Annotated in this window: 93 protein-coding genes and 1 other RNA gene (2 of these 94 cut by a window edge); 39 read left to right on the forward strand and 55 right to left on the reverse strand. The window is 50.1% G+C overall.

Annotation, left to right across the window (positions count from 1 at the left end; all coding sequences use genetic code 11):
* The 7 genes from MJ611_RS16860 to MJ611_RS16890 form a co-directional block, all read left to right on the forward strand.
* Positions 1–876 carry the 3' portion of an amidohydrolase family protein gene (locus tag MJ611_RS16860; protein ID WP_250431495.1) on the forward strand. Its footprint begins 423 nt before the window's first position, so the window shows 876 of its 1,299 coding nt (coding positions 424–1,299); its start codon lies off the left edge, out of view; it ends in the stop codon at positions 874–876.
* A gap of 117 nt (positions 877–993) precedes the next feature.
* Positions 994–2,214: an amidohydrolase family protein gene (locus MJ611_RS16865; protein ID WP_250431496.1), complete on the forward strand. Its 1,221-nt coding sequence runs from the start codon at positions 994–996 to the stop codon at positions 2,212–2,214.
* Positions 2,215–2,509: 295 nt separating this feature from the next.
* Entirely contained in the window at positions 2,510–3,568 is a 1,059-nt protein-coding gene (locus MJ611_RS16870; RefSeq protein ID WP_250431498.1) for a class I fructose-bisphosphate aldolase, read from the forward strand.
* A 173-nt stretch (positions 3,569–3,741) separates the two neighbouring features.
* Complete coding sequence (gene accD / locus MJ611_RS16875) at positions 3,742–4,638, forward strand: acetyl-CoA carboxylase, carboxyltransferase subunit beta (RefSeq protein ID WP_250432022.1); 897 nt, start codon at positions 3,742–3,744, stop codon at positions 4,636–4,638.
* A gap of 246 nt (positions 4,639–4,884) precedes the next feature.
* Positions 4,885–5,664, forward strand: a complete 780-nt coding sequence (locus MJ611_RS16880; protein WP_250431499.1) for an OmpA family protein — start codon at positions 4,885–4,887, stop codon at positions 5,662–5,664.
* A 313-nt stretch (positions 5,665–5,977) separates the two neighbouring features.
* On the forward strand, positions 5,978–6,694 hold the full coding sequence (locus MJ611_RS16885; protein ID WP_250431501.1) for an OmpA family protein: 717 nt from the start codon (positions 5,978–5,980) through the stop codon (positions 6,692–6,694).
* A gap of 156 nt (positions 6,695–6,850) precedes the next feature.
* A complete protein-coding gene (locus MJ611_RS16890) occupies positions 6,851–7,234 on the forward strand; it encodes a hypothetical protein (protein ID WP_250431503.1) in 384 nt (127 codons plus the stop codon).
* Positions 7,235–7,253: 19 nt separating this feature from the next.
* Here the strand turns inward: MJ611_RS16890 and MJ611_RS16895 are convergent, their stop codons facing one another.
* Together MJ611_RS16895 and MJ611_RS16900 are read right to left on the reverse strand one after the other, a co-directional pair.
* On the reverse strand, positions 7,254–7,913 hold the full coding sequence (locus MJ611_RS16895) for a DUF2238 domain-containing protein (RefSeq protein ID WP_250431504.1): 660 nt from the start codon (positions 7,911–7,913) through the stop codon (positions 7,254–7,256).
* Positions 7,914–8,099: 186 nt separating this feature from the next.
* Complete coding sequence (locus tag MJ611_RS16900) at positions 8,100–8,801, reverse strand: MBL fold metallo-hydrolase (RefSeq protein ID WP_250431506.1); 702 nt, start codon at positions 8,799–8,801, stop codon at positions 8,100–8,102.
* A 186-nt stretch (positions 8,802–8,987) separates the two neighbouring features.
* Between MJ611_RS16900 and MJ611_RS16905 the strand changes: the two genes are divergently transcribed.
* Positions 8,988–9,695: an endonuclease III domain-containing protein gene (locus MJ611_RS16905; protein ID WP_250431509.1), complete on the forward strand. Its 708-nt coding sequence runs from the start codon at positions 8,988–8,990 to the stop codon at positions 9,693–9,695.
* Positions 9,696–10,004: 309 nt separating this feature from the next.
* Here MJ611_RS16905 and MJ611_RS16910 read toward each other — a convergent pair whose 3' ends face one another.
* The 5 genes from MJ611_RS16910 to MJ611_RS16930 form a co-directional block, all read right to left on the reverse strand.
* A complete protein-coding gene (locus MJ611_RS16910) occupies positions 10,005–10,631 on the reverse strand; it encodes a class I SAM-dependent methyltransferase (protein ID WP_250431511.1) in 627 nt (208 codons plus the stop codon).
* Between the two features lie 65 nt (positions 10,632–10,696).
* A complete protein-coding gene (locus tag MJ611_RS16915; protein WP_250431513.1) occupies positions 10,697–11,641 on the reverse strand; it encodes an alpha/beta hydrolase in 945 nt (314 codons plus the stop codon).
* Between the two features lie 47 nt (positions 11,642–11,688).
* The gene (locus MJ611_RS16920) at positions 11,689–12,249 is read right to left on the reverse strand and encodes a sugar O-acetyltransferase (protein WP_250431515.1); all 561 of its coding nucleotides are present in this window, start codon (positions 12,247–12,249) and stop codon (positions 11,689–11,691) included.
* Between the two features lie 88 nt (positions 12,250–12,337).
* On the reverse strand, positions 12,338–13,117 hold the full coding sequence (locus MJ611_RS16925; protein WP_250431517.1) for an arylamine N-acetyltransferase family protein: 780 nt from the start codon (positions 13,115–13,117) through the stop codon (positions 12,338–12,340).
* 104 nt (positions 13,118–13,221) lie between these two features.
* Positions 13,222–14,115: a S66 peptidase family protein gene (locus MJ611_RS16930; protein ID WP_250431518.1), complete on the reverse strand. Its 894-nt coding sequence runs from the start codon at positions 14,113–14,115 to the stop codon at positions 13,222–13,224.
* 173 nt (positions 14,116–14,288) lie between these two features.
* On the opposite strand from MJ611_RS16930, the gene MJ611_RS16935 reads away from it, so the two are divergent.
* Positions 14,289–15,821 carry an AbgT family transporter gene (locus MJ611_RS16935; RefSeq protein ID WP_250431520.1) on the forward strand — a complete coding sequence of 511 codons (1,533 nt, stop codon included), beginning with the start codon at positions 14,289–14,291 and terminating at the stop codon, positions 15,819–15,821.
* A gap of 74 nt (positions 15,822–15,895) precedes the next feature.
* Here MJ611_RS16935 and MJ611_RS16940 read toward each other — a convergent pair whose 3' ends face one another.
* From MJ611_RS16940 to MJ611_RS16950, 3 genes are all read right to left on the reverse strand, one after another.
* Positions 15,896–16,498 carry a porin family protein gene (locus tag MJ611_RS16940; protein ID WP_250431522.1) on the reverse strand — a complete coding sequence of 201 codons (603 nt, stop codon included), beginning with the start codon at positions 16,496–16,498 and terminating at the stop codon, positions 15,896–15,898.
* Between the two features lie 472 nt (positions 16,499–16,970).
* On the reverse strand, positions 16,971–17,276 hold the full coding sequence (locus MJ611_RS16945) for a DUF1871 family protein (RefSeq protein ID WP_250431524.1): 306 nt from the start codon (positions 17,274–17,276) through the stop codon (positions 16,971–16,973).
* Between the two features lie 44 nt (positions 17,277–17,320).
* Positions 17,321–17,710 (reverse strand): RidA family protein, encoded by a 390-nt coding sequence (locus MJ611_RS16950; protein WP_250431526.1) that lies wholly within the window; start codon positions 17,708–17,710, stop codon positions 17,321–17,323.
* A gap of 352 nt (positions 17,711–18,062) precedes the next feature.
* On the opposite strand from MJ611_RS16950, the gene MJ611_RS16955 reads away from it, so the two are divergent.
* Together MJ611_RS16955 and MJ611_RS16960 are read left to right on the forward strand one after the other, a co-directional pair.
* The gene (locus MJ611_RS16955) at positions 18,063–19,046 is read left to right on the forward strand and encodes a radical SAM protein (RefSeq protein WP_250431527.1); all 984 of its coding nucleotides are present in this window, start codon (positions 18,063–18,065) and stop codon (positions 19,044–19,046) included.
* A gap of 237 nt (positions 19,047–19,283) precedes the next feature.
* The gene (locus MJ611_RS16960; protein ID WP_250431529.1) at positions 19,284–19,802 is read left to right on the forward strand and encodes a gamma carbonic anhydrase family protein; all 519 of its coding nucleotides are present in this window, start codon (positions 19,284–19,286) and stop codon (positions 19,800–19,802) included.
* A 2-nt stretch (positions 19,803–19,804) separates the two neighbouring features.
* Here MJ611_RS16960 and MJ611_RS16965 read toward each other — a convergent pair whose 3' ends face one another.
* The 3 genes from MJ611_RS16965 to MJ611_RS16975 form a co-directional block, all read right to left on the reverse strand.
* Positions 19,805–20,260, reverse strand: a complete 456-nt coding sequence (locus tag MJ611_RS16965; protein WP_250431531.1) for a hemerythrin domain-containing protein — start codon at positions 20,258–20,260, stop codon at positions 19,805–19,807.
* Positions 20,247–21,578 carry a hemolysin family protein gene (locus MJ611_RS16970; protein ID WP_250431533.1) on the reverse strand — a complete coding sequence of 444 codons (1,332 nt, stop codon included), beginning with the start codon at positions 21,576–21,578 and terminating at the stop codon, positions 20,247–20,249. Before MJ611_RS16970 ends, MJ611_RS16965 begins: the two co-directional genes overlap by 14 nt.
* A gap of 188 nt (positions 21,579–21,766) precedes the next feature.
* Positions 21,767–22,078 carry a hypothetical protein gene (locus MJ611_RS16975; protein WP_250431535.1) on the reverse strand — a complete coding sequence of 104 codons (312 nt, stop codon included), beginning with the start codon at positions 22,076–22,078 and terminating at the stop codon, positions 21,767–21,769.
* Between the two features lie 563 nt (positions 22,079–22,641).
* Here MJ611_RS16975 and MJ611_RS16980 point away from each other — a divergent pair.
* Positions 22,642–24,849, forward strand: coding sequence for a protein-disulfide reductase DsbD family protein (locus MJ611_RS16980; RefSeq protein ID WP_250431537.1), 2,208 nt, complete (start codon positions 22,642–22,644; stop codon positions 24,847–24,849).
* Between the two features lie 167 nt (positions 24,850–25,016).
* On the opposite strand, the gene MJ611_RS16985 is transcribed toward MJ611_RS16980, so the two are convergent.
* The 3 genes from MJ611_RS16985 to MJ611_RS16995 all read right to left on the reverse strand — a co-directional run bounded on the left by MJ611_RS16985 (position 25,017) and on the right by MJ611_RS16995 (position 26,850).
* On the reverse strand, positions 25,017–25,625 hold the full coding sequence (locus tag MJ611_RS16985) for a superoxide dismutase (RefSeq protein ID WP_250431539.1): 609 nt from the start codon (positions 25,623–25,625) through the stop codon (positions 25,017–25,019).
* Between the two features lie 86 nt (positions 25,626–25,711).
* Positions 25,712–26,161, reverse strand: coding sequence for a nucleoside deaminase (locus MJ611_RS16990; protein ID WP_250431541.1), 450 nt, complete (start codon positions 26,159–26,161; stop codon positions 25,712–25,714).
* A gap of 140 nt (positions 26,162–26,301) precedes the next feature.
* The gene (locus tag MJ611_RS16995) at positions 26,302–26,850 is read right to left on the reverse strand and encodes a hypothetical protein (RefSeq protein WP_250431543.1); all 549 of its coding nucleotides are present in this window, start codon (positions 26,848–26,850) and stop codon (positions 26,302–26,304) included.
* Positions 26,851–27,088: 238 nt separating this feature from the next.
* Here MJ611_RS16995 and MJ611_RS17000 point away from each other — a divergent pair, with 238 nt between their 5' ends.
* On the forward strand, positions 27,089–27,532 hold the full coding sequence (locus MJ611_RS17000; RefSeq protein WP_250431544.1) for a hypothetical protein: 444 nt from the start codon (positions 27,089–27,091) through the stop codon (positions 27,530–27,532).
* Positions 27,533–27,670: 138 nt separating this feature from the next.
* On the opposite strand, the gene MJ611_RS17005 is transcribed toward MJ611_RS17000, so the two are convergent.
* Positions 27,671–31,303, reverse strand: a complete 3,633-nt coding sequence (locus tag MJ611_RS17005; RefSeq protein ID WP_250431546.1) for an ABC transporter permease/M1 family aminopeptidase — start codon at positions 31,301–31,303, stop codon at positions 27,671–27,673.
* A 56-nt stretch (positions 31,304–31,359) separates the two neighbouring features.
* The gene (locus tag MJ611_RS17010; RefSeq protein ID WP_250431548.1) at positions 31,360–32,271 is read right to left on the reverse strand and encodes an ABC transporter ATP-binding protein; all 912 of its coding nucleotides are present in this window, start codon (positions 32,269–32,271) and stop codon (positions 31,360–31,362) included.
* A 173-nt stretch (positions 32,272–32,444) separates the two neighbouring features.
* Here MJ611_RS17010 and MJ611_RS17015 point away from each other — a divergent pair, with 173 nt between their 5' ends.
* Positions 32,445–32,924, forward strand: coding sequence for a GtrA family protein (locus tag MJ611_RS17015; protein ID WP_250431549.1), 480 nt, complete (start codon positions 32,445–32,447; stop codon positions 32,922–32,924).
* A gap of 5 nt (positions 32,925–32,929) precedes the next feature.
* On the opposite strand, the gene MJ611_RS17020 is transcribed toward MJ611_RS17015, so the two are convergent.
* Positions 32,930–34,558 carry a glycosyltransferase family 39 protein gene (locus MJ611_RS17020; protein WP_250431551.1) on the reverse strand — a complete coding sequence of 543 codons (1,629 nt, stop codon included), beginning with the start codon at positions 34,556–34,558 and terminating at the stop codon, positions 32,930–32,932.
* 111 nt (positions 34,559–34,669) lie between these two features.
* Positions 34,670–35,581 (reverse strand): aspartyl protease family protein, encoded by a 912-nt coding sequence (locus MJ611_RS17025; RefSeq protein ID WP_250431553.1) that lies wholly within the window; start codon positions 35,579–35,581, stop codon positions 34,670–34,672.
* A 177-nt stretch (positions 35,582–35,758) separates the two neighbouring features.
* On the opposite strand from MJ611_RS17025, the gene aspS reads away from it, so the two are divergent.
* Entirely contained in the window at positions 35,759–37,507 is a 1,749-nt protein-coding gene (aspS, locus tag MJ611_RS17030; protein ID WP_250431556.1) for an aspartate--tRNA ligase, read from the forward strand.
* Between the two features lie 147 nt (positions 37,508–37,654).
* On the opposite strand, the gene MJ611_RS17035 is transcribed toward aspS, so the two are convergent.
* From MJ611_RS17035 to nuoK, 4 genes are read right to left on the reverse strand one after another with little or no spacing between them, the layout of a single operon-like run.
* Positions 37,655–39,037, reverse strand: a complete 1,383-nt coding sequence (locus MJ611_RS17035; protein WP_250431558.1) for an NADH-quinone oxidoreductase subunit N — start codon at positions 39,035–39,037, stop codon at positions 37,655–37,657.
* A 39-nt stretch (positions 39,038–39,076) separates the two neighbouring features.
* Positions 39,077–40,543 carry a complex I subunit 4 family protein gene (locus MJ611_RS17040; RefSeq protein WP_250431559.1) on the reverse strand — a complete coding sequence of 489 codons (1,467 nt, stop codon included), beginning with the start codon at positions 40,541–40,543 and terminating at the stop codon, positions 39,077–39,079.
* Positions 40,544–40,555: 12 nt separating this feature from the next.
* Entirely contained in the window at positions 40,556–42,517 is a 1,962-nt protein-coding gene (gene nuoL / locus MJ611_RS17045) for an NADH-quinone oxidoreductase subunit L (RefSeq protein WP_250431561.1), read from the reverse strand.
* Positions 42,518–42,562: 45 nt separating this feature from the next.
* Complete coding sequence (gene nuoK, locus MJ611_RS17050; RefSeq protein WP_250431563.1) at positions 42,563–42,892, reverse strand: NADH-quinone oxidoreductase subunit NuoK; 330 nt, start codon at positions 42,890–42,892, stop codon at positions 42,563–42,565.
* Between the two features lie 434 nt (positions 42,893–43,326).
* On the opposite strand from nuoK, the gene MJ611_RS17055 reads away from it, so the two are divergent.
* The gene (locus MJ611_RS17055) at positions 43,327–44,271 is read left to right on the forward strand and encodes a DUF6929 family protein (RefSeq protein ID WP_250431565.1); all 945 of its coding nucleotides are present in this window, start codon (positions 43,327–43,329) and stop codon (positions 44,269–44,271) included.
* 56 nt (positions 44,272–44,327) lie between these two features.
* Here the strand turns inward: MJ611_RS17055 and MJ611_RS17060 are convergent, their stop codons facing one another.
* The 11 genes from MJ611_RS17060 to pruA all read right to left on the reverse strand — a co-directional run bounded on the left by MJ611_RS17060 (position 44,328) and on the right by pruA (position 54,307).
* Positions 44,328–44,843 (reverse strand): NADH-quinone oxidoreductase subunit J family protein, encoded by a 516-nt coding sequence (locus tag MJ611_RS17060; RefSeq protein WP_250431567.1) that lies wholly within the window; start codon positions 44,841–44,843, stop codon positions 44,328–44,330.
* A gap of 4 nt (positions 44,844–44,847) precedes the next feature.
* Complete coding sequence (locus MJ611_RS17065; RefSeq protein WP_250431568.1) at positions 44,848–45,357, reverse strand: NuoI/complex I 23 kDa subunit family protein; 510 nt, start codon at positions 45,355–45,357, stop codon at positions 44,848–44,850.
* Positions 45,358–45,427: 70 nt separating this feature from the next.
* Positions 45,428–46,483 carry an NADH-quinone oxidoreductase subunit NuoH gene (gene nuoH, locus MJ611_RS17070; RefSeq protein WP_250431570.1) on the reverse strand — a complete coding sequence of 352 codons (1,056 nt, stop codon included), beginning with the start codon at positions 46,481–46,483 and terminating at the stop codon, positions 45,428–45,430.
* 3 nt (positions 46,484–46,486) lie between these two features.
* Complete coding sequence (locus MJ611_RS17075; protein WP_250431572.1) at positions 46,487–47,467, reverse strand: 2Fe-2S iron-sulfur cluster-binding protein; 981 nt, start codon at positions 47,465–47,467, stop codon at positions 46,487–46,489.
* A gap of 76 nt (positions 47,468–47,543) precedes the next feature.
* Positions 47,544–48,890, reverse strand: a complete 1,347-nt coding sequence (gene nuoF, locus MJ611_RS17080; protein WP_250431573.1) for an NADH-quinone oxidoreductase subunit NuoF — start codon at positions 48,888–48,890, stop codon at positions 47,544–47,546.
* Positions 48,891–49,005: 115 nt separating this feature from the next.
* Positions 49,006–49,539 (reverse strand): NADH-quinone oxidoreductase subunit NuoE family protein, encoded by a 534-nt coding sequence (locus MJ611_RS17085; protein WP_250431575.1) that lies wholly within the window; start codon positions 49,537–49,539, stop codon positions 49,006–49,008.
* Positions 49,540–49,643: 104 nt separating this feature from the next.
* Complete coding sequence (gene nuoD / locus MJ611_RS17090) at positions 49,644–50,894, reverse strand: NADH dehydrogenase (quinone) subunit D (RefSeq protein ID WP_250431577.1); 1,251 nt, start codon at positions 50,892–50,894, stop codon at positions 49,644–49,646.
* A 54-nt stretch (positions 50,895–50,948) separates the two neighbouring features.
* Entirely contained in the window at positions 50,949–51,455 is a 507-nt protein-coding gene (locus MJ611_RS17095; RefSeq protein ID WP_250431579.1) for an NADH-quinone oxidoreductase subunit C, read from the reverse strand.
* Positions 51,456–51,460: 5 nt separating this feature from the next.
* Positions 51,461–52,015, reverse strand: a complete 555-nt coding sequence (locus MJ611_RS17100; RefSeq protein ID WP_250431581.1) for an NADH-quinone oxidoreductase subunit B — start codon at positions 52,013–52,015, stop codon at positions 51,461–51,463.
* Positions 52,016–52,091: 76 nt separating this feature from the next.
* Positions 52,092–52,472 carry an NADH-quinone oxidoreductase subunit A gene (locus MJ611_RS17105; RefSeq protein WP_250431583.1) on the reverse strand — a complete coding sequence of 127 codons (381 nt, stop codon included), beginning with the start codon at positions 52,470–52,472 and terminating at the stop codon, positions 52,092–52,094.
* 200 nt (positions 52,473–52,672) lie between these two features.
* The gene (gene pruA / locus MJ611_RS17110; RefSeq protein ID WP_250431585.1) at positions 52,673–54,307 is read right to left on the reverse strand and encodes an L-glutamate gamma-semialdehyde dehydrogenase; all 1,635 of its coding nucleotides are present in this window, start codon (positions 54,305–54,307) and stop codon (positions 52,673–52,675) included.
* Between the two features lie 384 nt (positions 54,308–54,691).
* On the opposite strand from pruA, the gene MJ611_RS17115 reads away from it, so the two are divergent.
* The gene (locus MJ611_RS17115; RefSeq protein ID WP_250431587.1) at positions 54,692–55,105 is read left to right on the forward strand and encodes a hypothetical protein; all 414 of its coding nucleotides are present in this window, start codon (positions 54,692–54,694) and stop codon (positions 55,103–55,105) included.
* Positions 55,106–55,256: 151 nt separating this feature from the next.
* On the opposite strand, the gene MJ611_RS17120 is transcribed toward MJ611_RS17115, so the two are convergent.
* The 3 genes from MJ611_RS17120 to MJ611_RS17130 form a co-directional block, all read right to left on the reverse strand.
* A complete protein-coding gene (locus MJ611_RS17120) occupies positions 55,257–55,697 on the reverse strand; it encodes a hypothetical protein (RefSeq protein ID WP_250431588.1) in 441 nt (146 codons plus the stop codon).
* A gap of 21 nt (positions 55,698–55,718) precedes the next feature.
* The gene (locus MJ611_RS17125; RefSeq protein ID WP_250431590.1) at positions 55,719–56,420 is read right to left on the reverse strand and encodes a YjjG family noncanonical pyrimidine nucleotidase; all 702 of its coding nucleotides are present in this window, start codon (positions 56,418–56,420) and stop codon (positions 55,719–55,721) included.
* A gap of 193 nt (positions 56,421–56,613) precedes the next feature.
* A complete protein-coding gene (locus MJ611_RS17130; RefSeq protein ID WP_250431591.1) occupies positions 56,614–57,000 on the reverse strand; it encodes an ArsR/SmtB family transcription factor in 387 nt (128 codons plus the stop codon).
* Positions 57,001–57,073: 73 nt separating this feature from the next.
* On the opposite strand from MJ611_RS17130, the gene MJ611_RS17135 reads away from it, so the two are divergent.
* From MJ611_RS17135 to MJ611_RS17145, 3 genes are all read left to right on the forward strand, one after another.
* On the forward strand, positions 57,074–57,745 hold the full coding sequence (locus MJ611_RS17135; RefSeq protein WP_250431593.1) for a carboxypeptidase-like regulatory domain-containing protein: 672 nt from the start codon (positions 57,074–57,076) through the stop codon (positions 57,743–57,745).
* 358 nt (positions 57,746–58,103) lie between these two features.
* Positions 58,104–59,450 (forward strand): NAD(P)/FAD-dependent oxidoreductase, encoded by a 1,347-nt coding sequence (locus MJ611_RS17140; protein ID WP_250431595.1) that lies wholly within the window; start codon positions 58,104–58,106, stop codon positions 59,448–59,450.
* 218 nt (positions 59,451–59,668) lie between these two features.
* On the forward strand, positions 59,669–60,154 hold the full coding sequence (locus MJ611_RS17145) for a GNAT family N-acetyltransferase (protein WP_250431597.1): 486 nt from the start codon (positions 59,669–59,671) through the stop codon (positions 60,152–60,154).
* Between the two features lie 214 nt (positions 60,155–60,368).
* On the opposite strand, the gene MJ611_RS17150 is transcribed toward MJ611_RS17145, so the two are convergent.
* Both MJ611_RS17150 and MJ611_RS17155 read right to left on the reverse strand, forming a co-directional pair.
* Positions 60,369–62,699 carry a M1 family metallopeptidase gene (locus MJ611_RS17150; protein WP_250431599.1) on the reverse strand — a complete coding sequence of 777 codons (2,331 nt, stop codon included), beginning with the start codon at positions 62,697–62,699 and terminating at the stop codon, positions 60,369–60,371.
* Positions 62,700–62,751: 52 nt separating this feature from the next.
* Positions 62,752–63,345 (reverse strand): HupE/UreJ family protein, encoded by a 594-nt coding sequence (locus MJ611_RS17155; RefSeq protein ID WP_250431601.1) that lies wholly within the window; start codon positions 63,343–63,345, stop codon positions 62,752–62,754.
* Positions 63,346–63,617: 272 nt separating this feature from the next.
* Here MJ611_RS17155 and MJ611_RS17160 point away from each other — a divergent pair, with 272 nt between their 5' ends.
* Positions 63,618–65,150, forward strand: a complete 1,533-nt coding sequence (locus MJ611_RS17160) for a S10 family peptidase (protein WP_250431603.1) — start codon at positions 63,618–63,620, stop codon at positions 65,148–65,150.
* A 12-nt stretch (positions 65,151–65,162) separates the two neighbouring features.
* Positions 65,163–66,743 carry a S10 family peptidase gene (locus MJ611_RS17165; protein ID WP_250431605.1) on the forward strand — a complete coding sequence of 527 codons (1,581 nt, stop codon included), beginning with the start codon at positions 65,163–65,165 and terminating at the stop codon, positions 66,741–66,743.
* Between the two features lie 69 nt (positions 66,744–66,812).
* Here MJ611_RS17165 and MJ611_RS17170 read toward each other — a convergent pair whose 3' ends face one another.
* Entirely contained in the window at positions 66,813–67,715 is a 903-nt protein-coding gene (locus MJ611_RS17170; RefSeq protein ID WP_250431607.1) for an AraC family transcriptional regulator, read from the reverse strand.
* 352 nt (positions 67,716–68,067) lie between these two features.
* Here MJ611_RS17170 and MJ611_RS17175 point away from each other — a divergent pair, with 352 nt between their 5' ends.
* From MJ611_RS17175 to MJ611_RS17190, 4 genes are all read left to right on the forward strand, one after another.
* Positions 68,068–71,175, forward strand: a complete 3,108-nt coding sequence (locus tag MJ611_RS17175; protein WP_250431609.1) for a SusC/RagA family TonB-linked outer membrane protein — start codon at positions 68,068–68,070, stop codon at positions 71,173–71,175.
* Positions 71,176–71,209: 34 nt separating this feature from the next.
* The gene (locus MJ611_RS17180) at positions 71,210–72,733 is read left to right on the forward strand and encodes a SusD/RagB family nutrient-binding outer membrane lipoprotein (protein ID WP_250431610.1); all 1,524 of its coding nucleotides are present in this window, start codon (positions 71,210–71,212) and stop codon (positions 72,731–72,733) included.
* A 370-nt stretch (positions 72,734–73,103) separates the two neighbouring features.
* The gene (locus tag MJ611_RS17185; protein WP_250431612.1) at positions 73,104–74,174 is read left to right on the forward strand and encodes a lactonase family protein; all 1,071 of its coding nucleotides are present in this window, start codon (positions 73,104–73,106) and stop codon (positions 74,172–74,174) included.
* Between the two features lie 77 nt (positions 74,175–74,251).
* Complete coding sequence (locus MJ611_RS17190; RefSeq protein ID WP_250431613.1) at positions 74,252–74,986, forward strand: YoaK family protein; 735 nt, start codon at positions 74,252–74,254, stop codon at positions 74,984–74,986.
* 7 nt (positions 74,987–74,993) lie between these two features.
* Here MJ611_RS17190 and MJ611_RS17195 read toward each other — a convergent pair whose 3' ends face one another.
* Positions 74,994–75,854 carry an alpha/beta hydrolase gene (locus tag MJ611_RS17195; protein WP_250431615.1) on the reverse strand — a complete coding sequence of 287 codons (861 nt, stop codon included), beginning with the start codon at positions 75,852–75,854 and terminating at the stop codon, positions 74,994–74,996.
* Positions 75,855–76,034: 180 nt separating this feature from the next.
* On the opposite strand from MJ611_RS17195, the gene MJ611_RS17200 reads away from it, so the two are divergent.
* Both MJ611_RS17200 and MJ611_RS17205 read left to right on the forward strand, forming a co-directional pair.
* A complete protein-coding gene (locus MJ611_RS17200; RefSeq protein ID WP_250431617.1) occupies positions 76,035–77,096 on the forward strand; it encodes a Gfo/Idh/MocA family protein in 1,062 nt (353 codons plus the stop codon).
* 279 nt (positions 77,097–77,375) lie between these two features.
* Complete coding sequence (locus tag MJ611_RS17205; protein ID WP_250431618.1) at positions 77,376–77,738, forward strand: SpoIIAA family protein; 363 nt, start codon at positions 77,376–77,378, stop codon at positions 77,736–77,738.
* 135 nt (positions 77,739–77,873) lie between these two features.
* Here the strand turns inward: MJ611_RS17205 and MJ611_RS17210 are convergent, their stop codons facing one another.
* The 5 genes from MJ611_RS17210 to MJ611_RS17230 form a co-directional block, all read right to left on the reverse strand.
* Positions 77,874–78,677, reverse strand: a complete 804-nt coding sequence (locus MJ611_RS17210; protein ID WP_250431620.1) for a DUF4142 domain-containing protein — start codon at positions 78,675–78,677, stop codon at positions 77,874–77,876.
* A gap of 331 nt (positions 78,678–79,008) precedes the next feature.
* Positions 79,009–81,627 carry an ATP-dependent chaperone ClpB gene (gene clpB, locus MJ611_RS17215; RefSeq protein WP_250431621.1) on the reverse strand — a complete coding sequence of 873 codons (2,619 nt, stop codon included), beginning with the start codon at positions 81,625–81,627 and terminating at the stop codon, positions 79,009–79,011.
* Between the two features lie 264 nt (positions 81,628–81,891).
* On the reverse strand, positions 81,892–82,506 hold the full coding sequence (locus MJ611_RS17220) for a transposase (RefSeq protein ID WP_250431623.1): 615 nt from the start codon (positions 82,504–82,506) through the stop codon (positions 81,892–81,894).
* Between the two features lie 132 nt (positions 82,507–82,638).
* Positions 82,639–83,325 carry a deoxyribonuclease V gene (gene nfi, locus MJ611_RS17225; protein WP_250431625.1) on the reverse strand — a complete coding sequence of 229 codons (687 nt, stop codon included), beginning with the start codon at positions 83,323–83,325 and terminating at the stop codon, positions 82,639–82,641.
* Between the two features lie 126 nt (positions 83,326–83,451).
* Positions 83,452–84,102 carry a hypothetical protein gene (locus MJ611_RS17230; RefSeq protein ID WP_250431627.1) on the reverse strand — a complete coding sequence of 217 codons (651 nt, stop codon included), beginning with the start codon at positions 84,100–84,102 and terminating at the stop codon, positions 83,452–83,454.
* A 173-nt stretch (positions 84,103–84,275) separates the two neighbouring features.
* Between MJ611_RS17230 and MJ611_RS17235 the strand changes: the two genes are divergently transcribed.
* Together MJ611_RS17235 and MJ611_RS17240 are read left to right on the forward strand one after the other, a co-directional pair.
* On the forward strand, positions 84,276–84,956 hold the full coding sequence (locus MJ611_RS17235; protein ID WP_250431628.1) for a dienelactone hydrolase family protein: 681 nt from the start codon (positions 84,276–84,278) through the stop codon (positions 84,954–84,956).
* Positions 84,957–85,014: 58 nt separating this feature from the next.
* The gene (locus MJ611_RS17240) at positions 85,015–85,647 is read left to right on the forward strand and encodes a phosphoribosyltransferase (protein WP_250431630.1); all 633 of its coding nucleotides are present in this window, start codon (positions 85,015–85,017) and stop codon (positions 85,645–85,647) included.
* 329 nt (positions 85,648–85,976) lie between these two features.
* On the opposite strand, the gene MJ611_RS17245 is transcribed toward MJ611_RS17240, so the two are convergent.
* Positions 85,977–87,305, reverse strand: coding sequence for an SGNH/GDSL hydrolase family protein (locus MJ611_RS17245; RefSeq protein ID WP_250431632.1), 1,329 nt, complete (start codon positions 87,303–87,305; stop codon positions 85,977–85,979).
* Between the two features lie 461 nt (positions 87,306–87,766).
* On the opposite strand from MJ611_RS17245, the gene MJ611_RS17250 reads away from it, so the two are divergent.
* Together MJ611_RS17250 and MJ611_RS17255 are read left to right on the forward strand one after the other, a co-directional pair.
* Positions 87,767–89,992 (forward strand): NADP-dependent isocitrate dehydrogenase, encoded by a 2,226-nt coding sequence (locus MJ611_RS17250; RefSeq protein WP_250431634.1) that lies wholly within the window; start codon positions 87,767–87,769, stop codon positions 89,990–89,992.
* Between the two features lie 293 nt (positions 89,993–90,285).
* Positions 90,286–90,834 (forward strand): REP-associated tyrosine transposase, encoded by a 549-nt coding sequence (locus MJ611_RS17255; RefSeq protein ID WP_250431636.1) that lies wholly within the window; start codon positions 90,286–90,288, stop codon positions 90,832–90,834.
* Positions 90,835–91,088: 254 nt separating this feature from the next.
* Here the strand turns inward: MJ611_RS17255 and MJ611_RS17260 are convergent, their stop codons facing one another.
* The 3 genes from MJ611_RS17260 to MJ611_RS17270 form a co-directional block, all read right to left on the reverse strand.
* Entirely contained in the window at positions 91,089–91,934 is an 846-nt protein-coding gene (locus MJ611_RS17260; protein ID WP_250431638.1) for a CHRD domain-containing protein, read from the reverse strand.
* Between the two features lie 241 nt (positions 91,935–92,175).
* Positions 92,176–95,121 carry a M16 family metallopeptidase gene (locus MJ611_RS17265; protein WP_250431640.1) on the reverse strand — a complete coding sequence of 982 codons (2,946 nt, stop codon included), beginning with the start codon at positions 95,119–95,121 and terminating at the stop codon, positions 92,176–92,178.
* A 113-nt stretch (positions 95,122–95,234) separates the two neighbouring features.
* Positions 95,235–97,121 (reverse strand): DNA polymerase III subunit gamma/tau, encoded by a 1,887-nt coding sequence (locus tag MJ611_RS17270; protein WP_250431642.1) that lies wholly within the window; start codon positions 97,119–97,121, stop codon positions 95,235–95,237.
* A 415-nt stretch (positions 97,122–97,536) separates the two neighbouring features.
* On the opposite strand from MJ611_RS17270, the gene MJ611_RS17275 reads away from it, so the two are divergent.
* Positions 97,537–100,677, forward strand: coding sequence for a T9SS-dependent M36 family metallopeptidase (locus MJ611_RS17275; protein ID WP_250431644.1), 3,141 nt, complete (start codon positions 97,537–97,539; stop codon positions 100,675–100,677).
* Between the two features lie 99 nt (positions 100,678–100,776).
* Here the strand turns inward: MJ611_RS17275 and cfa are convergent, their stop codons facing one another.
* From cfa to MJ611_RS17290, 3 genes are all read right to left on the reverse strand, one after another.
* Positions 100,777–101,898, reverse strand: coding sequence for a cyclopropane fatty acyl phospholipid synthase (cfa, locus tag MJ611_RS17280; protein ID WP_250431646.1), 1,122 nt, complete (start codon positions 101,896–101,898; stop codon positions 100,777–100,779).
* A 141-nt stretch (positions 101,899–102,039) separates the two neighbouring features.
* The gene (locus tag MJ611_RS17285; RefSeq protein WP_250431648.1) at positions 102,040–103,386 is read right to left on the reverse strand and encodes a sensor histidine kinase; all 1,347 of its coding nucleotides are present in this window, start codon (positions 103,384–103,386) and stop codon (positions 102,040–102,042) included.
* The gene (locus MJ611_RS17290) at positions 103,376–104,755 is read right to left on the reverse strand and encodes a sigma-54-dependent transcriptional regulator (protein ID WP_250431650.1); all 1,380 of its coding nucleotides are present in this window, start codon (positions 104,753–104,755) and stop codon (positions 103,376–103,378) included. Before MJ611_RS17290 ends, MJ611_RS17285 begins: the two co-directional genes overlap by 11 nt.
* A gap of 290 nt (positions 104,756–105,045) precedes the next feature.
* Between MJ611_RS17290 and MJ611_RS17295 the strand changes: the two genes are divergently transcribed.
* From MJ611_RS17295 to ssrA, 4 genes are all read left to right on the forward strand, one after another.
* Positions 105,046–107,409, forward strand: a complete 2,364-nt coding sequence (locus MJ611_RS17295) for an ABC transporter permease (protein ID WP_250431651.1) — start codon at positions 105,046–105,048, stop codon at positions 107,407–107,409.
* A gap of 30 nt (positions 107,410–107,439) precedes the next feature.
* Positions 107,440–108,825 (forward strand): S41 family peptidase, encoded by a 1,386-nt coding sequence (locus MJ611_RS17300; RefSeq protein WP_250431653.1) that lies wholly within the window; start codon positions 107,440–107,442, stop codon positions 108,823–108,825.
* A 25-nt stretch (positions 108,826–108,850) separates the two neighbouring features.
* Complete coding sequence (locus MJ611_RS17305) at positions 108,851–110,260, forward strand: DUF4932 domain-containing protein (RefSeq protein WP_250431654.1); 1,410 nt, start codon at positions 108,851–108,853, stop codon at positions 110,258–110,260.
* 130 nt (positions 110,261–110,390) lie between these two features.
* Positions 110,391–110,761, forward strand: a transfer-messenger RNA (tmRNA) gene (ssrA, locus tag MJ611_RS17310).
* Between the two features lie 160 nt (positions 110,762–110,921).
* Here ssrA and MJ611_RS17315 read toward each other — a convergent pair.
* Positions 110,922–112,514: a hypothetical protein gene (locus MJ611_RS17315; RefSeq protein ID WP_250431656.1), complete on the reverse strand. Its 1,593-nt coding sequence runs from the start codon at positions 112,512–112,514 to the stop codon at positions 110,922–110,924.
* Positions 112,515–113,224: 710 nt separating this feature from the next.
* On the opposite strand from MJ611_RS17315, the gene MJ611_RS17320 reads away from it, so the two are divergent.
* Together MJ611_RS17320 and MJ611_RS17325 are read left to right on the forward strand one after the other, a co-directional pair.
* Positions 113,225–114,478: an exo-beta-N-acetylmuramidase NamZ family protein gene (locus MJ611_RS17320; protein WP_250431658.1), complete on the forward strand. Its 1,254-nt coding sequence runs from the start codon at positions 113,225–113,227 to the stop codon at positions 114,476–114,478.
* Between the two features lie 771 nt (positions 114,479–115,249).
* Positions 115,250–115,343, forward strand: partial view of a SusC/RagA family TonB-linked outer membrane protein gene (locus tag MJ611_RS17325; RefSeq protein WP_250431660.1) — the 5' end (the start) only. 3,011 nt of this gene lie beyond the right edge of the window; only the first 94 of its 3,105 coding nucleotides appear in the window; it begins with the start codon at positions 115,250–115,252; its stop codon lies beyond the right edge, outside the window.

A 115,343-nucleotide genomic window follows, 5' to 3' on the forward strand; every position in this document is an offset into this window, starting at 1 on the left:
AGCGGGCAGACCGTGTATCTGAAAATGCGCGAAGGCAACACCATCAACGATCTGGCTTTTTGCCAGGATGTGCAAAGCGGCATTTGCGGCGGCATGAAAATGGCCAACGGTACCAACCCGATGAAGGCTGCGCCTTTTCCGGGAACACGCGCCAAGTCGGCGGCCATGCAGCGGCAACTCTTTTTGGACGCACAGGCCTACCGCAGCAAGATAAAAGCGGCCAAAGGCAAAGCCGATAAGATGCCCGAGCGCAAGCCAAACCTGGATCCAATAGTAGAGATACTGGACGGCAAACGCATTGTACACTTCCATACCCACCGTTACGATGATATCCTGACAGCCTTAAGACTACAAAAAGAGTTTGGTTTTAAGCTGGTGCTGCACCACGTAAGCGAAGCCTGGAAAGCTGCCGACGAAATTGCCAAAGCCGGTATACCTGCATCCATCATCACGCTCGACTCACCGGGCGGTAAAGCCGAAGCTGTGGAGGTGCGAAACGAGAACGGCGCCGTGCTGGAGAAAGCCGGTGTGCTGACCGCCTTCCATACAGACGATGGCATCACCGATTCCCGCTTGTTTATGCGCAGCGCTGCCCTGGGGGTGCGTGCCGGCATGAGCCGTGAAAAGGCATTGGAAGCCCTGACCATAGCCGGTGCCAAAATGCTGGAACTGCAGGACCGTGTAGGATCGCTGGAAAAAGGCAAAGATGCCGACTTTATCGTGTTATCCGGCGAGCCGTTCAGTGTATACACTAAAGTGGAGCAGACCTGGGTAGAAGGTAAAAAGCGCTTTGATGTCGCCAATCCGGACGATAAAAAGTTTGCTACAGGCGGCTACAACACCTACAGTTCCGATATTCATTACCACGCACATTAATTTTTGACAAAGGAGTTTTAGACGAAGGACAAATGAGAAGTCTTCTGAGGCTAGCTAACCACTCCATTGTCTTTTGTCAAATAGTCTCTTGTCTTAAACATTAGCAGAGAAATCAACATGAAGAGAAATATAAAACTGGCTGCGGCTATACTTGCCGGATCCATACTTGGTGTGCAGCAGGCCGAAGCCCAGATCGCCGTTCGTGGCGAAACGGTTTATACCATGGCCGGCACACCGATCAAAAACGGGGTGGTGCTGATAAAAGACGGTAAAATTGAAGCCGTAGGAGCCGCCAACACAGTGCAGGTGCCGCAAGGTTATACTTCCTACACGGCCAAAGTAGTTACTCCCGGCCTGGTAGATGCCCGCACAACGGTTGGCCTGGCAGGTATTTACAACATCCCGGCCGATCAGCAACACCTGGAGAAAACAACTCCCGTGCAGCCAGAGCTGCGTGCTATTGACTCGTACAACCCGAAGGAAGAACTGGTAAAATGGGTGCGGGAACTGGGCGTAACCACAATCAACACAGGCCATGCGCCGGGTGCACTGGTGAGCGGGCAAACCATGACCGTAAAAACCACTCCGGACGCCCTGCGCTACCCGGTGCTGGATACCACCACCATGATTGCTTTTACCATTGGCAATTCGGTAGCCGAAAACTTTAACTCCCCTAAAACATCAGCCAAAGCAGTTGCCATGCTCCGTTCGGAGTTGCAGGCGGCACAGGCGTATGGCAAGAAGGCGGCTAACAAAGATGCCAGCAAACGCCCGGACCGCAACCTTAAAATGGAATACCTGGCAGGCGTGCTGAGCGGCAAGTATAAAGCTGTAGTTACGGCTAACAAAGCCAACGATATCATGACGGCGCTGCGCCTGGCCAAGGAGTTTAACCTGAACATCATCCTGGATGGTGCCGCAGAGGCCTACCTGGTAGCAGACGAGATAAAGGCTGCCGGCGTGCCGGTTATACTTCACCCGACCATGGCGCGGGCAGGCGGCGAAGCGAAAAACATGTCGTTTGAGACGGCGGCCATACTTACGAAGGCTGGCGTTCCGGTAGCCATACAAAGTGGCTACGAAGCCTATGTGCCGAAGGCGCGGGTGGTGCTGTTTGAGGCCGGCGTAGCCGTAGCAAACGGATTGACCACCGAGCAGGGCCTGGCTACCATCACCTCCAATGCGGCGAAGATCATCGGGGCCGATAAGCGTGTGGGTTCTCTGGAGAAAGGAAAGGATGCCGACGTGGTGCTGTTCGACGGCGACCCTTTTGAGTATACTTCGCATGTATGTGCCGTGATCATCGACGGCAAGCTGGTGAGCGAACAGTGTAAGTAACTCACCTTCTTCTTTAAACAAAAACGCCTGCTACTTCAGCAGGCGTTTTTGTTTAAGGTGGCAAAAACAGGGTAACATTTTCCGGGAGTTAAAGTATGTACCTGTGCTTGGTTTATACCTGTAACAGCGCTCATTTTAGTTAGCCAAAGAAACCTGAAGCAAGTGATTGGTTTCCATTGATCTACCCTGCTTCAGGCAAAGTATAATGTACTCTAAGATTTGGTTTAGGATAAAAATTTCCCTCTATATTTGTATCACCTTAATTAATCTGTCTCTATAACAAAATAAAAGACAAATGACCCACGATAACATCGTTTCCCTACTCGGTTCTGAAGCAGAAAACCTGCTGCAGTATGAAAGCAAAACCATCTCCAAAGACCTGATCCACGCGCCGGGCCCGGACTTCGTAGACAGAATCTTTGTTCAGTCTAACCGTAGCCCGCAGGTACTGCGCAGCCTGCAGCAACTCTTCAACACAGGCCGTCTGGCTGGTACCGGTTACCTGTCTATCCTGCCGGTTGACCAGGGCATCGAGCACACTGCCGGTGCTTCGTTTGCACCAAACCCAATTTATTTCGATCCTGAGAACATCATTAAACTGGCTATCGAAGGTGGTTGCAACGCCGTTGCCACTACATTTGGTAACCTGGCTATGATGTCCAGAAAATATGCACACAAAATTCCGTTTGTAGTTAAGATCAACCACAACGAGCTGCTTACTTACCCGAACAAATTCGACCAGATCATGTTCGGTTCTGTGGATGAGGCATGGAACCTGGGTGCTACTGCCGTGGGTGCTACGATCTACTTCGGTTCAGAAGAGTCTTCGCGCCAGATCATGGAGGTGGCTGAAGCTTTCGAAAGAGCGCACCAGCTAGGTATGGCAACTATACTTTGGTGCTATGCCCGTAACAATGCCTTCAAAAAAGATGGCGTAGATTACCACGTAGCTGCCGATATCACCGGCCAGGCGAACCACCTGGGCGTAACGATCCAGGCAGACATCATCAAGCAGAAACTTCCGGAGAACAACGGTGGTTTCACTGCTATCAACTTTGCTAAGTCGCACAAGGCGATGTACGAGAAGCTAAGCAGCGACAACCCGATCGACCTTGCCCGTTACCAGGTAGCAAACTGCTACATGGGCCGTGCCGGTCTGATCAACTCCGGTGGCGAGTCGAAAGGCGAATCGGATCTGGCAGATGCCGTACGCACAGCGGTTATTAACAAGCGCGCCGGCGGTATGGGCCTGATCTCTGGACGTAAGGCATTCCAGAAAGATATGAAAGTAGGCGTAGAATTATTGAACGCAATTCAGGATGTATACCTTTCTGAGGAGATTACATTAGCCTAGTGTAGTATAAAAAATTTATTTGAAGTAATTTAGTGGCCTGCCTTACACGTTGTCTTTAAAGATGGCACGTTTCGGGGCAGGCCATCTTGTACTTTATACTTTGGGCTCAGGTAAAAGCCAAAGTATAATTTAATAACACTAAAAGTGCGGTAAGCACACTTTGTAAAAGTATGATGCCTTGGTTTAAAAGAGTAGAGAAAGGAATTATCACCCCGACGGAGGAGAAAAAAGAAACCCCGGATGGGCTGTGGTACAAGTGTCCAAGCTGTAAGACGGTTACCAGCACAGCCGAGCACCGCAAAAACCTGAGCACGTGCGTAAAGTGTAACTATCACGATCGTATCGGCTCCAAAGAATATTTCGCCATCCTTTTCGATGACAACAAGTTTGTAGAAATGGATGAGAAGATGACTTCCGGTGACCCCTTGAACTTTGTGGATTCGAAGCCATACCCGCAGCGTACTGCTGCTACGCAAAAAGCAACGGGCCTGCACGATGCGGTTCGTACCGCGTATGGCAAAATGAACGGTCAGGACATCACCATTGCCTGTATGGATTTTGCTTACATCGGGGGCTCGATGGGCTCTGTGGTAGGAGAGAAAATTGCCCGCGCCATTGACCATGCCCGCAAAACCCGCACGCCTTTCCTGATGATCTCTAAATCAGGTGGTGCGCGTATGATGGAAGCCGGTTTCTCGCTGATGCAGATGGCCAAGACCTCTGCCAAGCTGGCTTTGCTGGCTGAGGAGAAGCTGCCCTATATCTCGCTGCTTACCGACCCGACTACCGGTGGTGTAACCGCTTCTTATGCCATGTTGGGCGATTTTAACATTGCCGAGCCGGGCGCGCTGATCGGTTTTGCCGGCCCACGGGTCATCAAAGAAACAATAGGCAAGGACCTGCCGAAAGGTTTCCAGAGCGCAGAGTTCGTGCTGGAGCACGGCTTCCTTGATTTTATCGTAGACCGTAAGGAACTCAAGGGCAAATTGGCCGACCTGCTGCAAATGCTGCTTCCGAAGGAAACACCGGCAGAAGCCAAACCAAAGCCTCGCAAAACACAGAAGGCATAATACGCTAGCAACAGTATAGCTGGAGAAGCCTGCCCGGAGCGCACTGGGCAGGCTTTTTTATGCCTGTACTTTTCCTGTGAGGTAAAATCAGGAAAATAAAATATAGAGGCTGGTATATTTTTTAACAACAGCTACTCGTTTGAGAGTTTGGCATCAGTATTGTAATGGGTACAGTAGCTAAGTATAAAAGCTGTTTACAATACGAAATCAACCAAACCATAATTTACAATTTACTAAACCAACCCTATGAAGCTAGTTAAACTATCGCTGACATCTCTTTTAGCAGTTACCATGCTGTTCTCATCGTGCCAGAGCACCCGTCAGACCACATCTGGTACAGGCAATACCTCTACTGCAACCGGCAGCACCACCGACACCAACACCACTACAGAAGGTACTGCTACTGAAGGCGCTAAGAAAGGTATGACCAAGACCACGAAAGGCGGCATTATCGGGGCCGGTTCTGGTGCTGTGATCGGGGGCGTGATCGGTAACAGGATGGGTAACACAGCGGCTGGTGCCATTATTGGGGCTGCCGTGGGTGGCGCTACCGGCGCTGTGATCGGCAGAAGAATGGACAAGCAGGCCGAAGAACTCGAAAAGAGCATGGAGAATGCTAAAGTGGAGCGCGTTGGCGAAGCCATCCGAGTTAATTTTGATTCAGGTATTCTGTTTGCCGTGAACTCTGCGGAGCTAAGTGCAAATGCCAAGAAGGATATCGAGAAATTGGCCGCTACGCTGCAGAAGTATGAAGGTACCAACATCATCATCGAGGGCCACACCGACAACACTGGTTCGCGTGAGCTAAACCAGGGCTTGTCAGAGCGCCGCGCCGACGCAGTAGCTGCTTATGCCCGCATGCGCGGAGTAGAAGCGGGTCGTATGCAGTCCAAAGGCTATGCCTTTGACCAGCCGATTGCAGACAACAACACTGTGGATGGTCGCCAGCAGAACCGACGCGTAGAGATCATCATCGTTGCGAACGAGGAGCTGAAAAATGCAGTGGAAAGCGGTGAGATCAAATAAGCACTAACTCCTTTATACATTCTACATACACTCCTGAAAAGCGCCCGAAGCACCTGCCAAGGGCGCTTTTTACGTTACTTTTCACGACAATTACGGAGCTTCCTGAAGAACTTCAGCTTTCGCAGCTCGTTTAATTATAAAGTATAGGTAATATAAGGTGTTGTGTACCATAGCAGATACATACTTTATGCCCGGAGCCGCAAAATAACACAAGATGACTGTAAGCAGGTGAATAAAACATTTTAGTAGCTTTGCAGTATAAGCACTGAATTTATCTAATCGTTAAAAACTTAAGAATTAAATATTGATCACTATGAAAAACGTAAGAAGTTATCTATTCATCTTTGCCATACTTGGTATCCTTTCTACCTCTTGTAACAAAAATCAGACACCTACCACAAGTACAGAAACCACAACGCAGAAAAAAGGCATGAGCAAAACTGCTAAAGGCGGTATCATTGGTGCCGGTGGTGGCGCTGTAGTGGGTGGCCTTATCGGTAGAGCTGCAGGTAACACAGCTGCCGGTGCTATTATCGGTGCTGCTGTAGGTGGTACAACCGGTGCCCTGATCGGTCGCCACATGGACAAGCAGGCTGCAGAACTGCAGCGAGACTTGGAGAACGCTAAAGTAGAGCGTGTAGGAGAAGGTATCAAAATCACGTTCGATTCTGGTATCCTGTTCGCTACAAACTCTGCCCAACTAACATCTAATGCACAGTCTGAGATCAGCCAGCTGGCAGCTACGCTTCAGAAATACCCTGATACAAACATCCTGATCGAAGGCCACACGGACAACACTGGAGGCCGTGAGCTGAACCAGCGCCTGTCAGAGCAGCGTGCTGAGTCTGTGGCCAGCTATACTACAGCACAAGGTGTAGACCGCAGCCGCATCACAACGAAAGGCTATGCGTTTGACCAGCCAATTGCTGATAACACCACAGCTGAAGGTCGTCAGCAGAACCGCCGCGTAGAGATCGCGATCTTTGCAAACGAGAAAATGAAAAAAGCCGCTGAAAAAGGCCAACTGTAAGATTTACAGTTGCTTCAAATTTAAACCAGCCGTGCCGCAAAGCACGGCTGGTTTTTTTATTTACAGATGGTTGCAAAACCTACAACAATCCACAATCCGGCACGTACTTCATCCATGCTGTTTAACAGAATATAGGCTTAGCTTAATTTTAGATTGATGAAGAAGATAGTACAGATGGCGCTGCTGAGCATGTTAATCTCTTTTGTATTTACTGCCTGCGAGCGTACCCGCACATATGCGCCCGATGAAACGGAGGAAGAGGCTGCTATTGTGCCCGTGGAAGAAGTAGTGGAAGAAAAGGAGCCGGCCACCGTGCAGGAAGCGCTGCGTGATGACGCAAAGCTGGCCCGCAAAATGAACCTTGCTCAGTTTTCAGAGCACATGCGAGGCCGGCAGGAGTACTATGCCCGGTTTAATGACGTGCACTACAACGATGGATTTGTAAAGATCGACTGGATAGACGGAGCTCTGGAAATTGAAACGGCAGAAGGCATCATAAACCTGAAGCATGCGGCACCCGAACCGAGCGCTACCCTCTAAAGTATAACCCGGGTGGATTTCAGGCATGGCGCTTTTGCTGCCCTTTCCGGCGTAGCAGCAGCGCCATACTCATTGCCACCACAGCTCCCGCAAATGCGAGCCCGATATCTTTCTGGGCATCCCATACATCACCCTGTGCTCCTAAATAGGCCATTCCCTGCTGGTCGCCTTTAAAAACAAGGTCGGCTACGATCCACTCCAACAGCTCGTACAGCGCACTCAGCGACAAAACGATCTCGATCGGCATGAGGTAACTTATAAAGCGTTTCACTTTAAAGCCATACGCCAGCACTTCGTGCATGGGATAGGCCAACAGCAGTCCGAAGCCAAGGTGTACAAAGCGGTCGTAGTGGTTGCGGGAAAGTTTGTAGGTGTCTTTCAGCCATTCCCCAAGCGGGTTATCGGGGTACTGGTACTGGCTGCCGTACACGTGCAACATCAGGAACAGGAAGATAAGAGTATAGCTGGCATCGGAAAACCGGAAGATGTTGTAAAAAGCTACCAGGAAGATGATGAGCGAAAGCGTAAGCGTATTCTCCAGCAGCCAGTTCATCAGGTCAGGGGTGGTAAGGCCGGTGTAAGCCCAGAAAACTGCAAATACTCCTGCAAATGCCATGTGCAGCGGCTTGCGGAAAAATGGCTTTTTGGCTTGTGGCTTTGTAAGTATAGTTACATTCATTGCGTCAGGCTTTCGATGGTATGCTGATAAACCTAAAAGTAATACACTTGTTTTCCTGATTAGGATACAAAAGCAAGTGGCTCCTTTCCTGAAAGCACTTCAGTTATACCTGTCAAAGTAAAATGGAGAGAAGTATACCCGACTTCCCCGGTATAAAAGAATGACTGAAAAGCGCAGGCGGATCAATCAGGCCATCAGGTCCTTTTCGTAAAATACCAGCCGGATGGGGTTATCGGGCGGATTGCGGGAAGGGTCGCAGTGATAACCAAACATCTCGTAGCCGATCAGGTATGGGAAAAGCTTCTTATAGTAAGTATGGCCGGTGTTGGCGGCATCAAACGTAATGTCGTGGAAAACGCTGGTAGGCAGGTAGGGGAGTTTTTCCAGCTTGTCGAACAGGGCTTCCGGTTTGCCCAGATCTCCGGAGTAAACAAAGCGGTACTTGTCATCGAACACATAGGCGTAGGTCTGGTAGTTTTCGGAGTGCTGTCCAAAAGTATCGATGGCTCTGATGCCCTCCCACTGGTCGAGCGGCATAAACTCCACATACTTTGCCGGGTCCTTCAGCTGAATTGCCAGGAACTCCTCGATCTGTTTTCTGAAGTGCTCGGAAGGGTATAACAGCACCGGCTTTTTAGCCTTTTGCACAATGCTTTTATGCAGCAGCAGGTTGGCCAGGCTGCCGCTGTGGTCGTTGTGCAGGTGCGTCAGCAGAATATAATCGACCTTATTGATCAGGCTTTTCTTGATAAGCGTGGTGTATACCGTAAAACCACAATCAATCAGAATGTGGTTGCCTCTGAAGTCCAGCAGGGCTGCCGAGTTAAGGTAATCGGTATCGAAAGCCCCACCGGTACCCAGGAATTTAATTTGCATCGTCTGTTCCATTTCCCTTTTCGCCTTCACCGGTTGTCGGAACGGCTAAAGCATATAGCGTTTATACTTATAAATTGTTATGAATAAAGTACAGTTTGTGTTGCGCAAAGTATAAAATCAGTAGCTGTACCAGGGCCTGGTAGCTGAACTTAACAGAAATGCTGGCTGCCCGTAAAGTGTAAGCACATAACACTGCCTATGGATGCACACCTGTTGCCAGCCGAAGAGAAGGCTATACTTACACACGAACTCCTGAACAAGGAGTACAAAGTACTGAAGCTGGAGCCCCGCCGCGACCCCATGCACGAGCTGATATCTACCATGCTTTCGCACCGCACCAATCATGCGGATGAGGAGAAGGCCTATTATACCATGATGGAACGCTTCGGAGACTGGGAAGGCATTATGCAGGCCCCGTTTGAAGAGCTGGCCGACGCCATCAGCACCACACGCTGGCCCGGACAAAAAGCCCCCCAGATACAGCAGGCGCTGCGCATGATAAAAGAGGAGCGCGGCGAGATCAACATCGATTTCCTGCAGAACATGCCGGTAGATGAAGCAATTGCCTGGCTTACCCGCATACCGGGCGTGGGGCTTAAAACCGCTACCTTGTTGCTGCTCTTCAACTTCAAAAAGCCGGTGCTGCCTGTGGATACGCATGTGTTCCGGGTGAGCCAGCGGGTCGGGCTGATCGGGGCAAAGGTAACGGCAAACAAAGCGCACCAGATTTTGCTGGACATGCTGCCTAAAGACCCGGTAGAGCTTTATAACTTTCATAAGCACCTGCTCAAGCACGGTCAGAAGGTCTGCACCTGGTTTACCCCAAAATGCGAAAAGTGCGTGCTGCGCCACATCTGCAACTACTACCAGGACGTGCGGGAGAAGGGAATTGACAAAGCAGTCTGAGGATAATTACGAATTACTAATGACGAATTACGAATGGGGGGACCTTTACTATAGCAGGATTTATACTTTGTGTTATGACGCGAGCGTCCTCTATTCTAACTGGCTATCGTGTGGGCCTCTGGCCCAGTTGAGTCAGAGACTCAACATTATAACTAAGCACGGGAATAATTCCCGCGCCAAAAATTGAGGGGGGAAAACTGTATCTATGAAAGTATAAACGAACCAGAGCAAAGGAGGAGATTCCCCTCTTGCAGACTAGTGAGAACGCGAGTTCGAAACTAGCGAGCATAGCTCTAGGGGTGTGTAAAGTTACTCCTTCTTCAGAAGTAGGGTCAGAATTCTTGGTATGGAAGTTCTGTCGTTGTCGTCGAAATGCTCGTTGATATCCACGAGCGTTAGCCCATGCTGTTTCGCGGCCTGCGTGAAGTCGGATACGTTGTGGGTGTAGCACTCTACGATGTGGAGGCCTTCGGCGGTGTCGAAGCGTGCCTTGGAGCCTGTGTATTGTTTGAAAGGGTGAAGTTCGCCGATGTATGCGTACCCGCCTGACACCAGCGCTCTGGAGGTTTCGTCGAAAATATGATCCAGGTTTTCGATATGCTCCAGCACAAGACTAAAGCTGACCAGGTCATATTGCTGGTTGCGGAACGACCAATTCCTGGTGATATCGGCCTGCAGGAACTGTACGTGGTCAGAAATAACTTTTGCCCTGGCCTTTGCCAGCATTTCTTCTGACAGATCAATTGCTGTTACGTGTTTTGCCCTTTCTACCAGCCATTGGGTGTTCTTGCCTGTTCCGCAGCCAATTTCAAGACAACTGGTAAAAGGTATGTCTGCTAACACGGTCCGCAGAGCCACTCCTTCCAGATCTCTTGTTTTGTTATCGCTGGTATCGTATTGCGAGGCCCAGATGTTATAGGCTTGTCTTGGTTTCATAGGCAGTTAAGAATCTTTGATTGTATGAATGTAGCCAGTACGGCTTTAACCTGTGTTATCATACGTTATTGTTTGCTGCTTTTGCCCTTTCCTAAAAGAAAAGTGACGGGTATGTGCAGCCGCTTCCCCCAGGCGTTTTCCGAATGGTCCTCTCCTGTAAATTTCAGGGTTTTCCAGTTTTTGTCGTTATACCCTTTGCACTTCATCAAAGCATCTGCCTGCAGCTGGTAGGGCTCGTACATGGCGTCCAGCGTCTCGGTGCCATAATCAAAGTATAACTTGTGCGTAGCCGGATCCGGCAACCGCTGCTTCAGGTAATCGATAAAGGCTGCCGGAATCGGGTTATCCTCGTCCGTGAATATACCCGGCCAATGCGTGGATATGCAGGCTGCCCCGCCGAACACTTCCGGGTATTCGCAGATGGCGTATAGCGAAATGAGACCTCCCATACTGGAGCCCGCAATAAAGGTATGCGCCTTGTCGGGATAAGTGGCGTAAGTGCTGTCGATGTAGGGCTTGAGCTCTTTTACCAGAAATTTCAGGTAATTATCGGACTGGATCTTTGTCGGGAATAAGGTGGTGCCATACTCCTGGAGCAGGGAGTCGCGGAACGTTTGGGAGAGGCGCTCGAAAGGTTTCTGCGGAAAGTAATCCGAATGCCTGCTCTTTCCTGAGTTCCATACGCCAACCACAATGCACTTGTCGATCTTCTGTTCTTTTATCAGTTTGCCGATTGTCTCATCTACTCCCCATTCCTGGTTGTTCCAGGTGAGGGCAGCGTCGAAGAGCATCTGCCCGTCGTGCATGTAAAGTACTGCATACTTCTCGTTGCTGCTATACCCATCCGGTAGCCACACATCTACATTCCGGGGCGAGATGAACCTGGACTTAAAGTTTTCAATCTGCTCGATCTTCCCGCTGGACACTGTTGGTGCTTGGGCGTTTGCACTTTGCATGGTACAGCCAATATTGAAACAGGTGATCAGAAACAGGAGCAAGTATGTTTTCATCGGTTTATATTTTTAACGCGCTGCACCTTGCCAGCAGAACAAGCATTTTACTGCTCCAGAGGCCGGATAACTCGACAAGGGTTGCCAGCAGCAAACACATCAGCAGGTATGTCTTTGGTAACAACGCTGCCAGCACCAATTACAGTACGGTCTCCGATGGTCACACCCGGACAGATCACGACGCTGCCTCCGATCCATACATCTTCCCCGATCACGATAGGCTTCGCAAACTCCAGCCCAGTAGCTCTTTCTTTGTAGTTCATCGGGTGTGTAGCCGTGTAGGCCTGCACATTGGGGCCAAACAAGGTACGGCTGCCAATGGTAACCTGCGCCACATCCAGCACCACACAGTTGAAGTTAAAGAACACATTCTCGCCGGTTACAATGTTATAGCCATAGTCGCAGTAGAAAGGAGGCTGCAGCCACAAACCGGCTTTTGTATTTGGGATCAACTCTCTTAGTATGCGCGTACGCTCTTCTGTTTGGTCTTCACGTGCGTCATTCAGGGCTTTGAGGAGCAGCCGGGCTTGCAGTCGTTCTTCGGAGAGTTGCGGATCGAGTGCATTGTACAGCTCACCGGCAAGCATTTTTTCCTTTTCTGATTTCATGGCGTAAGGTTATGAGTAGCTTCCCGGAAGTATAAAGTAATTATCACCTGCCTTTTAGTTCATACCAAAGTATAGGTACACGACACTACTACTTTTGATTGCTATTGGTGGCAGGTATCTTTATGCTGAAGTACTTCCAGAGGTATTCCCCGTATTCTGCTGTGCCTTTCAGAACTACTTCAGTTGTCTTACCGCTTTCTTTGACCTTTAGTTTATCTGCCGCTAGCGTAATTCTACCTTGCTCTGTCGGGCGTGTTATAAGTTTCTTTTGCCTGAAATGCGAGGCTGGGTCGGTCTGATGAAAGTGGCACATCCCGGCAAATTCGTTGAGCTGCCTTTCTGTTTTCCGGAATATGTATTCTGGTATGATCACATCATTTTCAATCCTGCTTACCCGGTAACAGCTTTCATCATACTTGTCGAATGTGTAGTTACCTCTTTCATCGGTTTGTATTTGGTCTAAAATAATTCTTAAAGGCGCAAAGCTAAATTCTCCAAAGCCTACATCGCTCAGGTAATCTTCTCCATCAACAAATACGATTAGAGCCATATGATCATATTCAGGGGTATAGTCTCCTTCGTTGGCAGCGTATACTCTCGCGGAAATCCTCCTGGCATTGAAGCCTAGTGAAGTGAGTAATTCAAAAAATAAACCGTTTAGCTCATAGCAAAACCCACCCCTTTTTTGCAGCACAATCTTGTTAAAGATTTTGTCAGTATCCAATTCAATCGGGACACCCTGATGAATATCCAGATTTTCAAAAGGAACTTGTAACAGGTGTGTCTTTTGTAACTGCTGAAGCACACCGAGCGTGGGTGCCAATTCACCGGAATAACCGATCCGATCCAAGTATGCCTGATGGTTCATGTGCGTCTTCTTTAGTGTGCTTTGTACTTCAACCAATGTATAACGGCCGGAGTTTATACTTTACATCATTCCCGATTTGCCTCCTTTCAAAGTATAAATCAGCCTTACACATACTCCAGCCGCGCGCCCTGCTCCGTTACGGTCAGCCTTGCTTTGCGGCCGCAGATCATGGCGTGGTTGTCGGGCTCGTGGCCTACCGGGAAGCCGTAGCAAACAGGGTAGTTATACTTGCCGGTGTGCTCCAGGATGATCTCGTAAGCGTCTTTGCCAAAGGGGATGGCGTTGTCGTGCATGTCGCTCATGTGGCCCACGATGAGGCCGGCAAGGCCGCTGAGCTTGCCCGAGCGGTCGAGATGCACCATCATGCGGTCGATGTGGTAAAGGTACTCGTCCAGGTCCTCGAGGAACAGGATCTTGCCGTTGGTATCAATATCGGAGCGGGTGCCGGTGAGCGTGTGCAGCATGGAGAGGTTGCCGCCTACCAACCTGCCTTCGGCCTGGCCGCTGCGGTTAAACTTGTGCGGCGCCACCTGGTACTGCAGTTCTTCTCCAAACAAGGCTCTGCGCAGGGTTTCTTTCGCTGCCTCCGTGCCCGGCTTTGCAAACAATACCGGCATGAGTGCATGTATGGTTTCTATGCCAAAGTTATGGACATGGCTGTGCAGGGTGGTAACATCGCTAAAGCCTACCAGCCATTTGGGCACTGTCTCAAATTGGTTGAAGTTTACCTGGTCTATGATGCGGGTGGTGCCGTAGCCGCCGCGTGCACACACAATGGCTTTTGTTTCCGGATCATCCAGCGCCTGTTGCAGGTCCTGCAGGCGCAGGGCATCGTCACCGGCAAACTGGTTATAGCTGGCACCAATCGTTTGCCCCAGCACTACCTCCAGCCCCCACTGCTGCAAGGTTTGGATGGCGGCCTCTATCTCTTCTCTACTTATTTTTCGGGCCGTGGAAAGTATGGCAATCCTGTCTCCCGGGCGAAGTGGTGCGATCATAAATGTGGTGTTTTGACAGCTGGCTAAGTTAGAGGTTTTTGCTTAAAATTTGCGTAGCCGCCATTTTTTGGCCAAATTAAAGACTTCAATAAAAATCGGAAAGGGTTTATACATAGTGGTGCAACACCGATCTTCCTGCGCCAAATGCCCTCTGCCTTAACACTAACCTCTTTATGATCGAAGTAGAAAAGAAGAAATCCGGTGTCGATAAGTTCCTCTCGGTAGTTGAACGCATTGGCAATGCCCTGCCACATCCTGCAACCCTTTTTGCCGGCTTTGCGCTCCTCGTTATCATCCTCTCCTGGATAGCCAGCCAGTTTGATATGGCCGTAGTGCACCCGGGTACCGGCGAAACGGTAACACCGGTTAACCTGCTCTCCCGTGACGGATTGCATCGCATACTGACACAGATGGTAACCAATTTCACAGGCTTCGCGCCGCTGGGTACCGTACTGGTTTCGTTGCTGGGCATTGGTATAGCAGAAGGCACCGGATTGATCGGGGCGGTGCTGCGGCTGGTGGTGCTCTCGTCGCCTAAGCGCCTGCTCACGTTTGTGATTGTTTTTGCGGGCGTAATTTCTAACACGGCTTCTGAAGTGGGATATGTGTTGCTGGTACCTTTGGCGGCAGTGATCTTCCTGGCGGCTGGCCGTCATCCGCTGGCTGGTCTGGCGGCTGCTTTTGCCGGTGTGTCGGGTGGCTACAGCGCCAACCTGCTGCTGGGCACCGTAGATCCGCTGCTGGCAGGTTTGTCTACGGAGGCTGCCAAGATCATCGACCCGAACTATGCCGTGAACCCGGCTGCCAACTATTATTTCATGTTCGTGTCTACCTTCATTATCTCCGCTTTGGGTACCTGGATAACAGAAAAGGTTGTGATTCCGCGTTTGGGCGAATACGAAGGCGACGAGAAACCGCAAAGTATTGACAGGCTAAGCCCGCAGGAAAAACGCGGCATCCTTTACGCGACCATAGCGGTGCTGCTGATGGTGGCTTTTATACTTGGCGGGCTGATACCGGAAGGCGGCTACCTGCGCGATCCGAAAACGGGCGAGATCCTGCACTCTCCGTTCATGTCGGGCATTGTGGCGTTTATTTTTCTGTTGGCCGGTATAGCGGGTGTAGCTTACGGTATAGGTGCTAAAACCATCCGAAACGACAGCGACGTGATGCGCGGCATGGCCAAATCCATGGAAACGCTGGGTTCTTACATTGTACTGGTGTTCTTTGCGGCGCAGTTTGTGGCTTATTTCAACTGGACCAACCTCGGGCTTATACTTGCCATTAACGGCGCCGGTGTGTTAAAAACACTGGGCCTGAGTGGCATTCCGCTGATGATCACCTTTATTATGGTGGCGGCTACGATCAACATGATCATGGGATCGGCCTCTGCCAAATGGGCCATCATGGCGCCGGTATTCATCCCGATGTTCATGCTGCTGGGCTACACGCCAGAGTTTACACAAACAGCTTACCGCATCGGCGATAGCGTGACCAACATTATCTCGCCTATGATGTCGTACTTCGCCCTGATCGTAGCCTTTATTCAACGCTACGACAAGAAAGCCGGCATTGGTACCGTGATCTCCACAATGCTGCCGTATACGGTTGCCTTTTTCATCGGCTGGACCATCCTGTTCATCATCTGGATCTTGCTGGACCTGCCACTTGGCCCCGGTGCGGAAATGTACATGCCGAAGCCATAGTGATTGGCTAATTATTAAAACAGAAGGGGCGGCTCATAAAGTATGAGCCGCCCCTTCTGTTTTGGTATTATACCTTACTGGAAGAGTTTATACCCCACACTGAGCAATACCTGCTTGTTGGCAAGCTCGTAGCTGCTTTGCTGTGCATCGTTGGTATAGTTGCGGTTTACGCGCTCATAGCGCAGGTCCAGGGTCAGGCGCGAAATGTCCACACCCACGCCAGCCTGCCAGCCCCAGTCGGCTTCCTGCAGGTAATTGTCCATGGTTTTGCCTTCCTGCCGCGCGCTCAGCAGCACCGACGCCACTGGCCCCGCCTGCACCCGGGCTACATTAAACAGGTTTATACCTGCCAGCAGGGGCACATCCAGTCGGGTAAACTTGAATTTTTCTGTAGTTGTCTCGGCGGTCTGGTCGTTAAAGAAGTCCACTTTACCACCGGTAGAAGACAGCACCGCCTCCGGCTGCACAAAAATACCCAGTATCTGCAGGCGTGCGAAAGCACCGGCATGGTAGCCGGTTATGTTCTCGGAATCTTTGTACTGCCAGGGGTTGTTCTTTACCTCGTTTACATCTACGTTAGAGGCGCCTATCCCTGCTTTTATACCCACTGAAAGTTGCGCCTGTGCCGCCATACTAATGGCAAAACAGGCAAGTATGGTTAAAAGTATGTGCTTCATAGCTATTCGAGTTAAGTTGAAAACTGTATCTCTTTTAAACTTTCAGAGATAACGACAAACAAATAGCTTTTTAGTACGCAGCAGTGGAAATATAGGGTATAATATGTGGTTTTATAGGATTATGCGCAGGTGGAGTATGGAAGGATAGGGATTGTGGAAGTATAGCTAGGGCACAGCCAAGGCTTCAGTTTATACTCCTGCTTATTACATGTAGTCTCATGTAGTTCTCAAATTATTCAGGACGGCAACATAGCGATTGTCATTTAGCCTATTCACCTTCTCAAGTAGCGATAATGCAAATCCTTATCAGCAGTCATTCCTATGCCATAGTAGGCAAAATAAGATAAGTCAGCGATAGCCATTAGCCATTCCTGCTCTGCAGCTAATTTCAACTGCTTAATTCCTTTATCCGTGTCAATGGGTTTACCTATTGTGCAGGGTTAGCAGTAGGAGTTTTACTTCTTTTTAAGTTCTAGCTAACATTCAACCAACTGTGGGAGCGTTTAACTCTCATTAAGTCTTGGCCCACATTATTATATAGATCTAAGTTCCCTGGGTCATCAAACTTTTTTGTGAAAACATCGATTACTATTGTTCTAATTTCTCCTTCCGTTTTACATGCACGCAGCTTGGATAAAATCTCCGAAACCTCTGCGTCATATTCTTCAGGTCCACACCAGTCTACAAGCCCCATTGGGTCAATACTGTTTACAACTTGCCTTATCTGAAGAAAAGCTTCTTTGTATTCTTCTTTAAGAGTTTTGTCCATTCCAACCATACACACTTTTCTTTACTGTTTACTAACAGCTAAAGTAATTGCCTCTATAACCCACCCATCACAGCTGTCGCTTCGATCTCTACGAGCAGGTCGGGGTGGATGAGGGCTTTGACTTCTACCATGGTAGAGGCAGGTTTTATACTTCTGAAAAACTCGCCGTGCGCACGTCCTACTGCTTCCCACTGGCTGATGTCGGTCACGAAAATTCGGGTGCGGATCACGTCCTGCAAGGTGGCGCCGGCTTGTATCAAGGCCTCCTCAATTTTCTGCAGCGTATATTTTGTCTGCTCGTACGCGTCGCCTTTGCCTACGATTTCTTCGCCTTCGGTAGCGGTAGTGCCGGCTACTTCTACAAGGTTGCCAATGCGCACGGCACGGCTGTATCCCACAATATCTTCCCACACAGCGCCGGATGAAATGTTTTGTCTTTTCATAGAGTTGTTTTGAGTTAGAAAGTTAAAAGTTGTTACCCTTGCTGCGTGTCTTCACCAGCAAGCAAAACGGTTGCTGAAGTATAACTTGTTGGTGAGAACATCGACAGCGTCGAGAAAAGGCAGCTGAAGTATAAAATAGGGTTTTGATCCTAATCCTGTTGATCCTTCATTCATCCTGTAAATCCTGATTCAGACAATTTAATAATCTAGCCATTCAACAAACAACAATCAGCAATCAACAATTCAACCATCCAACAATTTAGCCATTTACCAATCAACAGTAAACATACTTCACCCATAATGCCTAATTTTGAATTCGTAATTCGTAATTATTAATTCGTAATTCTACCAGATGCGCCTTCGGTCCAAGCCTGTACTTTGCAACTACTACGTTACCTACCGCTGTAACGCAAAGTGCTCGTTCTGCGACATTTGGGAGAAGCCTTCACCTTACATCACCCGGGAAGACGTAGCCCAGAACCTGCGCGACCTGAAACGGTTGGGCGTGCAGGTGATCGACTTTACAGGCGGCGAACCGTTGTTGCACCGCGAGATCGATGTATTCCTGCGGATGGCGCACGAGATGGGCTTTATCACGACCCTCACTACTAACGGGCTGCTCTACCCCAAACTGGCCGATCGCCTGAAAGGGCAGGTGGACATGCTGCACTTCTCCCTGGATTCGGCCTCGAAAGAGGAGCACGACACAGGCCGAGGCATTGCCTGCTACGATTTTGTAATGGAATCAATAGATGTGGCCAAGCGGCTGGGAGAGCGTCCGGATATCCTGTTCACGGTGTTCCGGGATAACCTGGACCAGCTGGAAGAGGTGTATCAGAAGATCACGCAGCCCAACAAGCTCATGCTCATCATCAACCCAGCTTTTGAATACAACGAGGTGGCGGTAGGAGAGCGGCTAACAGAAACAGAGCTGGACTACCTGCTAGCTTTCGGCAAGCGCAAAGGTGTATACCTCAACGATGGCTTTATTCAGTTGCGCCGCGATGGAGGCAACCACACAGCCGATCCGGTTTGTAAAGCAGCCAGCACGACCTTGGTCATTTCGCCGGAGAACGAGCTGGTGTTGCCTTGCTACCACCTTGGCACGAAAAGCTTCCCGATACAGGGCAAGCTGCACGAACTATACCTGAGCCAGGAGGTGGAGGAACTGAAGCGGCAGGAGGGAAGGTTGCCTGAGTGTGAGGGTTGCACCATCAACTGCTACATGCAGCCCAGCTTTGCCGTAGAAGTAAACAAGTACTTTTGGAAAGCCCTGCCCAGCACGCTGAAGTATAATCTGGAAAAAGGCACATGGAAACGCCTGCTACCGTTTTAAGATGCTAGGCGTTAGATACTAGATTTTAGACACAAGACTTAAGGCAAGTGTTGTTTATTATGCCTTGGGTAGTGCCTTTGCCTTGCTGCGTGTTTTCACCAGCAAGCACAATGGCCGCTGAAGTAAGACTTGTTAGTGAGAGCACCAACAAGGGCGGAAAAGAGGTCGAAGCGAAAATATACTTCAAAGCAACTTCCAATTCATAATTCGTAATTCATAATTCATAATAAAAATAAAATGCCAGTTATACTTCCGGTAAAAGGGGTAAGGCCCCAGATGGGCGACGATTGCTTTATAGCCGAAAATGCCACGATTGTAGGTGATGTAATTATGGGCGATGAGTGCTCGGTGTGGTTCAATGCCGTGATCCGCGGCGATGTGAATGCTATCCGGATCGGCAACAAGACCAATATCCAGGACGGCGCCGTGATCCACTGTACTTACGAGAAAGCTGCCACTACCATTGGCAACAACGTCTCGGTCGGGCACAACGCCATTGTGCACGGCTGCACCGTCGAAGACAACGTGCTGATCGGGATGGGAGCCATTGTGATGGACAATGCCCTGGTGCAGGAGAACTGCATTGTGGCGGCAGGCGCTATTGTGCTGGAGAATACCGTGTGCGAATCGGGCTACATTTATGCGGGTATACCGGCCAAGAAGGTAAAGCAGGTGAGCGAGGCGCAGATAGAAGGTATGAAAAAGACAGCCGGCAATTACGTGATGTACAGCGGGTGGTTTACCGGCAAAGAGTAAAATTAGTGCAGGTGTTGCCGCACCTGTTGCTGCAGCACCTGTAATTTCTCTTCCGGAACTTCCTGCTGCAGCAGCTCAAAAAAGATGCGCTCTTCGGTGCGGATGTGCTGTTCCAGCAGTTTACCGGTCTCGTGCAACTTTTCCGGAAGTATAATTTCTGAAGCCTCTGGCAAGGTAAGTATAAGCTGCTCCAGTTGGCGGTGCTCCGCCTCCAGTTGGTCAGCCTGCTTTCTTAATTCTTCCGATACCTGCCGCGCAAGTATAAACACGGTTTCCTCTTCCAGCCGGAAATGCGGTCTCAGGTGTTCTTCCAGGAAATTTACTGCATAATCGCGTTTGCCGGCTGGTGTGGTGGGCATGCCTTTGTAGGCCGGGGCATCGGCTTGTAGCAGCCGGGCCGTCAGCAGGCCGCTGTGGTGCTGCCGCGATACCGGTGCCAGGCTATCATGCCGTTTCATGTACCTGCTGGTCTGACTCCTGGAACTCATCACGCACCCGGAACAGCACCGACTCAACCTTACGCTGCGATTTCTCAAGCACCTTTACTTCATACTCGTTAAACTGGGCAGAATCGCTGATGTCTTCCGGTATCTGGCCGTAGATCAGGTTGATCAATCCGCCAACCGTTTCGTAGTCTTCGCCTTCCGGCAACGGGTATGGCAGGAAATCGTTGGCGTCGGAGATCGTAGCCGAAGCGTTTACTTTATACTCGTAGTCGCGCACCAACTCCACGAGCGGTACTTCCTCATCATACTCGTCCTGTATCTCGCCAACCAGTTCCTCGATAATGTCTTCTATGGTCACAATACCCGACACGCCGCCAAACTCATCGGTGGCAATGGCCATGTGCATGTGGCGCCGCTGGAACTGACGCAGCAAACGGTTGATCTTTTTGGTTTCCGGCACAAAGTAGGCAGGGCGCATCAGCTTCTCAATGATAATGGACTCACCGAGGCGCATCAGGCTTAGAATATCCTTCACGTACAGCACGCCTACAATATTGTCGATCGAGCCGTTGTAAACCGGTAGCCTGGAGTAACCCTCGTTAAAGATGATCTCCATCAGCTCCTGTTCCGGAATATTTACATCAATGGCGACCATTTTTGTGCGGGGCACCAGGATCTGTTTTACCATACGCTCGCTGAAGTGGAAAACATTCTCGATCAGCTCGTGCTGCGAGTCCTGTATCACGCCTCCTTCGGCGCTTTGCTCGAACAGCAGGCGCAGCTCCTCGGCGCTGTGTACTTCGGTGCCGTGCATCGGGCGGATGCCAATGCGGCGAAGTATAAAGTTAGAGAACCCGTTAAGGAGCCAGATAAACGGTCGGAAAATAAAATAGAAGAAGCGAAGCGGCACGGCAACTGCCAGCGTGGTAGATTCCGGGCGCTGTATGGCCAGCGACTTAGGGGCAAGTTCACCAAAAACGATGTGCAGCACCGTGATCAGGGCGAAGGCAATTGGCAGCGCAATCTGGTGAGCTAGTTCCGGGCTTGCCTCAAACCCAAAGGCGTGCATGGTGTTGATGATGATCTGGGATACAACGCTCTCGCCGATCCAACCCAGACCAAGTGACGCCAGCGTAATACCCAGCTGAGTAGCCGAAAGATAGGCATCCAGGTGGCTTACCATGTGCTGCGCGATCTTAGCCATTGCATTGCCTGTTTGTGCCCGCAATTCTATCTGCGATGCCCGCACCTTAACAATTGCGAACTCAGCCGCAACGAAAAAGCCGTTCAGGGCTACAAGAAATATGGTCAGGAATATGTCTAAGATCATAGTTTATATCAGCAGAAAGCGCGTTGTTAACTGTAAAATTAAATAAAATACGTGCTTTTACTACAAGTGTATGCTAATATAACCAAAATAGGCCGGAGAGCAGCGCTGCAAACCATTCCGCATTTGTATACCCGCATAAAAGAAAAGGTGCCCGAAGGCACCTTTTCATATCGGACACTTTCCAGTATTCAGGAGTGCATACGGACAACGGACGCCTCGGCGGTGTTAAACAACTCGCGGGCATTCTCCTGAGAAAGACGGTTCAGGAAAATCTCCTTGGCCTCGTTCTCAGAGATCAGTTTGTATGTGTTAACTGAAAAAGTGTCCAGGAAAGGATCACAAAAAGAATAAATGTACTCGTCTGTAAAGGTCTTGTAAACAACATGGAATCGGTGCTGCTCGTCTCTGACCAGCTTCATAGCCCTAAACGTGTTGCCAAACTCCTTGCCACACTCCGTCTTCAGTGCCACGCTTCCCTGTGTATCTAACCCGTTAAGCATATATGTATTATATAAAGTTTTTTTAAGACTAAATCTGTAGTAAATATACACAAAGCAGCGCTTTAAGATTCCAGATTTGCCTAAAAAATACATCCTATGTTGGCGAATAGCCACATTTGGTGGGTGAAAGTATGAGTTTTGATTATCAATGGCTTAAAAGCTGCTGTGGTAAGCGTAAGTATAGTTGTGAGGGGCTCTGGGGCTTAAAGTAGCAGGAAAGAAAAGACTTTAGCCCTGTACGCCAGCCGGCAGGCAAGCTGCAAAGGAACGATTCCTGCAGCAGGACTCTTTTTAATAGTGAAAGCCTGGCTCCTGTTATGCCGAAAGTATGGGTTAAGTCGTTTTATAGAGGAGGCGAATGTACTTTGGAGGAGTTGAAGTGGTTGTTTGTCTATAGGCCTGACAAGCAGGTGCGGTTGAGGCAGATGGTTCAGGTAAAAATCCATACTTTTGTAGTGTTCTTTGCGGAGCCTCCGGAACAATGCCATGCGGGTACCTTTTGCAAAAATCACCTTTGCCGGATGCTCAGCCAGAACAGCGATAAGTATAAACAAGTATTCTTTATGATAAGAAACACAAGTATAAAGCACATGCTGCTTACGCTGCTGCTCTTTGTTGTGGCAGTAACGGCGCATGCACAGGTACTGAAGCCGGCCACCTGGAGCTACGATGTCTCTAAAAAAGAGGTAGCAGTTGGCGAGGAGGTAGAGCTTATCTTTAACGTACGCATCGACAAAGACTGGTACCTGTACTCCTCTGACTTTGACCCGGAGCTGGGCCCGATGGTAACGGAGTTCAAGTTTGCCAAACATCCGTCGTACGAACTGGTGGGAAAAATAAAGCCCATCAAACCTAAAAAGAAGTACGATGACCTCTGGGGCGGCGAGTATACTTACTTTGTTGGTACGGCGCAGTTCAGGCAGAAAATAAAAGTACTGCAGCCTACCCTGCAGGTAAAAGGCTCCTACGAGTACCAGGTATGCACCGACATCGACGGCAAATGTATCCCGTTTGATGACGAGTTTACCTTCAGCAACGCCCAGATACAGGTAACAGCCGGCTCGGGTGCTGCAACTCCTCCTGCAGAGGCCGCTACGCAAGCACCGCAGCAACAAGCTACAGGCAACACACCGTCTACCCTAGGAGCAACTCCAACGCAGCCACTGCTGCCTCAGGATACAACAGCTTCCGCCTCGGCCACAGATACGAATACAGATACAGCTGCTACGGTAGCTACTACTGACGAGGGAGTTGTAACACCTGCCATACCTGCCGATGAGAATACAGCTCAGGGCGATGGCGGACTTTGGGCCTTTATGCTGGTGGCTTTTGGTTCCGGTCTGGTGGCCCTGCTGACGCCCTGTGTGTTCCCGATGGTGCCCATGACGGTAAGCTTTTTTACCAACAGCGGCGGCAGCCGGGCGCAGGGTATCCTGAAAGCACTTGTTTACGGCTTGTCCATCATCGCCATTTATACTTTGATCGGAACCATTGTGGCGCGTCTTTTTGGTGCCGACGGAGCTAACTTTATCAGCACGCACTGGCTGCCGAACGTGCTGTTCTTCGTGATTTTCCTGGTGTTTGCCATGTCCTTTTTCGGGATGTTTGAGATAACGCTGCCGAGCTCATGGCTTACCAAAGTAGATTCGCAGGCAGACCGCGGCGGCTGGATCGGGGTGTTCTTCATGGCCTTTACGCTGGCGCTGGTATCTTTCTCCTGCACCGGCCCGATTGTAGGAAGTATACTCGTAGCCTCTGCCGGTGGCGAAACCGTGCGCCCGATCGTGGGTATGTTTGGCTTCTCGTTGGCTTTTGCCCTACCGTTCACGCTGTTTGCTGTGTTCCCTTCGTGGCTGAGCACACTGCCTAGATCAGGTGGCTGGCTGAACTCGGTGAAGGTGGTGCTGGGCTTTATAGAGCTGGCACTGGCGCTTAAATTCCTGAGCGTAGCCGACCAGGTATACCACTGGGGCATTCTCGACCGCGACGTGTACCTGGCGCTCTGGATCGTGATCTTCACGCTGATGGGCTTCTACCTGCTGGGCAAACTCAGGTTCGCGCACGACTCGGATCTGCCGTACATCAGTGTGCCGCGTATTTTCCTGGCCATTGCTACGTTTGCCTTCGTGGTTTACCTGATCCCGGGTTTGTTCGGCGCGCCGCTCAAAGCCTTGTCGGGTTACCTGCCGCCGCAATCTACCCACGACTTTGATCTGAACAACATCATCCGCCAGAATGCCGGAGGAGGCGCAACGGCCACTGCTGCTACCAACCAACTGTGCGAGCAGCCCAAGTATGCCGATTTCCTGCACCTGCCGCATGGACTGCAAGGCTACTTCGACCTGGAGCAGGCCAAGCGCTGTGCCAAGGAGCAGGGCAAGCCGATCTTTATCGACTTTACCGGCCACGGCTGCGTGAACTGCCGCGAAATGGAAGCCAATGTGTGGTCGGACCCGGAAGTGCTGAAGCGCCTGCGCGAGAACTACGTGATCGCTGCCTTGTATGTGGATGACAAATCTGAACTGCCGGAGAGCGAGTGGTATACTTCCGAATACGATGGTAAAGAGAAGAAAACGCTGGGCAAGAAATACGCTGACTACCAGATCAGCAAGTTTAACGTAAATGCCCAGCCTTATTACGTGCTGATGGACGAGAACGAGAACGTGCTGGTAAAACCCATCGCCTACGACCTGAATGTTAATAACTTCGTGAAGTTCCTGGATGCCGGCGTGGCCGCTTATAAAGCTAAGCAGCCGGTGGCGCAGAAGTAAGTTAAATCAAGTATAAAGTATAAATCCCTGCTGTAGCTGAGCGCTGCGGCAGGGATTTATACTTTAGAAGATAAGACACCTCAGGTATAGCAGATCGACTGGTCTGCCGGAAAAACAAAAAGCCCCACCGTTTCCGATGGGGCTTTTTCTAAAGTATAAAGTATACCTTATCGCGCTGCGTTGTAGCGGCGTGTTACTTCGTCCCAGTTGATCACGTTCCAGAATGCGTTGATGTAGTCCGGGCGACGGTTCTGGTAGTGCAGGTAATATGCGTGCTCCCACACGTCCAGCCCCAGGATTGGAGTACCGGCGCAGCCTTCCGCAAAAGGCATCAGCGGGTTGTCCTGGTTAGGCGTAGAGCAGATTTCCAGGTTACCGTTCGCCACGCAAAGCCAGGCCCAGCCGGAGCCAAAGCGCGTCGCAGCAGCCGTGTTGAACTTCTCCTTGAACTGGTCGAAAGAACCGAACGTAGCGTTGATCGCATCTGCCAGTTCGCCTGTAGGCTGTCCGCCACCGTTAGGCGACATGATCTCCCAGAACAGGTTGTGGTTGTAGTATCCGCCGCCGTTGTTACGAACAGCTTTGTTATCGCCGCTGAAGCTTTTAAAGATCTCTTCGATGCTCATGTTCTCCAACTCAGTACCGGCAATCGCTTTGTTCAGGTTGTCGGTATACGCCTGGTGGTGTTTGGTATGGTGGATTTCCATGGTGCGCGCGTCGATGTGCGGCTCCAGTGCATCGTAGGCATAAGGAAGTTTCGGTAGTTCGAAAGCCATAGTTTTATATGTTTTATATGTGGAAAATAGCATAAGTACAATGCTTAGGTGTACGTATGCCTTTGAAAACTTAGTTTCAAATATAGTTAATTTCTTTTAGAGGCAAAGAAAGAGGCCATCAGCTCGGCGCACTCCTGGGCCAGTACGCCGCTCACCATTTCGGTCTTAGGGTGCAGCAGATTGCCTACGCGCCTGTAGCCGCGCTTGGGCTCCGGTGCTCCGAAAACCACGCGTTTCAGTTGCGCCCAGTAGCTGGCACCGGCACACATGATGCAGGGCTCTACGGTTACATACATGGTGCAGTCGTGCAGGTATTTGTTGCCCAGGTACTCGGCGGCGGCCGTAAGCGCCAGCATTTCTGCATGGGCGGTTACATCCTGCAGTTTCTCTGTCTGGTTGTAAGCTTTGGCAATGATGCGGTTATTACTCACAACGACTGCACCTATCGGTATTTCGCCTTCCTCAAATGCATATTGTGCTTGGCGGTATGCCTCCTGCATAAAGTACTCGTCACTATAGAGAGATAAGAATTCCATGTTTCAGATTATAAAGTATAAACGAAGCTGCAAGGTATGCATCCTTATAACGCCTTACCTGGCAGACTTCTGTACGGAAGTATAAAAAAAGCCTCTCCGGCAAGGAGAGGCCTGTAACAGCAACGCTATACGTTGTTCTTCTATTTGATGGCCACTGAACTCATTACCTGGCGGGCGGCGTCCTGCCAGTCGTTCTTCATGGCAAACGGCACGTGGAGGGTAAAGATCAGCAGCTCGTTGTTCTGGATAGTATACTGGATGATGCTGTACTTCTGCACCGGGGCCAGATGGCTGGCTCTGCGCTCATCGGCCAGCACCGACACAAACTCAAACACGATAAAGTCTTTGCCTTTTACCTGCGTTACTTCCTGGCGGATAAAATCAACTTTCGTGAATTTCTCCAGCAGGTTTGCCTTGTAAAACTCGCGCAGCATCGGCAGGTCCTGTGCCTTAAAAGGCGTTTTCTTTTTAGTCACGCTGAAGTCGATCTGGCCGTTGGGGCTGGTATACACAGCAACCGGGCGGGTGGTAGCCGGATATTCCCGGGCAATGCCATCGTCCGGCATTGGTGTAAAGTCTTTCGGCAGCGACACCGTAATCTCCTTGGTAATCTGGAATTTCTTAAGCTTTGGTGTGGCAAAGGCCGCACCTGCCACTAAAATAATTGCTAAAAGGGCTAAGAATCGCATGTTCATTTGTTTCGGTAGGCAAAGCTATAAATAATTGTTCATAAAAGAGGCTGTTACCTGCCCCGGAGCAATTTCTTTGCCAAAAGGCTTAACGGTGGCTAAAAGTAAATTCGTATAGTATGGTTATAGTATAGAATCAGCTGCTACTGAGCAGGTATCATAAGTAGCAACATGAATTGGTACAAAAGAGTGCCGTATAGTAGTTAAGACCTCTATAATCCATCTTAAAGTATAAACTATGTTAGAAAACATCATCAACAGTGTAAAGGGCCAGCTTACCGGCGAACTGCAAAGCAAGTTCAATCTGAACCCCACGCAGGCCAACCAATCGGTGGACCTGGCAAAAGAAAATGTAGAGACAGGCCTGAAACAACAAGCTGCCGGTGGGGATATCGGCGGTATTATGAACATGCTGAAAGGCGGCCCGTCCACAGCAGGTAGCCACCCGGCAGTAGGTGGGATAATCAACAATTACGTGCATGACCTTTCTATAAAACTGGGTATACCAGCCGGTGTTGCCAGCCAGGTTGGCCCTTATGTGATCCAGTTTATCATGGGCAAATTATCCGGTAAGGTAAGCTCTGGTGAGACATCGCAGTCTGACCTGATGGGCATGCTTGGCGGCCTTGGCGGTAAACTACCCGGCGGCCTGGGCGACAAACTAGGCGGTATGTTTAAATAAGAGACTAACCATAAGTAAAAAAAGAAGCCATACCCAGCAGGTATGGCTTCTCATCTAACGTCACTTTGTGTTTTTGGCGCGTTAGGCAACTTACTTACATCTCACCTTAAACAAGAATGCCTATGTATTGCCGGGGCCTCAGCTTGCCGACAATGTCTTTGTATTGTCCGTTGGGTTACGGTCAATCAGTATGTTGTAAGGGTCCACGCCGGCTTTGGCAGGCTCCTCGTCTACTATAAACTCAAACTTATTTTGCCCCGACTTTAGCTTATGCTTTTTCAGGTACAACGGCTTGTCCTGCCAGTGGCCGTCCACTTTCTTTCGGGCCAGCACACCAACATCTACCCAGTCGTTCAGTTTTGCCACAGATTCCGTGCCAAGGCTGTCGGCATACAGCTTCTTTGCATCGACTGTCAGGGTAACTTTATACTTGCCATCCGGCAGCTTTTTGTAAGAGGCGTCCGCTACCTTGTTTTCGTAGAGCGTGATGTTCTCAAACATGTCTGATACCAGGTACTGCAGCGAATCCGGTGTTGCGCCGCGAATATACTGCATAAACTCGACTGAATTGGTATATGGCGCTTTTTGGAAAGCAACTTTGCTGATGTACTGCTGCAACGCGTGGTTCAATTTGTCTTCGCCGATGTAGTCTGCCAGGGCGTACATCACCAGGCTGCCTTTGCGGTAGTGGATGTAAGGCTGGTTTTCTACTTTGTAAAGCGGCATTTCTTTCTTGCGTTCCGTGGTGCGGCCCAGCAGGTACGAGTTCAACTCATACTTGAGGAATTTGTTCATTTTGTCGGCGCCATACATGTGTTTCATCACCATCAGGGCGCTATACTGGCTCATGGTTTCCGACATCAGCACCGAACCCTGCACATCGCCGCCGATTACCTGGTGCGCCCACCACTGGTGCGCCACTTCGTGGGCCGTTACATAAAATGGATAGTCAATGTCTTCCGGGTTCTTGTCATCCACGTCGGCAATAAAACCGATTGACTCCGAGAACGGAATGGTGTTCGGGAAGGCCTGCGCGAAAGAAGAATAACCCGGGAACTCCAGTATGCGCACCTGCCGGTGCTGGTACGGGCTGAAGTTAGCAGTAAAGTAATCCAGCGACTTCTTCACAGACTTGATCATGCGGTCGAGGTTGTAGTCGTGGCCTTTGTGGTAGTAGATCTCAATGGCTACGTCTTTACCGTCTTTGCCCTTCCACGTGTCTTTCTTCACCTGGTAATCGGCTGATAGGAAGGAGTAGAAGTTAAGGATCGGCGCGTCCATTTTGTAGTGGAAGTACCGGCGGCCGTCTTTCGTCCACTCACGCTGCAGGTAGCCGGGTGCAATGGCAATCTGGTTTGGCGTGGTACTGACGGTGGCTTCAAAATTGATCCAGTCGGCTTCGCTGCTGATGTAGGTATTTTGGCGAGCTACGGAGTCGTTCACATTGGCCATGCGCGGCTTTGGTGCCAGCCCGTGCTCTTTGCGCACATCGTCTTCGCTCAGCTCGATCGTGGACTGGTAGCCGATTTTAGGCAGGTACTGGCTGTTGATGAACGTGCCGTTGTACACAATGCCGGTATTGGAGCCTTTGTTGCGGAAGCCCTTGGTGGCAAAGTTCAGGTCCATGTTCAGCTGCATCGAGTCGCCGGGCTGCAGCGGTTGCGTCAGCTGGTAGATGTAGTAGCTGTTGTCTTTGTCTTCCAACACCAGTCTGGCTGGTTTGGTAAACTGTAGTTTCCGTATCTCAGCCTCATCCGAGATCATCAGGTGCACCGAGTCAATCGGCTGTGTATGCTTGTTCTTCAGCCAGAAGTACCCTTTAAAAGCAAATACCCGCTCCTCCGGATAAATGTCTACATCCAGCTTCACGTCGGTAATGCGCGGCTGCGGAATGCCGTCATACTTTTTATACTCCTTCTCGAATGCCGCCATACGTTTCTCGCGCTCCTTGGAGGTTTCGTACTTGTTCAGGATGTTTGTGTTGTAGAAAATGAAGCTACCCGTGATGAGGAAAACTGCCAGTGCTGCGGCCGTAACAAACAGCGTAGAACGGGTAAGTTGCAGGCTGGCCAGCTTGAAGCGCCATTTGAGCATGGTTTCGGAGCCGCGCGCCCACAGCATGTTTGCAAGTATAGCCAGCAGCAAGGCAAAGGCGCCCCAGTATACTTTAAAGATGGTGAACGGCCACACAAAGTGCCCGTAGCCGTTCATGGCCGAGTACGTAATGCCCGGGTCAGAAGTGAAAGAATAGAGGTTGTGCTCCCAACCCAGCTGCCCTTTGAAGATGTTGAGCAGATAATAAACCACCATCACAAAGTGGCCGATGTACTTGTTATTCACGATCACCTGCACCAGCATGGCCAGCACGCACAGCAGCAGGTAGTCGATCAGCTGAATGCCGAACAAGCCCTTGGCATACACATCGAACTCATAGTTGTAGTAGCCTTTAAAGGTCTGGATGATAACGCCGCACACCATGATCACAAAAAGCAGCACCACCTGCACGCCCATCAGCGCTGTTAGCTTGGAAGCAAAGGGTACCCAGTTCGGAATCGGCAGCGCGTCGTAGATTTGGTTAATGCGGTTGTCGCGCTCGCGCCATACCAGTTCGCCGGCATAGAAGGTAATGATGATGAGGAAGAACAGCGCAAACGTGCCGCTCAGGATCTGTACTACTTCCGAGGTTACCGGGAAGAAGTTGGTGTCGTACATTTTGCCGATCTGCGAGCCGGACACAAACAGGAAGATAACGCCTGCCACTGTAATAGCCACAAAGTAGACGCTCTTTACCACGCCCTTAAACTCTAGCTTGGTCAGTTTGAAATATTGGCTCAGGCTGAGGTTAAACGAGAAATGCTGGCTTACGCGTGGCAACTGCAGGCGCTCGGTGGGCACGAAGGCACCGGCCGCCTCGGCACCCGGTCTGCGTCGGAAAAGCGTAAGCCCCTGGTTGGCAAACGAAAAACTGAAACGGAAATAGCAGAACGCCAGCAATGCCAGGCCTATACTTAGCCAGAGCGCGCGGTTCAGGATCACATATTCGCTGAAAGGCAGCATGAGCGTGTTACGCTCGGCGGTGGTCCAGTAGCGTTGGGTGTAGTAAATAGCCGAGGCCCCCAGCGGGTCGAGCAGGTTGGTCAGCGTTTCGTTGTCCAGATCGCCGGTAAGGGTGCTGGAAACGCCGTAAAGCACCAAAAAGATCACACCGCCTACGTAAATGGAAAGCGCGCTGCGGGTGAGCGTGGCCAAAGTAAAGAAGATGGCACCGGTCAGCAGCAGGTTCGGGATGATGATGGACAGGTAAGGCTGTACGTACCACATCAGGTTGAACGGCCCTACTTTTTCAGCTTCCATCCAGGGCATAAAACTCGCTACCATGGCGCCCAGGGCCACACCCGTAAATACAAACAGTGTGATCAGGAAAGAACCGGCAAAGCGGCCAAACAGGTAGCCAGCCTTGGAAATAGGCGTGGTGTAGTAGAGCGAGTGCGTTTTGTGCTCAAAATCCCGGAAGATCGGGGTACCCATCATCGAACAGGTGATCAGCACGCCAAACCAGCTGAGCAGCGTCACGATCCAGTTGATCTGGTAAGGGGAATTGGCGTATACTTTGCCACCGCTGGCATCCCCAATGATCACGCCGGCGCCGAAAGCCCCGCCAATGGCCAGCATCGCCATAAACGCCATCAGGAACAGAATACCAAAGTATATATAAGTTGCCGGGCGTTTCATCCGGTATTTTAACTCGAACAGAAATATCTCTTTGAACATGGAATCTTAAGTATGAAATAGAGTTTATTGATTAGAAATGGTTACCAAGCCAACTTCTAATTCACTACCAGTTCTTTCTGTTCTTCTTTTTCCCGCTGTGCTGCCTCGTGTATCCTGCTGAAGTATACATCTTCCAGGTCTGGTGTTACGATGTCGAAATCAGGGTTTGGCTGCACATCGCTGAGCACGTGGATGATGGTTTTGCCCGCGAAAAGGCGTGAGGAGATCACCTCGTACTGCAGCTGATGCTCCACCAGTTCGTGTTTGTCGATGAACTTGCGCCAGATGCGGCCGCGCAGGTTGTCGATCACGTGCAGCGGATCGCCTGTCAGGAGCACTTCTCCCTTGTTGATGATGGCGAAATTGCGGCAGAGGTCGGTTACGTCTTCTACAATGTGTGTGGAGAGTATAACAATGATGTTCTCGCCGATCTCGCTCAGCAGGTTATGGAAGCGGTTGCGCTCGGCTGGGTCCAGGCCGGCGGTTGGTTCATCTACAATAATGATCTTCGGGTTGCCCAGTAGTGCCTGCGCAATGCCAAAACGCTGCTTCATACCACCGGAGTAACCGCCCAGGTTCTTCTTGCGCACGTCGTACAGGTTGGTTTGCTGCAGCAGCGCCGTCACGATCTCTTTTCTTTCCCTGGAGTTGCTGATACCTTTCAGTACCGCAAAATGATCCAGCATTTCCTCTGCCGATACTTTCGGGTACACGCCAAACTCCTGTGGCAGGTAGCCAAGTACCTTGCGCATTTCCTCTTTCTGGCGCAGCACATCCAGGTTGCCGAGCATGATGCTGCCGCTGTCGGCCTCCTGCAGTGTGGCAATGGTACGCATCAGCGATGATTTACCGGCGCCATTCGGCCCCAACAGCCCAAACATACCGGTCGGGATGGTCAGGTTGATGTTTTTAAGCGCCTGTGTTCCGTTCGGATAGGTCTTGGAGAGGTTCTGAATGACAAGTTCCATGGCGTTAGTGGTTTAGGCTTGAGAGATTGAGACTGTGGAAGTAAATAAATCCAATAAACCATTCAAAATAAACTATACTAACCCCGCTCTTTTCTCGACTAATGCGTATGGTGTAGGCATAACATCAAAGTATAGCTATATTCAGGAGAGTCTAAAACCGTGGCAATGGTTGCATGGGAGAAAACAGAAAGCTCACGAGTCATACCAACCGTGGTGTTCCGTTGATCAGAAACGAAAGCAGCATGATATCTTTCACTATGCCGGAAAAATGGGGCAGCCTAAGTATAAAATTCCTGAAGTTTGGCCTAGTGGGGCTAAGCGGCATCGTGGTGGATTTTGGGATTACTTTTATGGCGAAAGAGCGCCTGCACTGGAACAAGTATGTAGCCAACAGCCTGGGCTTTATTTTTGCCTGTACCAGTAACTACATCCTCAACCGCCTCTGGACCTTCCACAGTACTAACCCGCAGATACTGGAGCAGTACCTGAAATTTATACTGGTATCGGTAGTAGGGCTGGGACTGAATAACCTGTTGGTATACTTCCTGCACGATCGACTGGGTGCCAGGTTCTATCCTTCCAAACTTGCGGCTGTTGCACTGGTTATGTTCTGGAATTTTGCTGCCAATTACCTGTTCACGTTCAAAGTATAAGCACCTTACTTTTTCCCGATCCGGTAGATGCGTACCTCTTCATTTTTATGCACGCGCGGGTTGAGGTAGGTAAGCAATTGATCGTAAAGCGAAGGAGAGATGGTTGTCTCATACGACAGGGTAGGGTATAGCTGGCGCAGGCGCTGGAGGCGCTCCGTTTGCTGATCGTTGCCCGTCATCACTACGTAACCAGGCTGGCGCTGCATGGCGGCTATTTCCTGCTGCTGCTGCGATACTGGTTTTCGGCTATCCAAGGTATACACCATCACGAAATCATCCGGCAACGGGGTGCCTGTTTTATACTTGGCCCACGCCCTGTATTTATCTTTTTGGAACTCTTCGTATGTTGCGCTCATCTGGCCCAGGTAAAACAGGGGAGGCTGGCGTACGCCCTTTTCCCCTCCCTCCAGCAATACTGCTTGTAGCCCCTGTTTCTCCGACAAGTATACCAGCGGCGCAATACGGCTTTTCTTGGAGTAGGTCAGGCTCAGGCCAATGGCCGCCATCAGGTTAACGGCCCAGAAGAAGCGCCAGCTGTAGGCCAGCCAGCGCCGGTGCTGCAACCAGAACTTCGACTGCTGCACAAACGGTTGCCAACCCACCACACCCAGCACCACTAGCAGCGGCAGCAACGGAAAAATGAACCGTTCCTGCTTGTTGGGAAACAGCGAGTGTACTACAAAAAACAGCAGCCCACCCCAGAATAGCATTGGAGCCTGCCGTTGGGTGCGGACATACCCCATCAGCAGGAAAATACTAACCGGAGGCACCAGGAAGCCCAGCACCGTCAGCAGAAAGCGGTAAACCGGCCCGGTGCTGAAGTTGTAGGCATGTTCGGTGTTGTAAAAGAAGTAGGTTACTACCGAATGGAAAGGGTAATCGAAAAAGAGGATGTCAATGGTGCCCTGAATAGCAAAAGCGACAAGTATAAACCCAAGGCTAAACCAGCCCATTTGCCGCCACTGCTGACGGTAGAGCAGCACCAAGCCAGCTCCTGCCGCAAACAACAGCGTGTGATAACGGAACACAAACGCAAGAGCAAACAAAGCTCCAGGCAACAACCAGCTAGCCGGTTTTCTTTCTGCTTGCCGGTCATACTTCAGGAGCAGGTAAAACGCGGCCAGGTAAGGCGGTATGCACACCATCTCCACCAGGTTACGCACGCTCATAAAGGGCATAAACCACAACAATGCCAGCATAAGGCCCACCAAGCGTGCATTGGTCCTGTTCGAGAGCAGATCGGTTATTTTATAGCCAAAGTACACGACCAGGAGCGAGTAAAAGCCGTGCAGCAAACGAATGAGCATCATCTTAGTATCCGGACTTTGGATGCCTGCGGCCTGCATGGCGTAAAGCAACGCGTAATGAATGCCCGTGTAAAACATACTATGACGCGGAGGCATTTCGGTGTTAAGCCAGTAAGGCAAGCCATACACCCAGTTTTGCGCAATGGTGATCACATCAAAATGGTCATCGTGAAAAGCATAGCCTTTGGAGAAGAACACGGCCAGCAGGCGTATGGCCAAGGCAATGGCCAGTATCAGCGGCAACGGTATAAGCGACGGCTCCGTGGACAGGCTATTTGCCTCCTGCCTTCTTTGATTTTGCTGCTGCACGTAAAATGGCTGTTGCATAGCGTATGCAAATTCTGTTTTACATCGGTTCCGGGAAAGGGTGAAGGAGGAAAGGAAAGGGCATTTAGGTGTTACGCCATACTTTTGGGAAAGGAGAGGAAAGACTGAATTTTAATTCCAGAAGTATATTTTCTGCTTCGGGTAATTAACCGAGATCTTGCGGGCGCTCAGGAACGGATAGCCCAGCAACCCGTCTATTCGCAAGCCATAGCCTTGGTTCAGGTGCGAAATATCGGAAAACACAAAGTGCATGTCCGGGTAAGTATGGCCGTTTACGTGGGTGGCTTTCATGTAAGCATCCTGCACGGCTACCTGCCCCTGGCTGGCCCCGGTAATGTGGTTGGCTTTGCCTTTTTTGTAATCTGAGGCACTAATACGGGCAGTGCTTGCCACATCCAGCAGGTTTGCTTCTGCGCCTGTGTCCAGCCCAAAGTATAAAGTTTGCTTGCCAATGGTTGCCTCCACTACCGGAATGTGCGCCTGCAATTCAAACCGCATTTCTTCTACAGGTTGTATGGTGGTGTGATAGGAAGAGGCTCCTGTTTTAAACAAGCTCAGCGTTTTTTTCTGGTAATCCAGCAGCAGCTCATAATCCTTTAGGGTGCTGTAGCCGATCAGGCCGTCTATCGGGCGTTTGGTCAGTTTCTCCAGGTGCGCCATGTCCATGGAAATAGCCGGTGCATCGGACAGGCGTATGCTGCCAAACTCCAGCGAGGGCACCACCACGCGCTGTACCTGCATAGTCCCGGAGATGCCTTTGCCTTCCAGAGTGTCGGTGGCTTTGGCGCTCAGGCGTTTGCTCAGCACCAGGTACGGTGCCCCGGTGTCAAGTATAAAATCTGCAGGCTTGCCGTTCACCGCCACTTTCACAAAGATCAAACCCCCTTTCAGCTCAAAAGGCATCTGTATCTTTTCGGGCAACACAGCATTCTTCGGCTCCGTCTCCGGCTCCGGAACAAGCCCGATCGTAAGAACCGTCAGCAGGCTTATTGCCACCAAAATCATTGCTATTGCTATCTTCATCCTAACTAACCTATCTATTCGTAACTATATACACAGCAGGCAACACGTAACAAATAACGAGCAACGGGTCCTATTTGGTTTACTTTTAGTACAACCGGGTGTAGGTTGGCTTTGTTTTTTCGATGTAACCTTGCAAAACAATTCTTACTTTTGCTCATCTAATATATCGATATCAATATGCTCCGAACTCATACTTGTGGTGAACTACGAATTGACAATGTAGGCGAAGAAGTTATCCTGACTGGCTGGGTACAGCGCCTGCGCGACAAGGGCGGTATGCTCTGGATTGACCTGCGCGACCGTTATGGCATAACGCAGCTGGCATTTGACGAAAGCATTTCGCTGCCACAGGTGTTGGCGCAGGCCCGCAGCCTTGGCCGCGAGTATGTGATCAAAGCCATCGGACGCGTGATCGAGCGTGAGTCCAAGAACGACCGCATGCCTACCGGCGATATCGAAGTACGTGTTGGTAAACTGGAAGTGCTTAACGAGGCCAAGCTGCCTCCTTTCCTGATCGAAGATGAAACCGACGGCGGTGATGACCTGCGCATGAAGTACCGTTACCTGGACCTGCGCCGTGCCCCGGTGCGCCATAACCTGGAGCTGCGCCACCGCATGATGCGCGAGGTGCGCAACTACCTGGATCACCATTACTTTATCGAGGTAGAAACACCTGTCCTGATCAAGTCTACGCCGGAGGGTGCCCGCGACTTTGTGGTGCCTTCGCGCATGAACCCAGGTGAGTTCTACGCCTTGCCACAGTCGCCGCAAACTTTCAAGCAGCTGCTGATGGTATCGGGTTTCGATAAGTATTACCAGATCGTGAAATGCTTCCGCGACGAGGACCTTCGTGCCGACCGTCAGCCGGAATTTACCCAGATCGACTGCGAGCTTTCCTTTGTAACTCAGGAAGATATCCTGCACACGTTCGAAGGCCTGATCCGTTACCTGTTCGAGAAAGTGAAAGGCATCCACATGGGGCCGCTGCCGCGCATGACCTATGCCGACGCCATGCGCTTCTATGGTTCTGACAAGCCGGACATCCGTTTCGACATGCGTTTTGTAGAGCTCAACCATGTGGTAAAAGGCAAAGGCTTTAAAGTGTTTGATGAGGCTGAACTGGTAGTGGGTATCAATGCCCGTGGAGCCGCCGGCTATACCCGCAAGCAACTCGACGAGCTGACTGACTTTGTGAAGCGTCCGCAGATTGGTGCCACAGGGCTAGTATATGCCCGCGTGAACGAAGACGGAAGTATAAAGTCGTCGGTAGATAAGTTTTATTCGCCGGAAGACCTGGTTGCCTGGGCGGCGGCTTTCGATGCCCGGCCGGGAGACCTGTTGCTGGTACTGGCAGGAGGAAGAGACAAAACACGCAAAGCGCTGAACGAACTGCGCCTGGAAATGGGCAAGCAGCTTGGCCTGCGCGACAAGGATGTGTTTGCTCCGCTTTGGGTGGTGGATTTCCCGCTGCTGGAGTGGGACGAAGACACGCAGCGTTACCATGCCATGCACCATCCGTTCACTTCGCCAAAGCCGGAAGATCTTGAATTGCTTGACGACCGTCCTGGCGAGATCCGCGCCAACGCCTACGACATGGTGATCAATGGTGTGGAAGTAGGGGGCGGTTCCATCCGTATCCACGACCGCAGGTTGCAGGAGCAGATGTTCAAGACGCTTGGCTTCTCCCGTGACGAGGCTTATGCACAGTTCGGCTTCCTGCTCAATGCTTTCGAGTATGGCGCTCCTCCGCACGGTGGTATTGCTTTCGGTTTCGACAGGCTTTGCTCGTTGTTTGGTGGTTCCGAGTCTATCCGCGATTACATTGCCTTCCCTAAAAACAATTCCGGCCGCGATGTGATGATCGATGCTCCTTCACCTATCTCGAATGCACAGTTGGATGAACTGCACATCCGTATGAGGCACTAGAACTGAAGTATAAAGTATAAAAAGAGCCTGCCGCTGATGACCAGCGGCAGGCTCTTTTTATACTTTATACTTAAATGTTCGGGATGATGGCTTGTAAACTAAAAAGGCTGCCTTTGTGGGGCAGCCTTTTTAAGAATTTATACTTTTTTACAAGATATCGCTCATCAGGGCAGGAGCTATACCAAACAGGATGGTCAGCACTGTGATAAAGATCAGAACAAAAGAAACAAAACCGGTTACTTTTACTCTGCCGTAGTCGCCTGCTGGCTGCAGGTACATGGCAATCACTACTTTAAAGTAGTAGTAGATACCAACCGATGCCAGGATCACAGCGAGTACCACCAGCCACATCAGATCCGCATTTTCCAGAATAGAGGCGAAAACAAAGAACTTGGCAAAGAAGCCGGCTGTAAGTGGTATGCCTGCCAGTGAAAGCATGGAGATGGTCATGGCGAAAGCCAGCAGCGGATTTGTCTTGCCCAGACCGTTAAAGCCCTGGAACGACTCTTCGCCACGCTGCACTGTTACCAGCTGCAGTACGCCGAAAGCAGCAATGGTAGCCGTAGCATAAGCTAGCGAGTAGAAGAAGATCGAAGCGTCAGAACGCTCGTTGAAGGCGATCAGCGACATCAGCAGGTAACCTGCATGCGATATGCTTGAGTAAGCCAGCATACGCTTTACGTTGTGCTGCACCACAGCACCGATATTGCCTACTACCAGCGTCAGCACCGTAATTGCTATCAGCGTAGGGAACCATACCGCGTAAGAAGCCGCAAAGCCTGCTACCATCAGCTTGTAGAAAGCTGCCACACCGGCAATTTTCACCACCGTTGACATAAAGGAAGTGAAGAGCGTAGGTGTTCCCTCGTACACGTCCGGTGTCCAGAAGTGGAAAGGAGCCGCTGAAATTTTAAAGGAGATACCGATGATCATGATCAGCAGGCCCATGGTAAACATAGTGTTCTGCAGGCCGTCGGCGTCGGTTTGTGCCGCGCTGATCTCCGAGATGTTGAATGTGCCTGTAGCACCGTACACCAACACAATGCCGAACAACAGGATACCCGTGAAGAAAGAGCCCATCAGGAAATACTTCAGGGCCGCCTCGTTGGAGCGTATGCTCTTTTTGTCGCTGCCCGCCAGTACGTACATGCTGATAGAAAGTATCTCGATGCCCACAAACAGCATGATCACGTTCTCGAAGCTTACCATCATTACGGCGCCTACCAGCGAGAACAGCAGCATGGCGTAATATTCTGCCAGGTTCTGATCGTTTGCCTCTACATAACGCTGCGAAAATGGCAGAATCAGCAACGTTGAAAGCACCATGATGCCCGTAAATGCCACCGCATAGTTGTCGATGGTGAGCATGTTGTTGAAGTAGCTCTGGGTATCGTTCCAGCTAAGCATGTTCACGCCGAACACTACCGCCAGGAAAAGCAGCGCCAGCGGCAACAGTATCCTGTTAGACTTCAGGAAACCTACAAAGAGGTTTATGATCCCGAATCCGGCTAGAAGTATAATCGAAGTCATGTCGTCGTTTTAAATAATCGTTTCTTAATCTTTGCCCGGTTATCTTCTTTGAATGATGTTCAGCAGGTTACCCACTGCTGGTTCCGAGATTTCCAGGAAGGTGTTCGGGAACAAACCGATCCAGAATACCATGATCACCAGCGGTATCAGCACCGCCTTCTCGGTTAAGGTAAGGTCGGTAAAGCCTTCCGTTTTTGCAGACTTGGTGCCAAACATCACGCCCTGGAACATGCGCAGCATGTATACTGCTGCCAGGATGATGGTCAGGCCGGCTACTGCACCGAAAATGTAGTTGTACTGGAACACGCCGGACAGCAGCAGGAATTCACCCACGAAGCCGTTGGTCAGCGGAAGCGCTACAGAGCCTAGTAACAGGATCATGAAGAAGATAGAAAGAGCCTTCGCATTCTGCGTGATACCTCCCAGGCTTGTGATCTCTCTTGTATTCGTGCGGCGGTAGATAATGTCAATGATGAAGAACAGGCCTACTACGTTAACCCCGTGGCTCAGCATCTGTATCACACCACCCTGCAGGCCCTGCTCGTTCAAGGTAAAAATACCCGCTGAGATCAGGCCAACGTGTGCAATGGAAGAATAAGCGATCAGGCGCTTCAGATCGTGCTGACGGATCGCGATGATAGAGCCGTATACTACACCGATGATAGAAAGCACAAGCACCAGGTCAACCCACTGGCTTACGCCCAGTGGCACCACCGGCAGCAACCAGCGCAGCACGCCATAAATACCCATTTTCAGCATGATACCAGACAGCAACATCGTAGCCTGTGTTGGCGACTCAGTATAGGTGTCCGGCTGCCAGGTATGGAACGGGAACACCGGCATTTTAATAGCAAAGGCTAGGAACAGGAACCAGAATATCCAGCTTTGTGTGCCTGAGTCTAGTGCCAGCTGGTAGAAAGCGTTTACAGAGGAAGAGTGTGCCGAAACACCTGTGCCTGCCGTCTGAAAGTATAGGTACACAAAAGCAGCCAGCATGAACAGCGAGCCGAAGATGGTGTATACAAAGAACTTGAAGGTAACCTTGATGCGGTTCTCACCACCCCAGATAGCAGCGATAAAGTAGATCGGAATAAGTGCCACTTCCCAGAAGAAGTAGAACAGGAAAGCATCCAGCGCCACAAACACACCGATCAGGCCTGTCTGCATGAACAGGATCAGTGCGTAAAAAGCATTCGGGTTTTTGTAGTCATGCTTAAAAGAAGAAAGCACGATAAGCGGAACCAGGAACGTCGTCAGGAGCACCATCAGGAGGCTGATGCCATCCATACCGATACTAAAGCTGATACCGGCACTCTCTACCCACGGAATGTTCAGGGCAAACTGAGGCGCAACGGTCTCGTTCGTAAAGCCGGCGGTGGCATACAAGGCAAGGGCAAACTCAACGAGCGCCGCTACAAAAGCCACTTTCTTGGCGCTTTGTCCTTTCAGCAGCAGCACCAACAGGGCGGCTAAGGCAGGCCAGAAAAGTATAAGAGCTGTAATCATCTTCTGAGAAGCTTATCCGATAAAGAAGTTTAAAAATAGAATCAGAGCGATGCTGAATACCATGATCAGCACATAGAAACCAATAGCCCCGCTCTGCGCGTAGCGCAGCGTGCGGCCGCTCACCATTACCAGTTTGCCGAAGCCATTCACGATACCGTCTACTACCACCACGTCGAAGAAGCGGTACAGGGTGCCTGACAGCCACATCAGCGGACGCACAATGATGGCATTGTACAGCTCGTCGATGTAGTACTTGTTGTAGATCAGGTTGTGAATTGGAGACAGGCGCTCGCCTTCTGCGGCAGGCACTGTGTTCTTCTTCACATACATGACATAGGCAATGAAGATGGCTACCACGGCTACCGCTACCGAAATGCCCATCAGCAGGTATTCGGTGGCGTGGTCGATGTGGGCAGGTTCCAGTGCCGGTGCATTGGCTATTCTGGCAAAATCATAGATCGGCGACAGGAAGTTGCCCAAAGTATGCGTCTCACTGAAAACAGCCGGCAGACCCAGGAAACCACCTACAGTGGAAAGTACAGCCAGCACGATCAGCGCAATGGTCATCGACTTCGGGGACTCGTGCAGGTGGTGGCGCTGCTCTTCAGTGCCTCTGAACGTTCCGAAGAACGTCAGGAACAACAGGCGAAACATGTAGAAAGCCGTCATGAAAGAAGCCAGCAAACCGCCTACCCACATTACTTTGTTGTGCTCGTATACGTGTGCCAGCAATTCGTCTTTCGAGAAGAAACCGGCAAACGGAGGTATACCCGAAATAGCCAGTGTGCCGATCAGGAAGGTAATGAACGTGATCGGCAGCCATTTGCGCAGGCCACCCATGCTGCGGATATCCTGCTCGTTGCTCATGGCGTGAATCACAGAACCCGCACCCAGGAACAGCAGTGCCTTGAAGAACGCGTGCGTCAGTACGTGGAAGATGGAAGAAGAAAAGGCCATCACACCCAGCGCCAGGAACATAAAGCCCAGCTGCGATACGGTAGAATAAGCCAGTACCTTTTTAATATCGTTTTGCGCCAGGCCAATGGTCGCTGCCACCAGCGCCGTAACCAGACCGATAACAGCGATAACTTCTAAGGTTGTCGGAGCAAGTACAAACAGCACGTTTGAGCGCAGCACCATGTAAATACCGGCGGTCACCATGGTTGCCGCGTGGATCAGGGCAGATACCGGTGTAGGACCCGCCATTGCATCCGGAAGCCAGGTAAACAACGGAATCTGGGCACTCTTACCCATCGCACCTACAAACAGCAGCAGGGTAATGGCGATGATCACGCCGGAGTCTACGCCGCCAGTATAGCGGGCAGCCTCTGCAAACACCTGCGGATAGCTCACGCTACCGAAGGTCAGGAAGATCAGGAAAATGCCCAACAAGAAGCCCAGGTCACCGATACGGTTCATTACGAAGGCTTTCTTGGCGGCATTGTTATAGTTGGTGTTCTTGTTCCAGAAGCCGATCAGCAGGTACGAGCAAAGACCCACGCCTTCCCAGCCTACGAACATCATCACGTAGTTGGAGCCCATCACGAGCAGCAACATCGAGAAAAGAAACAAGTTCAGGTAAGCGAAGAACTTGCCTACGTTCTCGTCGTGGCTCATGTAGCCTGCCGAATAAATGTGGATCAGGAAACCGATACCGGTTACCATCAGCATCATCAGCAGCGTCAGCTGATCGATCATAAACGAGAAGCCGATCTGCAGATTTCCAACCGAGATCCAGTTGTAGAAGTCTACCAGGTAAGGCTTGCTGCCGTTGGCGGTGAAATCCAGGAACAGGTAAACCGAGATCAGGAACGAGCCAAGTACGGTAGCGCTGCCGATCAGTCCTACCAAACCTTTGGCTATGTTACGGTTGCCTAGCCCGTTCACAAGGAATCCTAAGAAGGGCAGGAGCGGAATGAGCAAACTCAGCAGTGCCATATCCTGGTTGTTGCTGGGCATTACTATGTCTTGCATTTAGCGTATGGTTTAATTAAGCTACTGTAGGTATAAATAAGGTTATTACCACTTCAGGTAATTGAGCAACTGCACGTCAGTAGACCGGATGTTACGGTAGATCATCACGATAATGGCCAGGCCAACGCATACTTCGGCGGCAGCAACGGCCATAATGAAGAACACGAACACCTGACCGCTCGGGTCAGAACGGTAAGCCGAGAAGGCTGCCAGCAGCAGGTTTACTGCATTGAGCATCAGTTCGACGCACATAAAAATGATAATGGCATTGCGTCTGGTAAGAACACCAACTATACCTATCACAAATAAGGCAGTGCTGAAGTATAGGTAATAATCTAAAGGAATGGTTCTGATAACCTCAGGTATCTGGTTCATCTGCAGTGGGCTGAACGTATTACTGGTTAATTTATAGTCCAAAATGAGCACGCAAAGTTATCCTCATTTTTTATAAATCCATAACATATTTCCATTCTTCTTACCTTATGGAGGCAAGCAGCGCGTTATATAGCGGTACAACCCGCAGCCTGCTTTTATACTTTGTATTTACCCTTGCATAATTTATACTTTTAAGCGCGCTTTGCGAAGCGTTATGCTTTGACTTTCTTGTAGTTGCAATTGTAGTATATGATTTATACTTACAGTACCTGACACTGCGCCTGCTACTTGCGTATAGCTGAACTGCAACATCGTTTTATGCACCTATGGCTCGTATGCATTATTTTATTGGCTTGTTGGGGTTTATTTTGCTCCTGTGCTCCTCCTGCCAGTCCAATACCTCTGAGGTTCCTCTTTCCAAAGCAAACACTGATATGAGAGATACAACAACTGCCAGCGCAATCATTCAACGGAAGATCACCTATGAGCGCCTGCCTTCTGCATCTGCAATGGAGCAGGAGGACGGGACCGTATTTATACTTGGGGATGATTCGCCTTACCTCTACCAACTGGATGAGCAGTTCAAGCAAACAGGTAAAATTGCTCTGTTCGATACTTCCGGACTGGAGTCTGGCCGCATCCCGAAAAGCAAGAAGCCGGACCTGGAAAGTATGGCTTCTATCGAATTCAACGGCAACAAGTACCTGCTGATGCTCGGTTCCGGGTCGAGCAAGCCGCGCCATACGGCCTATCTGGTGCAGTTGCCTGTTCAATCTGCAGCCAAGCCTCAGATCCGGAAAGTGGATCTAACACCCTTGTACAAGCACCTGCAGGACCGGAAGGAAGTAGTAGGAGAGGATGTGCTGAACATTGAAGGAATGGCCATTGGAGACGGGCATGTTTTCCTGCTGCACCGCGCCACCGGCAAAGGCTTTAATGTGCTGCTGCGTTACGATACGGACCCTTTTGCTTCTTTTCTACTGGAAGGGAAGGAGGCACCTGCACCCGATTTATACTTCTTTAAGCTACCTGAACTGGAGCAATACCAGGCAGGTTTCTCCGGTGCCTACCTGTTCGAAGATAAGCTCTTTTTTACGGCTTCTGTTGAGAGCACTACCAATGCCATTGACGATGGCGAGGTGTTAGGCAGCTTTGTCGGTGCCTTTCCGCTTAGCTCCCTGCCCAAGGCTACAGATCCTGCAAAACCTTTCACGTTGCCTGCCGCGATTATAAAGGATAAGGAAGACAAAACATACTTGGGTAAGGCCGAATCGCTGGTGGTAAAAGGTTCTGAGCAGCAGGGGAAGTATAAAATACTTGTCGTGACGGATGATGACAAGGGGCATTCGGAACTGCTGGAAATAGAGGCAGCCTTATAAAAGCAAAAGGCCGGAGTTTATAGCTCCGGCCTTTTGCTTTTATAAGGTATAAATTCTTAGAAGTGTGTTTCGCCTGTTTCTTTTTTGCCCAGCATTACAGCGCCCACCATCGCAGTCAGGAACAGTACCGAAGCCAACTCAAATGGCAGCAGGTAATCGCGGAACAGGACCATGCCTAGGTTCTCCACCATACCGATCTGTGAATTGAAGCTTTCAGGGTCGTAGGTTGCCACGGTTGCATCTTTTAATGCCGCGATCATCACTACAAACAGTAACCCCCCGGCAACAGCGCCTGCTATTTTACTTAAGGTAGATGTTTTTACTTCTGCAGACGAATCTTTGCCTTGGTTCAGGAACATGATCACGAACAGGAACAGTACCATGATAGCGCCTGCGTATACAATGATGTTCACGGCTGCCAGGAACTGTGCGTTCAGCAAAATGTAGTGGCCCGATATGGTAAAGAACGTAATGATCAGGAAAATCACGCTGTGCACCGGGTTTTTGGATATTACTACCATCAGGGCGCAAAGCAGTGTAAGCGAAGCTAGAAAGAAAAACAGGCTCTCCATCAGATTATTTTGTTTCAGTGGTTTTAAGCGGCTCAACCAGGCGGTCTTTGCCGTAGATGAATTCATCGCGCTCGTAACGTGCCGGCGCAATTTTATCGTCCTGCAGGAAGATGGCAGCTTTCGGGCAGGCCTCCTCACACAGTCCGCAGAAGATGCAGCGCAGCATGTTCACCTCGTAGGTAACGGCATACTTCTCTTCTCTGTACAGATGCTCTTCTCCGGCTTTGCGCTCACCGGCCACCATCGTAATGGCCTCGGCAGGGCAGGCTACCGCGCACAAACCACAGGCAGTGCAACGCTCACGACCTTCCTCGTCACGCTTCAGTACGTGCAGACCGCGCCATACATCGCTTCGCTGGCGTGTTTGCTCCGGATACTGGATCGTAGCTTTTTTCTTGAAGAAGTGTTTTAATGTAATACCAAGACCCTGAGCAATGGCAGGCAGATAGGCACGTTCAGCGAACGTCATCTCCTTTTTTTCCAGTTTCTTACTTCTATTGGTTAGTGGTTCCATTTCTTATCCATTATGAATACTGTTTACAACACGGGGCTGTATGTTAGCATTCAACTTTTGGTACTATAGGTTAAAATAAATACTCTTTCAGCAGAATACCGCCACCTGTCAGCATAATGTTCAGGATCGCAAGCGGGATCAGGATCTGCCAGCCCAGCTTCATCAGTTGATCGTAACGGAAGCGCGGAAGCGTCCAGCGAACCCACATGAAGAAGAAGATAAACAAGAAGATCTTGGCAAACATCACGCCTACACCAACAAGCGTTACCACGTTATTGGCCAGTACCGGATCGCTGATAGCAGAGCGCAGGTTTTCCATGAACGGGAAGTTGTAAGCGCCAAAGTATAGCGTAGCCATTACAGCTGACGCCACAAAGATGTTGATGTACTCGGCAAACAGGTACATGCCCAGTTTCATAGAGCCATACTCCGTGTGGTAGCCACCGATGAGTTCGGCTTCCGATTCAGGTAAGTCGAACGGCGTACGGTTCGTCTCAGCAAAGGCACACACCAGGAAAATGATGAAGCCCAGTGGCTGGTACCAGATATTCCAGTTAAAGCCCTGCTGCTGCTCGGCTATTTCTCTTAAGGACAGGGTACCGGTCATCATAAGAATCGCAATAAGCGAAAGGCCCATGGCCAGTTCGTAGCTGATGTTCTGCGATGCCGCACGGATGGCGCCCAGCAGGGAGAACTTGTTATTGGATGCCCAGCCACCAATCATCAGACCGTATACACCCAGCGATACCACACCAAACACATACAGCACCCCGATGTTTACCTCAATGGCCTGCAGGAAGATCTCGTGCCCGCCAATGATAAGGCTGTCTCCGAACGGAATTACAGCGCTCGACATGGTGGCAACAAGCATCGCAATACCCGGGCCTATGATAAACAGCGCCTTATTCGATTTGGCAGGTATAAAATCCTCTTTAAAGAACAGTTTACCGGCATCAGCAAGGGGTTGCAGCAAACCAAGCGGGCCAGCGCGGTTCGGGCCGACACGGTCCTGGATGAAAGCGGCAATTTTACGCTCAAAGTAAGTACTGTACGTGGCAATCAGCAGCGTTATACCGAAGATAACCAGGATGTAAATTGCTTTGTATATAAGGTCTACAGACTCCATAAATTAATGCTGTGGCAGGTTTTTCTTTGTTGAAGCTGGCAGGTTCGGTACGATCGGCACGTTCACAACCGGCAACTCGTAGTGGTTAGCCGAAATAACAGAAGCTCTGTTGATGTGGCGCGGCCCTTCGATGGTCCAGTCGCTCATTTCCTTCTTCTCGAAGCGGCAGGTGTTACAGATAAACTCTTCTACCTCGCTGTACTCGTCCTTGCGGGCGGTTACACGAAGCACCTGGTCGCCACGGTTCCACAGCGTTACTTTACCGGAGCAGGTAGGGCAGTCGCGGTGTGCATCCATAGGCTTTGTGAACCAAACACGGTTTTTGAAGCGCCAGGTCTTGTCTGTCAGTGCACCAACAGGGCATACGTCAATCACGTTACCTGACATTTCCTGATCTACTATGTTCTCGATGTAAGTACCGATCTCTGCAGCATCGCCACGGCCGAGTACACCATGCACGCGGTTACCTGCAATTTGATCTGCAGTATAAACGCAGCGGTAGCACAGGATGCAACGCGTCATGTGCAGCTGGATGTAAGGCCCCAGGTCCACTTTGTTGAACGTGCGGCGCTCTTCTTCGTAGCGGGTGGCGCTTACGCCGTGCTCGTACGAAAGGTCCTGCAGGTTACACTCACCGGCCTGGTCGCAGATAGGGCAATCCAGCGGGTGGTTGATCAGCAGCATCTCTACAATGCCTTTGCGGGCATTCAGTACGTCTTCGTTGGTTGTATTTTCTACCACCATGCCATCCTGCACCGGCGTAATGCACGAAGCAACCAGTTTAGGCATAGGGCGTGGATCTTTGGCAGAACCCTGTGTTACCTTCACCAGGCAAACGCGGCACTTACCGCCACTGCCTTTAAGTGGAGTATAATAACACATGGCTGGAGGCACTACACTGCCCCCGATCTTTCTGGCGGCCTGAAGGATGGTAGTTCCATCTGCTACTTCTACCTCAATGCCATCGAATGTTATTTTTGCCATTTTGTATTTCTGTATTGATGCACAAGTATGAGTTGTGCTTTATATGATCCGCTAAAAACGCAGCGGGTATATTTTCTTAAGCTGTAATTGTTTCTAACTGGCCTCTGTACACCGCACCCGGAAGTGTTGCCTCCTGTGGATGCTTGATGTGCCACTCAAACTCGTCACGGAAGTGACGGACGGCACTGGCTACCGGCCAGGCAGCTGCATCACCCAGCGGGCAGATGGTGTTACCTTCGATCTGCTTGGCTACGCTTACCAACAGGTCGATGTCCTGCTGATGGCCGTGGCCGTGCTCGATGCGGTGTAAAACTTTCTCCATCCAGCCTGTACCTTCACGGCAAGGGCTGCACTGGCCACACGACTCGTGGTGATAGAAGCGGGCATAGTTCCACGTGTTACGCACAATGCACTGGTCTTCATCGAAAACTATAAATGCACCAGAACCCAACATCGAACCGCTCACAAAGCCACCGTCAGATAATGATTCGTAAGTCATCAGGCGGTCTTCGCCGGCTGCAGTTTTAAGTATAAGATTTGCTGGCAGGATCGGAACAGAAGAACCACCCGGCACTACTGCCTTCAGTTGCTTGCCTTTCAAGATACCACCGCAGTACTCGTCAGAATAAATGAATTCTTCTACCGGAACACCCAGCTCGATTTCGTAAACGCCCGGATTGTTGATGTTACCGCTGGCAGAGATCAGTTTTGTACCGGTGCTTCTACCAACACCAATCTTCGCATACTCGGCACCGCCGTTGTTCACGATCCAAGGCACTGACGCGATTGACTCCACGTTGTTTACCACGGTAGGAGAGGCGAAAAGACCTTTCACAGCCGGGAATGGCGGCTTGTTACGCGGGTTGCCACGCTTGCCTTCCAGCGATTCCAGCAAGGCAGTTTCTTCACCGCAGATATAGGCACCCCCACCCGGAGCCACATGCAGGTCCAGGTCGTAGCCAGAACCCATGATGTTCTTGCCCAGCAAACCTGCTGCATACGCCTCAGCTATCGCTTTCTCAAGTATGCGCAGCACAAACATCAATTCGCCACGGATATAGATGTAAGATGTGTTCGCACCCAGCGCGTAGCTCGACGTGATCATACCTTCTATCAGTGCATGCGGGTTTTTCTGCATGAACACACGGTCCTTGAACGTTCCGGGCTCAGACTCATCGGCGTTGCACACCAGGTAACGCGGAACCCCTTCCGGCTTAGCCAGGAAGCTCCACTTCATACCAGTCGGGAAGCCGGCACCACCACGACCACGAAGGCCTGATGTTTTTACTTCTTCCACCACCTCGTCCGGAGTCATCGTTTTCAGGGCCTTCTCTACCGAGCGGTAGCCGCCATGCTTACGATATACCTCCAGCGTCTCGATGCCTGGTACGTTTATATGTTCGGTTAATATCTTAATTCCCATTGTAGCAGGATATCTATACTTGGTTATTGCTTGACAAAGGACTATTTGACAAAGGACAAAAGAGATAATGTAAAAGATCTTTTGTCTAATTGTCTTTTGTCACAAAGTCTAAAAATTACTTCTGGTGATAAGGAGTTTCTACCTCGGTGTTGCGCAGCGTTTCCAGGAACTGATCCAGTTTCTCTTCTGTATCCAGGTTCTCGTAGTAGGTTTCGCGCACCTGCAACATCGGGCCTGTGCCACATGAAGCAAGACACTCTACCGGCTTCAGGGTAAACATGCCGTCGGCAGTAGTTTCGCCTTCTTCAATGTTCAGCTTCTGCTTGATCATGTCGATCATCTGGTCGGCACCACGCAGGCAGCAAGGGCCTGTACGGCATACTTCCAGCACGTGCTTGCCAACCGGCTTCAGGTTAAACATGGTATAGAAGGTGGCTACCTCGTATACTTCGATCGGCTGTATGTTCAGGATCTCGGCAATCTTATCCATCACCTGCGGGCTCAACCAACCACCAAATTCTGCCTGTGCCACGTGCATGATAGGTAGAATTGCTGATTTCTGGCGTCCTTCCGGATAATGGCTGATGTAGCGCTGTATCTCAGCCATGCCTGCATCAGAAAACTTTACTTCGTTTATTATCTCTGCCATTTTTCAATTAGCAATGATCAGTTAACAATGTTCTGTCAACGTGACCTTATATTTATTAATAGAGCCAACAGTATTGTTTCCTGCTAACTGTTTGCTGTTAATTGTTATGCGTCCAGCTCGCCTGCAATTACGTTCAGGCTGCTCAGCGTCAGGATCGCGTCAGCCAACTGGCCACCTTTGATCATTTCTGTGTAAGCCTGGTAGTAGATAAAGCAAGGTCTGCGGAAGTGCAGGCGGTAAGGCGTACGGCCTCCGTCGCTTAACAGGTAGAAACCAAGCTCTCCGTTGCCACCTTCTACAGAATGGTATACTTCGCCAACCGGAGCGTCAATTTCACCCATCACAATCTTGAAGTGATAGATCAGGGCTTCCATGCTGCGGTACACTTCCTGCTTTGGCGGCAGGTAGTAATGTGGTGCATCGGCGTGGTAAGAGCCTTCCGGAAGGTTTTTGTACGCCTGCTCAATGATCTTCAAGCTCTGCCATACTTCTTCGTTGCGCACCATAAAGCGGTCATACGTATCGCCTTTAGTACCAACCGGTATTTCAAACTCGAAGTCCTCGTAAGAGGAGTATGGGTTCATCACGCGCACATCGTAGTCAACGCCGGCTGCACGCAGGTTTGGCCCTGTGAAGCCGTAGCTCAGCGCACGCTCTGCCGAAATAGCACCCACATCCGTGGTACGGTCGATGAAGATACGGTTGCGGTTGAACATCTTCTCAAACTCTGCCCATACTTTCGGGAAGCGCTTCAGGAACTCGCCGATCAGGTGCAGTGCCTTTGGAGAAAGGTCACGCTCCATACCCCCAATGCGGCCCATGTTCGTCGTCAGACGGGCACCGCATACTTCCTCGTAAATGTCGTAGATGTGCTCACGCTCCTGCATCACATACAGGAAGCCGGTAAAGGCGCCGGAGTCCACACCCAGGATCGAGTTACAGATCAGGTGGTCGGAGATGCGGGCCAGCTCCATCATGATCACGCGGATGTACTGCGCACGCTTTGGCACGGTAATGCCCAGCAGCTTCTCTACCGTCATGTGATACCCCATGTTATTGATAGGGGATGAGCAGTAGTTCATGCGGTCAGTCAGCGGCGTGATCTGGTAGAACGGCCGGCGTTCTGCTATTTTCTCGAAGGCACGGTGAATGTAGCCGATCGTTGGAACAGCATCCACGATCTTCTCACCGTCCATCTGCAGGATGTTCTGGAAAATACCATGCGTAGCTGGGTGCGTAGGGCCCAGGTTCAGCGTGGTCAGGTTCTGATCCTCTTTGTTGTGCAGTTTAAGGTCGAGGTTGTTGCGGAACTCCTCCAACTTGTCGAGCTCAACTGTTTTATTTTCAGTAGCCATAATATGCTTGTTCTTGTAGCTTGCCCGGCAAGTATAAACCGGGCAAAAACTGGCTTATCGTCCGAAAAACGTATTAATCTTATCTTCCCTTGTCTGGTCTTCCAGCGGATACTGCTTGAGCATCGGATGGTACTCCATGTCCTCGATGTTGAGGATGCGCACCAGGTTCGGGTGACCGGTAAAGATGATTCCGTAGAAGTCATAAGCCTCGCGCTCCATCCAGTTAGCAGTTGCATACAGGTTGGTAAGCGTAGGCATTACCGGATCTGCGATCGGGAAGTATACTTTGATGCGGATGCGGTAATTATGACGGAAGCTGTGTAACTGGTACATCGTGCACAGCTCCTTGTCTTTCTGATCAGGGTAATGGATACCGCACATTGTCGTAAGAAAGCGGATTTGCAGTTCTTCGTCGTCGTACAGGTATTGGATCAGCGGAAGAATCGTTTCGCGGTTAGTGGTAATGGTCATGATGCCATCCGGGTTGAGGGCATCCCACACATTTTCTTCGCCAAACTTCTCGATTATCTTGCCGAGTACGTTTTCGTTCGTAAGCTCCATTATGCTTATTTAATATTGTAAGAGGCTAAAAGTGCCTGATATTCCGGTGAGTTGCGGCGGCGCAGCGATTCGTTTGCTGCCAGATCCTGTACGCGCATCAGGCCATCCAGAATCTGCTCCGGACGAGGAGGGCAACCAGGTACGTACACGTCTACCGGTACCACGCGGTCGATGCCCTGCAGCACGGAGTATGTATCGAAAATACCACCTGACGATGCACAGGCACCTACTGCAATAACCCAGCGCGGCTCTGCCATCTGCTCGTAAACCTGCTTCACAACAGGGCCCATCTTCTTGGCAATGGTACCCATCACCATCAGGATATCGGCCTGACGTGGCGAGAAGCTTGGGCGCTCGGAACCGAAACGCGAAATATCGTAGTTAGAGCCCATGGTTGCCATGTACTCGATACCACAGCAGGAGGTAGCAAAAGGCAACGGCCAAAGCGAGTGCTTACGGGCCAGACCAATTACTTTTTCAAAGGATGTAGCAAAGAAACCAGCACCTGAAATACCATCCGGCGCCTCTACCATCTTAATATCGTTATTTGAATCACTCATGTCTAGAATAGTTTTATCTACAAGTATGGGTTGTTAGCTGTTCATTAACACATCTATACTTGTAAAAGTTTAATACTTACTCCCACTTCAGGATTCCCTTTTTGAGCACGTAAAAGAAGCCGGCCAGGAGCAGGGTCATGAATACGATCATCTGAAGAAAGCCCTCCAGACCGAACTCCCGGAAGTTAACTGCCCACGGATACAAAAAGATGATCTCGACGTCAAACAGTACAAACAGGATGGCCGTCATGAAGTACTTATAGGAAATTGGCGTACGGGCATCTCCCACAGATTCAATACCACTTTCCCAGGCAGCGCCTTTTACCGCGCTCTGGCGTTTAGGACCCAGCAGGTGCGTGAGCACCAGTGCGAAAATTACAAAGCCAAGAGCCGCCGCAAATTGAATAAGTATTGGCAGGTAGTCTGACGGTAAGTACTGATTTACAGTAGTTTCCATATTTTTGAAGTCAATTCGTAAATTTGGGAGCAAAATTAGGTATTAATCAGCAACATTCAAAAGTTAAATCTAACTGAAATTGTACTGCTTCTGCTGCCATTCTGCTCCGGTTTTTACAGCTCTTAAGCAAGTATAAAAACAAAGCAGCCACCCTCGTTTAGGAAGGTGGCTGCTGTTGCAAAGTATAGGATTATACTATATTACTTGTCTTCGCCCAGGAACGGGTAACGGTAATCTACTGGTGGTACAAACGTCTCCTTGATAGAGCGGGCAGATACCCAACGCAGCAGGTTCAGCATAGAACCGGCTTTGTCGTTGGTGCCGGAAGCGCGCGCGCCGCCGAATGGCTGCTGGCCTACCACGGCGCCGGTTGGCTTGTCGTTGATGTAGAAGTTACCGGCAGCGTTGCTCAGTTTCTTCGTCGCCAGCTCTACGGCGTAGCGGTCGCGGCCGAAGATAGCACCTGTGAGGGCGTAAGGCGAAGTGGAGTTTACCAGTTCCAGTGTCTCTTCGAAGTTGTTCTCGTCGTATACATAGATCGAGATAACCGGACCGAAGATCTCTTCGCACATGGTGATATACATCGGGTTGTGCGACAATAACACCGTTGGCTCCACGAAATAGCCTTTTGACTTGTCGTAACCACCGCCTGCGATGATCTCTACCTCGTCGCTGTTCTTGGCGTTGTCAATGTAGCGGGCAATCTTATCAAATGACTTCTCGTCTATCACAGCGTTGATGAAGTTGCTGAAATCTTCCGGCGGACCCATTTTAAAGGTCTTCAGGTCTTCGATCACGTATTGTCTTACCTCATCCCACAGGTTGCTTGGTACATAGGCACGGGAAGCGGCAGAGCATTTCTGGCCCTGGTACTCGAAAGCGCCACGCACGATACCGGTTGCCAACTCTCTTGCGTTAGCTGAGCTGTGCGCCAGGATAAAGTCTTTACCGCCTGTCTCGCCTACAATGCGCGGATATGTTTTATACTTGTGGATGTTCTCGCCGATGGTTCTCCAGATGTTCTGGAATACGCCGGTGCTGCCTGTGAAGTGGATACCTGCAAAATCAGCGTGCTTGAAAATTACATCGCCGGCCGTAGGGCCATCTACATACACCAGGTTGATCACGCCATCCGGCAGGCCTGCTTCTTTCAGCAGTTCCATGATCATCTGCGCTGCATAGATCTGCGTGTTGGCTGGCTTCCAAACCACCACGTTACCCATCAGGGCCACAGAAGTTGGCAGGTTACCGGCAATGGCTGTGAAGTTGAATGGCGTTAGTGCAAACACGAAACCTTCCAGCGGACGGTGTTCCATGCGGTTCCACACACCTGGCGAAGACTCCGGCTGCATCTGATAAATTTCAGTAGCATATTGCACGTTAAAGCGCAGGAAGTCGATCAGCTCGCAGGCAGAGTCGATCTCGGCCTGGTAAGCGTTCTTGGACTGACCCAGCATGGTAGCCGCATTCAGGCGTGCTCTCCACGGGCCGGCCAGCAAGTCGGCAGCCTTCAGGAAGATGCTGGCGCGGTGCTCCCAGCTCATGTTCGCCCAGAACTCGCGGGCAGCCAGGGCCGCGTTGATGGCCTGTTCCACGTGTGACGCATCACCTTCGTGGAAATAGCCCAGGATGTGCTGGTGGTCGTGCGGCTGCAACAGCGGCTTTTTGTTGCCTGTGCGTACTTCGTCGCCACCGATGTGCATCGGCACGTCTACTTCTTTGGATTTAAGTTCTTTATAGGTGCGCTGCAATTCCGCTCTTTCCGGTGAGCCGGGCGCATAAGACTTAACAGGTTCGTTTACTGGAGTTGGTACTTTGAAAAATCCGGTTGCCATTTGTTTATAGTTACAGATTTAAAGATACTGATTAAGGCGGTCCTGCTCAGGCAGCAGCCCCTATACAAAGGTACGGGTATTTCCGGAAAAAGCGCCATGCAGCAGGTAGTATCGGCAGCGGCGTTATACTTAACAGGTAGTCCGGACTGTTTCTGAGCCAGGATATTGTTTTGCACCAGTATGCAGAAGAGATGTTCCGAACGTTCGTATCGCCTTGTGTAAGTATAAGTATAAAGTCCCTTTTTGTGCCGCCGGAACTGCCTTGCAAGAGTGTTTGTGTGTAAGCCCTGCTAAGCTAAAATATAACCTTAATTGCACTGCATTTCGTACAACTATGCGTTTGCCTGTGGCAAAATGTTAAACAAACCAACTAAAGCTATGAAAATGAAAAGCAAATTTTTAGGGATAACCGCTTTGGCGCTGGCCTGTGGTATAACTTTTTCCGGAGAGGTATCCGCACAGACGGCAACTTCAAAAAAGGCTGCTGTCGCGCAGCAGGACACTACGAGTAACAGCGTAACGCAGTGGCAGCAGGAGCTGCTGGGGCAGTATGCAAACGTAAATGCTCTGACCGCTACGAACCTGCGCCAGGCATATATTACCCTGCTGGAGAGCGCGCGTGCCAAACAGAACGAATGGAATGACCAGGAATGGAAAAAGGTACAGGCTGTGATGAACAAGTTGGACGCGAAGAAAAACAGCCTGAACAAGCAATTAGGAGCTGACGATAAAGCCAAGATCAAAGTGCTGCAGGGCGAACTGCGCGCACTGGAAGGAAAAGGCGACATAGAGGACTAAGGTATACTTCAGCTTTAGCCTTTTAAACCAACCAGCCCGGCCGGGACCATTGAAGGTTACCAGCCGGGCTGAGTTTTTATGGTGCTCATATATACTTTGCTCGAAGGGCATCCCAAACCCATGGTATACCCTTAATATCAACTTCCGTGCTTTATATCTTAAGTAAAATATGTTCTTCAGTCATTTCTGGAGTCATTACAACATTTTTATGGAGTTTAGTTGCAACAGCCTGAAGGTATTCTATTACAGCTAGGTGATCCCTTTCTGTTTTGACTTCTTTTGGATCAATATCATTTTCAATCTCACTTTCTATGAAGAAATAACACTTGACGATGACATTCCCCAGTTTTATTGTGGCATGATTTGAATCGGTAAATTCATCAGGGTTCTTCCAGAATTTATATACTTCCTTTATATCGATTATTTCTTCTGTTTTTCGAATTCTTCCATTATAGAATTCTACTTCGTATTGCTCATTAACCAGAGAACTCCAACTTTTCCAGTCTTCTTTGTTGGTGTCAAATACATAGATGTCCCTTAAGGAGCCGTCCTCATAATAAAGTTCTTCTTTAATGGACTTCCAATCTTTCATGGTTTCAGTTATGACTTACAACTACAGTATCTGACGCAGCTCGCTAAGGCAGCTTATTTCGTAGGTTGGCTTGGGGCGAAGCTTCTTCCGGCTTTTTTCCGGGTTAAAGTATACCTGGTCGATGCCGGCAGCGCGGGCTCCGTCTATATCGCATTCCAGGTTATCCCCGATCATCAGGCACTCCGACGGCTTTACGTTGATGCGCTCTAAGGCATGCTCAAAAATGCGCTTGTCCGGCTTTTTATACCCGCAGCACTCCGATGTTACGATCTCCTTAAAGTATGATTGCAGGTTGGAGGCATTCATTTTGATGTACTGCACATCCTTAAAGCCATTCGTGATGATGTGCAGGCCGTAGTTGGGCTGCAGGTATGATAACACCTCGTGTGTGTAGGGGAATACCGCCGTTTTGGTAGGGCAAACCGAAGTATAAGCCTCCGATAGCCCGACTGGAACCTGATCCGGCTGCAGCCCCAGGCCAACCAGTGTCTTTACAAAGCGCTGCTCGCGTAACTCCTGCTGGTTAATTTTGCCTTTGTTGTAAAGATCCCACAGCCGGTTGTTCACAAATTTATACTTCCTGTAAAAAGAACCGCAGTCGAATTTGCCGTGAGCTGCCAGGTTAAACTCCTCATATAAAGTATAAAGTGTCTCTTCCGAATTCTTCTCAAAGTCCCAGAGGGTATGATCGAGGTCGAAGAGAATGTGGGTATATGTTTTCATAATGCTTAAGATCCGTTTTCTGTAAAACGCCCGAAGGGGAGCGATGTTTTCGGTTTGTGCTGAACTTGTACTGCTTCGAGGTATAAAATACGATGGTGCAGAAATTAAAAGTGGCCGGCCAGCGTTCTAGGGCAGGCTGTTTGCCTTATTTTTTAGCACGTGCAACGCAAGTACCTGAAATTAGCTCTTCAGGTTAGGGAGCTGTCCAGCGGCGGGTCTGTAGTTTGTTAACGGCCAGCTCGCGGTTGGAGTACAGGATCTTGTAAATTTCCTGGTCTTTTTGCAGAATGGCATCGCGCTCCAGGTATCCGAAAATCTGGTTTACCAGGTCGGCTGCTTCGTCTTTCAGGGAATAATATACCCACTGGTCGAGCTTGCGGGGTGTTACCAGGCTGGCGCTGCGCAGGTACGAAAGGTGGCGGGAGGTTTTGGTCTGGGTAAAGTCCAGGACCTGCTCCAGGTCCGAGATGCACATTTCCTTGTTGCGCAGGATGAGGTGGAGGATGCGAATCCGCGATTCATCTGCCAGTGCCTTAAAGACCTGTTCCCCGAACGAAAGACTAAAGTGTTTGAGCCTCATATATGCATCAACTGCTAAACAAAATTAGGTAAAAGCTGCTATTATAAAATAATAAGAAGTATAATTGTACTACATGAAGCTTTATCTGCCTACCATTGCATTGCCTACTAACCGTTTAAAGTGGCTGCTGGTGCCTGTTTTGGCCCTGCTGTTTTTATTTTTAGGCACTCCGGAGCGCGCCGCCGCCCAGGGGCAGCAGCGTGTGGTACAGCTGTCGGGCTTTGTGGCCATTGGCGACAGCTTGTATGGCGTGGCAGGCGTAAACGTATTCATACCCAAAGCGGGCCGTGGCACACAAACCAACCAGTATGGCTTCTTCTCGCTGCCGGTGCTTGCCGGCGATAGCGTGGTGTTCAGCGCCATTGGCTACAAAAAGCAATACCTCATCATCCCGAAGAACTTTAGCAGCCAGAGCTACTCCGTTATCATGCAGATGCAGGAAGACCCAACGGAGCTGCCAACCGTAGACGTATTCCCGTATGCTACAGAGCAGGACTTTAAAAAAGCGGTACTCTCGCTGAAGCTTCCGGATGAAGGACGCTCGAATGCTGAAAAGAACCTGGATCCGGAGCGACTCGAAGAGCTTTTCAAAAACACCGCAATGGATGGCAATGCTAACTTTAGGAACTTTAACATGCAGCGTGTGCAGCGGCAGGAGCAACGGAATATGTACCCTACCATCAGTCCGTTTGCCATTCCGGCATTAATCAACATGATCAAGAACGGCGATTTCAATAAAAAATAGCCTTTATCCTTCCTGCTTCATACTTTCCGGGTTGCCTTTTCAGGCAAGCTATACTTTATCATGCCCTCTGCTTGAGCTGCAGCAACAAGTATGGGATTTCAGGTGCAATTTTCTGTAACGTTTATTTTAAGGCCAGGACTTCTGTCAGCTACCCCGATGTGCAGACAGGGCAGTATAAAAACGGGCATATGGGCCAATTCTGTGGGTTAGAAGGCTTGTAGGACTAATATAGTAACCAACATCTGCAGGTTTCGTTATTCGCGAATGTTACCATATGCGTATAAAACTTGATAACCTGAGATCAGCAGTACAGGTATAGTATGATCCTGCTGCTGAAGGCCTAAAATAAACCCAACATATGCTTGATATAGATAAGCTTTCCCTCAACATTCCTGATACTACCAAGCCCCGCGTTGTGATCATCGGCGGTGGTTTTGGAGGTATAAACCTGGCACAGAAACTAAAATGCAGAGATTTTCAGGTGGTGATGCTCGACAGGCAGAACTACCATGGCTTCTGGCCGCTGCTGTACCAGGTGGCTACGGCCGGTCTGGAGCCGGATTCTATAGCGGAGCCGCTTCGCAAGATGTTTGGCAGCGACGAGTTCGAGGATTTTCACTTCCGCCTGGTGAAGGTAATTGGCGTTAACCCGATTGCAAAAACCGTATCTACCCTTGTTGGTGACCTGCCTTATGATTACCTGGTGATCGCGACCGGCACCAAAACAAATTACTTTGGCAACGAGCAGGTAAAGAAAAATGCCTTTCCGCTGAAGCAGATCCCGCATGCGCTGAACCTGCGCAGTCAGTTGCTGCAATGCTTCGAGCAGGCAAGTATGACTGCCGACCCGCAATTAAGGCAAAGCCTGCTGAACTTTGTGATTGTGGGGGGAGGCCCTACCGGCGTTGAAACGGCGGGTGCTCTGGCCGAGATGCGCAAACACATCCTGCCTACCGATTACCCGGGTGTGGATTTTAATAAAATGAACATTTACCTGGTGGAAGGTATGGACCGGGTGCTGCCGCCCATGTCGCCGGAGGCAAGCGCTAAAACCCTGAAATACTTGCAGGAGCTGGGTATTAACGTGAAGTTGGGTGTGGTGGTGGAATCCTACGACGGCTATGTGGCTACCTTAAAAGGAGGCGAGCAGATCCAGACGCAGACGCTGGTATGGGCCGCCGGCGTGCAGGGCGCGCTTATAGATGGCCTGCCGGCAGAAGCCATCGAGCGAGGACGTATCCTAGTAAACCCTTATAACCAGGTAATCGGCTTTGATAACATCTTTGCGATCGGCGACATTGCCATGATGAAAACCGAGAAGTGGCCGAAAGGACATCCGGGTGTAGCGCAGCCGGCCATTCAGCAGGGCAAGCTGCTGGCCAAAAACCTGAAGCGCCTGAAAAATAACGAAAAGCTGGAGCCGTTCGAATACTTCGACAAAGGGTCTCTGGCGATAATTGGCCGAAACAGAGCAGTGGCCGACCTGCCAAAAGACATTCACCTGGGCGGGTTCTTTGCCTGGGTTACCTGGCTGTTTGTGCACATCATGTACCTGATCGGCTTCCGCAACAAGCTGGTGGTACTGAGCAACTGGGTATACAAGTTCTTTACTTATGAAAACGGTACACGCCTTATCATCCGGCCGTTCGTCCGCAAAGGCGACCGCGCCAAGCGAAAGTTTATCAACAAGTATGATATGGAATGATGTTAATTGTTGTTTGAGGGATTGTTGAATTGCTGGTCCGAAGTAATTCATATAAAAGAGGCCCGGATCAAGTATGATCTGAGCCTTTTTTATCTTCATTTGATTTCCGCCGTTGTTGCTGTTTTCACTAACAGTTAAGTATGAGGCTGCAGCATCTACACATAAGTTAGCGGCCATTATATGATTATTCACACGACCAAACTTTCCAACATTTCAATATGATGACAAACGACAATATCACATTGACTGAAACGGAAAAAGATGATTTAGACGCATTTTTTCAATTCCAGCTTGACAAAGAAGCAAACTATTTAGCAGCGTTCACATCAAAAGACCCAACCGACAAAACTGCTTACATCGAAAAGTATACAAAGCATTTAAATGACCCGACAATACATATGCGGACAATAAAAGTTAACAATGAGACCGCAGGTAGTATAGCCAAATTCGTTATGGAGGGGGAAGCTGAAATCACGTATTGGATCGACAAAAAATATTGGGGCAAAGGTGTTGCAACAACAGCACTTAAACAGTTCTTAACTTTAGAAAATGCCAGACCAATTTACGGACGGGTTGCATTTGATAATTTTGGTTCACAGAAAGTTCTAGAAAAATCGGGTTTTATAAGAGTAGGAGCAGACAGAGGCTTTGCTAATGCACGACAGACAGAAATAGAAGAATTTATTTATAAACTTTCAGACTGACAATAAGATAACAACGAGCCGCTAATATTGGTTTGGCCACAATAGGGCAGACGTTCTTAAAATACCCTTCGCTATGCCATAAACCATTGGAAGTATAAAATCACCGCAGCCAAAGACGAGCGAGGGTGCTGAAGCTATGCTTATAGAAAAAAAGCCCCGGATCATACCTGATCCGAGGCTTTTTTATACTTCTGCTATAGAAGATAAAGTATGACTACTGGCCAGAGTTGGTGTTAGTGTTCTGACCGGTGCTCTCGCGCTGCTGCTGCATTGGGTTTGGCTGCTGCTGTGAGTTCTGCTTGTACAGCTCAAAGCGGCTTGGAGCCAGCTTGCGCGGGAAGGCGTTGTTCGACAGGTCGGTGTCAGCTGTTTGCAGGAACGGGTCCAGCGTAAAGCTTACCACCGGCTTCTCGGTTACGAACACCTTTGTTACTTGCTCGTTGTTGTAGCGCCAGATCTCGGCAGGTATGTTCACGATCTGATCCGAACCGTCCTCAAACTGCATGCGCACGATCAGCGGCATAACCAAGCCTCCGTTGTTACGGAAGTTCACTTCGTAGAAGTTCAGACCGGCATCCAGCGCTTTCTTCTGCTCAGGAGTTAGGCTGTTGTAGTAGGTTTTATACTTTGCACGGTCAGCGTCTGTCGTAGCCAATGGGTCGTAGCGGTTGTAGAAGTCGTTCAGGGCAGGGTTCTGCTCTACCAGCGTCTTGGAAATGCTCTGCAGGTTGCGCTGCTCTGAAAGCGTCTTCGGCTGCTTGTTCAGCTCCTCACGCTTCTTCGCATTCTCGATATCCGGGTTTTTGGAGTCAACAGTATACCACTTCACGTCTTCCATCGAAATTTCCGTCTGGTCAGTCGTATAGAACCAGCCTCTCCAGAACCAGTCCAGGTCCACGCCGGAAGCGTCTTCCATGGTGCGGAAGAAGTCGGCCGGCATCGGGTGCTTGAAGGCCCAGCGCTTGGCGTACTCTTTAAAGGCGTAGTCGAACAGTTCGCGACCCATTACCGTTTCGCGCAGGATGTTCAGGGCAGTAGCCGGCTTGCCATAGGCGTTGTTGCCAAATTGCAATACCGATTCCGAGTTCGTCATGATCGGCACCTGCGTGCTCTTGTCGCTCTTCATGTATTCCACGATGTCCTGCGGCTCGCCACGGCGCGACGGGTAGTTGCGTTCCCACTCCTGCTCGGCCAGGTACTGCATAAAGGTGTTCAGGCCTTCGTCCATCCACGTCCACTGTCTTTCGTCTGAGTTGATGATCATCGGGAAGAAGTTGTGGCCCACTTCGTGGATGATCACCGAGATCAGGCCATACTTGGTGCGGTCAGAGTACGTGCCGTCAGCCTCCGGGCGGTAGCCGTTGAAGGAGATCATCGGGTACTCCATACCGCCTACCGGACCGTGTACAGATATGGCGATCGGGTAAGGATAGTCGATGGTGTGCTTGGAGTAAACTCTAAGCGTGTGCGCTACCGATTCCGTAGAGTATTGACCCCACAGCGGGTTGGCCTCTTTCGGATAGTACGACATGGCCATTACGTTCTTGCCGGCCACTTTCACGTTCATGGCATCCCAGATAAACTTACGGGAGCTGGCCCATGCAAAGTCGCGCACGTCTTTAGCCGCGTATACCCACGTTTTCTTGTCTTTTGCTTTTGCCTTCTCGGCTTTGGTCGCCTCGTCCTGTGTTACGATCACTACCGGCTTTGTGCTTTTGGAGGCTTCTGCCCAGCGTTTCTGCTGCGTAGAAGTAAGCACCTGGCTGGCATTCTGCAGTTCGCCGGTCGCGCCCACCACGTGGTCGGCAGGTACGGTGATGCTTACTTTATAGTCGCCGAATGGCAGGGCAAACTCACCGCTACCGATGAATTGCTTGTGCTGCCAGCCGTTTACATCGTCGTACACGGCCATGCGCGGGAACCACTGTGCCATCTCGTACAGGTAGTTGCCGTCCTGCTCAAAGTACTCGTAGCCGGAGCGGCCGCCCAGTGTTTTCTGGTTGTTGATGTTGTGGTTCCAGTCGATGCTGAAAGCGAAAGACTGCTTCGGCTTCAGCGGCGTTGGCAAGTCTATGCGCATCATGGTGTTGTTGATGGTATACTTCAGCGCCTTGCCGCCACGGTCTTTCACCGACTTGATCTTGAAACCACCGTCAAATGCTTCGCGCGTCATGTACTCCACAGCCGTAAACGACATGCGGTTTTCCAGCGAGGCAGTACGGGTGCTGTTGGCAATCGAGTTGGGCTCGTAGATGTTCTGGTCCAGCTGTACCCACAGGTATGTCAATACATCCGGTGAATTGTTGGTATAGTTGATGGTCTCAGAACCTGTGATCGACTGCTTTTCGTCGTTCAGCTCTACTTTAATGTTGTAGTCGGCGCGTTGCTGCCAGTACTGATGCCCGGGGGCACCCGAGGCCGTGCGGTAGGTGTTGGGAGTAGGAAGCTCCTGGCCTAGTTGCGCAAACTTGGTGTCCTGCGCCATAACTGCCAGAGGTCCTGCTACCATTCCGAAGATCGCAAGCCCTTTCAATAGGTTTTTCATCGGTGAATAAAGGAGAAGGTTAGTTTAGAGTATAGATGTTGGTGTTTAAACGCTAAAAGATATTGGTTTCCATGATCAAAATCAAGGCGATGCCGGCTGCCGCACTCGAAAGCACCATGATCCAGTCGCGCTTTTTGGCCCGGAATAGGTTCATCATCAGGAAACCGGCAATCAGAAGTATACTTACAATCAGCAACTGCCCCAACTCAATGCCGATATTGAAGGCCAGCAACTGCTGCCAGGTATCGCCGTTGCGGCCCAGCATCGATTTGAGGAAGTTCGAAAAGCCCATGCCGTGGATCAGGCCAAAGCCTACAGCCAGCAGGTTATGGAACGACCAGATGGCGTGCTGCTTGGAGGCAGCGCCATTGAGTTTGAAGAAGTTGGTAACACAGGTAAAAAGGATGGTTACCGGTATCAGAAACTCGATCAGGGCCGAATCGAAGCGGATGATGTTGAACGTGGACAGTGCAAGCGTGATGGAGTGGCCGATGGTAAAGCTTGTTACCAGAGCCAGCACTTTACGCCAGTCGCTCAAAGTATAGATAGCACTCAGTGCCAGCAAAAACAGCATGTGATCGTAGGCTTTGAAATCAAAGATATGATGAAAGCCCAGCTCTATGTAAGTAGAGAAGATAGAAGACACTGACTTAAAAAGTATAGATTAGATGAATTGCAAGGATGCAAATTAAAAGATAAAACATTGGCATGCAACAGTGCAGGGGATAGGCAAGTCGTTGCGCAACGGCGCAGATCAGGTAGCTGTACTTTAGGAACTACAGGAAATGAGCAAAGGATTAAAGAAGATTGTCCATCTGTTAAACAATATTAGCTCGTGCGTATATAGCTCCTTTATTATTAGTAAATTTTTCAGCGGTTAATAAGATTCTGATCTGCAAGTATAAATCTGCTATCCACATGAAAAAAGTGCTGATACTGGCCGGATGCCTCTGCGTAAGCCTTGCTTTTGGGCAGGATAAAAAGGAGGCAGCCTCCAAGCCGGAAACTGAGAAAGCGAACCTGGAGGTAGCTCCTCCGGTAAAAACCAAAGGCTCTGTTACCATCAACAACAAAAAGATCAGCTACACAGCCACCACCGGCTACATGCAGCTGAAAACTGAAGACAGCAAGCCCCGGGGCAACTTCTTTTACATCGCCTACACCAAGAACGGGGAGAACGATGCTACCAAACGGCCGATTACCTTCACATTCAATGGCGGGCCGGGCTCTTCGTCGGTGTGGCTGCACATGGGGGTGATGGGGCCGAAGCGCATCGAGATGTCGGATAAAGGCGAGTCGCTGGCACCCCCTTACGGCTACACCAACAACGAATATTCCTGGCTCGACAAAACAGACCTGGTGTTCATCGACCCGGTGGGTACCGGCTACAGCCGCGCCGTAACAGGGGTTGACAAAGCCGAGTTTCAGGGATATGTGGAGGATATTGAGTCGGTAGGGGAGTTTATCCGGCTTTACACGACCGAGAACAAACGCTGGGGATCGCCTAAGTTTCTGGCCGGCGAAAGCTACGGCACCACGCGTGCGGCCGGTCTGTCGAACTACCTGCAGAGCAAGTATAAAATGTACCTGAACGGGGTTGTGCTGGTGTCGGCGGTACTCAACTTCCAGACCATCCTCTTCAACATCGGCAACGACCTGCCTTACCCGCTGTACCTGCCAAGCTATGCAGCTACCTCGTGGTACTACAAAAAGCTGCCTGCCGACCTGCAGGCCAAAGACATCAAAACCCTGCTTGAGGAGGTTGAGAATTTCTCGGTCAACGAGTATGCGACTGCACTTAACAAAGGCGATAAGCTATCGGAGAAAGAATATGCCGATGTGGTGGCACGGGTAAGCCGTTATACTGGTTTGTCGCAGGACTTTATCCGGCAGACCAACCTGCGTATCGACCTGCCGCAGTATAATAAGGAGTTGCTGCGCACCGAGGGCAAAACCGTCGGCCGCCTCGACTCCCGCTTTACCGGTGTGGACTACAACGATACCGGCTCCTCTACAGAATTCGACCCGAGCTACAGCGCCACCATTGCCGGACCTTACACGGCCGGTGTGATGAGCTACTTTGGCAAAGAGCTGAACTACAGCAACAACCTGGAGTACTACATACTGGGCGGCGGCGTAGGCAAGTGGAACTACAACAACGTGCAGAACAGGTACCTGAACGTGGCCGAAGAGCTGCGCAAGGCAATGGCCGTTAACCCCTTCATGAAAGTATGGGTGCTGGGCGGCTACTACGATTTTGCCACGCCATACTTTGCCTCGGAATACGTGGTGAAGCACATGGGGCTGCGCCCGGAGCAGCAGAAGAACGTGAACTTTACTTACTACGAGTCCGGGCACATGGTTTACATCCACAAGCAGTCGCTGATCCAGATGAAGCAGGAAGCAGACGCTTTCTACCAGGATGCTCTTCAGAAGTCCCTCACCCTTTAGCCCTAACCAAGTATGAACTATATAAAGTCTACTCTTTTAAGTGCCCTGCTGGTAGGCAGCGTTAGTGCTGGCTATGCGCAGAAAGATGCCGCCGCAGCAAAGCCTGCCATCAAAGTAGTGGAAGGTACGGTCGTCTCTACCTCGCCGGATATTGCCAAACCCATTTCTACAAAACACCAGGTAACCATCAACGGCAAAGTGATCAACTATACGGCTACCGTCGGGTACCTGCAACTGGCCTCAGAAGATGGCAAGCCCAAAGCCAATATCTTCTTCACGGCCTATACCCGCGATGGCGTTAAGGATATCAGCAAGCGCCCGATCACTTATACTTTCAACGGCGGGCCGGGCTCTTCGTCGGTTTGGCTGCACATGGGCGTAATGGGGCCGAAGCGTGTGGTGATGTCAGAAAAAGGGGATCAGCTGGCGCCGCCATACTCATATGTGGATAACGAGTACTCCTGGCTGGATAAAACCGACCTGGTGTTCATAGATCCGGTAACAACAGGCTATAGCCGTGCCGTGACCGGCGAGAAAGACAAGCAGTTCCACGGGTATGAGGAAGATATTGCCAGTATGGGAGATGCCATCCGGCTGTTCAGCAATACCTACGAGCGCTGGGCTTCGCCGAAGTACCTGGCTGGTGAGAGCTATGGTACCACGCGTGCGGCCGGCTTATCGTCTTACCTGCAGGACCGCTACAAGTTTTACCTCAACGGCGTGGTGCTTATCAGCTCGATTCTGAACATGCAGACGGCCCGCTTCGATATCGGCAACGACCTGCCATACCCGCTTTTCCTGCCAACTTATACTGCCACGGCCTGGTACCACAAAAAATTGAGTCCGGAGCTGCAGCAGAACCTTCGGAAAACGCTGGACGAAGTGGAAGCCTTTGCCGATAACGAATACAGCACCGCCCTGATGAAAGGCAGCGACCTGACCGAAGTCGAGTACAACAACATCGTAGACAAGCTTAGTCGCTACACCGGTCTTTCAAAAGAATACGTTCGTCAGACAGACCTGCGCATCGATATTCATAAGTTTGACAAGGAACTGCGCCGTTCCGAAGGCTTGACCGTTGGACGCCTGGACAGCCGCTTCACCGGCCGCGACTATAATGATGTGGGCGTACGGCCGGAGTTTGACCCAAGCAACGACGGTACCATTTCCGGGCCATACAGTGCCGCGCTTAACCATTATGTCCGCTCTGAACTCAAGTATAAAAACGACCTGCCTTACGAGATATTAGGTGGACGTGTGCAGCCCTGGAACTACAGCAACGTGCAAAACAAGTATCTGAACGTGGGCGAATCGCTGCGCCAGGCCATGTCCAAGAATCCGTACCTGAAAGTATGGGTGCTCTGCGGGTACTACGACCTGGCCACGCCCTACTATGCGGCAGAGTATACGTTTAACCACATGGGCCTGCGTCCCGAGCAGAAAAAGAACGTGCATTTTACCTACTACGAGTCCGGCCACATGATGTACATCCACAAACCAACGCTGGTGCAGGTAAAGAAAGACGCCGACAAGATGTACGACAACATAGCAACACAAACAACCCCCAATACCCCTACTGCCTCCGTGCAGTAAGCTTACAGTACAGCTACAAAAGAAAAGCGGCCCGGATTTAAGTATCCAGGCCGCTTTTACATTATAGTGTTATGCCGCAGACGAGGCCTGCTTCTTCAGGCTATACTTGTACTCTTTGATATACTCGCTCGGCGAGAGGCCCATGATCTTTTTGAATACCTTGTTGAAGTTGATCGCGCTGTTGAACCCGGTAGAATAAGCGATAGAGGCGATACAATCGAAGTTGCCGCTCATGATCTTCTTACAGGCTTCGTTTATCCGGACTTCGTTCAGAAAGGTGTTGTAGGTTTTGTTCGTGTGCTTTTTAAAATATTTGCAGAACGCATGCGGCGTGATATGCGCTACCGATGCGATCTTTTCCAGCGTGATGTTCTCAGCATAATGGCTGATGGTGTACTGGTAAACATCGTTCATCCGGATACCCTCCGATTCGGTGAAAGAGAGGTTGGGCAGCCCGGTGGAGAGCGATTTCCAGTCTCTGACGTTGTTGGAAAGGTGCTGCAGCAGTTTCAGGAAGTAGAGGAGTCTTTTGAGTTTATCTGCTTCGCTGATCTTTTTTATACTTCGGCATACTTTATCGAAGTGCTCGGGCGGTAGCTGCAGGCCGCTGCAGGTGCTGTCCAGGAATTTCTGGATCGGCTCCATTTCCGGTATGTCGATAAAGCTGTTCAGGATGCGACTCTGGTCGAAGAAAATGTGGATGGCGTGCGCGCTGTCATCCTGCAACTCTTTAAAGTATGCCGGGTCTGATTTGAAGATGTGCGGCTGGTTGGCGCCGATCACATAAATATCTCCGGCCTTAAAGGGCTGCGTGTAATTGCCGACAATCAAAGTGCCTTCTCCTTTCAGGATAAGGGTAACCTGCGTTTCCTTATGCCTATGGAAATAGTTATAGAAAAAGGGCATGATGTCCTCAGCTACTATTATCGATTGCTTATAAGCCACAGGCACTGTAAACTGGACTACTTTCATCGTGCAAACATTTTTCAATCTAGTATAACAAGAAGCTGCAATATTTCCAAACAAACAGGCACAATGCGGCAACACTATTTTAAAGTATGATCAACTGGTATGCATGCTGTTGTAATTATTGAATAAAAATTATGTTGCGGCTTGTGTTTACGTGCTTGTCGGCTTACAGGATGGCTTAGCAGGGCTGTCTGCTCAAAGTATTGTTTCCGGAGCAAAATGCCTCTTAATCAAAATTGTCCTGTTGTTAGCTAAAATTAGTATATAGGTATGTTCTTAGTGAATGGATGCGCATCAATTGATGGGTTTGCTTATATTTAAATAGGACTAAACCTTAATATCAACCTTTCAGCTTATGAAGAACTATTTACTAGTATTCCTCTTTATTGTAGGAATTTGGGGCCTTGCACAGGCGCAGGACAAGGCCGTATCAGGTACAGTAACCTCTAAAGAAGATGGCAGCCCCATGCCGGGTGTGACGGTGATGGTGGAAGGTCTTGCCAGGGGCACGCAGACGGACGTGAACGGAAAGTTTACCCTGCAGGCGCCGGAAGGCTCTACCTTGGTAATTTCCTATATCGGGTTTGTGACGCAGAAAATAAAAGTAGGCAGCCAGGGTGAGTACAACGTTACGATAGCACCCGATACAAAGCAGTTGCAGGAAGTGGTGGTAACCTCTTTTGGCATCGAGCGCGATAAAAAATCACTCGGTTACGGTGTAACGCAGGTGCAGTCTGAAGCAATTACAAAATCGCCGGTAGCGGATGTTACCAACGCACTTGCAGGAAAGGTGGCAGGTGTGCAGATATCCGGTACAGGTGGCGGTCTGTCGAGCTCTAACATCACCATTCGTGGTTTTACAAGTATAACCGGCAGTAACCAGCCGCTGTTCGTAATCGATGGCGTGCCTGTTGACAACGAAGGCGGCAGCAACTCGGTAAACACCGGCGTGGCCACCTCCAACAGGGCCTCTGACATCAACCCGGACGACATCGAAAGTATAAGCGTGCTGAAAGGTGCCGCAGCAACCGTGCTTTATGGCTCCAGAGCTGCTTCCGGTGCCATCCTGATCACCACCAAGAAAGGCAAGTTTGGCACCAAGAACCAGGTTACGTTCTCTTCTAACTATGGCGTGGGCACTGTAAACCGCTTCCCTGAGTTCCAGAACGAGTATGCGCAGGGCAATACCGGTAACTACATCAACAACTATGCGGGCTCCTGGGGACCGAAAATTGCCGGCCAGACAGTAAAGAACTTCTTTGGCGAGGACGAGACACTGCAGGCTTACCCGAACAACGTAAGCGATATACTGCAGCACTCCAAGTATGTGCAGAACACCATCGGCTTTTCCGGTGCAACGGACAAGTATAACTACAGGGTGTCGTATGGCAACATCTATGAAACGGGTCTTGTGCCGGGCAACGAGCTGAAGAAGAACAGCTTCAGTGTGAATGCCGGTACCAGCATCACCGACAAGTTTACCATCAACAGCTCCCTTTCTTACATCAACAACCAGTCGGAAAGAACGCAGGCGGGTAACCAGGGCTCCAACCCGCTCTGGAGAGGCATTTACACGCCGCGCAGCTACAACCTGTCCGGGTTGCCATACCAGGATGAGCTGGGCAACCAGCTTTGGTTCGCAGCCGAAGACCATCCTTACTGGGCCATCGAGAATGTGCGCTACAACGAAGAGACAAACCGCTTCTACGGCAACATCAATCTTGCTTACGACTTTACCGACTGGCTGCGTGCCGATCTGAAGCTGGGTGGCGATGTGTACTCGACCAAGAGCAAAGGCTTTGACAACAAAGGCATTCGCGGCAACGGTAACACCAGCTCGGCAGGCAAAGGCGGCTTAAGAGACAGAGAAATAATGTCGCGCGACATCAACACCTACTTTACGTTGACTGGAGACCGAAACATCGGAGATAACTTTAAAGTGAGTGCCACGCTGGGTAACGAGATCGTGTCTAACTACGACAACTCGTTGCAGGCAATCGGTTTGGGTATCGTAGTACCGGGCTTCGATAACCTGAAAAACTACCTGGCTTACAATCCGTCGGCAAGTATAACCAGACGCCGTCTGATGGGCTTCTTCGGTGACTTCGTAGTGGATTACAAAAACTACCTGACAGTAAACCTGAAGGGCAGAAACGATTATTCTTCCACATTAACAAAAGAAAACCGTTCCATTTTCTATCCTGCGGTGGCTGTAAGCTTTGTGCCTACCGAGGCATTCCCGGGCTTAAAAGGCGACATTCTCTCTTCTGCCAAGATCCGCGCAAACGTAGGGGAAGTGGGCAAAGGCGCTCAGCCTTACAACACGTATACATACTATGGCCAGGCAAGTGCTGCAGACGGCTTCAACTCTACCCAGGTTAACTTCCCGTTCAATGGCCTGGCCGGTTATACGTATGACAACACCGCCGGTAAGTATGATCTGAAGCCGGAGTTTACCCGCGAAATTGAACTGGGCACCGAGATCAGCCTCTTCAAAGACCGCCTGTTCCTGGACGCTTCTGTTTACAAGCGGGATTCGCGTAACCTGATCTTCGCGGTTCCGGTGCCGGGTTCTTCGGGTTTTACCAGTGCTATCACCAATGCCGGTAAGCTGTCAACCAAAGGTCTGGAGGTGCTCTTATCCGGTTCTCCTATCCAGAAAGAAAGCTTCAGCTGGGAAACGACCCTGAACTTCACTACTTTCAGAACAGAAGTAAAAGAACTGGCTCCGGGTGTGTCTGCCATTGTGCTGGGCGGCTTTACCTCGCCTGATACGCGTGCCGTGGTAGGGCAGCAGTATGGCCTGATCTACTCTACCCGTTACCAGCGTGATGACCAGGGCAGAATGGTGATCGGTCCGGACGGGTTGCCACGCGTTGACCCAAGAGGTGTTGGCGTTATCGGTAATCCGAATCCAAAATTCACGGCCGGCCTGACCAATGCCTTCTCTTACAAAGCGTTTAACTTCTCCTTCCTGGTAGACATGAAGTATAAAGGCGACATCCTTTCCAGAACGGTTGGCGACCTGAGAATAAACGGTGTATCGGACGAAACTGCTGAATTCCCTCGCTTCAACTCAGACGGCACGCCTAACAAGCCATACCTGTTTGAGGGTGTGCTGGAAGACGGAACACCAAACAATATTTACGTAACGGCACAGCAGTATTGGGGCACCAAGGGCAAGTACGTAGCCTGGGAGGGTTATGTGCGGGACGCTACGTTCGCCAAATTGAGAGAAGCTACCCTGAGCTACAACCTGCCACAGTCGCTGCTCTCCAGAACAGGCTTTGTGAAAGCATTGCAGGTGTCTGTTTACGGCCGCAACCTGATTACTTATGCACCGAACTACCCAGACCTGGATCCAGAGCAAAACCTGCAGGGCGTAAGCAACTCCCGTGGTCTGGAGTTTGGTATCCAGCCGGTTGCAAGAACAATAGGTGGCAGCCTGCGAGCTACTTTCTAATACAAGAATTCAGTCAATACTCAATTTATCCGACATGAAACGTAACAAGTTTTTATATATCGCATTGCTATCGACCGGGCTGCTGTTTACCTCGTGCGAAAGCTTCTTTGATGTGAACGACAGCCCCAACGATATCAAGGAAGCGCGTGTTTCCGAGATACTGCCTGCTGCTACCGTTAACATCGGCTTTATGGGCGGTAGCGATATGCTGCGCTACAGCGCCCTGATCATGCAGCAGTTTTCAGGACAGGGTCCTGCTAACCCAAGTACCACCAAGGAGTACGAGCGCTACAACATCAACAACTCCGATGTGAACAACCTCTGGAACAGGATCTACTCAGTAGTGCTGGCCGACCTGGAGCAGGTAATTACAAAAGCCGGAGCAGAAGGCAGTCCGCATTTTACCGGTGTTGCCAAAATTCTGAAGGCCTATACCTACCAGGTAACTGTGGATGCCTGGGGCGATGTGCCTTTCTCAGAAGCCTCCAAATTCCAAAGCAATTTCTACCCGAAGTATGACGACGATGAAGCCATTTATCCTGCGCTGATCAAGCTGCTGGACGAGGGGATTGCCGAAGTTAATGCCACTGCTTCGGTTATGGACCCGAATGCGTACTCTACCATCTTTCCGGCTTCTAACTGGGAGACCTCCAGGATAAAATGGGTTCGGTTCGCGAACACGCTTAAGCTGAGATTGTACATCCATTACAGCGAAAAAGATCCTGCGTTTGCCGCACAAGGTATAAATGGTTTGATCAACAGCGGAGCAGAGTTCATGACGTCGACATCAGATAACTTCGAGATGATGTTCCTGAACCAGCCGCAACGTCAGAACCCGCTTACCAGCATTGAGGGTGGCCAGTTCAAGAACCAGTTGTTCCCGAACCGTACCATCGTAGATATGATGAACCAGAAGGCTGACCCGAGACGTGCATCCTATTTTGTGGCGTACCCGATCAACTCTTCGCCGGCTACTTACAAAGGCCAAAGTATAGACAGCCCGCCTACAACGGCTGTGTCGAGGCTGCACCGCTTCCTGAAGGGCACCGCTACGCCGGTCGACCCGGGCAAGGTAAACGCGGACGGAAGTATAAAAGATGATGCCATCATGTACGGCGGCGATGCCCCGACACGCCTGCTGACGTTTGCAGAGTATAACTTTATCAGAGCAGAGGCGGCTTTACGTTTCGGCGCTCCGGGCGATGCGCAGGCTTTCTTCCAGGAAGGTATTCGTGCTTCGATGAAGGATGCGGGTATCGCAGCGGCGGAGGCCGACGCATACATTGCAGCCAATGGCACGCTTACCGGCTCACCGGAAGAGCAGCTTGAGCAGATCATCACCGAAAAGTATATTGCCAACTTCGGTGTGATGATGGAGCCCTGGACAGACTGGAGAAGAACAGGTTATCCGGACATTACACCGCTAACCCGACCAACGGCCATTTACGACGAGCTGCCAAGATCGCTCTTCTACCCGGTTTCAGAAATTACGAGTAACCCGAACGCCAAGCAAAAGGAAACAATGCTGGAGAGAGTATTCTGGGATGTAAGACAATAAAGAATAGTTAATTTTCTCATTGCGCTGATTTTTGCCGTGCCTGGGCTTGCCAAAGCTTAAGGCACGGCAAATTTGTTTAATGCCACGGACTACACTACAACGCCAGGTTTGCCTTACAGCCTTATCATCAGAAAACTTTATGTAGAACCAGAGTAGAATAGTTACTACTTTAGGCCTGTACAACGAACTCCCGGATAACAGCCCTATGAGTTCAAATGATAAGACCATGTTCAGAAATTCTGTGAAAACAGCCGCAGCAAGCCTTGTGAGCTTGAGTATGGCTTTGTTCTCGTGCACTACAGCCAGCACCAATAGCTCAGAAAAAATAACCGCAGCCGATGTGGAACAGGCTAGGGGCACTCAATCAGCAATGGTATATGTAGGAACGTATGCAAAACCAGACCAGGAAAGCATTTTTCTGTATCACCTGGATACCGAAACGGGCGAGCTGACGCGCGTAAGTGCATTCAAAGCAGGCGAAAACCCGTCTTACCTGGCATTGGACAAACAGCGCCGTTACTTGTATGCGGTAAATGAAACCGGGAATTACCAGGGCAAGAACAGCGGGGCAGTCAGTGCTTTTGCCATCAACCAACAAACAGGTGACCTTTCCCTACTGAACAAAGTCGCTTCGGAAGGCGGTGCGCCCTGCCATATTTCTCTGGATGAACCGGGAAAAACGGTGATGGTTGCAAACTATACGGGTGGTAATGTGGCGGCTTTTGCTGTTCAGGAAAATGGCACGCTGGCAGCGGCCGCCAGCGTGCAGCAGCACAAAGGCTCAGGGCCAACCGAGCGTCAGCAGGCGCCACACGCCCATTACATAACCCCAAGCCCGCGCGGGAAGTATGCCTTTGCCGTAGACCTGGGAGCAGACCAGGTGCTTGGTTACAGGCTGGGTGCCGGGAACGCAGCGCTTACGCCAAACGAACCTGCTGTTGCTTTTGCTACTGCGCCTGGTGCAGGCCCACGGCACATGGTTTTCCACCCCAATGGGCGATATGCTTACGTGATCAATGAGCTGAACTCAACCATGGTGGCCCTGGCATTTGATGACAGCAAAGGCACCTTTTCGGAACTACAAACTATAAGTACACTGCCCTCCGATTTCGAAGGGAAAAGCTATTGCGCTGCCGTTAAAGTATCTCCGGATGGCAAATTCCTGTACGGCTCTAACCGCGGGCACAACAGCATTGTGGTATACGCCATAGATGCCAACACGGGCAAGCTCACGCTGGTGCAGCACCAGGATACCGGCGGCAACTGGCCACGCGATTTTACGATCGATCTTACGGGCAACATCATGCTGGTAGCCAACGAGCGCTCCGGCAACATTGTCTCCTATAAAATAAACAAGTTAAGCGGTAAACTTTCTCCTGCCGGCCACGAAGTGGAGGTGCCGAAGCCGGTGTGCCTGCAGGTAGTGCCGGAGTTTAAGTAACAGGAATTTATACTTCGGGTGGGGCAAAAATTTTCGTTTAAGCAGCCAGGAAGCAGATTAATTTCCTAACTTTTGCCATGCTTCGGCACACAGGTCATCGGCGTAATTTCAGGCACAACATCCGGTTGGCGGCGCTGCTTTGCCTGACAGCAGGCTTTGTGAACATTACCGGCTTGCTGGCTTTTGCCGTGCTCACCACCAACGTGACGGGCCACGTAGCCTACTTTGCCGAAAGCTTCTCACAGGGTGACTTCCAGTTGGTACGTATCATCGGGGTGTGGATGTTCCTGTTTTTGCTCGGCGCCTTTTCGTCGAGCTTTATCATTGGCAGGATAGGGCGCAACCAGACTTTTGCCTATACATTGCCTATCCTGCTGGAGATCGGCATCCTGGTGCTCAATGCCATCTACGGCTACAGGTACAGCGGCGGCGTGATTGAGAAGGAGATCTTTGCCGGTAGCCTGCTTTTTGCCATGGGGCTGCAAAATGCCATGGTGTCCATGATCTCGGGCTCGGTAGTGCGCACCACCCACCTCACCGGTATTTTTACAGACTTAGGCATTGACCTGGCGGCTGCCACACTGCCGGCTACGGTACCAAAACAAGGGCTTTCGCAACGTATTACACTCCGCCTGGTGATTATCTTTTTCTTTTTGGCAGGTGCCGTGGCTGGTGGTTTTTTATACCCTACGCTGCAGCATCATACTTTCTTTGTGCCCGCCGGGCTGCTGGTTATTGCCATGTTCTACGATATTTCGCGCGTGCGCATCCTAAAGGTCTTCCGGCAGTTGCGGCACCGGCTGGCAGCCTAGGCTATACTTACTTCCGGGCCTGTTGCTGCTCCACGCCATTTCGTGCTTTCTGGAAAAACAGCAGGTGATACTCCAGCGCATTGCCCCAGTAAGCCCACGAATGAGCGCCGGCACGCTCGGTATAATCGTGCGGTACTTTTTCGGTTACCAGGCGGCGGTGCAGTTCCCGGTTGTCTTCAATCAGGAAATCGTCTACCCCGCAATCAATTATATAATGTACCCCGCTCTGCTTTAGCTGCGGCACCATGTGTACGATGGAGTTCTCTTCAAAGCGCTGCTGGTTTTCGGCTTTCGGACCTAACACCGCTTCTATACTTGTTAAAAGGTTTTTCCGGTCGATGGCAGCGATGTTCACAGAGCCGCTCATGCTGCCGGCTGCCAGGTACAGCTCCGGGTGGCGCGCTGATAAGTATAAGGCACCGTGCCCGCCCATGCTCAGGCCGGAAATAAAGCGCCCGCTGCGGTCTTTGATTGTTTTATACTTGCTGTCAATTAGCTGCACCAGCTCCTCGGTGATGTAGGTTTCGTACTGGCTGGCTTTGTCAACCGGGCTGTTGTAGTACCAGCTGCCGGAGCCGCCGTCTGGTGTTACGATGATGACCTGGTACTTGTCAGCCATACCTTGCAGAAGGTTCTTTTGTGGGGGCACCTTCAGCCAGTTGCTGAAATTGCCTTTATGGCCGTGCAGCAAGTATAAAACAGGGTAAGGGCCGCTCTTTTTCTTTTTGTAACCGTCGGGGGTAACCACGCCTGCTTTCAGCATTTTCTGCATTGAAGCGCTGTTGATAACCAGCGTATCTACCTTGGCAGCCTGTGCAAAGAGTACGGAAAAGAAAAAGACCAGGAGCAAGAGGTGTTTCTTGTTCATAAGCTGATGGATGTGAAAGTATAGTAGGTGCAAAATATGCATTAAGGGGCAGTTGCTAAAGTATAAGCTGCACTTCTTCTTGGAGCTAAAGGCAAATACAAGTATAAGCTTCTGAGTAGCAATAGAATGCTGCTTTGTTTTTTACGTATGTACAAATTGCATACATACTTGTAAATTCCCATGATACTGACAGATAGTTCCACGGCAGCAGCGCAGCAGCTTGTAAAACTAGCCATCGCCGGTCTGAGCCATGACCATGTGCACGGTGCATTCCAACGGCTCCGGAAAGGCGATGTGGTGCTGGTCGGCATTGCCGAGGCAGACAAAAACCTGGCGCAGCGCTACCGGAAGAAATATTACCTGCCTGACTCTGTCTTTTACAAAAGCCTTCCGGCGCTGCTAAAACAGGAAAAACCAGATGCTGTCCTGGCCTTCAACCCTATTGCTGAGCACTTGTCTGTAGTAGAGGCCTGCGCGCCGTTGGGCATACACGTAATGGTGGAAAAACCGCTGGCAACCTCTGTGAAGGACGCCCGGCGTATGGCTGCGCTTGCCTGGGAGCACAACATCAACCTGCTTACCAACTACGAGACTACCTGGTATGGCAGTAACCAGGAGCTGGATATCATGGCAAAGCACAGAATAGCCATCGGCGATATCCGGCGCATGACCGTGCATGCCGGGCACCAGGGACTGAAAGAAGTTGGCGCCAGCCCGGAGTTTGTGAACTGGTTAACAGATCCTGCTAAAAGTGGAGGCGGCGCTATGATGGATTTTGGCTGCTACGGCGTAAACCTGATGACGTGGCTGATGCAGGGCAAAGAACCGCTTTCGGTAACAGCGATCACGAGGCAGCTAAAGCCGGAAATGTACCCGGATGTTGACGATGACGCCACCATCATACTGGAGTATCCGGAAGCAACCGGCATTATCGAAGCTTCCTGGAACTGGCCATTCCCGATCAAAGACCTGGAGGTGTTCGGCGAAACAGGTTACATACAGGCATTGGATGAATACACCCTGCGCACGAAAACAAACGGCGAGCACTTTTATGTAACCGAAGAGGTGGAGTTGCTGGCAGACCCTTACCAGGACTATGTGTCTTACCTGGTTGCCATGATAAAAGGTGAAATACAGCCCGATCAGGACCTGTCCTCTCTGGAGAATAACCTGATGGTGGTCAGAATTATGGAAGCTGCTAGGGAGTCGGCGCGTGAGGGTAAAAAAGTGTTATTAAAATAAACCGCCCGCTCTTGCCGGCTAAGGGCTGTCTTTTTTCTTTATGTGGCTGTCCGGCATTATCATACCTGCTTTCAGTGTTTTCTGTATCGAAGTGCTCTGGCTAGCCAGTGCCGGAAGTAAGCAGAAGTAGGATGAGTATAAAGTTGTTTCTTTTGCCTAGTGTCAGGTATGGTTCACTGCGAAATAGGTATTCATGACTAAATAAGTAAATAGCGCCTATACTTTTTCGAAACAAGTAGTACTTTGCTAAGTATAATTTATAAATAAATGTTGATTGATATGCTTGAAGTACTACCTGAAACACATGATAATGTGCTCGCTGTGCGGGTCAGTAAAGAGCTAAGCGTTCCGGATTTCGACCGGTATCGCAACATGGCCAGTGACCTGATGCGAAAGCACAAAGAGACACACATCTACTATGAGATGGCGGATGTGAACTGGGTACAACCTGTGGCAGCTATTGAAAGTGCTTTGTTTGATGTCATCCATGCCTTCGACTACGGACGGATAGCCATGGTTGGGGATAAGAGATGGCAGGAGTGGGGTGCTAAAGTAGCTAGCAGAGTAAAGAAGGACGGTATACGCTACTTTGACCCAGCACATAAGGAGCAGGCAATGAAATGGGTGCTGAAAGGAGAATGATGTATACCGTTGCCGTTCATCTCTAAGCTCAATTGAATTACCTGATCCGTAGAATTGTTGGCGGCGAAATAAAAAAAGAAGCACCCATGAACCTTGAGCTCATGGGTGCTTTCTGTTAAACAGGTATGTTACGTCTTAATCTACGGTGTCTTCGATGCTGGTTGCCATTTTTTGGTGCGACTGCAGTTTCGGCAACGTTTTAGTGGCAAACGTTTTTACACTGGATGATTTGGCGTTAGTGCTCTTTGCCTCAAACATAGCAATATCCATTTTGTGTGCTGATTCCATGGTGTCCATGTAATCCTCATCAAGAGCAGTGCCTGTTTTTCCTGATAGCTTGTCAACCATTGCCTGGTGCATAGGCATCAGGGTTGTTGGCAGTGTTACACCCATTTGCGAGGCTACTGTTTTCAGTTCCTGCGTAGCTTTGGTATGATGGTCTACCATCATCTGGGCAAACTCTTTTACTTTCGGGTCAGAAGCTTGCGCAGCGGCCATTTTGCCTAATTGTATTTCCAGCATGTTGCTGCTAGCCGCAGTCATCATAAAGGTAGCATCATCGATGTTGGTCAGGGTAGCTACATCGCCTGTTGTACCCATATCCGAACCTGTACCAGTAGTTCCACCAGAACCGGCAGCACCTGTTGCACCAGTGGCGTTTGAAGTGCCTGATGAACTCATAGTACCTGTTGTACCGGTAGTACCTGTGCTACCTGATGAACTCATCGTTTCTGAAGTTCCGGTACTACCAGTAGTGCCTGTTGAGCCCATGGTGCCGGTGTTTGTATCCGTTGTTGTTTCATCTGCTGCACTGCCGGCTGCAGTAGTAGTTTCGGATGTTTGCAGCGAAGTAGAGTCGGCAGTAGCCGTATCGGTTGTACTACATGCAGTAGCCGTAAACATGGTTCCTGCAACAAAATAAAAAAATGTTTTTTTCATAGCTTAAAAAATAAAAATCCAGCTTGGGTATACGCTGAGATATCAGGGGTGTTTTGTTTTTGTCCAAATTCCACCCTGTAAAAGTTTTTATTTCGGTGTTTTTGCTGTGTTTTAGTAAGTGTTTGATGCAATTTTTATGCTTGGTTACACAAGTATAATTTGCTCAGGTTAAAGGCTGTAGAAGTGTTTATACTTGTATTATTCAAAGTGTCTGGTTGTAGGGCATATGAATGCAGGCGATAAATAATGTTTGAGGTAGATAAACAAAAAGGCCACCCAAACTGGGTGGCCTTTTTGCTCAACTAAACTCTAAACTAATCTACATTACATCTTACTTTTCTGTCGGAAGCTCGATGTCAACATTGTTGAAACGAATCTTACCGTCTTCTAGTACCGCCTCTACTACAGAATCTTTATTTATAGTACCGGCCAATATCTCCTTCGATAGCTCGTTGAGCACCTGGCGCTGCAGCACACGCTTCAGCGGACGGGCACCAAACTGCGGATCGTAGCCTTGCTCGCCCAGGTAATCCAGTACCTCGTCGGTAGCGATCAGCTGTATGCCTGTATCCTCCAGACGGTCCTGGATATGGCCGAACTGGATCGTAACGATCTTGCGGATATCCTCGCGGCTCAGTGGTCGGAACATCACCAGTTCATCGATACGGTTCAGGAACTCCGGTCTTACCGACTTCTTCAGCAATTCAAACACTTCGTCCTTGGTGCGCTCAATCACTTCGTCGTGGTTATACTCATCCATCAACTCGAAATTAGATTGGATGATGTGCGAACCGATGTTCGAGGTCATGATGATGATCGTGTTCTTGAAGTTCACCACACGGCCTTTGCTGTCGGTCAGACGGCCATCGTCGAGTACCTGCAGCAGGATGTTGAACACATCCGGGTGCGCTTTCTCGATCTCGTCGAGCAGCACCACCGAGTATGGCTTGCGGCGCACAGCTTCGGTAAGTTGACCACCTTCTTCATAGCCCACATATCCCGGAGGCGCTCCCACCATACGGCTTACAGCATGGCGCTCCTGGTACTCGCTCATGTCGATACGAACCATCGCGTTCTCGTCGTTGAACAGGTAATCGGCCAGCGCCTTGGCAAGTTCGGTCTTACCCACACCAGTCGTACCCAGGAAGATGAACGAACCGATCGGACGTTTCGGGTCCTGCATACCGGCACGGCTTCGGCGAACGGCGTCGGAGATGGCCTGAATGGCTTCTTCCTGACCGGCTACGCGTTTGCCCAGTTCTTCTTCCAGGTGCAGCAGTTTCTCGCGGTCGCTCTGCAGCATTTTGCTCACCGGTATACCGGTCCATTTAGCCACTACTTCGGCGATGTCTTCGGCGTTCACTTCTTCCTTCAGCATTGGGTTTTCGCCCTGCATCTGGTGTACCTGCTCCTGTAGCTCTTTCAGGTGCGCCTCGGCTTCCTGAATTTTGCCATAACGAAGCTCGGCTACACGGCCGTAGTCACCGGAACGTTCAGCTTGCTCAGCCTCCAGTTTATAGTTTTCGATGTTCTCTTTCTCTTTCTGAATGCCCTCGATGATCTGCTTTTCGTTCTGCCACTTGGCTTTCAGGTCATCGCGCTTTGTAGATAGCTCGGCAATCTCTTTGGAAAGCACCGCTTCTTTGTCTTTGTCGTTTTCACGGCGGATCGCTTCGCGCTCGATCTCCAGCTGCATAATGCGGCGCTGAATCTCGTCCAGCTCCACCGGCAGCGAGTCGATCTCGATGCGCAGCTTCGCAGCCGCTTCGTCCATCAGGTCAATGGCCTTGTCTGGCAGGAAGCGATCTGTAATGTAGCGGTGCGATAACTCTACAGCCGCTATGATCGCATCATCCTTAATGCGTACCCCGTGGTGTACTTCATACTTATCCTTGATACCGCGAAGTATGGAAATGGCATCCTGCACGCTTGGTTCGTCTACCATCACCGCCTGGAAGCGACGCTCCAAAGCTTTATCTTTCTCGATATACTTCTGGTACTCCTTCAAAGTAGTCGCGCCAATGGCATGCAGTTCGCCTCGCGCCAAGGCTGGCTTCAGCAGGTTGGCTGCGTCCATGGCACTCTCGCCACCCGCTCCGGCACCAATCAGCGTATGGATCTCGTCGATGAAGAGCACGATCTCGCCCTCGGCATCCACCACCTCCTTGATCACCGCTTTTAAACGCTCTTCGAACTCGCCTTTATACTTGGCACCTGCTACCAGCAGACCCATGTCGAGGCTCATGAGCGTTTTGTTTTTCAGATTCTCCGGCACGTCGCCGCTTACAATTCGCTGCGCCAGGCCTTCCACAATGGCGGTTTTACCTACACCTGGCTCACCCAGCAGCACCGGGTTGTTTTTGGTACGACGGCTCAGGATCTGCAGCACACGGCGGATCTCTTCGTCACGGCCGATCACCGGGTCGATCTTGCCGTTGCGGGCCATTTCGTTCAGGTTCTTGGCATACCGCTTCAGTGAGTTATACTTTGCCTCGGCGTTCTGGTCGGTTACTTTGGCACCTCCGCGCAGTTCCTTGATGGCTTTCTTCAGATGTGACTCGCTAAAACCAACATCCTTCATCAGGCCGGCCACACGATCACGACCAGCAAGTATACCCAATAGGATGTGCTCGATGGCCACGTACTCGTCGCCAAACTCCTTCAGGTAAGAAGTGGCTTTCTGCAGGGCAGCTGCTGCGTCGTTGGCCAGGTATGGGCTGCCGCCGCTCACTTTCGGGTAAGCCGCCACAACTTCGTCCAGCTTGCTGTGCAGGATGTTGCCGTTGATGTTGTGTTTTTGGAGCAGGAAGTTGGTTACGTTCTCGTCAGTCTCCAGAATTGCTTTTAAAATGTGCCCGGTTTCGATAGCCTGCTGCTGAAAGCCGCCTGCTATTTCGGTGGCCTTCTGGATGGCCTCCTGGGCTTTGATGGTATAGTTATTAAAGTTCATAGCCTTTACTTGTTTTCCCCTTCGTTTTAGTTCTACGAGGTTAATAGCAAAGGATACACCAATGGGATTTAAAGATGATTTTACTGAAATTATGACAGGTGTAAAAATGTAGATTTAGTTGGAGTCGGACTTTTTGTCTGAATCGATGCAATGACCTCACAGCGTCTTCCAGACCTGTGAGTGTCTTGTTGGCTACAGAGCGAAAGCCATTGGCACTAGACGCTCACAGGTTTGTTAAACGCTGTGAGGTCTTTCGAGCAACTGTTATAGGTCGTCGTCTTCTATAAGAGGTGCGATACTATTGAACTCAGCAGCACTCTCTTCATGAAATTTTCTGTACCAATCCCTGCCACCGAACCACGCTAGCACATTTTCCCGCCGCAGTAAGGTTTTGCTTTTTGATAAAAGGCTGTGATAAGAAGAGAAAGGCCAGTCGCTAAAGTCATCAATCAGGCCATGATGCTGTGGGTTGAAGTGGATGTAATGTATTAGCCTTGTAAAGTATACTTCTGAGGTGACTTCTTTACGTTTAAAACGCTTCTGAAATAAACTGCCTGTACGGTTATACCTATTATTGATAGCTTTAGTATAGGAGTTAAAAAGGTGAGAGAATTGACGTTGTAGGTCGATCTGCAGCATACCTTCAGAATCTACTTTTATTACCTTAAGTTGTTCCTCAGGTTTTACCTGAATCAGAAAGTGGATGTGATTAGGGAGCAGGCAGTAAGCGTAGGTATCCGCAAATGGCGCAACATACTTTCGGAAGAGTTGCAAAAAGTAAAAGTAATTCTCTTCCTCTTTAAAGATGCTTTCCTTGTTATTACCACGCGTGTAAACATGATAAAATTTATCAGGCTCAAGATATACAGTTTGTTGCATGTTTGCCAATACGAAAACAGTTTCTCGAAAGACCTCACAGTGTTTAACAAACCTGTGAGCGTCTAGTGCCAATGGCTTTCGCTCTGTAGCCAACAAGACACTCACAGGTCTGGAAGACGCTGTGAGGTCACACTACTTTACTTCCTGCTTAAACACCGCCGCATAATGATCCGCCAGCCTTGTAGGCTCCGGTAGTTTATACTTTGTAGCGCAGGCCATGGCAATTTCCGTTGCTGATTTCAGGTCCATCAGGTGGCCGGGGGAGACGAAGACGGGTTTTACGTTGTCTTTGGTGCGGAGCACGTTGGCTATGATTTCGCCTTTGTATTCCAGCGGAGAGATAGAGCCCTTGGTAGCGGCAGGCTCTTTATACTTGCCCACCAGCACTTTCTTGGCTACGCCCATGGTGGGTTTATTCAGGTGCAGGCCCAAGTGGGTGGCAATTCCTAAACGACGCGGGTGGGAGATGCCATGACCATCTACCATGATCAGGTCAGGCTTTTGCTGCAGCTTTTCGTAGGCCTTCAGCAGGTTAGGTGCTTCGCGGAAAGCCAGGAATCCGGGAATATAGGGCAGTTCCACCAGTCCGTGGTGCCATACTTTCTCCAGCACTTCCAATCCCGGGTAGGTCAGCAGCACAAATACGGACAGGATCGTGTCCTCGCCAATAAAAGAAGAATCGCAGCCGGCAATCAGTTTCAGGTCGAAGTCAGGTTTCTGGATGACGACCCGCTGCTGCATTTCTTCCTGCTGCCGCGTCAGTTCCTTTACAATAGCAGGGTCGGGTGCCGGGTAGTCGAAGCGTCTGTAATAGGCCATAATTGTAATTACGAATTAAGAATTTTGAATTACGAATTATGAATTACGAATTATGAATGAAAGAGTATGGCTGGAGCAATCGGGACATTCACTCATTCACGCAATCGCTTATTCAAAATGCAAACCTCACGCGCTGCAGGGATAGATGAGTTTGGTGAAGAGCAGCCGCCACTGGCCGTCTATGTAGCCGAAATGAAACTCGAAGGATGTGGCCGTGTGCAGCACTGATCGTTTTAGCAGAGGTAGCGTGGCTTTTATGCGTTGAATCTCTGTTGCGGACAGGCTTGCGTAATCCCAGTAGCCGCTCTTTTGGAATTTACCTGGTTGCCACAAAAAGCAGCCGTCTTTGCTGTAGCCGGATTTTCCTGCTTCGTAGTCCACGTCGGCGCAGTCGAAGGTGGGCCATACTTCTTCTTTCAGGTCACAGGCTGTTACTTCATCTTTTACGGTAAAAAACGAACGATCCTGGTACTCGCGCCTGAAGCTGGAAATATCGGTTACATGTGTCATGCGGGGCAGGGCGCCCGGCTGTTCAATTATCCACAAGCCATACTTCGGATGTATGAACTGATCTAACCGGGAAGTATCCGAAGCCTGCAAAGCAGCAAAGAATTCCTTAAAAGCCGCCTTAAATTCGCTGGTATCCTGCAAGATTTCCGCAGGTGGCTCTGCTGACGATTTTCGCTGCTGCACTTCCTCCTGCTGGCTGCTTTCTGAGCGGCAGGAGCAGAGCCATCCTGAGACTAGTACCAGTAAGATCACACGTAAAATAAGCATACACATCGGGTAAATCTGTTGGTGGTTTAAGCTTACAAATGCATTTAGATCACTACTCCGATTCTCTTGGTATAGTTCTATGTTATATTAACTATTGTACTATAGGTGCGTACATCTAGAGATACAAACAGGTATGTTTTTTCAGCAGCAACGGGTTAAATAGCAGCACAGTTATGGTAAAGGAAATATTTAATGAAACAGTCCGGATCGATCTTGAAAAAGTGTCGCTTCCTGGAGATCTGATAGTGCCGGAGCATGCACTAGGGTTAGTTATTTTTTCGCACGGAAGTGGCAGCAGCCGCCTCAGTACACGCAACAGGGCCGTAGCCAAACATCTGCAGCAGGCAGGTTTCGCCACCCTGCTCTTCGACCTGCTTACACCTGAGGAAGACCAGGTATACGAAAGGCGATTCGATATCCCGCTGCTGACCAAACGCCTGATCAACACAACCTATTGGGTGCAGAAAGACAAGCTGACGCGCGATCTGAACATCGGATTTTTTGGGGCAAGTACAGGAGCCGCTTCCGCTCTGGGTGCCGCCGCCGGACTAGGCGACATTGTAAAGGCAGTGGTAAGCAGAGGTGGCCGGCCTGATTTGGCTTCCGAGGTGCTTCCGGATGTACATGCGCCTACTTTACTTATCGTTGGAGGCTTGGACGGGCCTGTTATCGAACTTAACCAGCAGGCCTATGATCTTCTGCTGTGTATAAAAGATATGGAGATTGTACCGGATGCATCGCACCTGTTTGAAGAGCCCGGCAAACTGGAGATGGTGGCGCAGCTTGCTACTGACTGGTTCCGGAAATACCTGGCGCCAGGAAAGCAACACCCGCTTCACCAGGACAAACCTTAAGTATAAAGCCGGAGTAGGTACTGTATTAATAGATCTTACATTTTGAGTAGCGTGTCTTATGATTCAGAACAAGATCCGAAATCGCCGGGAGGCTGCTGTACTGCTGGCAGAAGCGCTGGCGAAGTATAAAGGGCAACCGGGTGTAGTGCTGGCCATACCAAGGGGAGGCGTGCCTATTGCGGCGCATATTGCCAGAGAGTTGCACATGCCCCTGGATCTTATCCTTACCAAAAAGATCGGCCACCCGGCCAATCCGGAATTTGCCATTGGCTCGGTCAGCATAGATACGGTGCAGATAAACGAGGAGATCAATGTGCCGCACGAATACATAGATGCAGAAGTAAACCGCATTCGCGAGAGCCTTCGTGAAAAGCAGCAGCTTTTCCTGGGCAACCGGAAGCCCGTAGACCTGAGAGATAGAATTGTGATCATCGTAGACGATGGCATTGCAACCGGCAATACACTTATTGCCACCATCAAACTGGTGCAGATAAAGCAGCCCCGCAAAGTAGTGGTAGCAGTACCTGTGGCCCCGCCCTCAGCCGTCAGGCGCATCGGTGCCATGGTAGACGAAATCATCTGCCTGCTGGCCCCACCTGATTTTTTTGCTGTAGGACAGTTCTACGATGAGTTCACGCAGGTGAGCGACGAGGAAGTGATCGAGCTCCTGAATCAGGATCATGCAACGTAAGTATGAGCATTGCTATACATCAAATATGAGTTTCATAGCTGCAGATATAGCACGGACAGGTCGCGACCTATCTCTACAATTCAGTTCCAGTTGCATAGCAGCTCACAAAGCAGTGCCGTTTCCAGTCCTTGGGTTGAGCGCCTTCTATTGTTGCGGTGCCCGCAAGGGCAGCCTACAGGCGCAGCCGATGGCAGCTTCAATAGACAGCGCGATGCCCGAGGACGAGGCCCCGCGGCCGTGAGCGCACCAAAGTATAAAATGAAACTATAGGCAAGTAAGACTGAGGAACACAGACAGCTACGAAGCAAAGGCAGTCATACGCTATCCCATCACTCCAATCTATACTTCTTTGCAAAGGTCTTGGTATTGACCGTAGTTTTCAGCAGGTAAACGCCTGTTTGTTGTGCTGCAGCAAAAACTATTTCCTGTGCTATGCGCCCGACTTCATCGGCCTTTGTGAAAATGGAATGCAGCAGCTTGCCATCCAAAGTATAAATGTGGGCCTGTACCTCTTCTTCGGGCAGCAGGTTTGCAGCATGCAACATAGCAGGTCCGCCGTGTGCTTTCGTGAGGTATACCAGCGGCTCTGTTCCTGTAGTATGTCTGTTAACAGCAATTACATTGGACGTCTCGTACTGTCCGTCAAAATCGACCTGCTTCAGGCGGTAATAAAGGGTGCCGGTGTGGGCAGATTTGTCGGTGAAAGTATAAGCAAGCGTCGTATTGGAATTGCCGGAGCCGTTTACCTTCCCTATTACTTTGAAATTCTTTCCGTCTTCGGATCGCTCTATGTTGAAATGAGCATTGTTTGTTTCTGAAGCTGTTTTCCAGTGGAGTTGAATACCGCTTTTCGCCACGATGCCTTTGAAATCGAAGAGCTCAACAGGTAAGGGCGTTATTACCGGATCAAGTGCCTCGAACCAACGCAGTGCCATTTTTTCTTCTCCACTGGCGTTGGGATGTACGCCGTCCCAGGTGTCAGCTCCTTCTGTCGGGTCGAAATCTACGGTCTGGTCTACTACAATTACCGGAGACTGATCGCTGTTCAGTCTTCGGGCCAGGAGCGGAATCTGCTCGTTATAGTTGCTCCATCGGTCTATGGTGTTCTGCCCTACTTTCTCTATCCAGATCGGGAGTATCTTTGCCATCAGGATCGTAACGTTCGGATTCGTTTTCCGGATCTCACTTACCACCTCTTCCAGTTCCTGTATGGTTTCTTCCACAGGTTGTTCCTGCATCACATCGTTAGAACCCAGATGCATCAGCACGACGTCCGGGGTATAGCCGCGCAGCCATTCTTTTAGTCTGCCTTTGTCGCGCTCGTCTTCGTGGCCGTGCAGGATCTGATCTATTCGCCAACCCCAGTGGCCTTCGTTGCGGTTGCTATACGTTTGTCCGTTATGATCCGGAAACTCCGGGTTACCTTCGAAGTTCACATCGTGTGAGCCTACATATTCAAACTCAACGCCGGCTTCGGTCAGCATTTTCCAGAGCGGATAGCGGTAGCTGGGGTGCTCGTTGTCGCCCTGGGTGATGGAATTGCCCAGCGGCATGATCCTGAGCGCCTGGGCAGATACAGTCGCAGGCATCATCATAAAAAGGAACAGTATTAGCTTCAGTGTTTTAAAGAAGGAGAGGGCGTGTAAGTATAGCAACATAAGCAAATCGGTTATTGTAAGACCTTAAGAACGATCCATTTATTGTACAGTTTCAGTTGATCATGAATAACATAGGCCATACTGCGCAGGTATGAAATATATGGATGTGCTGCAATTTGTATTATTAGAAGGTATGGGCAGGAGGCAGGAACAAGCAAGAAAGGCATAAAACATGTGTAACCAGAAACGAGACATGCTTCTTTCCGGAAGAATGGATTCAAAAACTGTTCAATTAAGATTTGGATGAGTTACTATCAGTTTTATACTTGCCCGAGGGGTGCCTGCTCTTTACCAAGAGCTGTTTTCTGGGAACATGAACTGCATGATACGTGAGCCGGAACGCTAATGCAGGAAAGCCGCTCACCGGACTAAGCTTTATCAAAAAGACTCTTATATTTGCTGCCGTTACCGAACCTACCGTTTTGTTTGGGGGTAATAAGACCTTTAACCAGTAGAATAACATGGCAAAAGCATCAAGAATCATTTATACCATAACGGACGAAGCGCCGGCTCTGGCCACGCGCTCTTTCCTGCCCATCGTGCAGGCTTTCACAAAGGCTGCCGACCTCGAAATAGAAACAAGAGATATTTCGCTGGCTGGCCGTATCATTGCGGCTTTCCCGGAGAACCTTTCGGAAGAGCAGAAGCAGTCGGATGACCTGGCGTACCTGGGCGAACTGGCGAAGACGCCGGAGGCAAACATCATCAAGCTGCCAAACATCAGTGCTTCTATTCCGCAGCTGACCGAAGCGATTGAGGAGCTTCAGTCGCAGGGCTACAACATCCCGGATTACCCGGCTGACCCGAAGAATGATGTAGAGAAAGACATCAAAGCACGTTATGCGAAGATTCTGGGCAGTGCGGTAAACCCTGTGCTGCGCGAAGGTAACTCCGATCGCCGTGTAGCAGATGCCGTGAAGCAGTACGCCAAAAAGCACCCGCATTCGATGGGTAAGTGGTCATCAGATTCTAAAACGCACGTAGCGCACATGACCGGCGGCGACTTCTACGGCAGCGAGCAGTCTGTAGTGGTGGATAACGCGACCGATGTGCGTATCGAGTTTGTTGGCGCTAACGGCGAGACCAAGGTGCTGAAAGAAAAAGTAGCCCTGAAAGCCGGGGAGGTGATGGACTCTTCTGTGATGAGCAGAAGCGCGTTACGTTCTTTCCTGGAGCAGGAGATTGCAGATGCCAAAAACAACAACATCCTGCTGTCGCTGCACCTGAAGGCTACCATGATGAAAGTGTCTGACCCTATCATGTTCGGCCACGCAGTAACCGTATTCTTCAAAGATACTTTTGCCAAGCATGCCGCTACTTTTAAAGAGATCGGCGTGGACGCAAACAATGGTTTGGGCGACGTTTATGCTAAAATACAGAACCTGCCGGCTGAGCAGCGTGCTGAGATTGAAGCTGACCTGAAAGCAGAGATGGCACAGCGCCCTGAACTGGCGATGGTAAACTCTGATAAGGGAATTACCAACTTGCACGTGCCAAGCGATGTGATCATCGACGCGTCTATGCCGGCAGCTATCCGTTCGTCAGGCCAGATGTGGGGACCGGATGGCAAGCTGCACGACACGAAAGCGATCATTCCGGATCGTTCTTATGCAGGTATTTACCAGGAAGTGATCCAGTTCTGCAAAGACAACGGCGCTTTCGACCCTACTACCATGGGTACAGTGCCGAACATCGGCCTGATGGCGCAGAAGGCGGAAGAGTATGGCTCACATGACAAGACGTTTGAAATGACTGAGGCAGGTGTTGTTCGTATAATTGATGCGAATGGCAACACGCTGATGGAGCAGAAGGTAGAGCAGGGCGATATCTTCAGAGCCTGCCAGACAAAAGACCTTCCTATCCAGGATTGGGTGAAGCTGGCTGTTACAAGAGCTAGAATTACGAATACACCTGCTATTTTCTGGTTAGACCCGCAGCGTGCCCACGACGCAAACCTGATCAAGAAAGTAGAGCGTTACCTGCAGGACCACGATACCAACGGACTTGAGATCAAGATTATGTCCCCGGTTGAGGCGATGCGCTATACTTGCGAGCGTGCCAAAGCTGGTAAAGACACTATCTCAGTAACCGGTAACGTACTCCGCGACTACCTGACCGACCTGTTCCCGATCCTGGAGCTGGGTACAAGTGCTAAAATGCTTTCTATAGTTCCGTTGCTGGATGGCGGTGGATTGTTCGAAACCGGTGCCGGTGGATCTGCGCCGAAGCACGTAGAGCAGTTCGTAGAAGAGAACTACCTGCGTTGGGATTCATTGGGCGAGTTCCTAGCTCTGGCGGTATCGCTGGAAGACCTTGCTTACAAGACCAAAAACGAGAAGGCTGAAGTATTGGCAGAAGCTTTGAACCAAGCAAATGCCAAGTTCCTGGAGAACGACAAATCGCCTTCGCGTAAAGTAGGTGGTATCGACAACCGTGGCAGCCACTTCTACCTGGCTATGTACTGGGCACAGGCTCTTGCCGAGCAGACCAAAAGCCAGGAGCTGAAAAACCGTTTCACGAAACTGGCTCAGGAGCTGTCTGAAAACGAGAACAAGATCGTGGAAGAGCAGATCGCTGTACAAGGCAAACCAGTCGAGATCGGCGGTTACTACCACCCGGATGAAGAGAAGACCAGCAAAGCCATGCGCCCAAGCGAAACGCTGAACGCTGCTTTAGCTAACTTCTAATCCGAAGTATAAAGTATAAAATGAGAAAGGCTGCCTGAGAGATCAGGCAGCCTTTCTCATTTATTGAATTATCTTTATTTTAATTCAAAGGTTACCTTAATTTGTAATAGTCAAGATAAAGTCTGACCCTACATGCCGCAAGTTTAGCGTGAGCGCAACTTGTGGCTGAATATGAGGCCAGTTTGTAACTGGCATACTGTCATTTTTATACATCCGCCAGTTACAAACTGGCTATCATTACAACCACCAGTTACCGCTTCGCTCAAACTGACGGTATGTTCGTATAGCATACCATGAGCCGAAACTATAAGATCAGCGACCAGAACCAACTGCACTTTATTTCTTTTGCAACTATAAACTGGATAGATGTTTTCACCAGACCCGCCTACAAAAACATTGTAGTTGACAGCCTGAACTATTGCATCAAGAACAAGGGGCTCGAAGTATACGCCTGGTGCCTCATGTCTAATCACGTTCATCTAATCATAGGTTCACAGACAGAAAACCAATCTGCTATCATCCGTGATCTGAAAAAGCATACTTCGAAGACCGTACTAAAAGCTATTGTTGATAACCCGCAGGAGAGCCGCAGAGAATGGATGCTCTGGATGTTTGAGCGTGCAGGAAAACGTAATAGTAACAACCAGGATTTCCAGTTCTGGCAGCAGCACAACCAGCCCATTGAGCTTGACTCAAATTTCTTGTTAGAGCAGAAGCTGAATTATATTCATAACAATCCTGTAGAAGCTGGTTTAGTGTGGGAGCCGCAGGATTATCCTTACAGCAGTGCCATAGACTATGCTGGAGGAAAAGGAATGATAGATATTATACTTCTAGACTAATCATGCCACCAGTTTGAGCGAAGCGGGAAATGATAGCCAGTTTGTAACTGGCGAAAGTATGGTTTATGGAACACGAGCCAGTTACAAACTGGCCTCATGTGCAGCCACAAGTTACGCTCACGCTAAACTTGCGGCATGTAAGGGGTAACTGGAAGATAGTTAAACAATGAGCGACAACCTCGCCCTACCAGACCCTAAAACAAAAGCGGCAGCCATACTTTGGCTGCCGCTTTTGTTTTATACTTATAATGCCACTAATCCGCATTCTTGCCTATATCTCCCTGGGCAACTATCACATTCAATTGGGTTTCGCTCAGGTGCACGTTCACGTAGCCGTCGTAGCGGAGCACGTCTTTGTAGCCGAATGGCGTGCCGTTATCGAGTTTGGCGACGTTTGTCATGCTCATGCCGGTGCTGCCGTTTACCGGGTTGAAGGTAAATACAATATCTCCACCCTCTTTTGCTGAGTTTTTATGAATGTGGGCTGGGTGTATGCCGCCTTCCGGGGTATTCTGCAACTTAATGGTGGCTAAGGCTTCGCCGTTCTTCCTTTCTTCAAAAAGAACGCTGCCGCTTATGCCGGGTACGTCTTTCTCATTCAGGGCATATTGCTTTGACTTTCCTGTGAGTTCATTCTGGCCGATATCGCCCTGTGCTACAATAACATCCAGCTGATCCTGGCTCAAATGCACGTTTACATGACCATCGAAGCGCAGCAAGTCTTCATATGTTACGCGTGTTCCCGCATCCGTAGTCTGTACGATGGTGGTACTAATGCCTGTTGTTCCATTCACCGGCTCCAGCGAAATAACGATAGGACCGCCCTCTGCAGCTGTGTTAGCATGTATGTGTGCAGGATGTCTGCCTCCGGTTGGTGTTCCGGTTAAAAGAATGGTGATGGAGGTTGTTCTCTCATCAAGGCGCACAAATGTTGCAGTGCCTTCTATATTAGGGTCTGCTACAGATTCTAATTCATAAACTTTAGTTTTGGGTAAAGGTATCGGAAGGTCATCGTCGTCGTCCTTACAACCAGTAAAGGCAAAAGTGCTAAGCACCAACATTAAAGCGAAAATTCTGAATTTAGATAAGTCGTTCAGCATAGTATTATAATTTAATGGTAAAAAAATATAATATTATTGTTGCAACACTTTCTTTAACTTCCTGACCTACATAATGTTTTGGGTAATTTGTAAGTGGCGCCAGAACAGGTGTGAGCAGTGTGGGGAAGAGGATTAGAAAAATGCGGAGTGTTATGCCTTAACCGAAGAGGGCTAAGGCATAAAACAAAAGCGGCAGCCTGTTAGGGCTGCCGCTTTTGTTTAGAAGGTTTGGCAATAAAGCTTAGTAACCGAATATCTCCTTCAGGCTCAGCTGCTTCACTTTGCCATATTTCTCCAGTTCCTTGAAGTTCAGGCGGTCTTTTGAGCCGATCACAAGTATAGCCTGCGGCTGGTTCTTGATGTACTTCTGCTGGAACTCCTTCATCTGATCAAAAGTCATGCTGTTGGCGCTCTTGTACACGTCTTCGCGGATGTCGTGCTCAATTCCCAAACGCTTGGCGCGCTCGTAGTCGAACAGGATGTCAGACTTGGTAACACGCTCAGACGAAATGCTGTTTCTCAGAGAAGCTTTCGCATTCTCGAAGTTGGCATCGGCCAGCGGCATGTTGTTCAGAAGTTCCTGCATGCCTACCATTGCTTCCGGCAACTTATCGGCCTGCGCGCCGATGTATGACTGCAGGTAGTTAGAGCGGTTTTTCTTGCTGGCAGGGCTGTACACCGAGTACGTAGAATAAGCAAGCGCCTTCGACTCACGCAGCTCCTGGAATACAATGCCACCCATGTACTCGTTGTACATGCGCACCACCGGCACGATGTCGGCAGTATAAGGCACCGACTTGCTCAGGAACAGCAGCTCGGCCTGTACCATGTCGTAATCTGCCCAGTACACGGTCGGCTGCTTGATGTCGAGCTCGGCGTATACTTTCTCAGCAGGAGTAGGCTTCAGCTTGGCCGGTACGTTGTGGCCAGCATTCAGGGCCGCTACCAGGTTGTCCGTTTCACGTGGACCGTAGTACAGCACGCGGTGCTCATACGTCGGGATGCTCTTGATGATATTCACCAGTTCCTGCGGCTTCAGGGCCTTCAGCTCTTTCTCTGAAAGTACAGTAGTGAACGGGTTCTTCGCGCCATACTTGGCATAGTTTACCATGGCCTGGTTCAGGATCACACTCTTGTTCTTTTTCGCGTCGCTGCGGGCTTTCAGCATTCCGGTCACCATGTTATCCAAAGCTTCCTTGTCGGCTTTCGGGTTCTGCAGCAGGCTTTCAAACAGGGCAAGGCCTTTTTCGAAGTTCTCGTCCAGGCCGGTCAGGCTCACGTACACCTGGTCGCCGGAAGAAAATACGTTGAAAGAGGTGCCCAGCTTGTAGAACTCTTTCTTCAGTTCTTCGGCTGTATACTTGTCGTTACCCAGGTACTTGAGGTAATTCACCGCCATGCCCAGTTTCGGGTCGTTGTTGGTGCCCATGTCCAGGATGTAGTACAGCTGGAACAGGCCGTTTTCCTTGTTCTGGGTGTACAGCAGCGGGATATTGCTCTTCAGTTTCGACTCTTTGATGTCCTCTTTATAGTTCACGAACACCGGCTCCAGGGCTGTAGCTTCTTTGGCCATAAACTCTTTGTAGTAAGCCGATTGTGCGTCGCGGTTTACAGCCACCGGCGTGATAGCTGGTTTTTCTACTTTCTGGGCGTTCGGATCTTTGCCGGTGCGCTTGTACACCAGCACGTAGTTGTTGCCCAAGTACTTGTTGGCTACGTCAACAACTTCCTGCTTCGTGATCTTGGCAAATTCGTCCGGACGGTTCACATAATCTTTCCAGTCCATGCCGTAGATAAAGGCGCTCACAAAGGCATCGGCGCGGTTGCTGTTGTCTTCATACGATTCCATCAGGCTGATCTTGTTGTTGTTCACGATCGCCGGAATCACCCAATCCTCAAACTTGCCCTGCTTTACCAGCTCGATCTGTGCCAGCAGCATGTCTTTTACCTGGTCCAGCGACTGGCCCTGGCGTGGCGCACCACCTACCCGGAACGTAGAGTAGTCTTTCATCTGCGTGTCGTATGCGTAAGCCTGCAACACTTTTTGCTGCTGGTTCAGGTTCAGGTCAATAAGGCCGGCCTGCCCGTTGTAGAGGATGTTGCTGATCATCTGCAGTACCAGTGTCTCGCGGGTGGTAATGCCCGGGAAACGGTACGATACCGATACGTTCTCGGCATCCGGACCCAATACTTCCTTCACGATCGGCTTTTGGATCGGCTGCTCCTGCGCTACCTTGAACTCCGGCAACGGCTTTTTCTGCAGCTTACCAAACTCCGCATCGATCAAACGGATGGTCTGGTCAAAGTCGATGTCACCGCTCAGCGCAATGGCCATGTTGTTCGGCACATAGTAGGTGTTGTAGTACTTCTTGATCTCCGTGATCGACGGGTTTTTCAGGTGCTCGATGGTACCGATGGTGGTTTGCGTGCCGTACTGGTGCGTCGGGAACAGCGCCGTGTTGATTACTTCAGCTACTTTGCGGCCGTCGCTGTCCAGGGTGCGGTTTTTCTCTTCGTATACTGCTTCCAACTCGGTGTGGAAAATGCGCGGCACCATATCACCAAATCGGTCAGCTTCCAGTGCTACCCAGCGCTCGAGCTGGTTGCTTGGGATATTGTTGGTATACACGGTCTGGTCTACCCAGGTATAAGCGTTCGTTCCTTTGGCACCGATGGCACCCAGGATTTTGTCATACTCGTTGGCTACTGCATACTTGGCCGCAACACCTGAAACAGAGTCGATCTGGTGGTAGATTTTTTTGCGGGCTGCTTCGTCTTTAGTCGCTCTGTACTTCTCGTAAAGTGCTTCGATCTTGTCGAGTTCCACTTTCTCTTTTGCCCAGTCCTGGGTGCCTAACTCTGATGTTCCTTTGAACACCATGTGCTCCAGGTAGTGGGCCAGACCGGTGGCATCGGCCGGGTCGTTTTTAGAGCCGGCACGTACCGCGATAAACGTCTGGATACGTGGCGCATCTTCGTAATCCGTCAGGTATACTTTCAGGCCGTTGTCCAGGGTATAAACGCGGGCGTTCAGCGGGTCGCCGGGCACGGTCTCATACTTGTACTCCTTTTTCTCCGGAGTAGCAGCCGCTGTTTCAGTAGTCGACTGCGACTGGTATGCTTCGTTTTTGCACTGCGTAAGCGAGATCGCCGACACAACCAAAAACAGCGATAATCCTTTTTTCATGTGGTTTTTCTTCATATAAAGTAAAGAGACACAAGTATAGCTTCACCAGTCTAAACCGATGGAGCTATATTTGTGTGTATCTGGAACTATACAAATATAAAATTTATACTTGATTAGAAATCAGTGTCGAGACCAAAGCGCTGTTTTAAATCGACCAGCACCGGATATTTCTCTGCCAGGTAGTTGAATTTGTCCTGCGAAGTATACAGCTTCCGTTCATCCTGTATTTCGATTACTTCTGCCTTCAGGCTGATGCTGCGGTTGCCGGTCTCCTGTTTGAGCTCGGCCAGCAGCGACGGACGCAGGCTGGTGAACTGGTCCAGCATCACGTTATTCTCCAGGTGAAGTATAATCTCGTTCCTTTCGCCGATGTGGTATTGGCGGTTGAGAAGTGTATACTCCATCATGTTTTCTGCCTTCTTGCGGCGCAGGATTGCGTGCCACACCGTCTTCAGCCGGGTTGCATCCACAGGCACAACAGCGCCATAGTTTGCTTCCTCCTCTTCCTCAGCTACAGCAGTGGCAGCAGCAGGTGCCACTGCCTGGTTTTGCAGGTCTTTCAGGCTGGGCAGTTTGCTCAGCTTCTTCTGCGGAGGCACCGGTATGGAAGGGCGCTGCATCTCCGGGGCAGGGGCTGGTGCAGCCTGTGCCTGCACAGGAGCAAGGTGTGCATCCGGTGTTACCTGCTGCGGCCTGGGTGGCTGCTGCAGACCTTCGGAAGGTATTGTGCCCGGCGCATGCGGCGGCTGCAACCCTGCTGACGGAATGCCTGCCGGGCTTTGCGGTTGCATGGTGGCCGAAGGCACCGTAGTGGCACCTGGTGTATGGGTAGGGGCTGGTGCCGGCGCCGCTACCTTAGCTTTTTTTGGTACTGCTCCCTGCTCAAAATCCCTGGCAAAGCTCAGGGCAGCGTTCAGGTGCGCCATCTTCATCAGGCACAACTCCACGTGCAGGCGCTGGTTCTTGCTGCTCTTGTAGTTGGTATCGCAGGTGCTTACCAGGTTCAGGCCCGACAGCAGAAACGAAACCGAAGCCTTCTGAGACTGCTCTGCATACTTGGCTTTAATGTTGTCGGAAACTTCGAGCAACTGTATGGTCTGCTTGTCTTTGCAAACCAGCAGGCTGCGGAAATGCTCTGCAATCCCGATCAGGAAGTTGTGGGCATCAAAACCGTTCTTCAGGATTTCATCAAACAGCAGCAGCGAGCCCGGCAGGTTCTCTTCCAGCAGGTAATCTGTCAGGCGGAAGTAGTAGTCGTAGTCCAGGATGTGCAGGTTCTCGACTGTTGCCTTGTAGGTCACGTTGCTGCCCGAGAAGGTCACCATCTGGTCGAAGATCGACAGGGCATCGCGCAGGGCACCGTCTGCTTTCTGCGAGATCAGGTGCAGCGCATCGGGCTCGGCCTGTATACTCTCTTTTTGCGCAATGTTGCCCAGGTGGCGCACCATGTCCTCGATCCGGATACGGTTGAAGTCGAATATCTGGCAACGCGAAAGTATGGTCGGGATGATCTTGTGGCGCTCGGTCGTAGCAAGTATAAAAATGGCATAGGATGGCGGCTCCTCCAGCGTCTTCAGGAACGCATTGAAGGCCTGCGTGGAGAGCATGTGCACCTCATCTATGATGTAGATTTTATACTTGCCCGTCTGCGGCGCATAACGCACCTGCTCTACCAGGTTCCGGATGTCGTCTACTGAGTTGTTGGAGGCGGCATCGAGCTCGTGGATGTTGAACGAGCTGCTGGAGTTAAAGCTGCGGCACGATTCGCACTCGTTGCAGGCTTCTACCTCCGGGGTGATGTTCTGGCAGTTAATGGTCTTTGCCAGGATACGGGCACAGGTGGTCTTGCCCACACCGCGTGGTCCGCAGAAAAGGAACGCCTGCGCCAAATGGTGGCTGCTGATGGCATTCTTCAGGGTATTGGTTATATGGTGCTGCCCTACCACGCTGTCGAACGTGGCCGGACGGTATTTACGCGCTGATACTACAAAATTTTCCATTACTACAAAGATAATCAATCTGAAGCTGAGATGGGAGTGCTTTTTATCCAGCAGTTATCCATAAAGTTATCCACGACAGAGGCTGCTGCTGTCTCCTGTTCCCATCCATCTTTTTTGTTTATACTGGAAAGATGTTATCACGCTAAAATACAAAAGATGGAAATTTAACAGAAATCTTAAAAATAGAGATAAGTATATGTTTGTTACTATTTTATGTTTTTGTACTTGAGGAATGTTTAAAACTGAGGTATAAGGGCTGTAAGGGGCTCATGTATAAGGTATTAACGCCTTATTGGTAATGTTACTTATACAATAAATTTTTCCTGTAATATTTTGTATTCTGTAAATATTTTTAGAAGAATTAGCGTATATGCTTCATCACACCTCATACTACAACCTTAAAAAACGATCCATCATGAGAAAACCTTTACTGCCTTACCTGCAATTTATGTTGCTGGTAATTTTCCTTTGTGGCAGCTTCGTGTCCCTTGCCCAGGGGCAGCGAAGCCAGGACAAAAAGCCAATTCCACAGGCTGCGCTCGATCACATCAAAAAGAACAAGCAGCAGCTCGGGTTAGAAGATGAAGACATTGCCGAGCTGGAGCTGAGCAGCGAGACAGAAAGCCCTAAAAGCGGCATGAAACACCTGTACCTGAAGCAGCTTTACAAAGGCATAGAGATACACGGTGCTTTGACCAACATCAGCCTGAGCAAGGAGGGCAAGGTTATCGCGATGGGTAACCGGCTGGAGAAGCAGGTGGGTAAAAAAGTAAAGTCTGAGCAGGCCGGCCTGGATGCAGCCGGAGCCGTAGCAGCGGCGGCCCGACACCTGGGCATCTCCATCAAGGGACCGCTTTCGGTGCAGGAGCGCGCAAGCGGCTTAAACAAAGCCGTAGTTTTCTCAAAAGGTGGCATCTCGCTGGAGCCTATACCTGCCCGGTTGGTGTACCAGCCGATGGAGGACGGCAGCCTGAGACTTGCCTGGGAGGTATCCATCTACGAACTGGATGCGATGAACTGGTGGAACATCCGCCTGGATGCGAGCACCGGCGCCGTGCTGGACAAAGACAACATGGTAGTGCAATGTCAGTTTGAAAACGACGGCCCCGGCGGCTCTTACCTGCACGACAGCCACAGCCACGCGCTGGCATCGCCGTACGTAGCAGCGCCGCAGGCAGAGGCATCGATGGTTGCTACTAGCAATGCCTATAACGTGTTTGCCATGCCGCACGAGAGCCCAAATCATGGTGCACGCTCGCTGTTGAGCACATCTGCTGCAAACCAATTGGCTTCACCAAACGGATGGCACATTGAGAGCAGAACACGTGGCAGCAACGTGTTTGCTTACGAAGACCCGGACAACAACAACAATTATCAGCTTAACTACAGCCCGGATGGTGGCGCAGATCTGAATTTCGACTTCCCGATCGATTTTACCAAACAGCCGGTTGAGTACAGGGATGCGGCTACTGCCAACCTGTTCTACTGGAACAACATCATCCACGATGTATGGTACCAGTATGGCTTTGATGAGAAAAGCGGCAGCTTCCAGCTGGACAACTATGGAAAAGGCGGCAAACAATCTGACCCGGTATTGGCAGAAGCGCAGGATAGCCGTAACATCTTAACTACCCGTAACAACGCGAACTTCGCCACTCCGCGCGACGGATTTGCGCCAAGAATGCAGATGTACCTGTGGAGCGGAATTCCGGATCAGGATATGTTCCGGATTACTTTGCCAACATCCATTGCCGGTAGTTATCCTGCCGCGCAGGCTTCCTTCGGACCAAGACTAACCTCAACCCCAATCACCGGCAAACTGGTGCTGGCTGAAAGTGCGGATGGCTGCAGCGCTCTTACAAATGCCGCTGCAATTGCCGGTAACATTGCCGTACTGTACAGAGGCGGTTGCGAATTTGGCGTAAAAGTGCTCAATGCCCAGAATGCCGGCGCCATTGCCGTAATCGTGATCAACAACGCGCCTGGCTCCCCTACAACAATGGGAATCGGTGCTACATCTCCGGATGCCATTAAAATATCTTCTGTTATGATCAGCGATGTGACCGGAGCCAACATCAGAACATTGCTGAATGAAGGTCAGGAAGTTACGGTCGCCCTGAAAGATGATGGCTCCGGACCAGAGTTTGACGGCGACCTGGACAACGGCATCATTGTGCACGAATATGGCCATGGTATCTCTAACCGCCTGACCGGTGGACCTGATGTGACAAACTGCCTTCCTTCTGCCGTGCTGATCAACAATGTGATTGTTTATACCGAGCAGATGGGCGAAGGCTGGAGCGATTGGTTTGGTTTGATGATGACCATGAAACCGGGCGATACCGGCAGTAAAGTAAGAGGCATCGGTACATACGCTTCCGCGCAGCCTATTACAGGCAGAGGCATCAGACCGGCGCCATACAGCACCGACTTTGGCGTGAACGGCTATACTTATGCCGCTACCAACAACCCGGCCATCACGGCTCCGCATGGCGTAGGCTTTGTGTGGTCAACCATGCTTTGGGATATGACCTGGGCCTTTGTTGACAAGTATGGCTTCGATGCAGATCTGTACAACGGCAAAGGGGGCAACAACATGGCCATGCAGCTGGTAATTGATGGCCTGAAACTGCAGGCCTGCCGCCCAGGCTTTGTAGACGGCCGCGACGCTATCCTGCTAGCCGACCGCCAAAACTACGAAGGAGCTCACCAGGAAATGATCTGGAAAGTGTTTGCCAGAAGAGGACTTGGTTTCAGTGCCAAACAAGGATCTAACCTGAGCCGCTTTGACCAGGTAGAGGCATTTGACCTGCCGGCAGCTTATGCCTGCACCACGCCGCTTACCGTTACAGCTGTGCCTACTTCTGATGTTTATACAGGTGGCGTTGCCTCTACAGTATACCTGGGGTATGGTCCGCAGAGCGTGAAGTTACAGGCTGGCGGCGATGCCGACAACGTGTATACCTGGAGCCCGGCAACAGGCCTAAGCACCACTACCGGGGCAGAAACGATCTTTACGCCGACAGCAGCAGGTACGTATACTTTCTCGGTAAGAGCGGTGAACGGCGACGGCTGTATCAAAAACAAGTCGATTACGATTACGGTGGTTGATGTACGTTGCGGCGACAACAAGAAGAAAGACAAAGTGCTGGTGTGCGTAGATGGCGAAACAGAATGCGTAGATCCGAAAGCGGTGCCACAGTTGCTGACTGCAGCAAAAGGTAAACTGGGCGATTGCAACCTGGCCATCACATCTACAGCAGCAGCTACGGCTCTGGATGAAACCGTAAGTGCTGAAAAACTGGCGCTGCGTGCTACGCCTAACCCATTCGGTGCCAGAACAGACATCAGCTTTGTGCTGACACAGGAAGGTAACTACAAACTGGATGTGCTGGATATGAGAGGAGCTGTAGTGGCTGTGCTGGCCGAAGGCGCAGGCAGCGCAGGCGAGCAACTTACTTATCAGTTCGAGAGAGGCAAACTGGCCGGTGGTGTGTACATCGCCAGACTGGTTACCGATAAGGAAGTAACCTTTATCCGGGTTGTAATGCGCTAATAGCGGATAGGTAGTCTTTATAAAACAACAAAGGCCTGTGATTTGTATCACCGGCCTTTGTTGTTTTATACTTGTTTGTGTCAAGATTCCTGAGTCCTGTTATCGTATCGCCTCGTAACCACCTAAGATGCCCGTCTTGGAGAACACGATCTGCCAAACCTGGTTTGTGCGGGAGCGGAACGAACCGGCACTGGAGAGCAGGTAATACTTCCACATCCGGTAAAAACGCTTACCATACTCTTCCTGTAGCTGTATCCAGTTCTGATCAAAATTCCGGAACCAGGCCATCAGGGTCGGGTCGTAGTACTGTCCAAAGTTATGCCAGTCTTCTACCACAAAGAGCTTTTCTGTAGCTGCTCCGAGCTGCTTTATGGAAGGCAGTAACGAGTTAGGAAAGATGTAGGTGTTGGTGAAAGGATCGGAAGAAGTTCTGGAGAAAGGCCCTCCGATGGTGTGCAGCAGGAACAGTCCATTGTTTTTCAGGCAACGGGCGACTGTTTGCATGTAAGTGCGATAGTTGCGATAGCCTACGTGTTCGAACATCCCCACCGATACCACATGGTTAAACTGCTCCCGCACATCACGGTAGTCCTGCAGCCGGAGCTCTACGGGTAACCCTTTGCATAACTCACGACCAAGTTCCAGTTGCTGGCGCGAAACGGTTAAACCTACTACCTCTGCGCCATACTTTTCGGCAGCATACCTGGCAAAGCTCCCCCAGCCGCAACCAATGTCGAGCACCCGCTGGCCTGGCTGCAGGCGTATTTTGCGGCAGATCAGATCCAATTTGTTTTCCTGTGCCTGGTCCAGGTTATCAGCATTTTTCCAGTAGCCGCAGCTGTAGGTCATGCGCTTGTCGAGCATGAGTTGGTATAGTTTATTGCCGATGTCGTAGTGTCGTTGGGCGCTTCGGGCTGCATTGCCTTTTGCCTGCATGTTCAGCACTTTTGCCAGCAGCATAACCAGAAAGGATTTCCAGCCCAGCCTGGCGTGCTTGTAGAGGTCTGCATGAAGCACCCGGAAAACAAACTCATCTATCCGTTCGCAGTCCCACCAGCCATCCATGTAGGATTCGCCCAAGCCCAGCGTGCCCTCGGAAAGTACACGACCAAAGAAACGATCATCGTATACCTGCAGGTCCCACTGATCAGGACCATTGATTTCTACATCTGCTAAGGACAGAAGCTCTGTTAATTGACGCCGTACATGGTCCGTATTCATTGCTTTAAGGAATAATTGCTTTGGTATTATTCCATGAATACATTAACGATGATCTGTATGCTTTGTTAAAGTTTAGCCAGGATGGTAAGATCAACGTCTGAGTCAGAAAGGTAAAGAGAAGTATGGCATACTATACCGGACTTAAAACAGCAGCTTGAACACACTGCCTTCACCCTCCTTTGATTCTACCTGTATACTTCCCTTGTGCAGTAGCATGATGTGCTTGGCCAGGCTGAGGCCAATGCCCGAGCCGTCTTTATGAGAGGTGAAAAAAGGGATGAAGATACTTTCCAGCAGCTCTTCCGGTATGCCGGTGCCATTGTCCTGCACTTCGATCAGAACTTTGCCGTTTTCCTGACGGCCGGCGCTCAGCCAGATGTGTGGTTCTGGTCGGTCTTTCACGGCACGCGCAGCGTTCAGGATCAGGTTGATAAGCACCTGCTCGAGCAGGTTCACATCGCCGTTCAGGGTAAGGTCAGGGGTAGATACTTCGCAGGTCAGGTTTATACTTTGCGCGTCCAGTTGCGGGCGCATCAGCGAGTTTATACTTCCGAACAGCTCCTGCACGTAAATGGTGGTGAACAGGATGTTTTGCGACTTGTTCAGGTTGCGGTAAAAATGGGCAAAGAGCAGCAAACCCTCGCTACGTTTCTGGATAATGGAAATGCCTTCTTCGGTGTCCTGCAGCAGCTCGTTATACTCCGGCGCTACATTTCTCTCCCGCTCCGCCCGCAGGTGGCGACCCAGCGAGTCGGCCAGCGAGGCAATGGGAGCCACCGAGTTCATGATCTCATGCGTCATCACGCGCAGCAGTTTTTGCCAGGCTTCGGTCTCGGTTTCATCCACAGCCGAGCTCACATTCTTGATCGCTACCAGCTTCAGTTTGCGGTCCTGCATGGTAAAGTATACCGCCGATAACAGGAGCTGCGTAGTACCATCCGGCAGCTTCATCTTGAGCAGTTTATTCTCGTGCGGTTTTAGCTCAAGTATGGCCTTGTATAAAATCGGGTATCGCCTCTCCAGTCCTGCCAGGCTCCTGAGGTGTGGTATACTGAATATCTTCTTGAAAGCATCGTTCACCCACTCTACTTCTTCTGCTTCATCAAAGGCTATGATGCCGGTGTCGATCAACTGCAGGATGGTTTGCATGTATTGCAGCTGCGCCTGCTTCTCTGTTTCCAGCTGCTTGAAAGTATAGCTGATCTGGTTAAAGGCATGGTGCAGGTGCTTTAAAGAGTGGTTGGTTGGGTTCTCGTTAAAGTGCTGAGTAAAATCACGCTGCTTTACAGCCTCCAGGAACTTGGCCATTTCGTAGTTGCCGCGCGTGACGTAGCGGGCCAATTCCCACACCTGCGCCAACATAATAAGTATACCAGAAGTAACCTGCAGCCAGGTGAACTGCACCAGGTAGTGCAGCGTCAGGTACATCATCCCCAGCAGCAGGATGAATCGGATCAGCAGGCCGGTTTCGAGGCGCTTAAATATCATACTTGTTCAGGCGGCGGTAAAGGGCGGTGCGGGTAAGGCCTAGCTCCCGGGCAGCTTTCGAAATATTGCCTTTGTTCTTCTCGATCACTCGCCGGATGGTTTCACGTTCTATTTCGCTCAAAGGCATACTTGTATCTGGGTCAGCAGAAAAAACAGGCGCGGCTTGCTGTGGCGTAGCCGCCATTTCCATGGGCGAGAAGCTGAAATCCTGCGGCTGCAGTACGTTGCCTTCTGCCATGATGATGGCCCGCTCTACGGCGTGCTGCAGTTCCCGGATGTTGCCCGGCCAGCTGTGCTGCTGCAGCTTACGGAGGGTAGCGTCGGCAAACTCGGGCGCCATTTTGTGGTTCTTCTGCGCATAATAGGCGGCAAAGTGGCGGGCCAGCAGCAGCACGTCGTCGCCGCGCTCGCGCAGGGGCGGCAGCGTGATTTCGACGGTATTGATGCGGTAGATCAAATCTTTGCGGAACAGGTTTTGGGCGGCCAGCTGGTAAATAGGGGCGTTGGTAGCCGATACCAGCCGGATATCTACCGGAACCGGCTGGTGCGAACCCAGCGGTACCACCTGCCGGTTTTGCAGCACGGTCAGCAGCTTGGCCTGCATGGGCAGCGAAATGTTGCCAATCTCGTCTAAAAACAAAGTACCCTCGTTTGCTGCCTCAAAGCGCCCCATACGATCCTCCTTAGCATCGGTAAAAGCCCCGCGTTTATAGCCGAACAGCTCGCTTTCGAAAAGGGAGTCAGTGAGGGCACCCAGGTCTACGCTTACAAAAGGCTTGCTTGCCCGGAACGACTTCTGGTGCAGAGCCCGCGCCACCAGCTCTTTGCCCGTGCCGTTCTCGCCAAGTATAAGCACATTGGCCTCGGTGGGTGCAATCTTTTCGATCTTGTATAATACTTCCTGTATGGCCTCTGATTCGCCCAGTATAGGCGAGCTTTCTGTAGTACTTGCTTTCGCGCTACCACCTCTTTTCGTGCTTCTGGCCTGAAGGGCGTTGTGCAGCATTTCCAGCAGTTTGTCGTTGTGCCAGGGCTTTACGATGAAATCATACGCGCCGTACTTCAGCGATTTTACAGCCAGCTCCACATCGCCGTAGGCCGTGATCAGGATAACGGTAGCCTCTTTGTCTCTTTCCAGGATCTGGCTGAGCCAGAACAAACCTTCGTTGCCGGTGTGCAGGGCGCTCTTGAAGTTCATGTCCAGGAAGATCACATCAAAGCGTTCCCGGGAAAGCAGCGACAAGAGGTTCTCCGGGTTCTTTTCAGTAACTACTTCTTTTACTTCTGTTTTGAGCAGCATTTTCATGGCGAACAGAACATCTGTTTCGTCATCCACTACCAATACTCTGGCATTTTTCCCAGTAGCCATACGCACGAAATTTAGATTGGAGGCACCAATATAAGCAGGAATCAGGAAATCCGGTGCAGTTCTGCTTAATTTTGATATACCCGTCAGCGTGTGTTACAGAAGCGCACAGGTGTCCTTCTGAAATGTGTATCGAAAGCGTACAGGTTTGGCAGGTATAGTTTGTAAACCAGCTGAAATAAAAGGATTTATACTTCTGGCACGCAGATTTCTTATAGAATAGACAGAACAGGCACCGGTACCCGCCAGCCTGATCAGAAAAAATAGACAACCGCTGCTAACTGCATAAAACTATGGTAAAGAACTATCTCAAAATGGCCTATCGCAACCTGATGCGCCACAAGGGTTTTTCCCTGATCAATATTTCAGGCTTGGCATTGGGTATGACCTGCTCCATACTTATCCTGCTGTGGGTGCGGGATGAGCTGAGCTTTGACCGTTTTCATGCCGACATCGACAACCTATACCGTGTAATGGAAGTGCAGCACTACCCTGGGGGCGACGACCTGACCGTGGATGCCAATCCCGGTCCGCTGGCAGAGGCACTGGAAGCCGAATTACCCGAGGTAAAGCATGCGGTGCGCAGTACAACCTGGGAGTGGAAACAGCTTTTCACACTGAATGACAAAGCACTGAAAGTTAACGGCCGCTATACCGACCCGGAGTTTTTTGAGGTATTCTCGTTTCCGCTGTTGTACGGCGATGCCGCACAGGTGCTGAAGCAGCCTAATTCTGTGGTGATCTCGGAATCGGTGGCTAAACAGTTCTTTGACTCGCCGGCCGAAGCCATGGGTAAAGTGTTTAAGATCAATAACGACAAGAGCTACAAGGTAACCGGTGTTTTTACAGACGTGCCGAAGAACTCCTCACTGCAGTTTGATTACGTAATGCCTGTGAACGACTGGATCAGCAGCCCCGGCAATGATTGGCTCCAAGAGTGGGGCAACAACGCGCTGCGCACCTATGTGCAGTTGCAGCCAGGCACCGACCTGGCCGCTTTTAACGCCAAGATCAAGCCGATCATCCAGAACCACAGCAAAGACACCAAGACCGAGCTGTTTGTGCAGCCCATAAAAGACATGTACCTCTATTCGGATTTCCGGAATGGCAAATCAGGTGGCGGGCAGATAGAATATGTGCGGCTGTTTATCATCGTGGCCATCTTTATACTGGTGATCGCCTGCATCAACTTCATGAACCTGGCCACGGCGCGCTCGGCCAAACGGGCCAAAGAAGTGGGCGTACGTAAAGCCATCGGGGCCAGCAAACCGGCGCTTATCCGGCAGTTTATGGTAGAGTCAGTGCTGGTAGCGTTCCTGGCGCTGTTCGTGGCCGTAAACCTGGTAGGCATCCTGCTGCCGCACTTCAACGACCTGACCGGCAAGTATATCGAGCTGAACCTGGCCGATCCTGAGCTGATCTTCCTGCTGCTGGGCGTGGCCATACTTACCGGCGTAATCTCGGGTAGCTACCCGGCCTTCTTCCTTTCTTCTTTCGACCCTGCCGTGGTGCTGAAAGGTACCGTGAAGCTGAACCGCAACGTGGCCGTGTTCCGCAAGGGGCTGGTGGTGTTCCAGTTCATCCTTTCGGCTCTGCTCATCATCAGCACGCTGGTCGTATACCTGCAGCTGCACTACATCCGCACCAAAAACATCGGCATGGACCGCGAAAACCTGGTATACATGCCCATAGAAGGAGAAATGAACGCCCATTACGAGGTGATCAAGCGCGAACTGCTCAATACGCCGGGTGTGCTGGGGGTAACATCAGCCAACCAGAACCCGCTGATGGTAGGCAACTCTACGGGCAGCATCAACTGGAAAGGCAAAGACCCGAATGCCGATATCCTGTTCAGCGTGATGACGGTAGATTACGATTTCCTGAAAACCATGGGTATTACGCTGAAGGAAGGCCGCGACTTCTCCAGAGAGTATGGCACCGATACCGCCGCCTTTATTGTAAACGAGGAAGCAGCGCGCCTTATGCAGCTACAAAACCCGGTGGGCGAGTGGGTAGAGTGGGGCAACAAAGGCCACATCATCGGGGTGATGAAGAATTTTTACTCTACCTCCATTCATGTGCCCATGCAGCCCCTTATTCTGCGGCTGCAGCCCAAATACGAAAATACCCTGTTTGCCCGCGTGGCTGCAGGCCGGACGCCTGAAACCATGGCGGCCATCGAGCAGATCCTCAAGCGGCAGAACCCGGCTTTCCCCTTTGAGTACCATTTTATGGACGATGATTACGAGCGCATGTATAAAAGCGAGGCCATTATGGGCGCCCTGACCCGCTACTTTGCCTTTATCGCCATCTTTATCTCCTGCATGGGTTTGTTCGGGCTGGCACTATTCACAGCTGAGCAGCGCACCAAAGAGATCGGTATCCGCAAGGTGCTGGGCGCTTCGGTGGCGAGCATTGTGCTGATGTTGAGCAAGGATTTCCTGAAGCTGGTATTGATCGCAAACGTGATCGCGCTGCCGCTGGGCTGGTATTTGATGAACGGCTGGCTAAACGACTATGCCGACCGTACCGAGCTGAACTGGTGGATCTTTGCGGCCGCCTTTGTGGCCACTTTCCTTATTGCTATGCTCACGCTCAGCTTCCATGCCATCAAAACGGCGGTAGCCACGCCGGTTACCTCGCTCCGCACAGAATAAACACCCGTTGCCATAAGTATAAAATACACTATGAAAAAGAATCTGTTATTCCTGTTGCTGCTCGTGGCATTTGCCACCAGAGCGCAGGTGTCCAACACACTCTCTGCCTCCGACAAAGTATACGGCCTGTCGAAGTTCTGGCAGGAAGTGAACTACAACTTTGTGTACCTGGACAAAGTGGACCGCACCCAGTGGGACAGAGCTTACCGCGAGGCGATCACGAAGGTGCAGGAGACGAAGAACGACTACGAGTATTACCGCGAATTGCAGAAGTTCTGCGCGCTACTCAACGACGGCCACACCAACATCTACTTCCCGCAAAGTATAGACTCGCTGCTCTACAACGACATGTTCGGCAAGTACCGGATCTTCCTGAGCAACATCGACAACAAAGCCGTTGTTACCAGAACCAACCAAAGTATAAAAGACGAGGTGCCGGTTGGCAGCGAGATCATCGAAGTAAACGGTCAGCCGACAGCGGAGTATCTGAAACAAGAGGTGCTGCCCTACATTTCCTCGTCTACGGATTATGTGCTGATGGACTGGGCGGTTAGCAACATGCTGAAAGGCCTGAAAGGGGAGAAGTATGACATTACGTACAGAACCCCAAAAGGCAAGGTAAAAGCCCTGACGCTGACGCATGCCAAAACCACCGAGCAGGAAGTATACCCGGCTGTTGAGAAGCGGGAACTGCTGACGCTGAAGTGGTACCCGAATCAAACCGCTTACCTGGCTCTGAACGGCTTTCATGATCCGAAGATTAACGAGCTGTTCCTGGAGAAACTGCCGGAGCTGCGCAAAGCCAAGGCTTTGATCGTAGACCTGCGCACCAACGGCGGCGGCTCTACAACCATAGGCCGTGACATCCTGAATTACCTGTCGCCGGACACGCTGCTGTACGGTTCTAAGAATTCCACGCGTGAGCACCTGGCTAGCTTCAAAGCCTGGGGCAAGTTTACAGCACCAAAAGATACCGTAGGCAACGAGTGGGCTACCAAATCGCTGCTGGCTTACCAGGATAAACTAGTGCATGAATTCGACTACAAACCCGCCCAGAACAAGGTCTCTCCGAAAGATAAAGTGATCGTTCCGACAGCTATACTTATCGGGCACCAGACAGCCTCAGCCGCCGAAGACTTTTTGATCTACGCCGACAACCAGCAGCACATGACCAAGATCGGTGAGAACTCCTTTGGCAGTACCGGGCAGCCTTTTATGTTCGATATGCCAGGTGGCGGTGGCGCCCGCATCTGCACCAAAAAAGACACTTACCCGGATGGCCGTGAGTTCGTGGGCTACGGTGTGAAACCAGATATAGAGGTGAAGATGACGCTGCAGGACTACATCCAGAAAAAAGATCCTGTATTGGACCATGCCCTAAAACACCTGAAAGGCCAGAAATTGGCCGCAAAATAATACTTACAACACAAAATAAAACTACATGAAAAGCTTACAAAAGTATGCGCTGACACTGCTGCTGGTGTCTGGTACCACTGCGTCTTATGCCCAGAATGTAAAGGAATTACCAAGTATAAGATCGAACAAAGAAAGCATTACATACACCGTAAATAACACCGAAAAGCGGTCTGACTGGAAAATATCGCCGGAACAGAAGCCGGACCGACTGGAGGTGGAGTGCAAACAGAAAGTTACCAGAGTAGCCTTTATTACTGATGTGGATTCCATTGCTTTTAATGTAAAAGTAGGCGACACCATACAGTTTTATGTGCAGAAAGGGGAGGAAAAAGCGCTGACAGAGATTGTGGGAGCTCCTAAAAATGTAACCTTCACGAAGAAGTACATCAAAGAGCACCAGGGCAAGTTTAGCGTGGAGGTGCCGGAAGTACATGAACTGGCGAACATACTGGTGGCTATCTCTAAGATAGGGCAGCAGGACTCCAACATGGTGGATATGACCACGCCTTACTACAAAGAAGTGATGGCTCATTTTTCGCCTTTTAAAAATCACCCGGTAATGGACGTGGTGAACAAGCACATCACTAAGGTGTTCGACAACGACAGCTACTGGTACTACTATGCCATGAAAATGAATGCCTGCGCTTATGTGTTTGATAAGAAGGGTAACATCAAAAACGAAGGCATCATCCGGAAGATGGGCTTTACTAACCAGGGTGATCCCATCTTAGCCAACCTTGCCCTTATCGAAGACTTTGCCCGTAAATCGAACTTCCGGGAGTTCTACAAACAACACCTGACCTACTACAGCGAGCTCGTTAAAACCTATCATACGTTGAACCCGATAGAGCAGCAGCAGTCATGGCTGGAGGAGATATTTAAATTCAAGTATGGCAACTATCAGGTGATCTTCTCGCCGCTTATAGGTGGTGCACACGCGACCATGAGTTACGAAGATAACGGTTTTGAGCAGACGGTAATGTATGTGAAAAGGGCAGACCTTAACCCAAAGTATAACCAGAAGGTAAACGAGATGCGAAATTCACGGATCGTGTTTACCGAAATAGACCACAACTTCGTGAACCCGACATCAGACAGATACTTAAAACAAATCAATGAAGTATTCGCTGACAGAGCCAAATGGGTAGTCGAAAGTAACGGCACCAGCGCCTATAGCCAGCCTTATAATGTGTTCAATGAATACATGACCTGGTCGGTTTACTCGCTCTACTGCCTGGATAAATTCTCTGCTGAAGACAACGCCATATTTATACCTTTAATGGAGCAGCAGATGGAGCAGCGAAGAGGCTTTGTAAGGTTTGGTGAGTTTAACCAAAAGCTGATCTCGCTTTACAAAGAGAACCCGAACATAAGTATAGACGAGCTCTACACCACCATGCTGGACTGGAGCAGAAACCTGCAGGCAAAACTTTAAGTAAATGAAACCCGACACTGCGTTTAGGTGTTATTAATCTGAAAAACGGATAGAAGTGTGCCGCAAAATTTATACCTTTGTGGCATACTTCTTGAAGTATAAATACCGAGAACAACGTTCTTTAACTTACGGGGATGACTGGAATTGACAGCTTGTGCAGGTTGCGTGTAAGCATGTCGGGTGATGAACGTACCACCTGTTAAAAATCCGTTCAAACAATAACTGGCGAATATAACTACGCCATGGCTGCTTAATCTAGGTATTAAGCACTAGCCATAGTCTCGTGCAGGTTTCGTGAATCTGCTTGCACATCAGAGGCTTCGATCCGATTTACTAGCTTGTGTAACGGTGTGGTGCACAGGCGAAACTAAAGCACCTAAGGAGTGCGCTTAAGTCTGACTTATACTTGCAAGCTCCCGACAATCCGAATAAGTCTAAGCATGTAGAAGGCACGACAATTTCCTTGTCTGGACCAGGGTTCGAATCCCTGCATCTCCACCAATATTCAAAAGCCTTGCAGGTATCTACCTGCAGGGCTTTTTTATTTCAATTCAGTCTATGAGCTGAATGGCTGCATTTCCAGAAACCTAAAACGACAACGCCTTGCCGGTTATACTTCGGCAAGGCGTTGTCGTTTGAACACTAAGGTGTTTATACGTGCTTAGTTATCGGAGTTGAAGTCTTTATAAGTCTTGGAGATGTTCTGATCCGTCGACTTGGACTTGTTCTTCCAGTTGGCATCCAGTTCCAGAGCTACCAGGCCTTTCAGGTTCATTACGGCCACAAAATCATCCGCATCCTTCATGAACTCAGGCTTGCGGCGCGACGATTTAAGTGCATACTTCCGGGCAAACACATCGCCTTTGGTCTGCAGCTCATTCCGCTTCTCCATTATGTAGTTGAGTCTTTCCAGAATGTCTTTGGTGGAGCGGCCAATCACTTCGGTTGCCTCCAGGGTGCCGATGGTCATGACGGTGGTGCCGCCGATGGTGGTGATCTTTTTAGAAGTGGCAGGCGTTTCGATGATAACAGGGGTTATGCCGGTTACTGCTCCCAACGAGGCGTTGGCAAGCGATCTGCCTTTCTTTCCTTTTCTGGCCCGGTTATACTTTTTCTTCAGGTCTTTTTCTGCGTCCTTCAACTGCTCCATCAGGTCCCAGGCTTTTACAAGAGCTGCGCGGTACTCGTTGTAGAGTTTCTGGTCCTTTTCCGCTTCGTTCACTGCATTTAGTATAGTGAAGCTAACGGACCTTTCATCTCGCTTATGCGATTTGTCAACCACAAAGAAGGTGAGGTTAAAGGCTACGGAATCCAGCGGGTCTTTTACAAATTCATAGCTGGGTTTCCAGATAAACTCATACTGAGATGCCGTGTTTTTTACAAGTGCACCGGCAGGCACATCCGTGTTGTCGGAAATGAAATTTACCACGGCAATGTCGTTGTCGCCGTTCGGGTCGTACAGCTGGAAAGTGATGTTCACAGTAGCGCCTTCCTTGTAAATGAATTTTTTCTGCGACGGGATCATCTGTATGCTTGGCGGAAGGTCCTGCTGCGTTACCTCAATTTTAAAGCTACCTTTTGTGCGGGCTTTGGCAGGCTGATCCTCTACATAAAACTCAAGTGTGATAGGGTTATTTCGCAGCCTGTTGAACTGGGTAAGCGAAGGCTTCCAGGTAAACTCTCCCTGTGCCGACAGCTTGGCACCTTCCGGCATTGCATCCGCGATCGGTACAAATACCACAGGGTCGTTGTCATCGTCTTTGGCAACAGAAGACTCTATTGTGTAGGTGTTCTGGGTATTGTATTTGACATAAAAAGGCTTCAGCTCACCGATCAAAGGAGGGCGGTTTACGTGCATTACCTTAAACTCTATTGCCTGGCTTGCGCTTTCACCTTTCTCGTTTTTCACCTCAAACAACAGCTGGGCCGTACGGCTGCTGCCAAGGCGGTCTACAAAATCGTAGCTTGGTATCCAGGAGAAGCGACCAAGCGAGTCGAACTCAATCCCCTCAACCCTGCCTTGGGTAAGGGCATACCTGAATTTTTCGGATGTGCCGCCGGTAGCTTTTACTTCAAACTCCAGCTTCTGTCCTTCTTTGAGCACGTTCCAGCCAGACTGATCCGGAAAAACCAGTTTAACGGCAGCAGGCTTAGCTACAGAGTCGGATTTTTCATCCTTTGTATCAGGAGACTGTGCAAAGGATTTGGTAATGAGAAGGAAAATGGCCGAAAGTAAAAGTATGTTTATTTTCATAAAAGAAACGTGACGTACAGTTGAGGCACAAAGGCAGCCTTAAAGGTAACAAAGACTTTTCTGCTAACCAAGGTAGTTATACTTTGGAAGGTCCGGGAGCATTTTATCTGATTCATTTCAAGGCTTCAGAACAACAAAATAAAGGAATGCTTTCCGGTATTCTGCGCCCAGATGACTTACAAACTGCTGCAGCATTCAAATATTGCTTTTTATCCTTTAGATTCAATTGAGTGCAATTTTGCAAGGCTTCAGCTTAATCGATTCTCAGCTCTTTTCAAGAGTTTGCCTGCAGCCTAATTGCTCTTTAGCAACTGCTGGTTTTAGCATACCCTGTAACGCAGATAACAAAGGCTCAATTTTAAGCATAATCTGCCACAAAGCCTTCTCTTTTCATCTATTTAAATGCCGGTTTTTGCAGTATTTGCAAATTTACTGCAGAAAGTGTGGTTGTTTTAACTGAGATTTTGTTAACTAGTAAGCACAATGCAGTGTTCTGTTCGTTTTTTTGCGGTTATACTTGCCTGATTAGTAATGTAAGGAGTATAAAGTGTCAGGCAGAAAGACGATGTTCTTCAATCAGAAGAGCATGCCTGTGGAAAATGGGCAAGTATACTCTCTGGTTGAAAGTATGTTATAACAGTATTTCGGGTTCCATCTAAAAGCGGCTGTCAGCAATCGGCCGAGCTCAGCCTTTACGTAATCTCTTGAAAATGAAAAAACTTTATCCGTTTCTGTTGCCGCTCCTGTTTTCGGTAACAGCCAGTTCCTGCAAACCCCAGCAGCAAAGTGTAAGTAGTGCACCTGTTCAAAAGGAAGTGTCTGCAACTGTTGAGAGTAAAAAGATAATAACCGGAGCAGAGCAGGTAGCAACCTATCTGCCCTACCTGAAGGGCAAGCGCGTAGGTATGGTGGTAAACCCGACCTCTGTGATCGGTAAGACAACCAGCGTGGATAGCCTTAAATCGTTAGGGGTAAACATTGTGCGCATCTTCGGGCCGGAGCACGGCTTCCGGGGCGATGCCAGTGCAGGGGTGAAGGTGGACGACAGCACCGATCCGAAAACAGGCATTGAAGTGGTATCCTTGTATGGCAAAAAAGAAAAGCCAACCAAAGAAAGCCTGGCCGATATAGACCTGATGATCTTTGATATACAGGACGTGGGTGCCCGGTTTTATACTTACACGATTACTATGCACCGCGTGATGGAAGCCTGCGCCGAAAACGGGGTGGAGCTGATGATCCTGGATCGGCCAAACCCGAACGGCTACCTGGTGGATGGCCCTATACTTGACATGAGTCTCAAGTCCGGTATTGGCATACACCCTGTGCCGATTGCGCATGGCATGACGGTAGGTGAGTACGCACAAATGATCAACGGCGAGGGCTGGCTGGCCAACGGTGTGAAGTGCAAGCTCAGCATCATAAAACTGAAAAACTATGCCCACGACATGCCCTATGTGTTGCCAGTCAATCCGTCGCCTAACCTGAACACACCTCAATCTATTCTGCTGTACCCTTCCTTGTGCCTCTTCGAAGGCACCATCATCAGTCAGGGCAGAGGTACGCGCTTCCCGTTCACGGTGCTGGGCAACCCGGACCTGAAAGGCAAGTATGATTTCAGCTTCACGCCGGTGAGTATCAAAGGCATGAGCGAGACGCCGCTGCACCAGGATAAAGCCTGCTATGGTTTGGACCTGAGAAACTACAACGCCGAAGCGCTTCGCAAAACTGGCCAGATCAACCTGTCATGGCTGATTGAAATGTACCAGGCATACCCGCATAAAGAAAAGTTCTTCGACTATAAACAGAGCAACCAGATTGGCAACTTCGACAAGCTGGCAGGAACGAAGCAGCTGAAGGAGCAGATCATAGCCGGTGTGCCCGAAACAGAGATCCGTAAATCCTGGGAACCTGCTCTGAGTGCGTACAAGCAGATGAGAAAGAAGTACCTGCTGTATCCATGATAGCAATTCCTGTATGCTCTCTGGAATAGAACTTTAAACACGTCGTAATCTTTGGTTTATAAAAGATTAATTGAAACATTTTAAGTCGCGGTACAGGCTTTATTTTGCGGAAGAAACCAGGTATGTGTTTGTGGTTTCCAAATAGTCAGTCGCAAGGATGTATCAAAGCGTGAAAGTTATACTTAGATCAGTCTGCAGTTTCCGGCATGTATCTAAGGGTAAAACAGCAGAATCTTGTATGAGACTGTGAGCAGTTACCAAGTATAGCAAATAGATATGTTATTGAGTGTGGGCTGAAAACAGGAGATAAACTGCTTGTAATAAGTTAAATTTGAGCTTTCCGGCCGGAAAGTCACTGGATAGTAAACAAAAAAAGTGAGTTGGTACTCACTTTTTTTGTTTAAGGCTGTTTTGCTTGTTAGTGCGTACTTTTCTTTTTTTTGCTAAAATAATCGCAAGAAGCTGACCTCTGTTTAAATTTTTTCTTTAGTTTTAAACACTCACCGGATATATAGCAGTATTGTTATTGATGTTGGTGTTTAAACAATTTGTATTTTGTTTATATGCTTGAAGTATAAGCAATATGAGGTGTTTGTATTTATACTTTGTCTTCAAAGTAGAATGGAAAAGGAACCTGCAGGAAAGAGAATGTATGCGTGCAGATTTGATTTGTACTGCGTGTGGCAGGTCATTAAATAAAGAACTTTAATAAGTTGTTGCCCTATTCATAATAACCCAATTCATAATTTAAAACCCAATAGCTAAGCTGTTATGGAAAAAAAAGTACAGTGTTTTTTATGGGGAATTTGTTTTCTCCTGTTTCATTTTCAGGTATTTGCCCAAAGCAAGCCTGTTAGTGGAACGG

It is taken from the genome of Pontibacter ruber (assembly GCF_023630205.1).
Taxonomy (GTDB): domain Bacteria; phylum Bacteroidota; class Bacteroidia; order Cytophagales; family Hymenobacteraceae; genus Pontibacter; species Pontibacter ruber.

Bases quoted from the DNA above. Each gene is read 5' to 3' on its own strand.
- MJ611_RS16865 (WP_250431496.1), top strand. From the start codon at position 994: ATGAAGAGAAATATAAAACTGGCTGCGGCTATACTTGCCGGATCCATA.
- MJ611_RS16870 (WP_250431498.1), top strand. From the start codon at position 2,510: ATGACCCACGATAACATCGTTTCCCTACTCGGTTCTGAAGCAGAAAAC.
- accD (WP_250432022.1), top strand. From the start codon at position 3,742: ATGCCTTGGTTTAAAAGAGTAGAGAAAGGAATTATCACCCCGACGGAG.
- MJ611_RS16880 (WP_250431499.1), top strand. From the start codon at position 4,885: ATGAAGCTAGTTAAACTATCGCTGACATCTCTTTTAGCAGTTACCATG.
- MJ611_RS16885 (WP_250431501.1), top strand. From the start codon at position 5,978: ATGAAAAACGTAAGAAGTTATCTATTCATCTTTGCCATACTTGGTATC.
- MJ611_RS16890 (WP_250431503.1), top strand. From the start codon at position 6,851: ATGAAGAAGATAGTACAGATGGCGCTGCTGAGCATGTTAATCTCTTTT.
- MJ611_RS16895 (WP_250431504.1), bottom strand. From the start codon at position 7,913: ATGAATGTAACTATACTTACAAAGCCACAAGCCAAAAAGCCATTTTTC.
- MJ611_RS16900 (WP_250431506.1), bottom strand. From the start codon at position 8,801: ATGGAACAGACGATGCAAATTAAATTCCTGGGTACCGGTGGGGCTTTC.
- MJ611_RS16905 (WP_250431509.1), top strand. From the start codon at position 8,988: ATGGATGCACACCTGTTGCCAGCCGAAGAGAAGGCTATACTTACACAC.
- MJ611_RS16910 (WP_250431511.1), bottom strand. From the start codon at position 10,631: ATGAAACCAAGACAAGCCTATAACATCTGGGCCTCGCAATACGATACC.
- MJ611_RS16915 (WP_250431513.1), bottom strand. From the start codon at position 11,641: ATGAAAACATACTTGCTCCTGTTTCTGATCACCTGTTTCAATATTGGC.
- MJ611_RS16920 (WP_250431515.1), bottom strand. From the start codon at position 12,249: ATGAAATCAGAAAAGGAAAAAATGCTTGCCGGTGAGCTGTACAATGCA.
- MJ611_RS16925 (WP_250431517.1), bottom strand. From the start codon at position 13,117: ATGAACCATCAGGCATACTTGGATCGGATCGGTTATTCCGGTGAATTG.
- MJ611_RS16930 (WP_250431518.1), bottom strand. From the start codon at position 14,115: ATGATCGCACCACTTCGCCCGGGAGACAGGATTGCCATACTTTCCACG.
- MJ611_RS16935 (WP_250431520.1), top strand. From the start codon at position 14,289: ATGATCGAAGTAGAAAAGAAGAAATCCGGTGTCGATAAGTTCCTCTCG.
- MJ611_RS16940 (WP_250431522.1), bottom strand. From the start codon at position 16,498: ATGAAGCACATACTTTTAACCATACTTGCCTGTTTTGCCATTAGTATG.
- MJ611_RS16945 (WP_250431524.1), bottom strand. From the start codon at position 17,276: ATGGTTGGAATGGACAAAACTCTTAAAGAAGAATACAAAGAAGCTTTT.
- MJ611_RS16950 (WP_250431526.1), bottom strand. From the start codon at position 17,710: ATGAAAAGACAAAACATTTCATCCGGCGCTGTGTGGGAAGATATTGTG.
- MJ611_RS16955 (WP_250431527.1), top strand. From the start codon at position 18,063: ATGCGCCTTCGGTCCAAGCCTGTACTTTGCAACTACTACGTTACCTAC.
- MJ611_RS16960 (WP_250431529.1), top strand. From the start codon at position 19,284: ATGCCAGTTATACTTCCGGTAAAAGGGGTAAGGCCCCAGATGGGCGAC.
- MJ611_RS16965 (WP_250431531.1), bottom strand. From the start codon at position 20,260: ATGAAACGGCATGATAGCCTGGCACCGGTATCGCGGCAGCACCACAGC.
- MJ611_RS16970 (WP_250431533.1), bottom strand. From the start codon at position 21,578: ATGATCTTAGACATATTCCTGACCATATTTCTTGTAGCCCTGAACGGC.
- MJ611_RS16975 (WP_250431535.1), bottom strand. From the start codon at position 22,078: ATGCTTAACGGGTTAGATACACAGGGAAGCGTGGCACTGAAGACGGAG.
- MJ611_RS16980 (WP_250431537.1), top strand. From the start codon at position 22,642: ATGATAAGAAACACAAGTATAAAGCACATGCTGCTTACGCTGCTGCTC.
- MJ611_RS16985 (WP_250431539.1), bottom strand. From the start codon at position 25,625: ATGGCTTTCGAACTACCGAAACTTCCTTATGCCTACGATGCACTGGAG.
- MJ611_RS16990 (WP_250431541.1), bottom strand. From the start codon at position 26,161: ATGGAATTCTTATCTCTCTATAGTGACGAGTACTTTATGCAGGAGGCA.
- MJ611_RS16995 (WP_250431543.1), bottom strand. From the start codon at position 26,850: ATGCGATTCTTAGCCCTTTTAGCAATTATTTTAGTGGCAGGTGCGGCC.
- MJ611_RS17000 (WP_250431544.1), top strand. From the start codon at position 27,089: ATGTTAGAAAACATCATCAACAGTGTAAAGGGCCAGCTTACCGGCGAA.
- MJ611_RS17005 (WP_250431546.1), bottom strand. From the start codon at position 31,303: ATGTTCAAAGAGATATTTCTGTTCGAGTTAAAATACCGGATGAAACGC.
- MJ611_RS17010 (WP_250431548.1), bottom strand. From the start codon at position 32,271: ATGGAACTTGTCATTCAGAACCTCTCCAAGACCTATCCGAACGGAACA.
- MJ611_RS17015 (WP_250431549.1), top strand. From the start codon at position 32,445: ATGGGAGAAAACAGAAAGCTCACGAGTCATACCAACCGTGGTGTTCCG.
- MJ611_RS17020 (WP_250431551.1), bottom strand. From the start codon at position 34,558: ATGCAACAGCCATTTTACGTGCAGCAGCAAAATCAAAGAAGGCAGGAG.
- MJ611_RS17025 (WP_250431553.1), bottom strand. From the start codon at position 35,581: ATGAAGATAGCAATAGCAATGATTTTGGTGGCAATAAGCCTGCTGACG.
- aspS (WP_250431556.1), top strand. From the start codon at position 35,759: ATGCTCCGAACTCATACTTGTGGTGAACTACGAATTGACAATGTAGGC.
- MJ611_RS17035 (WP_250431558.1), bottom strand. From the start codon at position 39,037: ATGACTTCGATTATACTTCTAGCCGGATTCGGGATCATAAACCTCTTT.
- MJ611_RS17040 (WP_250431559.1), bottom strand. From the start codon at position 40,543: ATGATTACAGCTCTTATACTTTTCTGGCCTGCCTTAGCCGCCCTGTTG.
- nuoL (WP_250431561.1), bottom strand. From the start codon at position 42,517: ATGCAAGACATAGTAATGCCCAGCAACAACCAGGATATGGCACTGCTG.
- nuoK (WP_250431563.1), bottom strand. From the start codon at position 42,892: ATGAACCAGATACCTGAGGTTATCAGAACCATTCCTTTAGATTATTAC.
- MJ611_RS17055 (WP_250431565.1), top strand. From the start codon at position 43,327: ATGAGAGATACAACAACTGCCAGCGCAATCATTCAACGGAAGATCACC.
- MJ611_RS17060 (WP_250431567.1), bottom strand. From the start codon at position 44,843: ATGGAGAGCCTGTTTTTCTTTCTAGCTTCGCTTACACTGCTTTGCGCC.
- MJ611_RS17065 (WP_250431568.1), bottom strand. From the start codon at position 45,357: ATGGAACCACTAACCAATAGAAGTAAGAAACTGGAAAAAAAGGAGATG.
- nuoH (WP_250431570.1), bottom strand. From the start codon at position 46,483: ATGGAGTCTGTAGACCTTATATACAAAGCAATTTACATCCTGGTTATC.
- MJ611_RS17075 (WP_250431572.1), bottom strand. From the start codon at position 47,467: ATGGCAAAAATAACATTCGATGGCATTGAGGTAGAAGTAGCAGATGGA.
- nuoF (WP_250431573.1), bottom strand. From the start codon at position 48,890: ATGGGAATTAAGATATTAACCGAACATATAAACGTACCAGGCATCGAG.
- MJ611_RS17085 (WP_250431575.1), bottom strand. From the start codon at position 49,539: ATGGCAGAGATAATAAACGAAGTAAAGTTTTCTGATGCAGGCATGGCT.
- nuoD (WP_250431577.1), bottom strand. From the start codon at position 50,894: ATGGCTACTGAAAATAAAACAGTTGAGCTCGACAAGTTGGAGGAGTTC.
- MJ611_RS17095 (WP_250431579.1), bottom strand. From the start codon at position 51,455: ATGGAGCTTACGAACGAAAACGTACTCGGCAAGATAATCGAGAAGTTT.
- MJ611_RS17100 (WP_250431581.1), bottom strand. From the start codon at position 52,015: ATGAGTGATTCAAATAACGATATTAAGATGGTAGAGGCGCCGGATGGT.
- MJ611_RS17105 (WP_250431583.1), bottom strand. From the start codon at position 52,472: ATGGAAACTACTGTAAATCAGTACTTACCGTCAGACTACCTGCCAATA.
- pruA (WP_250431585.1), bottom strand. From the start codon at position 54,307: ATGGCAACCGGATTTTTCAAAGTACCAACTCCAGTAAACGAACCTGTT.
- MJ611_RS17115 (WP_250431587.1), top strand. From the start codon at position 54,692: ATGAAAAGCAAATTTTTAGGGATAACCGCTTTGGCGCTGGCCTGTGGT.
- MJ611_RS17120 (WP_250431588.1), bottom strand. From the start codon at position 55,697: ATGAAAGATTGGAAGTCCATTAAAGAAGAACTTTATTATGAGGACGGC.
- MJ611_RS17125 (WP_250431590.1), bottom strand. From the start codon at position 56,420: ATGAAAACATATACCCACATTCTCTTCGACCTCGATCATACCCTCTGG.
- MJ611_RS17130 (WP_250431591.1), bottom strand. From the start codon at position 57,000: ATGAGGCTCAAACACTTTAGTCTTTCGTTCGGGGAACAGGTCTTTAAG.
- MJ611_RS17135 (WP_250431593.1), top strand. From the start codon at position 57,074: ATGAAGCTTTATCTGCCTACCATTGCATTGCCTACTAACCGTTTAAAG.
- MJ611_RS17140 (WP_250431595.1), top strand. From the start codon at position 58,104: ATGCTTGATATAGATAAGCTTTCCCTCAACATTCCTGATACTACCAAG.
- MJ611_RS17145 (WP_250431597.1), top strand. From the start codon at position 59,669: ATGATGACAAACGACAATATCACATTGACTGAAACGGAAAAAGATGAT.
- MJ611_RS17150 (WP_250431599.1), bottom strand. From the start codon at position 62,699: ATGAAAAACCTATTGAAAGGGCTTGCGATCTTCGGAATGGTAGCAGGA.
- MJ611_RS17160 (WP_250431603.1), top strand. From the start codon at position 63,618: ATGAAAAAAGTGCTGATACTGGCCGGATGCCTCTGCGTAAGCCTTGCT.
- MJ611_RS17165 (WP_250431605.1), top strand. From the start codon at position 65,163: ATGAACTATATAAAGTCTACTCTTTTAAGTGCCCTGCTGGTAGGCAGC.
- MJ611_RS17170 (WP_250431607.1), bottom strand. From the start codon at position 67,715: ATGAAAGTAGTCCAGTTTACAGTGCCTGTGGCTTATAAGCAATCGATA.
- MJ611_RS17175 (WP_250431609.1), top strand. From the start codon at position 68,068: ATGAAGAACTATTTACTAGTATTCCTCTTTATTGTAGGAATTTGGGGC.
- MJ611_RS17180 (WP_250431610.1), top strand. From the start codon at position 71,210: ATGAAACGTAACAAGTTTTTATATATCGCATTGCTATCGACCGGGCTG.
- MJ611_RS17185 (WP_250431612.1), top strand. From the start codon at position 73,104: ATGGTATATGTAGGAACGTATGCAAAACCAGACCAGGAAAGCATTTTT.
- MJ611_RS17190 (WP_250431613.1), top strand. From the start codon at position 74,252: ATGCTTCGGCACACAGGTCATCGGCGTAATTTCAGGCACAACATCCGG.
- MJ611_RS17195 (WP_250431615.1), bottom strand. From the start codon at position 75,854: ATGAACAAGAAACACCTCTTGCTCCTGGTCTTTTTCTTTTCCGTACTC.
- MJ611_RS17200 (WP_250431617.1), top strand. From the start codon at position 76,035: ATGATACTGACAGATAGTTCCACGGCAGCAGCGCAGCAGCTTGTAAAA.
- MJ611_RS17205 (WP_250431618.1), top strand. From the start codon at position 77,376: ATGCTTGAAGTACTACCTGAAACACATGATAATGTGCTCGCTGTGCGG.
- MJ611_RS17210 (WP_250431620.1), bottom strand. From the start codon at position 78,677: ATGAAAAAAACATTTTTTTATTTTGTTGCAGGAACCATGTTTACGGCT.
- clpB (WP_250431621.1), bottom strand. From the start codon at position 81,627: ATGAACTTTAATAACTATACCATCAAAGCCCAGGAGGCCATCCAGAAG.
- MJ611_RS17220 (WP_250431623.1), bottom strand. From the start codon at position 82,506: ATGCAACAAACTGTATATCTTGAGCCTGATAAATTTTATCATGTTTAC.
- nfi (WP_250431625.1), bottom strand. From the start codon at position 83,325: ATGGCCTATTACAGACGCTTCGACTACCCGGCACCCGACCCTGCTATT.
- MJ611_RS17230 (WP_250431627.1), bottom strand. From the start codon at position 84,102: ATGCTTATTTTACGTGTGATCTTACTGGTACTAGTCTCAGGATGGCTC.
- MJ611_RS17235 (WP_250431628.1), top strand. From the start codon at position 84,276: ATGGTAAAGGAAATATTTAATGAAACAGTCCGGATCGATCTTGAAAAA.
- MJ611_RS17240 (WP_250431630.1), top strand. From the start codon at position 85,015: ATGATTCAGAACAAGATCCGAAATCGCCGGGAGGCTGCTGTACTGCTG.
- MJ611_RS17245 (WP_250431632.1), bottom strand. From the start codon at position 87,305: ATGTTGCTATACTTACACGCCCTCTCCTTCTTTAAAACACTGAAGCTA.
- MJ611_RS17250 (WP_250431634.1), top strand. From the start codon at position 87,767: ATGGCAAAAGCATCAAGAATCATTTATACCATAACGGACGAAGCGCCG.
- MJ611_RS17255 (WP_250431636.1), top strand. From the start codon at position 90,286: ATGAGCCGAAACTATAAGATCAGCGACCAGAACCAACTGCACTTTATT.
- MJ611_RS17260 (WP_250431638.1), bottom strand. From the start codon at position 91,934: ATGCTGAACGACTTATCTAAATTCAGAATTTTCGCTTTAATGTTGGTG.
- MJ611_RS17265 (WP_250431640.1), bottom strand. From the start codon at position 95,121: ATGAAAAAAGGATTATCGCTGTTTTTGGTTGTGTCGGCGATCTCGCTT.
- MJ611_RS17270 (WP_250431642.1), bottom strand. From the start codon at position 97,121: ATGGAAAATTTTGTAGTATCAGCGCGTAAATACCGTCCGGCCACGTTC.
- MJ611_RS17275 (WP_250431644.1), top strand. From the start codon at position 97,537: ATGAGAAAACCTTTACTGCCTTACCTGCAATTTATGTTGCTGGTAATT.
- cfa (WP_250431646.1), bottom strand. From the start codon at position 101,898: ATGAATACGGACCATGTACGGCGTCAATTAACAGAGCTTCTGTCCTTA.
- MJ611_RS17285 (WP_250431648.1), bottom strand. From the start codon at position 103,386: ATGATATTTAAGCGCCTCGAAACCGGCCTGCTGATCCGATTCATCCTG.
- MJ611_RS17290 (WP_250431650.1), bottom strand. From the start codon at position 104,755: ATGGCTACTGGGAAAAATGCCAGAGTATTGGTAGTGGATGACGAAACA.
- MJ611_RS17295 (WP_250431651.1), top strand. From the start codon at position 105,046: ATGGTAAAGAACTATCTCAAAATGGCCTATCGCAACCTGATGCGCCAC.
- MJ611_RS17300 (WP_250431653.1), top strand. From the start codon at position 107,440: ATGAAAAAGAATCTGTTATTCCTGTTGCTGCTCGTGGCATTTGCCACC.
- MJ611_RS17305 (WP_250431654.1), top strand. From the start codon at position 108,851: ATGAAAAGCTTACAAAAGTATGCGCTGACACTGCTGCTGGTGTCTGGT.
- MJ611_RS17315 (WP_250431656.1), bottom strand. From the start codon at position 112,514: ATGAAAATAAACATACTTTTACTTTCGGCCATTTTCCTTCTCATTACC.
- MJ611_RS17320 (WP_250431658.1), top strand. From the start codon at position 113,225: ATGAAAAAACTTTATCCGTTTCTGTTGCCGCTCCTGTTTTCGGTAACA.